The following is a 115343-nucleotide window of genomic DNA, read 5'->3' on the forward strand; positions in this document are numbered from 1 at the left end:
GTTCGCGGGCCTGCCCGACATTCCGGCCCCTCTGCGCGGCACGTATGCCGGGGCTGCGATGATGGCGCCCTATCTCGGTGCGCTGGGGCTGACGGTGATCGAACTCCTGCCGGTCCACGAGACCGACTCCGACCAGGTGGGAGCCCACGCGGGAAGCACCAACCATTGGGGTTACCAGACGCTCGCCTTCTTCGCCCCCAACCGCGACTACAGCTCCGACAAGTCCTTGGGCGGTCCGACGCGCGAGTTCAAGGAGATGGTGGCCGCCTTCCACGCCGCCGGGCTGAAGGTGTACCTCGACGTCGTCTACAACCACTCCGCCGAAGGCGGCAACTGGGCCGACAGCCCGGACGCGGCAGGATTCACCTCCCTGGGCGGGTTCGCCACAGCGGACTACTACGGTCTGGACGCGGCCGGAGGCCTGATCGACGGGGCGACGGGCACGTCCAACCAGATGAACTACTCCTCACCTTTGTCGTGTGCGCTGGTGCTGGACTCCTTGGAGTACTGGCACGGCGTCATGGGGGTGGACGGCTTCCGCTTCGACCTGGCGCCCGTGCTGGGCCGCCGTCCGGCCGACGCGGCCCCCGAGGATTGGGACGCCCAGCGCCGCTTCTTCCCCGATCATCCGCTGCTGCTGAGCATCGTCGAGTTGGCCAGGCGGCAAGGCTTCGAGGTGGTCGCCGAGGCCTGGGATCTGTGGGGCTATGAGGTCGGGAACTTCCCGGCGGGCTGGGGCGAGTGGAACGGGCGTTTCCGCGACGCGATGCGCGCCTACCTCAAGGGTGATGGCAACACCGACGAGTTCATGGCGATGTTCAACGGGGATTACCTGCATTTCCACGAGAACGGTGGCCCCCACAAGTCGGTGAACTTCGTCACCGCACACGACGGTTTCACCATGTTCGACCTGGTCAGCTACAACACCAAGATCAACGATCAGCCCTTCCCGTTCGGCCCGACCGACGGCGGTTCGGACGACAACATGTCCTGGGATTCGAGCGGTGACCATGCCCTGCGTCGGACGCGGTGGCGCAACTTCTGGCTGATCACCTTCCTGGCTCGCGGCGTCCCGATGATCGTCTCCGGGGACGAGTACGGCCGCACCCAGAACGGGAACAACAACCCGTGGTCGCTGAACACGGTCGGCATGTGGAACAACTGGGCGCAGGCCGGGTCGAACGATCCGACGGGGCTGCCGGTGGATCCGCAGCATCCGGATCTGCCCGGCTACCACGACAACATCGGCGTCATGCCGGGCGCGACGAACGCCCTGCTCACGTTCGCCCGCTATGTGGCACGCCTGCGGGCCGAGCAGCCCACCCTGCGGCAGCGCTCCTGGGGGGACGCCGAACTGGGCGGCAAGGATGTCTCGTACGTGTACTTCGGGACGGCGCTGGATGATCCGCCCCGTCCTGGGGATCGGCAGATTGCCGTCGCCATCGATTCGGGCGAAGGCGACGGCGACGATTTCTGGGTGCTGCTCAACATGTATGACCAGCCCGCCACCTTCGATCTGGCCGAGACGTTGGAGGAGGACCATCAGCACGAGTGGCGTCGCATCATTGACACCGCGTCGTGGGCCGAAGCCGAAGGGAACGCCTGGGACATGGACGATGCTCAAGCGGTGACGGGCACCTACACGGTCGAGCCGTGGTCCATCGCTGTGTTGCAGGCGCACCATCCCTCGACCACGTCGTCGAAGCCCAAGGAACTGTGGGGCCGCGGCGATGGCCTGCAGGTCGACCGGGCGGGGCTCCCCTACCGTCGGGGCAGGTTCGGCTTGTTCCTGGATCGGGTCCGTCGCGACGGCGTCGCACGGATCGAGCGGTTCACGGAGGCCAAGGCGCACCCGGACAAGCCCACCGAGGCGAAGTAAGCCCCAACCCCGGGTGTGCCCTCAGGTGCGCATCCGGGGTGGTCGGCCTACTCGGTGACGCTGCGGTAGCGAAACAGAGCCCACGACAACACGCCCAGCAACGTCAGCAGGAGGGTCGTTCCGCCCAGGGCTTCGGGATACGTCACGGTGATGTTCATGAGTTCCCCCGAAGCGTCGACGCGCCATGGCACGGTCGTTTCACCCTGCAGCAGCGCCGACACGTAGGTGTCCGGCAGGAAGCGCACCATCCATACTGCGTGCTCGACGACGACATCGGTGAGGAGCCAGCGCACCATCAGTGCTCCCAGCGGAACCAACACAGCCCCGGCGGTGTTCTTGAACACGATCCCGAGGAACCCGCCTGCCAGACCACTGACGACACCCAGCACGAGGACGCGGACCAGCATCGGCAATACCCCTGCCGTCCCCGATGCTGCCATCACGGTGGCGTGGCGCAGCAGAATTCGCAGCACCGGGTGCCCCGCCACGATGAGCATCATTCCCATGCTGGCTAGGGCCAGAGCGAGGGTTCGTGCGACCCATAGCCGCGTCCGGGACGGGACGAAAAGCAGAAGCGAGCTGATCGTGCCGTGGCGGAAGTCCGCCCCCCAGTAGGTGGCACCTAGGCACAGGCAGAGAAAAGAGCCGATCAGGCCACAGCTCAGCATCAACCCGTCGGCAGGGATCCCGCCCTCTGCGTCGGTACCCACCAGGAAGAGGGAAGGGATCGCGGTCAACGCCAGACCGACCACGACCAGCATCCAGGTAGCGCGCCGGTGCAGGATGCGGGACAACTCAGCAATGATGAGGCTCATGCGGCACCTCCTTGGTGGGGCATGTCCTGGCCCGCGCCGTCGGTCAGCGCGAGGAACGCGTCCTCTAGCGTGGCACTGTCTTGCACCAATTCGCTCGGCCACACATCCACCCGGCCCAGGGTGCGAGCGACGCTCGCCCCGTCGACCTTCGCGTCACCACGCGTCACGTGCAGCGCCTCTCCCTCGATGGCGACCTCGTAGCCCTCGACCCTCAACGCCATCACCCCTACATCCAGGGGCCTTCCGGGGCCCCAGGACTCGCCGAGTCGCACGCGCACCCCGCCGGCACCCGCGGTGACGAGTGAGGACACCGGGCCTTCCCACACCAGACGCCCAGACGCGATGATGCTCACGGTGTCGGCGACCTGCTGCACCTCGGCGAGGTTGTGACTGGACACGACGACGGTTCGCCCGCGGGTAGCCAAATCCTGGATCGTGGCCCGGACGGCATGAATCCCCGCCGGGTCGAGCCCGTTAGTGGGCTCGTCGAAGATGAACAGATCGGGATCTTTCAACAGCGTCGTCGCGATCGCCAGACGTTGACGCATCCCGAGCGACAGCCCTCGGGCCAGGGTGCGGCTCTGTTGGGCTAGGCCGACTTGCTGCAGCGCATCGGCGACCCGGGAGCGAGGCGCCCCGATAGCCCGTGCCAAGAGGGTCAGGTTGGTGGCGGCGGTCATGGAGGGGAAGAAGCGAGGCTCCTCGATGATGGCCCCCACCCGGTCGATGACGCGGGGCAGCCCGTCGGGAAGCGGGGCCCCCAAGAGGGACGCCTCCCCCGCGTCGGGACGAATCAGCCCCAGCAGGACGCGCATCGTGGTCGACTTGCCGGACCCATTAGGCCCGAGGAGCCCGTGGACGCCGCCGCGGGGGATGCTGAGATCCAGGCCGTCCAACGCCAGAGCACCGCCGCGAAACCGCTTACGGACCCCGCGCGCATGAATCGCCCAGGCGGAGGCGGGCACATCCTTGGCCAGGTCGGGGGGATCGTCCATGCCTCCTATCTCAGCGCATCGGGGCCCCGAGCACATCGGCGCGAGACAATCGCCTGGTTGCTGCCTCGTTTGCCACAGACCGCAGCGGGCACCACCCCACGCTGCAGCGCGCCTCACTAGGCTGCTGCCATGACGCAGACGAACCGCGACGTGACTGGCTCGACCTGGAAGCGTCCGGTTCCCGTGATTGGTGACGCGACCTCGGCGGCGGAGCGGGGCGATCAGGTCAGCGGCTGGAGCCTCGGGGAGGAGGCGCAGCGGTCGTTGGCCGAGGTCATCGGCGCCCGCCGCGACATCCGCCGCTTCCGCCCCGATGAGGTTCCCGCTGACCTCGTCCGCACGATCATCGAAGCCGGGCACGCGGGGCCCAGCGTCGGCCAGTCGCAGCCGTGGCGCTTCATCGTGGTCCGCGATCGACGCACGCGCGAACGGGCGGCCCTCATGGCTGACCGGGAGCGCCTGCGCCAGGCGTCCGGGTTGACGCCCGAGCGCGCTGCCCGGCTACTGGATCTGCAGTTGGAAGGGATCCGGGAGGCGCCGGTGGGTCTGGTGGTGGCGTGCGATCGGCGGACGCCCGCCTCAGGCGTCCTGGGGCGCAACACGTTCCATGACGCCGACCTGTGGAGTTGCGCGTGCGCCATCGAAAACATGTGGCTGACCGCCCGCGCTCACGGCCTGGGCATGGGCTGGGTCACGTTGATGCGTCCCACCGAGTTGGCGGGTCTGCTGGGCTTGCCCGAAGGGGTGGAGACGCTGGGGTGGCTGTGCCTGGGCTGGCCCGATGAGCGTCCGCCTTACCCCGGCCTGGAGCGCAAGGCCTGGTCGGCGCGGCTACCACTGGACCAGGTGATCGCCGAGGACCGCTGGCCCCTTAATGCCCCCGAGCCGCCCCTCTCCGGGCTCGCCGGGGCGGCGCCCGCCGTCACGTCGGTTCCGCCCGAGACGAGTTTTGCCGCCGATGACCCCGATTCTCCGCTGTGGTCGGATCTCGCCGCCCCCGATCAGCGCCAGGTGGTGCGGGCCCGCGACCGCGCCGATGATCTCCTGACGCCGCCCGGTTCGCTCGGCAAGCTCGATCAGGCCCTCGATCGGATCGTCGCCGTCTGCGGCGAGGAGGTGTCCGGCGGGACGCTGGTGCTCGTCGGCGCCGACCATCCGCTCGCGGCACTGGGGGTGTCGGCGTTCGATGCGTCCGTGACGCGGGAGGTGATGAGCGCGGCGGTTGCCGGCAGCGCCGTCGGAGTGGTCGCCGCGCGGGCCGCGCACCTGGACGTCATGGTCGTGGACGCCGGTATCGCCGGAGAGCCCCTGGCGGGAGCGCACACCGTGACGCCCCTGGACGCCCGCGGCGATGTGGTGAACACCCCCGCGTTGAGCCGCGCCGACACTGATCGCCTCATCAAGGCGGGCCGCCAGTGGGGGGCTGAGGCCGCCACCCGCGGCCTGGTGTGCCTGGGCGAGGTCGGGGTGGGGAACACCACGGTGGCCTCCGCACTGGCCTGCGTCCTCGCCGGGCTGACCCCGAGCGAAGCTGTCGGGATCGGTGCAGGCTCGGACGCCGCGATGCTCGAGCGCAAGGTGGATCTACTGGCCGCGACGCTGACCCGGCTCGACCTACCCGCGCTGCGCCGTGACCCCGTCGAGGCGCTGCGGCAGGTGGGCGGTCCCGAGTTCGCCGTCCTGGCCGGGGTGGTCCTTGGTGCCGCCGAGGCGGGGGCGGTTGTCGTCCTGGACGGCCTCGCCACCAGTGTTGCCGCCCTCGCGGTGGTCGCGGTCAACCCCGCCGTTCAGGCACACCTGGTGGCCGGGCAGGCGAGCCGCGAGTTCGCGCACGGCCGCGTCCTGACCGAGATGGGCCTGGAACCGCTGCTGGGCTTGCGGCTGCGAGCAGGGGAAGGTGTCGGCGCGGTGCTGGCCGCCCAGACCCTGCTGACCGGGCTGGCGATCCGCCGCCAGGCGGGCCGGACGCGCTGAGCCCGCTGCGCCCGCGGGGGCACACCCGTCGGGCGCGGGTACTGTCGAGGCACCGCCGGCGGCTGGGGTAGCGTCCGGCAGACACATTCACCCGACCGTGAGGACCACCATGACCTCGTCTCCTTCGACCATGGTGATCACGGGAGCCAGCGACGGGATCGGCGCCGCCGCCGCCCGGACCCTGGCATCCGCCGGGCACCGCGTCGTGATCGTGGGGCGGTCAGCGGCCAAGACGCAGGCGGTAGCCACGGCGGCGGGGATCACCGACGTCCACCTCGCCGACTTCACCCGCCTCGACGATGTGCGACGACTGGCGGGCGAGTTACGCGACAGCTACCCCCGCATCGATGTGCTCGCCAACAATGCCGGGGGGATCTTCGACGGCCCTGACCGCACCCGGGACGGTTTCGAGAAGACCTTCCAGGTGAATCACCTGGCGCCGTTCCTGCTCACCCACGGGGTGATCGACCGGCTGGTCGACAGCCGCGCCCTCGTCGTGAACACCGCCTCCATCGCGGCGCGGATGTTCAGCAAGCTCGATCTGGACGACCTCAACACGTGGGATCACTTCACCCCCAACCGCGCCTACGGCAACGCGAAACTGGCAGGCATCCTCTTCGCCCGGGGCCTCACCACCCATTACGCGGCCCGCGGGCTGACCGCGATCTCCTTCCACCCGGGCGTGGTGTCCACCAACTTCGCCTCCGACACGACCAGCCCGCTGCGCTGGGTCTACCAGACCGTCATGAAGGCGTTCTTGGTCACGTCAGAGCAGGGTGGGGAGAACCTGCGCCGGTTCCTCGACCCCACCAACCGGGAGCGCTGGCGTTCCGGCACCTACTACGACCCCGCCGGACGCCAGTCGCGCACGACCCCGGTCGCGGGCGACCTGCACGTCATCGAGGAGCATTGGCGGCGCAGCAGCGCCATGCTGGGCCTCACCTGGCCCTGACACGCGCGTCCGTCGTCCCGCCCGGTGTGCGGGTCAGGTCGCGGACGCGATCTGCAGCACGAGGTTGACGCTGCACGCGATCACGACGGCACCCAGCAGATAGGCCAGGAACGAGTGCTGGAGGGCGAGACGACGTGCCGCCCGGGCGTGAAGGATCGTGTCGGAGACCTGGTAGCACATCCCGATCGTGAAGCTCAGGTAGGCGAAGTCGTGGTAGTCGGGGTCCTCGGGTGTGTTGAAGTCGATGCTCGGCCCCGTCCCGTCCCACGTGTAGTGGACCCGCGCATAGTGCAGCGCGAACACGCTGTGCACGGTCACCCACGACACCGCAACGACCCCGACGCCGAGGATCGTTTCCGCTTGGACGCCGCGCCCGTGCGTCGACCCGGCAACCAGCAGCGCCCCCACTCCGAGGAGGCTCCCGATGCTGGCCAGCAGCAGCACCACGCTGCTGAGGATCCGGCCGGGATCCTCAGCGATGGCGTGGTTCCGGGTTTGTTCCGGTGTCATCCGCAACGCGATGACCCACGTGATCGCGCAGAACGCTAGGCCGGTGGCCATCCATCCGGCCATGACGCCCACGAGCGGGTCGGCGAGCAGCCAGGCAATCACGGCAGCGATCAGGCCGACCCCGACCGATGCCGCCAGCTTGAGCGTGCTCCACCCCATAACGCGCCTCCTGTGTGCCGAGCCCGCAATGTACCGCGCTCGGCGGGGCCACCGCGTTCAGGCGGTCAGCGCCGCGCGTGCAGCGACGAAGGCGTCCACGCAGGTGCGGACGTCGTCGCTGGAGTGCGCGGCGGACAACTGGACGCGGATGCGGGCCTTCCCGCGCGGGACGACCGGATAGCTGAACGGGATGACGTACACCCCGGCGGCCAGCATGTGCTGGGCGATACCGCCCGCGAGCCGGGCGCCGTCTGGTCCGGGGAACATCACCGGGGTGATGGGGTGCGGGGGCACGTCGCCGGGCCGGGTGGCGTCGCTGGGTCCGGTGAACGGGTCCAGGTCGAATCCGGCCGCACTCATCAAGCCGCGTAACAGGATGGTGTTCGCGATGAGTTGCTGGCGAGCCTGCTCGCTGGCGGCGATGGTGTCGAGGGCTGCCAGGGACCCGGTGACGACGCTCGGGGCGACCGAGTTCGAGAACAGGTAGGGCCGGGCGCGCTGCCGCAACAGTTCGACGACCTCGGCATGGGAGGAGACGTAGCCGCCGGAGGCACCGCCCAGCGCCTTGCCGAGCGTGCCGGTGAGAATGTCGACGCGATCGGCGACCCCGAACAGTTCCGGCGTCCCGCGGCCACCGGCCCCGACGAACCCGACCGCGTGGGAGTCGTCGACGAGCACGAGCGCCCCGAACTCGTCGGCCAGGTCGCAGATTTCGCGCAGGGGCGCATAGGCGCCGTCCATCGAGAACACGCCATCGGTGACGATGACCCGGGTTTGGGCGTCGGCGGACGCTTCGAGCTGGGCGCGCAGATCGGCCATGTCGGCGTTGCGGTAGCGGTACCGGGACGCCTTCGACAAGCGGATGCCGTCGATGAGGGAGGCGTGGTTGAGTTCGTCGGAGATGATCGCGTCCTGCGGCCCGAACAGGGCCTCGAAGACGCCGCCGTTGGCGTCGAAGCAGGAACTGAACAAGATGGTGTCCTGCGTTCCCAGGAACGCTGCGATGCGGCGCTCCAGTTCTCGGTGCGGGGTTTGGGTGCCGCAGATGAACCGCACCGATGCCATGCCGAAGCCGTAGTCGTCGAGGCCTTCGTGGGCGGCCTCCACGATGCGGGGGTCGTCAGCCAGCCCAAGATAGTTGTTCGCGCAGAAGTTCAGCACCTCGTGCTCGGCGTCCACGACGCCGATCTCGGGGCCTTGGGGCGTGGTGATGATCCGTTCGCGTTTGGACAGCCCGGCGGACTCGATCTCGGCGAGGGTGTCGGCCAGCCGTTGCTGGAATGCTCCGTACATCGTGCTCCTTTGCTCGGCAGAACCCACCCTAAGTGACGACCGGGCACTCAACTCCAGTCGAGAATGACCTTCCCGCACTGCCCGGCCCGGGCGACAGCGAAGGCCTCCTCCCAGTCTTCCGCCGCGAACCGGTGCGTGATGCACGAGCGGACCGCGTTGGCCAGGGTCGGGGACGTCGACAGCATCGACGTCATCAGGTACCAGGTCTCGAACATTTCCCGGCCATAGATTCCCTGGATGGTGAGCATGTGCGTGATGACGCGCCCCCAGTTGATGGCGTAGTCCGAGGACGGCAGGCCGAGCATCGCGATGCGTCCGCCGTGGTTCATGTTGTCCAGCATCTCCGCGACCGCCGCGGGGGCCCCCGACATTTCCAGGCCGATGTCGAAGCCTTCCTTCATGCCCAGCCCCAGTTGGACGTCGCGCAGCCGTGTCGTGGCCGAGTTGACGACTTTGTCGGCCCCGGCGGACGCGGCCAGCGCGAGCCGATAGTTCGACAGGTCGGTGACGACGACGTTGCGCGCCCCGGCGTGGCGTGCGATCGCGGCGGCCATGACGCCGATGGGTCCAGCCCCGGTGACCAGGACGTCCTCCCCGACCAGCGGCCATTGCAGCGTGGTGTGCGTGGCGTTGCCGAGCGGGTCGAAGATGGCCCCGAGTTCGGGATCGACCCAGTCGGGGTGCCGCCACACGTTTTCCACCGGGAGCACCACGTAGTCGGCGAATGCCCCGTCGGTGTTGACGCCCAGCCCGACCGTCCGGATGCACTGGTGGCGGCGTCCCGCCCGGCAGTTGCGGCAGTAGCCGCACACCAGGTGCCCTTCGCCTGAGCAGCGATCACCGGGGCGCAGTTCTTTCACTTCGGCGCCGACCTCGACGATCTCGCCGTAAAACTCGTGACCGATGGTCTGCGGCAGGTGCATCTGCTCGGCCGCCCAGTCGTCCCACTGCTGCAGGTGAAGGTCGGTGCCGCACAACCCGGCGCGCAGCACCTTGATCTTGACCTGCCACGGGCCGCATTCGGGTTCGGGACGATCCACCAACTCCAGACCGGGCCCAGGACGCATCTTCGCCAGCGCGCGCATGCCCTTATCGTGCCACGCACCGGGCGTCATGGCGCCGCGTTGTGACGGGTCTGCGATGCGCCCCCACCCACATCAGGATCGCGCCCCTTCGGGGGCAGGGTTCACTAGTCGGACGGCGGCACGGAGCGGCGGGCCCGCCAGCGGGCCACTTCGGCGTCCACGTCGACGAGCCGGACCACGAGGGCGGGGCCGGTCGCCGGACGTGCATAATGCTCGCGGACGCGTGCATTGAGATCGTCGCAGCGCTCCCGCACCTCGGTTTCGGTGCGGGCATCGGCAACGGCCTCGGCGATCCTCTCCACCTCGCGGCGCAGCGCCAGTGGGCCGGGCAGCGCGATCTCCAGATTTTCGCGTTTGATCTTGGCGCGGATCCACCAGTCCTCGCTGGTGTCACGAAGGTCGAGCGGACGCCCGGCACCGGGGAGGTAATCGAAGGCCCCTCGTTCCATGGCCTCCCGCACCTGCCGGTCGGCCCAGCTTTCGAACCGCATCTGCTCCATGGCGTGCCCTCAGCGCGTCCGGGGCGGTCGGCCCGCATTCACGCTCGCCACGGACGCCTCGGCTCAGGCCTGCGGCTGGGGCGTGGCGGCGATGGCGCGTCGGCGCGCCCGGCGCCCGCGCAGCGCCGTCACGCACCAGCGGACGGCGACCACGAGCGGCGAATGCCGCGAGAACAGCAGGAGGACGACACACGCCAGCCCCAGCACGGCTGGCAGGCCAAGTCGTGCGTAGTAGGCGATCCAGCCGAGCGGGCTCCAGGGTGCGTACTGGCCCGACGCGGGGCCCACCTTCGTGCCCAGCATGAGCGGCGGCGTCCACAGGTAGACACCGAGCAGGACGCCGAACAGTGCCCCCCAGAAGGCCACGACGACGCTGCCGTAGGCGGCAGTCCCGTGCCCGGCACGGCGCATCGCCCACCGGAAGAAGAGGTGCGAGATCAGGGCGGCCACCAGGCCGATCGGGATCACCCATGGCTGCGGCAGGCGGCCGGTGTCCCAGGCGAACTCGCTGTTCATCGCCATGCGACGTGCCACGTCGAGGGAACCCATGACCGCGAGGGCCGTTACCGCCCAGGAGACGCCGACGGCGACGTGGGCGAGCAGTGCCAGCGCGATGTTGCCCACGGCCGCGAGGCGGCGGCTGGAGGGTCGCGCCGAAGCGGCGGGGGTTGCGGGCGCAGCGGTCGTCACGGCGTCCATGCTAGCCCGGGGGCCGGTCGCGGCGGTCAGCCCACCGAGCCTGTGGGGGCGGCCGTCGCCTGGACCGGTCCGGACTGGTGCGGTCCGACGGCGGCGCGTTCGGTGGCGACGGCGGTGGGAGCCGCGCTGGTCGGCGTCGCGGACGCGGGGGACGCGGCCGCCGTCGGACTCTGCGTGGCGCTCGGCGATGCAGACGTCGCACTCGCGGTGGCTGAAGGGCTCGCCGAGGCACCGGCGCTCGCGGGAGCGCTGGCCGCGGGGCTGGAAGAGGAGCCATTCTGCGGGCCCGTGGTGGAGGACGAGCGGTTGGCGACCTGCCCGATCGTCGTGCCCTGGTTGCCGGCCAGCGAGTTCCCGGTCGCCGCCTCCAGCCCGGTGATGATGACCAGGGAGACGGCGAAGGCGACCACGGCCGCCACCAGCCCACCCAGCATCCAGCGGGCACGCTTGGACAACCCGTGACGCCCCGCGCCTTCCTTGTCGTTGTCGTTCGCGGACGTCGCCGCGTCCGGCTCGGCATCGGAGGCGTCGCCCGTCCCGGGCACCGCCTCCGACACCGTGGTGGCCTGCGGGTCGGCGGGCGACCCCGGTGACCCTGCACTGCCGTTCTTGGGGGTGATGACCTTGGGGGTGATGACCTTCAGCACGTGCACTGTGCGTTGAATGCTCCAGGTGTACAGCGAAGTCGCCATCGCACCGATCACCGAACCGATCGCCGCGCCGATGAGCGTCCCTGACGTGCCCAATCGGGAGCCGACCAGCGCCGATGTGACCGCGGCGAAGGCGCCCGCGACCACAGCAGTCATGGAGACGTTGAGGGCGGGCGGCTTTTCGGGCGTGGTCGTGGTGGAGCCGGTACCAGGCGTGGGGGAGGAATCCGAGGAAGAGCGGTCGTGGGGTTGTGGGGAAGTCATCGTTCTTCCACCGTAACTCGCTACCTGCGCCTTCTCCAGGGCCCCAGCTGGCACCTGAGGCCCCTTCTTCCCCGGTGAGCTACGACGAGGGTGGCAGGCCATCTCCGTCGATGTAGGGGCAGACACTCCACCTGGCGGATGGCGGGCCCGCGGGCCCAGCGGGGGGGTCCCCCCACCCATGCGCGGCGTGCGGGGCGACCACTAGCGTCGTGCGGAAGGACACCACCCACCCCCGGGAGGCCCCCATGCGACACGCGACGGAACGAGGCGCCACCGGCGTGCAGACCGTGGCGATCGCCGTTATTGCCGCGCTCCTCGTCGCAACCACCGGCCTGGTGCTGACGACCCCCGAGATCCCTGCCTCGATCTGTCGTGCCGTGGGAGCCGTGGTCGGCCAGGACCTGGGGTGCGCGCCCTCCCCCAGTCCCCCGCAACCGCCTCGCGCTGACGAGGATTTCCAGCCCGACAAGTGCAAGGTCAATCAGACCGGCGACAAGTACAGCAGCGTCGTCCAGATCGCCTTCATCAAGGTGGGTGAGAACGCGGGCTTCACGGTCACCGAGTACAGCGACGGCACCGTCACCATGATGGCCTCCAACGGTGCCGAGATCGGGGCCACCGGCGGGTTCGGCGCCGACGTGGCCATGGGCGAGATGGAGGCCGCCGCGAAGGTGGACTTCGGCGGCGGCGTGAAATTCGACTATGGCAGCACCTGGACCTTCGCCAGCAAGGTGCAGGCCGACCAGTTCCGCCAGCAACTCGACGACTATCTGGCCGATCAGTGGGCGCTCACACACCCGGTTTGTTACGGAGCCGTCTGCATGCCGCGCCCGGTTCAGGGCACTCCCCCTCCACCCGTTCCCTCGACGACGTTCAGCGGGATTGAGGCGCAGGGTTCGGTCTCCGGAAAGCTGGGCCTCTCCTCAACGGCCACGGGCGCCGACCTATCGCAGGCACAGATGACCCAACTCGGCATCGGCGCGAAGCTCAAACCCAGCGCCACCTGGACGACGACGCGCGACAACGCCAACACCCCAGCGGACGCGTCCGACGACACGGTGACCCATGTCACCGACCTGCAGTTCAACTCCGAGACGACCGGTGCTCTGGAGTTGGCTACCGGCGGCATCGGATCAATGGTCGGGATGGCGTTCTCCTTCACCACGAACGCCCGCGGCGAGATCACCTCGATCGCGATCGTCTCCACCCTGAAGGTCACCAGCACCACGGGGGTGGACGCCCAGGGCAAGGTGACCTCGGGCCAGGGCAGTTCCTCCTCCTCAGCGGGCGGGCAGCTCTCGGGTTCCAGCGATGTGGGCGACATGGTGGTGACCGAGACCCGCCTGAAGCTCGACCCCGCCGACGCGGCCTCGCAGGAGGCCGTCCGTGACTGGATGGGCGGCACGCATGGCTACCCCGGGCTGATTCCCCTCGCCTCGATCAGCCCGGCCACGCCAGGCGGTCAGGATCCCTTTGCCACGCTGCTCCACACGAGCGCGTCCAGCAGCACCGTGAGCTACACCCACGTCACGGACAAGGAGCGTTTCGCGCTCAACGTGAAGTTCGGCATGGCCTTCGGCATCGACGTCAGCAGCGAAAGCTCGCAGACCACCGCGACCCGGGCCACCTACCTGGGCGCACCTGGGGCAGACGGCGTCCGTCCCAGCCTCGACTTCACCGAATGCGTACGCTGATGCGAACCTTCTCCACCCCCAACGAACGGAGGCCGCGGTGAGACTCGCAGCCCGCCTTGTCGTGATTCCCTTGTTGACGGTCGCCCTGTTCCTCACCGGCTGCACCCTCACCGATCCCGGATGGACGAAGGTCGACGCAGGCCAACTCTCACTCGAACGCCCCGCCGGTTGGCGGAGCATCGCTTCTGCCGACGCGGCCTGGCCGCTGGCCTTCACCGGCGACGGCATGGAGATGCGCATCGCCCCGCAGTTCAGCGAGGATCCGCTCGCCGCGGCCGCCTATGACCGGCTCGACCTGCCCGCCAGGGTTGGGCTGAGCGGCTACGCCCCCAGCGGTGCCAAGACGTTCGAGGTTCCCGGCGCCGACACCGCCGTGCGCAGCGACTTCACCTACACCGACGCGGGCACTCCGCGTCACGGCATCTGGATCATCGCGGGCCAGTACCCCTTTCCCCGCACGTCCGCCGTCGCGATCACCGGGGAACGGCTCGATGACACCATCGTCCAGCGCATCCTGAGCAGCCTCCGTTACACCAAGCAAAACTCCTGACCCCCCGGGGAGGATCAATGCAGCGCCCGCCATCCACCGCCCCCACCGTCCGTGCCGTGCTCCTCGGTGCCCTCCTGGCCGCCGGGGCGGCCGTGGCCGTCCAGCAGTGGACGCTTCCGGTAGCCCCCATCTCGGTCGCGGTCGGGGCCGCCATCGGGGGCGCCGCGCTCGGCTACGTGGGCGCTGTGAGCGGCTGGCGCGGGACCTGGCTGCCATCCCTCATCACGGGGGTGGTCGCGACGCTGGCGTGCATGGCGGTGATGGCACGCACCGGCGTCGCCGTCCTACGCCCCGACTACGCCGTGAGCTGGCTGCTCAGCGTTCTCGCCGGAACCGCGATCGCGATCCCGCTCACCCGGCTGGGCGGCAAGCTGCGCGCCGAGGACGGCTGACGTCCGCCACGACGGGGCAGAATGGGGGTCCGACCACGAGAAAGGCATGCTCATGAAGTTCCGTTACCTGGGCGACTCCGGGATGAAGATCTCCGAGGTCATCTACGGCAACTGGCTCACCCACGGATCGCAGGTCGAGAACGACGCCGCCAAGGCGTGCGTCCGGGCCGCCCTCGACGCGGGAATCTCCAGCTTCGACACCGCCGACGTCTACGCCAACACGGCGGCGGAAACCGTCCTCGGCGAAGCGCTGGACGGGCAGCGCCGCGAAAGCCTGGAGATCTTCACCAAGGTGTACTGGCCCGTCGGCCCCCGCGGGCATAACGACGTCGGGCTGTCGCGCAAGCACATCCTGGAGTCGATCAACGGCTCCCTGAAGCGTCTCAGGACCGACTACGTCGACCTGTACCAGGCGCACCGCTTCGACACCGAGACGCCGCTGGAGGAGACCATGCAGGCCTTCGCCGACGTGGTGCGCTCAGGCAAGGCGCTCTACATCGGCGTCAGCGAGTGGACGGCCGACCAGCTTCGCGCCGGGCACGCCATGGCGAAGGATCTGGGCTTCCAGCTCATCTCCAACCAGCCCCAGTATTCGGCACTGTGGCGCGTCATCGAGGGCGAGGTGGTCCCGGCGTCGCGTGAACTCGGCATCAGCCAGATCGTGTGGTCTCCTGTGGCCCAGGGCGTCCTGACCGGGAAGTACCTGCCCGGGCAGCCGGCCCCGGCGGGCTCGCGCGCCACCGACGAGAAGGGCGGGGCGAACATGATCTCCCGGTTCATGACCGACGAGGTGCTGACCCGCGTGCAGAAGCTGCGGCCCATCGCCGACGACCTGGGCATCACGATGGCTCAGCTCGCCGTCGCCTGGGTTCTCGCCAACGACAACGTCGCGGGAGCGATCATCGGCGCTTCGCGGCCCGAGCAGGTCGTGGACAACGCTCGCGCCGTCGACGTCACCTTGGACGCGGCGACCCTGGCCGCGATCGACGAGGCACTGGGGGATGCTGTCCAGGCGGATCCCTCTCTCACGCAGGCGAACGCTCCCGCTGTTCGCCCCGCCTGAGTTCCAGGCACCGAGGGGTGCTCTGTGGCTGCGGTCACGGGGCACCCCGCAGTGCGGGCACAATGGGCTCGCAGACTTATGTGAGGAGACGTGACCGTGAAGCGGATCGTGTTGGTCGCTGTCACCGCGGTGGCGCTGAGCGGCTGTGCCGCCTCGGGCCCCATCGCCACCCCGTCCGTCCCGGTGCCGACGCCGACCACCCCGAGCGCGACTCCGACGACGGCCCGTCCCACGGCCACCGCGAAGCACACGGCCACGACGAAGCCTGTCCCGAGCCGGACGCCCCCCGCGAAGACGCTGGCCCCCGAGAGCACTGAGGGCGTGATCGCCGGGGCCATCGGTCAGGTCCCGGCGGGGTTCTCGCTGCCTGACGAGCAGCGTCCCGCCGCCGATGAGACGACGGCCTTCGAAACGACGCCGTGGCGCCTGGCCTGCGTCAACGACGCCGGGATCACGACGACGGCGCTCGACAAGCTGACCGCGACCCGGATCAAGGCGTCCAGCGGCCCCGAACACGTCGAAGGTAACGGCCTGCTGGTGTTCGCCGACGCGTCCGCCGCGCAGTCCTTCCTCGATCAGGCCACCGCCGGCTATGCGGCGTGCCCGGCGCAAGCCCCCGTGGACAACGGGTTCCGGCCGTCGCAAAGGTCGCAGGCGGTGCCCTCCCTGGGTGAGCAGGCGGTCCAGGTCGGCTCCTGGTGGGAATACCAAAGCAAGGACGCCTGGCTTCCGGCACCCGGAGCGGACCTCACCTATCTCGCCCGCAAGGGCCGCTTTGTCGCGTTGACCTATGAGGGCGACGAGTCCGTGGGAGACCCGACCTCCAACGCCGACCTGAACAGCCGCGCCCAGGCCCGGATCCAGCAGATTCTCGCCCAAGTGTGACCCGCCCGGGGCGCTCCCGGACGGGCCGTGGCGTCTCGGCTGAGCTCAGGCCGTGGTGCGCGGTTCGGAGGTACCGCCCTTTTCGCCGCGCAGGAGCTTGCCGGTGACCTTCTGGCCCAGCGACTCCAGCGCGAGGCGTCCCACCATCTGCTGATTGGTGGACACGCGCTCGGTGCGTCCGGTGCCCAGGAAACTGATGAACCAGTGCAGGAGCGTGGTGATGCGGCTCTTGAAGCCTGCGATGTAGAGCAGGTGCAGGAACAGCCAGGCCACCCACGCCAGGAACCCGGTGAACTCGATCTTGCCGATCTTCACCACCGCGGAGAACTTCGAGATGGTCGCCATGGAGCCCTTGTCGAAGTAGGAGAACGGCTCCTCAGGGACGGGTCGACCCGCTGACGCCAACGCGATGCGGTGGGCGACGTACTTGGCTTCCTGGATCGCGCCTTGCGCTACACCGGGGACGCCGGGGACGAAAGCGAGGTCGCCGATGACCGAGATTTCCGGGTGCTTCGGGAGGGTCAGGTCGGGGTTCACGATCACGCGTCCGGCCCGGTCGAGCTCGCAGCCGGTCTGTTCGGCCAGGAGGGCGCCGAGTTCGCTGCCCCGCACACCAGCGGCCCACACTTTGCAGCGGGAGCCGACCGTGACGGGTTGCTCCGCGCCTTGGGGCTGATAGGTCACGGCGTCGGCGGTCACGTCGGTGACGATGGCGTTCAAGACGACTTCGACGCCCTTGCGTTCCAGCGAGCGTTGCGTCGCGGCGCCCAGCTTCGGGCCGAATGCGCCCAGCACCTGGTGGCTGCCGTCGATGAGCACGACGCGTGCGTCCTGCGGGTCGATGGTGCGGAACTGCCCCACGAGCGTGGTGCTGGCCAGTTCGCGGATCTGTCCGGCCATCTCGACGCCGGTCGGTCCGGCGCCCACGACCACGAAGGTGAGCAGGCGTGCCCGCTCGGCCGGATCCGGTTCGACCTCAGCCATTTCGAACGCCCAGAAGATGCGGGCGCGTAGTTCGAGCGCGTCGTCGATGGTCTTCATGCCGGGCGCGAACGTCTCGAACTCGTCGTGCCCGAAGTAGGACTGCCCGGCACCGGCGGCCACGATCAGCCGGTCGTAGGGAGTCTGCTTCTCCTCGTCGTGGAAGCGCTGCGTGAGGATCCGGTTCGCGGTGTCGACGCCCGTCACCAGGCCCGTCTCGACGCGGGCGTTGGATTGCCGCTTGAGGATGTCGCGGGTGGCGGGGGCGATGGAGCCCTCCGACAAGATGCCGGTAGCGACCTGGTACAGCAACGGCTGGAACAGGTGATTGGGCGTCTTGCTGATGAGCGTGACGTCGACATCGCTGCGACGCAGCCCTTTAGCGGCGAACAGGCCGCCAAAGCCTGACCCGATGATGACGACTCGTTTTGTAGCCACGAAAGCCCCTCTCTCCAGGAGCCTCCATTCTGCTTGACCACTCAACCAGGCCACCCTGGCTCTCAGTCCTCGGCCACGGACGCGCGTGTGGCCCCGGGCTTGAGCCCGGACCCGGGGCCACACGCAGGGGGTGTCAGTGGATCACGAGTTCACCCAGGCCGAACCCGAAGGCCACCGCGAGGGCGATCATGATCACCCCCGGCAGGAGGAAGGAGTGATTGAACACGTACTTCCCGATCTTGGTTGAGCCCGTATCGTCCATCGCCACCGCGGCGATGAGGGTCGGGTAGGTCGGCAGGATGAACAGCGCCGACACCGCGGCGAAGCTGGCCACCATCGAGACCGGTGCCATGCCCAGCGCGAACGCGATCGGCATGATCGCCTTGGCGGTCGCCGCCTGGGAGTACAGCAGCGCCGCAGCGAAGAACGCGACCACGGCAAGCAGCCACGGGTGAGCGGTGAGGATCCCGCCCGCGAGCGCCTCGATCTGACCCATGTGCCCCTTGACGAACACGGTGCCCAACCAGGCGACGCCCAGCACGCACACCGCCGCCGACATGCCAGCCCGGAAGGTCGGCATGAGGACGACCTCGTTGGCGTCCACCTTGCAGGTGACGAGGATCAGCACCGCCACCGACAGCATGATCCCGATGATCGCCGAGTTGCGGTCGATGGCCGGGTTGCGGATCAGGCCCACGCTTTCCGAGATCGCCGTGGCGTAGAGCATCACGATGACGACGGCCCCCACGAACAAGGCAACGGATCGGCGGGCGCCCGGTTTGATGACGCGCTCCTGCGTCCCCCGCAAGGACACCTCCCCGGCAGCGAGTCGCCGCTGGTACTCCTCGTCTTGGTCCAGGGGCTTACCGAAGTGGTTGGCCAGCAGCGAGGTGACGATGACGGCGAGCAACGAGGAGGGGATCCACACGGCCAGCAGTTCGAGATAGCCGATGCCGTAGCGGGCCTCCATCTCCCCCGACATGTAGATGACGGCCGCCGAGACCGGGGAGGCGGTGATCGCGATCTAGGAGGCGATGACGGCCACCGACAGCGGACGCGACGGACGCACCCCGCCTTCCTTGGCGACCTCCGCGATCACGGGCAGCGTCGAGAAGGCCGTGTGCCCGGTGCCCGCCATCAGCGTCATGGCGTAGGTGATGAGCGGTGCGTACAAGGTGACGCGCTTGGGGTTCTTGCGCAGCATCTTCTCGGCCCAAGAAACCAGGTAGTCCATGCCGCCGGCGGCCTGCATGGCACCGATGGCCGAGATGACGGCCATGATGATCCCGATGACGTCGAAGGGGATGTACTCCGACCATTTGGTGGGCAGCCCCAGGGCCCCCAGCCCCAGGACGCCCAGTCCCCCGGCGACTGCCTCCGGGCATCCGGAACAGCCCTCACGGCTGAGGAACTGAGCGAACGGGTCGGGTTGGCCCGGGTCAGCGCCCGCCGCTATGCCGACTATCTGGTGGACGTCGGGCAGGCCGTTCGAGAGCCGCAGCGCACTGGGCAGGCGGGACGCCCGTTGCTGCGTTACCGCTGGTACACCGAGGACCCGTCCGCGAGCCGAGGGACTCCGCCGACGGCATCCTGACCCTCGCTCGGGAGCGAGCGGCGACGGGGAGACCTCTTCCCTCCCAGCCGTGACGCTGTTATGATTTGCCAGGCGCTGGCAACGACGACCTAGTCGGTCCTACCAGCACCGCTCCCGCCTGGGTGACCCGTGAAGCGTCCCCACCCCCAAACCCCAGCATCGGCCTCCGCGTCTGCAGACGCGGAGGCCGATGTGTCGTGTGGAACAGCCGTGGCCGGGGGCGGAGATCGCACCGGGTTGGGGCCCGATCACCGCCGCCGATGGACTCAGTCGAGCAGGTCGGCGTACAGCACGCTGGAGAGGTAGCGCTCACCGAAGGACGGGATGATCACCACGATGGTCTTGCCCGCGTTCTCCGGCTTCGCGGCCAGTTCACCCGCAGCGGCCAAGGCGGCACCCGAGGAGATCCCCACGAGCAGACCCTCTTCGCGCGCCGCGCGACGAGCCCAGTCGATGGCGGTGTCGGAGGCCACGGGGATGACCTCATCGATCACGGAGCGATCCAGGATCTTCGGGATGAAGTTCGCGCCGATGCCCTGGATCTTGTGCGGGCCAGGCTGGCCACCGGACAGGATGGGGGACTCGGCGGGCTCCACGGCCACGATCTTCACCTCGGGCTTGCGCTCCTTGAGCACCTGGCCCACACCGGAGATGGTGCCGCCGGTGCCGACGCCTGCCACGACGATGTCAACGCCACCATCGGTGTCGGCCCAGATCTCCTCCGCGGTCGTCTTGCGGTGAATCTCCACGTTGGCGGGGTTCTCGAACTGGCGCGCCAGGATCGCGCCCGGGGTGGAGGCGGCGATCTCCTCCGCCTTGCTGACCGCGCCGCGCATGCCCTCCGAACCGGGGGTCAGCACGAGTTCGGCACCGAACGCGCGCAGCAGGGCGCGGCGCTCCTTCGACATGGTCTCCGGCATCGCCAAGATCACCTTGTAGCCACGGGCCGCACCCACGAACGCGAGCGCGATGCCGGTGTTGCCGGAGGTGCCCTCAACGATCGTGCCGCCCGGCTTCAACTCGCCGGAGGCCTCCGCCGCGTCCACAATCGCGACACCGATGCGGTCCTTAACCGAGTTGGCCGGGTTGTAGAACTCCAGCTTGGCCACGACGTTGGCCTGGGAGTCGCCATAGAGGCGGTTGATGCGCACCAGCGGGGTGCGTCCGATGAGGGTGGTGGCGTTGTCGAAAATAGCTGCCATGGCGGTGGATTCCTTCTGAATGGTGTGGGTTTGGTCGTGCTCGAACACAATCCCGACAACACATCCGCGGACGCCCTGTGAGTTCGACGACCGCGGCACGTTCGGGCTGAACGGGCGGTCAGGCAGGTGTTGTCAGGCCTGGTGGCGACAACACCGACACATCAGCGGGAAAACGGCGCTCACGGCGTCGGCACCCGATGCGTTGGTCATGCCCAGAAACTAGCACACCGCCCAAGGACCATGGCGCGGCGTCGGGGGCTGGACTGGCGCGCCCGCACTGCACCAGCACGCGGCGGCGCCAACGCGCAGGAGGGGCGCCGGCTTCACAGCCGAACGCCCCTCCCACCGCTGATGTCTTTAGTAGCCAATCGAAGCCAGGTAGGCGCGCGAGTCGGCGATGCAATCGAACGGATCACGTCCGTAAGTGTCGTCTTGTTCGATGAAGAAGAAGTCGGCACCCGCCTTCTCCGCCGCCGGCAGCAACGCTGGCCAGTTCATGTTGCCCTGACCGACCTCGGCGAACTCCACGATGTCCTTGAACATGCGGTCGAAGGTGACGCGGTCGCCCGCGTCCAGGGCGTCAATCGCCTCCTGCGGCAGGGGCTTCACCCGGAAGTCCTTGACGTGGATGATCCGGCATACGCCCGTGTACTGCTCGAGCATGTCGAGGGGGGCCATGCCGCCTCGCTGCACCCAGTGCAGGTCCACCTCGAACCCGACGCTGGGCGCCACGCGACGGACGATGTCGAAGATCCGCTCCCCGTCGAACTGCGCCAGGTCCACGTGGTGGTTGTGGTAGCACAGCGTGATGCCCTCGGCGGCGAGCCGTTGGGCGGCCGCCTCGCATTCGGCAGCCCACGATTCGCAGGCCGCCTTGGACGACATGGCTGCCAGCGGCAGCATGCCGATCCGCACGTAAGTCGTGCCGAGGCGGCGACAGTCGGAGACGATCTTGTCGAAGTGCTCCTCGAGGTTGTCGCCCGTCGCGGTCGGTCCCGGCTTCAGCGCGACCGACAGCGCCCCCACGGTCATCCCCAGTTCGGCGATGGCGCGCTCCAGGTCGGCGGTGTTCTCCTCCGACATCGGGATCTGGCTCACCTCCACCGCATTGATGTTCATGTCCTTGATCCGCTGCAAGACCGCGAACATGCCCTGCTCCGCAACCTGGTCCTTCAGCATCATCATCATCACGCCCAGTTCGGCCATGGTGTTCATCCCCTCCGGTTATCTCTGGCGTTCAGGAGCGGGTCTCGTAGAGGCCCTCGGCGACGATGCGCTTGTTCAGTTCCTCGAGGTAGGCCTCCTCGTCGAAGTTCTCGATGGAGACTTCGCGGCCCAGCCATGCCGAGAGGTACATCGCGTCGGCGAGGCGGACGCCGTGGATCCCGTCCCCACCCGGTGCCAGCAGCGGCTCGGTGCCCTGCACGGCGGCGGCGAAGTTACGCAGAACCTCGATGTGCTGCTGCCCCCACACCGAGCCGTAGTCCTTGGTCTCGGACGTCATGAGGGATTCGCGATCCAGTTCGCCACGGAACAGCGTGCGCACGGTTTCGATATCCATGTTGCGCGACAGGGTCTCCTCGTCCTCGACCAGGCGCGTGATCGTCACCTTGGAGGACTCGTCCACGACGATCTTGCCCTTGTCGCAGAGGATCTCCAGGCGATCAGTGCCGACGAGGTCATGGGTGGCGGTCATGAAGGAACCGGTCGCCCCGTCGCCGAAGTCGACGAGGGCATTGACCTCGTCCTCGACGGCGATGTCGCGCCGGAAGCCGAACGACAGCTTGGCGAAGACCGACTTCGGGACGCCGCACAGCCACTGCCACAAGTCGAGTTGGTGAGGTGCCTGGTTAACCAGGACGCCGCCGCCCTCGCCGCCCCACGTGGCGCGCCAGGAGGACTGGGCGTAGTAGGGCTGGGGACGCCACCAGTTGGTGATGATCCACGACGTGTGGCGCAGCGCGCCCAGTTCGCCGGAGTCGAGCAGCGCCTTGAGATCCTTGTAGAGGGGGTTGGTGCGCTGGTTGAAGAACACGCCGAAGGTGAGTTCGGGGTGCTCGGCGGCAACGTCGATCAGCTCACGGGCCTGCTTGGTGTACACGCCGACCGGCTTCTCCACGAGGGTGTGGACGCCGTGCTCCAGCGCGTAGATGCCCATCTCGGGGTGGAGGTAGTGCGGGACGGTGGTCACGACGGCGTCCACGTCGCCGGAGGTGATGAGCTCTTGGTAATCGGTGTAGAACGGCACGCCCAGCTTCTCTGCGGCCTCGCGCTTGCTCTCGTCGATGTCGGCGATGGCGCCGATCCTCATGTTCGGCACCTTGCCCTCGGAGAGGAACGTGGCGTACATGCCGCCTTCGGTGCCCAACCCGATGATGCCCAGACGGACCTGATCCGTTGCCATGGAATGCTCCCTTGCTCGTCCTGGTGATGCCACTCTAGAAAAGGGCGCCCAACCGATGACACCGAGTTGCAGGATTCCCGCCCGGTTGGCTTCTCACCAGGGGCAACGCCGTGGCAACATTGCGCCGTGATGGATTTCGCCTCAGTCATCGCCGTCGAATCGCGTCGATTCGCCGCAACGCTGCGGGGGGTGGCCCCCACGGCCCCCGTACCGACCTGCCCCGAGTGGTCCGCTGCCGACCTGGCCTGGCACCTCACCGAGGTCCACGGCTTCTGGGCTCGCGTCCTGACCTCGGGTGCGCTGACCGACGAGGACGCCGAGGCGCTGGAAGCCTCTGCTCCCGCACGCCCTGACGATCCCACCGAGATCTGGCCGGTGTTCGAGCGCGAAACCCGCGCCCTTCTCGACGCGCTGGCGCTCCGCGACGACACCGAAGCGGCCTGGTTTTGGCTGCCCACCGCCTGCACCGTGGGGTCGACGCGACGCATGCAAGCCCACGAGGCCACCGTCCATCGCCTGGACGCCGAAGCAGCGGCCGACGTCACCTCGGCTCCCGTGGACGCCGAGGTGGCCGCCGACGCGGTGAGCCACGCCATCGAGGTGATGTGGGCCTGGTGGGGCACCAATCCCGGGTTCCTTTTCGTGCCCACCACAGGCCCGGTGGCTCTCACCGCGCTCGACGTGGACCGGGTGTGGCACGTCCAGCCGGGCCGCTGGCGCGGCGTCGGCTCCTCCGGCACCTCCTACGACATGCCCGGCGTCCGGCTCACCGAGGAAGCCCCGGCCGTCGCGCAGGTGACGGCAACCGCCGACGCGCTCATGCGCTGGCTGTGGGGCCGCGGGCCTGAACCGGCCACCTCGGGGGACGCCGCAGCCGTGGCCGCGCTCCGCGAGGCGCGCGACCAGGGCATGCAGTAACGCGTCGCTGCGGCGTCCGGCTCAGTCGAGTGTCGCCGCCCCGGGCCCCGCGCTGCCCGCGAGCGCCGAGGACTGATAGGTCTGCTTGAGCATGCGCAACGCCGGCATGGCTTCGGCAGGGCCGATCCAGAACGGTTCTGGGTCATCGACGCGGGCGTAGAAGTCGCGGATGAACAGTTCGTGGGAGACGCCCCAGTACACGCGCCCGCCCGAGGCGGCCCGGCGCTCCTCGAACTGGTCGACCCGGCCGTCCTTCCAGGCGACGGTCAGCCCGTCGCGCACGGTGACATAGGCGTTCTCGCAGTCCAGTTCGAGTTCGACGGGGCGGTTCTGCGGCGCGGTCAGCGTCCCGTAGAACGACGTCTGGACGCCGCTGGCGTGCGTGAACAGAATCTCGGCGGTGTCCTCGACCTCCGTGACGTCAGCGAACTTGTGGGCGGCGACCCGTCCGTCGACCCCGGTCACCTCGCCGAGCATCCACTGCACCAGATCGAGGGTGTGGATGGCCTGGTTGATGAGCAGCCCGCCCCCGGCGTGCTCCTGGCTGGCCCGCCACGGCTTGGCCCGGTAGTAGTCGGCCGTCCGCGTCCACACCACCGACGCGTAGGCGCCGTGAATCTCGCCGAGTTCGCCCGAGTCGAGCAGGCGTCGCAGTTCGACGGAGCTGACGTTGTAGCGGTTTTGGAAGCAGATCCCGACCTTGACGCCCGCGGGCAGGTCGGCGTCCACGAGGCGTTGCGCGTCGGCGAGGTGCGCGGCCAGGGGCTTTTCCTGGATGACGTGGACGCCCAGGCGGGCCGCCTCCAGGGTGGCGCTGATGTGCTGATCGTGCGGGGTCGTGATGTGCACCACGTCGGGCTGAACGGCATCGACGAGTTCTGTGACTGTCGCGAACGCCGGGACGCCCAGGTCGGCTGTCGCTGCGGCACGGCGCGCTGGATCGATGTCGACGGCTCCGACGAGATCAACCCCCTCGATGGCGTCGATAGCTTCCCGGTGGACCGTCGCGACATCGCCCCAGCCCACGATCGCTGCCCGCTTCACTGACATCTCGGCTCCTGCTTCTGGTTCAGGCCCGCGTGCGGGCTTCGGTGACCGCGGCCCGGCGCGCAGCGTCTGCGACGCGGGTGGCACCCGTCACTCTAGGCGCGAATGCCCAGTTGCCAGGGGCGCTTGCGCTGGTTGCCACCGGTCACGACCCAGGCAGCCACACCACTGGCCACCGTCAAGACGACCAGCCCGATGTTGCGCGCAGCCAGGACGACGAGCGCCGCAGGAGTGGCGCCCGTGATCATCAGCAGCGCGTCGTAGGCGACGGGATAGATGACGGTGGTGAGGACGCACAGCAGGGCGAGTAAGACAAGGGTCGCCAGCGCTGGACGCCAGGGAGGGGCGTCCCCGCCGTCCCGGGACGCCTGCCCGACCAGGACGGCCGCGGACGGCGCCAGCCACAGGAGGTATTGCGGGCTCAGCGCCGGGGAAGTGACGATGAACGCGCCGATCAGCGTGAGGCTGATCCAGCCCAGCGGACGCGTGGGCGTCCCGGCGCGCAGCCAACGCAGCACCAGCACGACGCAGGCGACCACGGCGATCACCGCAGCGATCCGCGCCGCCAACAGGGCCTCGGGGACGCCCGGACCGCCGATCTCGTAGGCGTGGAACTCGCTGTAGAAGATGTGGGTCCCCTGACGCCTCCCCCAGCGCCACATCGCGTCCAGCGCCGCAACCGCCTCGATCTGCAGGCCGCGATCCCCCTGATACGTGAGCGGTGAGAGTAGACGCTCCCAGCCCCCTGCGGTGACGCTCAGGACGACGAGCACGATCCCCGAGACGGCCAGCGACACGAAGGCACGCAGCCGCGCCCGGCCCGCGAACAGGAGAGGCGCCACGATGATCGGCCACACTTTCAAGGCCGTGCCCACGGCGATCGCCACCCCCGCACGCCCGCCACGGCGCTGCACCACCAGCACCAAGGCGACCCCCGCAGCGGCGGCTGGCAGCATGTCCAGCCGCAGGAGCGGGAGCCCGCCCAGGGCTGTCGTGAGCATGACCCAACTCAGGACGGCGATCGGGCCGAGCGTCCGGCCCAGCACGACGGCGAACACGGCGTCCGCGAGCGTCGTGATGAGCATGATGGCACCCCGGTAGGAGGTGGGGTCGTCGGCGCCGAGCAGGTAGGGCGCCAGCAGCAGCCAAGCGGCGGGGGTCGGGTATTCGGGCATGGCCTGGGACAGCGTCATCGCCCAGGAGCCCGCGTGTGGCGATGCCAGCGCGGCGGCGGCGTCCCTGGCGGCGAGGAAGTAGTAGTAGGTGTCGCTGTACTCACCAACCCGGAAGACCCACCACCAACTAGACAGCGCCTTCATGCCGACCCAGGCGGCCACCACGAAGGCCACCATGCCCCCCTGCCACGGAGCCGGTCCGTCAGGCTCACTGTCGCGTGAGGAGGCGTGAGGGGACTCCGACTGCGCGTGGCGGCTCGGGGCATCCGCCCGACCAGCACTCTCCATGCGCGATGGTGACGACACCCCAGCATCATCCCAGACGGCGGGGACACCGGTAGCCGCATGAGGGCCCGGCAACTACCCTGGGGGCCGCAGGAGGCGGTGTCGCCACGGCGAAAGGGCCACAACATGACGGATTTCGTCCAGGACGCGGACATCTGGCCGACCCTCCGCGAGGAGGCGCAGCGCGACGCCGAGCAGGAACCCTGCCTGGCGGGGTTCCTCTACGAGTCCGTCCTGCGTCATCCCACGCTCATCGACGCCCTAGGTGGGCTGCTGTCACACAAGCTGGCGAGCGAGACGATGTCGTCGATGACGCTGCTGGCCCTCGCGCAAGAGGCGTTCTGCCGGGAGCCGCAGATCGAGGGGGCGGTGATCGCGGATCTGCAGGCGATCATCCACCGCGACCCCGCCACCCGCGGGTACTCCCAACCGCTGCTGTACGCGAAGGGCTTTCACGCCGTCCAGGCGTACCGGATCGCTCACCACTTCTGGATCACCGAGCGGCACGCGCTCGCGCTATTCCTGCAAAGCCGGATCTCGGAGGTGTTCGCCGTCGATATCCACCCGGGCGCGCGCATCGGGCGCGGGGTCATGTTCGACCACGCCACCTCGGTCGTCATCGGCGAGACGGCCGTCGTCGAGGACGACTTCTCCATGCTGCACGAGGTCACCCTCGGCGGAACCGGCAAGGTGGGCGGGGATCGCCACCCCAAGGTCAAGCGTGGCGTCATGATCGGCGCAGGCGCCAAAGTGCTGGGCAACATCACGGTCGGGGAGGGCGCCAAGATCGGTGCGGGATCGGTCGTGCTGGAGGACGTCCCCGCGCACGCCACGGTCGCGGGCGTCCCGGCCAAGCTGGTGTCCTTCCCCGCGGAGTCCTTCCCGGCGCTGGAGATGGACCAGCGCTTCGAGTGCGGGGCGATCATCGAGAGCGCGACCCTCACGATCACCGAACATCCGGGGAACTAGGCCGGGTTCGTGGACGCCTGGGTAGCCTACGGGCGTGCCGATCCCCGATCCTCGCCCTGCTGAGGTTGACGCCGTCGCGGCCGCGCTCGCCGGACGCCGTTGGGTCGCATTGACCGGTGCTGGGATCTCCACCGATTCCGGCATCCCGGACTATCGCGGCCCCCATGCTCGCCCCACCAACCCGATCACCTACACCGACTTCCTGCGGCACCCGCAAGCGCGCCGCCGCTACTGGTTCCGGTCGATGATGGGGTATCGCAGCTTCGGCGTCGCGCAGCCCAATGCCGGGCATCGCGCCCTGGCCCGCCTCGGCGTCCCGATCATCACGCAGAACGTGGACGCGCTGCACGAGCGGGCAGGCAGCCGCGACGTAATCGACCTCCATGGCCTCATTGACAAGGTGATCTGCCTGTCATGCGGCGAGGTGACGGCACGCGCGGAGGTGCAAGCCCGCCTGGAGCACGCCAACCCGACCATCACCGGAACCATCCCGGCCGGAGCGGCTGAACTGCGCCCCGACGGGGACGCCGACATCGCCGACCCGGACGACTTCGTCGTGCCCGCCTGTCGGGTGTGCGGCGGCGTCCTCAAACCCGATGTCGTGTTCTTCGGGGAGTCGGTTCCGCCACAGCGGGTGGCGGCGTCCTTCGCGTGGGTGGATGCCGCGCAGGCGCTGTTGGTGGCTGGCTCGTCGCTCACGGTGATGTCGGGGCTGCGGTTTGCCCGGCGCGCCGCCAAGGCGGGCATCCCGCTCGTGATCGTCAATCACGGCCCGACGCGCGCCGATGATCTGGCGGATGTCCGCGTGGACGCCGGGACGTCGGCTACCTTGACGGCCCTCGCCGCAGCGTTGCCGTAGGGCATCGGGCGGTCGGCATGAGCGGCAGGCGGGCAGGAAAGTGGCGAGCCGTCCGTCTCTGATTGGGGCGACCAGAGGGGGTGTGACGAAGGGCCCGCCGTGGTTCCCACGTTGCCCCATCCCTGGGTAAAGCGATACCCCGCGGCGCGAAGACGGCACCTAAGTACGACTGCCTACGTCGGCCGAAAGTACGAATCCCCCTGGTGTGATCTCTTCCCCACCGCCCGCCGTGGGTGGCGTCCAACCACGAGAAAGAAATTTGCAGTCCTGCAATCTTGCAGTACTGTTGCGAAGCACCTGGCGTTCGGTGGGTGCGCATCACGCAGGGAGTACGTATGACAGCAGTCGCCACCCGGGCCGAATCGGGAGTTGAATCCGAGGCGGAACAGTCAGCGGCCGCAGCCCCACTGATGGATCACCGGCAGATCATGCTGGTGGTTTATGGGCTGATGGCCGCCATGTTCCTCAGTTCCATGGCGCAGACCGTCTTCGGCACCGCCATCCGGACGATCGGCGACGACCTCCACGGCCTTGATCAGCAGGCGTGGGTGACCACGGCCTACCTGATCACCTCGACGGTCACCACTCCGCTGTACGGCAAGCTTTCCGACATCTTCGGACGCCGTCCGCTCATCATCCTCAGCATCGCGATCTTCATCCTCGGCTCGGTGCTGTCGAGTTTCTCCACTTCCATGCTGATGCTGGCTGGCTTCCGGGCCTTGCAGGGCATCGGCGCGGGCGGCCTGATGTCGCTCCCGCTCGCGATCATGGGCGACGTGCTCGCACCCCGGGAGCGAGCCAAGTATCAAGGCTTCTTCCTCGCGACGTTCGGCATCGCCGCGGTGGTGGGTCCGCTGGTGGGCGGCATCTTCGCCGGGGCCGACACCCTGTTGGGGATCGATGGCTGGCGTTGGGTGTTCCTGATCAACATCCCGATCGGTGCCATCGCGCTCGCGGCGGTCTTGTTCTTCTTGCACGTCCCGCACATCGCGCACGGTCACGCTCGCGTCGACTGGTGGGGGGCCATGCTGGTCACCACCTCGCTCGTCCCGCTGCTGCTGGTCGCCGAGCAGGGTCGCGAGTGGGGCTGGAGCTCGCCGCTGTCACTGGCCTGCTACGCCGTCGGTGCCGCGTCGCTGGTGGCGTTCGTGTTCGTGGAGCGCGCCATGGGAACGGCGGCGATCCTGCCGCTGCGGCTGTTCAATCAGAAGTTCTCCCTCGCGGTGATCCTCAGCGTCCTGATTGGCTTCGGCATGTTCGGCGCGATGATGACGATCCCGCTGTACCTGCAGATCGTGTTGGGATTCAACCCGACCGAGGCCGGTTTCGGCAGCCTCCCGATGATGCTGGGTCTGATGCTGGCGTCCATCGTGACCGGCCAGATCATCGCCAAGACGGGGCGCTACGGCGTCTTCCCGATCACCGGTTCCGCGACCACCGCCGCCGGGTTCAGCATCCTCACCTTCATGACGCCCGAGCACGGCTACCCCTTCCTCGCCTTGGCGATGGCCGTCATCGGTCTCGGGTTGGGGCAGTTGATGCAGACGCTGACGCTGGCCGCGCAGGCGGCTGCTCCGGCCCGCGACATGGGTGTGGCGTCCAGTTCGGCGACGTTCTTCCGGCAGATCGGTGGCACGCTCGGCACGGCGATCATGTTGTCGATGCTGTTCGGCTCGCTGCCCACCAACATCACCTCCGCCATGTCGAACACTGACACCGCCACCGCAGCCCTGGACGCGGCACTCGACCCGGCCGTCGCGAACGCGCCCCAGAACAAGGGCGTCATGGACGCCATGTGGACGCCGATCACCGAGAAGATCACCTCGCAGATCGACAGCAAGATGACTGATGCCACGCAGCAGGTGAAGGATCAAGTCGACGCGAAGGTCCGCGAAGAGGTCTCCAAGGCGGCCCACGAGAAGGCCGCTGAAGGCGCCTCGCAGTTGGCTGACGGCGCGGGCAAGCTCAGCACGGGGCTCGGTCAGCTCGGCACCGGCACCGGGGCGTTCGTCGATGGCGTCGGCAAGATCGGCACCGGCGCGCAGGGGCTGGCGACGGGAACGTCGAAGCTGTCCTCGGCGACCGGCCAGCTGGCCGATGGTGCGGGGAAGCTCAGCGGCGGCTTGAAGAAGCTGTCCAGCGCCACCCAGACCGCGGCGGGTTCCGCCAAGGATGCCACCACCGACTTCGGCGCTTTGCAGGCGGCCATGACGACGCTGGCCGCGGACCAGAAGAGCTGTGCCGCAGGTTCCGCCGCCGCGGACAAGGACGCGCCCACCCCCGCGTCCTGCGCCAAGCTCCCCGAGGACCAGGCGGGCGTCGCCGCCGCGATGAAGGCGCTGGGCACCAGCGTCTACACCACCAGCGGTTACTTGAACGGCTCGGGTGATACCCCCGGTATCGCCACGGGGTTGTCGCAGCTCAGCGGTGGCGCCGACCAGCTCGCCCAGGGCACCACGCAACTGGGTGCGGGCATGGGGCAGGTCGCTGACGGGGCGGGCAAGCTCGCCACCGGCGCCGCCACGGCCGCCGAGAAGGGCGGAGCGCTGACGACCGGCGCCCAGGGCGCGGCGGCGGGGAGCGCCAAGCTCAGTGATGGCGCCCAGCAGTTGTCGCAGATCGAGCAGGTCATCAACGACAAGGTGGCCGAGCTCACCCCTGACGCGGAGCAGAAGGCCCTCGAGACGGTCGCAGCCGACAAGAACCTCAGCGTCGTGGACGGCCACCTCGCCGTGAACTACGCCGATCCTGTCCAGCGTCGCGCCGTCGTCGACCAGGTGGTTCCGACCTTGATCGACCAGATCAAGAACGGGACGTCCAGCGACGCCGATACCCACGTCAGCACCAGCGACACCTCGTTCCTCAACGGCGCCGACGCCCGACTGACGGCACCCTTCATGAGTGGCTTCAACACGTCGGTGGTCGCCATTTACTGGGTGGGGTTCTGGGTTATGGTGGCGGCATTCGTCATCACGTGCTTCTACCGTGTTCCGCCGCTGCGCACCCGCTCGGCGCTGGAGGAGAAGAACGAACTGGCTCAGGCTGAACAGGAGGCGGCGACGCTGTGACCGCACACCCTGCGCCGCACGCGTGCTGCGACGCCGCCAAGGAGTCCTTGCGCGAGCGAAAGAAGCGGGCCACCCGGCATCAGATCCATGAGGTCGCCTTGCGGCTGATCGGTGAGCGCGGCGCGGCGGGGGTGACGGTCGAGGAGATTTGCGACGAGGTGGGCGTCGCGCCACGAACGTTCTTCAACTACTACCCCACCAAACTGGATGCGGCTTTCGACATCCCGCAGACTGACATCCCCGACGCGTCGGCTGAGCGATTCCTCCAGGCCGACGGCGATCTCCTCAGCGATGCCTTGGCGTTGGTGGCGTCCAGCACTGAACTGCCCGGCGACTTCCTACGGATCAAGGCGCTCCTGCACGAGCATCCCGATCTGGCGTTCACGTTCTGGAAGCAGCTCATCGGACGCCTCAAGCCGGTCCATACCCTGATGGAACAGCGCAGCGACGACCCCCCGAGCGCACGCCTAGCCTTCGCCCTCATGGTGGTCGCCGCACTGAGTTCCATGGTGCGGCCCCGCGAACAGGCCGACACCAACAGTTCCCTGGATCGGCTCCTGGCCGAGGTCGGGGCGATGAAGGCACTGCTGGGCGGCATCGACGTCCCGCACCCCGCCGAGGACGCTCAGTAGCGCAGTTCCCCCGGGCGACGCTCATCACGCCCCAACCGTCAGGGGCGCGCACCGTGAACCGCCACCAACGACCCCCTCGCGCGACCTGTGGTTTTCGCGCCAACGGCCGCGACCCCTGGGCGCTGGCTAGGCTTCGAAGATGGTGTGGTTACGCAGTATCGACGCGTCCATGAACGCGGACATTGTGGCCGCCATCGACGACCGGCTCGGCGGGGTCGCGGCCGAGCAGGGCGTCCGGATTCCGTGGGCGATCGAATCCGGGTCGCGCGCGTGGGGGTTCCCCTCTCCCGACAGCGACTACGACTGCCGGTTCTTCTATGTCCGCACCGCGGAGGAGTACTTGTCGCCGTGGCGCCCGCGCGACGTGATCGAGACGCCCCTGGACGCCATCTCCGACGTGAACGGCTGGGATCTGATCAAGGCCGTCCGGTTGGCCGTCCGCGGCAACGCGACCGTCGGCGAATGGCTGCGCTCCCCCTTGATCTACGGCGGCGACGAGGCGTTCCGCGCCGAACTCCTCGCCCTGGTGGACGCCGTCACGACCCGGCCCCGACTCCGCCGCCATTTACCTCTACCTCGGACGCCGCCAGCGCGCCCTGGCCGGGCTGGAGGGTGAGCAGGTGCGCCTGAAGCGGCTGTTCTACGCGGTGCGTCCTGCCGCCACCCTGCACTGGCTCGACACCCACCCGCACGGCACCCCGCCCATGCGGCTCCAAGAACTCCTGGCGGAGGTCGACATTCCGCCCACGCTGCGCGACACCATGGCCGAGCTCATCTCGGTGAAGTCGGTCACCCGTGAACTCGGAGAGGGCACGGTTCCGCGCGTCATCGCCGACTACATCAGCGTCCACCTGGATCAGCCGGTCCCCGTCGACGTCCCCCTCGCGCCGGACGCCCACGCGCGCGCCGCCGACACCTTCCGCTGCCTGGTGACGCGCTTCGCCCCCTAGCGTGCGGCGTCCGGTCGTCGCACGCCGACGCAAGGATCCGTGCCCGGCGCCGGCCGACAATCGGCTGTGGTGATCGGGGCGCGCCGTGCTCCGCGTCCGCGACCACCAGGCCGCGAAGAGTCAGATCAGCGCATCGGTGAGGTGGTTGGGGGTCCCGAAGCGGTGCGCGGTGATCGAGACGGCCTGCTCGCGCAGGAACGGCAGGATCTCCAGGCGGCCAGCTTCGGTGACCTCCCCGCCATACACCGCCAGGTCCGGACGCCCACCGGTCACCTCCGCGACCGCAGCCACCGACCCGCCGATCAGACGCACCCGCCCAGCACCGTAGGCCACCACCCGGGCACCCCAGGCGGCCTCGTCCTCGACGATGACCTCCTGGGCGGCGCCGCGCAGGGCGGCCTCCACCGCAGGAGGCAGGTCACGACCGGATGACACGACGACGGCGGTCCGCGTCAGGGCGCTCGCCGCCACGACGCGCACCAGGTCACCCACCGGCGCGTCCGCGTCCAGGCGCACCAGCACGGGCCGATCCAGGGGCAGGTAGCGGAACACGTTGCGTTCCACCGGAAGCTGGGACACATCCTCGGCAATGCCGAACTGCAACCGCCACGCCTCACCGTCGCTGCGTGCGCCGCGTTCGACGCGGGCGGCGTCCGCCTCCGGCAACTCGGCCCGGGCCGCCGCGACCAGCGCGGTGACCGCCGGAGTCGTCACGGCGGTGACCGCCGTCGCTTCCCGGCTCCGCCACGATCCCAAGCCGATCAGGTAGTTGGGGCCGCCAGCCTTGGCGCCCGCTCCGACCGCCGAACGCTTCCAGCCGCCGAAGGGCTGCCGCTGGACGATCGCCCCGGTGATCCCCCGGTTGACGTACAGGTTGCCCGCCTGCACGGTGTCGAGCCACTCCCCGATCTCGGCGGCGTCCAGCGAATGCAGCCCAGAGGTGAGGCCATAGTCGACCTCGTTGACGATCGCGATGGCTTCGCTCAGCGTCGCGGCCGTCATGATCCCCAGGATCGGCCCGAAGTACTCGGTGCGGTGATAGGCCGAGCCGAGCCGGACGCCCTCGCGGACCCCGGGGCTCCACAGCCGCCCGGAATCGTCGAGGGGATGGGGCTCGATAAGCCATCGCTCCCCCACTCCGAGAGTGGTGAGACCCTCCAGCAGCTTGCCGGAAGCCGGTTCGATGATCGGACCCATCTGCGTGGTGGCATCGGAGGGATACCCCACAGTCAGCGAGGAGACGGCGTCCCGCAACTGCGTCCGGAACCGTCGCGAGTGCGCCACCGACCCGACCAGCACGACCAAGGACGCCGCCGAGCACTTCTGGCCCGCGTGCCCGAAGGCGGACGCAACGACATCCTTGACCGCCAGATCCAGGTCAGCGGACGGGGTGATGATGATGGCGTTCTTGCCGCTGGTTTCGGCCAACAGCGGCAGGTCAGGACGGAATGAGCGGAACAGTTCGGCGGTCTCGAAGGCACCGGTCAAGATGACTCGATCCAGGCGCGGGTCACCCACCAGCGCCGCACCGTGCGCCTTCTCACCGACCTGAATGAGGCGCAGCACCTCGCGGGGCACCCCCGCCGACCACAAGCATTCGGCGATCAGCGCGCCGCAGCGCTGGGTGAGGGCTGCGGGCTTGAGCAGGACGGCTGAGCCTGCCGCCAGCGCCGCCAGCGCTCCCCCGGCGGGGATGGCCACCGGGAAGTTCCAGGGCGGGGTCACCAACGTCAGCGCGGACGGTTCGAACGAGGCACCATCGACGGCCTCCAGCCGCCGGGCCTGCTCGGCATAGAAGTGAGCGAAGTCGATCGCCTCCGACACCTCGGGGTCGGCCTGGTCGAGGGTCTTGCCCGCTTCGGCGGCCATGAGTTCCCAGAACGCCTCGCGGCGGTTTTCGAGTTCCTCACCCGCGCGGTGCAAGATCGCGGCGCGTTCATCGGCGCTCCGCGCACCCCACGCCTCGCCGGCCGCACGAGTCTCGGCCAGGACGGCGTCCAACGCCTCGGGGGTGGCGATCCGGGCCGCTTCGATCGTGTCGATCCCCAGCCGCGAGCCGGGGACACGCAGCAAAGCAGCCGCAGCCGCCTCACGGTTGCTCCGCACCGACGGATCGGTGTCGGGGGTGTTGCGGAAGGCGCCCAGCCCGCTCGGCGGGACGGCCGCATGCCGGTCGGCGACCTTGTGGGACGCCGGAACCAGACCGTCGAGCCCGGCGACGGCAGCCCGGAACCGGGCGACCTCGCGAGCAAACAGGTCCTCGTTCTCGGCCAGTTCGAACACCGCAGACATGAAGTTCTCGCTGGAGGCGCCCTCTTCCAAACGTCGGATCAGGTAGGCGATGGCCACGTCGAACTCGGCGGGCGCCACCACCGGGGTGTACAACAGCAACCCGCCGACCTCCCGGCGCACCGCCTCGGCCTGCCCTTGGGCCATGCCGAGCAGCATCTCGTACTCCACTCCGGCCCGGACGCCACGGCGTCCGGCGAGCAGCCACGAGTACGCGACGTCGAACAGGTTGTGCCCGGCGATGCCGAGGCGAACGTTCTCGATCCGCTCGGGGTGAAGGGCGTACTCCAGGACGCGCTTGTAGTTGGTGTCGGATTCGCGCTTGCTGCCCCAGGTGGCCAACGGCCAGCCGTGCAGGGACGCCTCGACCTGCTCCATGGGCAGGTTGGCGCCCTTCACGACCCGGACCTTGATGGGGGCCCCGCCGCGGCCCCGACGCGCCGCACTCCATTCCTGGAGGCGCATCATGGCCGCGAGAGCGTCGGGCAGGTAGGCCTGCAGCACGATCCCTGCCTCCAGGTGGAGGAACTCGGGCCGGTCGAGAATGCGGGTGAAGACCGCGATGGTCAGATCGAGATCCTTGTACTCCTCCATGTCGAGGTTGATGAACTTGGGCGTCGGGAAGGACGCCGCCCGCGCAAACAGATGCGTGAGTTCGGCGACGATGTCGTTGACGGCGTCCTCGAACGCCCACGGATTGTGGGGCGCGACCGTCGCCGAGACCTTGATGGAGACGTAGTCGACATCCTCGCGCGCCAGCAGTTGGTGGGTGCCATCGAGGCGGCGCTTGGCCTCCGAGCGGCCCAGCACCGCTTCGCCGAGCAGGTTCATGTTGAGGCGGATGCCCTCGGTGCGGATCTTGGCGATGGCCGGGCCGAGGCGAGCGTCGGTGGCGTCGATGATGAGGTGGCTGACCATGTCCCGCAGGACGCGGCGGGCGGTGGGGACGACGATCCCGGGCAGGACGGGCGCGAGCGCGCCCCCCAGCGCGACGGCTGCACGCATCGGCGCGGGCAGGAAGCTCGGCACCCGTGGGGCCAGCTCGCGCAGCTTGTGGGCGGCGACTTTGGTGTTTTCGGGCCGCACGACACCGTCGACGAAGCCGACGGTGAAATCCAGCCCGCCCGCGTCGCGCAGGACGTCGGCGAGACGTTCGCCTGCGGGGTCGGAGGGGTGCGCGGCTGCTTCGGTCAGCCAGCGACGCACGAGCGCGATGGCCTCCTCGATCATGGCGGGATCGACGGAGTCGGGGGCGGGCCCGGCGGCGAGCGGATGGGTGTCGGACACGGGAGCCTCCCAGGTCGGGGTCGAGGGACGCGCCCTTCAGGGCGTGACTACGAGTAGTCTCATCCCGATTAAGCCGTCAGGACAAGCGACTGTTTTTGACCACTATTCGTCAGTTTTCGTGATGTATGGAGGGCCATGCTGGACATCCACCGCCTCATGCTGCTGCGGGAGCTCTCGATTCGCGGGACGATGGCCGCCGTCGCCGAGTCGCTGCAATACAGCCCCTCGGCCGTCTCCCAGCAACTCACCCAGTTGGAGCGGGAGGCGGGAACCACCCTGCTGCGCAAGGCCGGGCGCACCGTCCGGCTGACCCCCGAGGCGGAGATCCTGGTCGCCACAGCGTCCGAACTGGCCGACACGCTGGAGCGGGCCGAGGCTGAGCTGCGGGCCTCCGGCACGACGGTGCGGGGCCGCGTCCGGGTGGCGGTGTTTCAGTCGGCCGCCCTCGCATTGATGCCCGCAGCGCTAACAACGATGGCCCACCAGCACCCCGACGTCCGGGTCGAAATGGTGCAGACCGAGCCCGCCGAGGCCCTCCACCAAACGTGGGCCAGGGACTTCGACATGGTCATCGCCGAGCAGTACCCCGAGCATTCGGCCCCGTGGCTGCCGGGGCTGGTCCGGCGCGACCTGACCACCGATGTGATCCACCTCGCCGTCCCGCTCGACTGCACGGCCGACGACCTGGCGGGCACGGTCGATCTGCCGTGGGTCATGGAACCGCACGGTGCGGCATCGCGGCATTTCGCGGAACAGGCCTGCCGGGTCGAGGGCTTCGAGCCGGACGTCCGCTACGTCACCGCCGACTTGCAAGCTCACCTGCGCCTGGTGGAATCCGGCAACGCGGTCGCGCTCATCCCTGACCTGATGTGGGCGGGACACCCGCCCGCCTGTCGCCTGATCCCGCTGCCTCAGATGCCACGGCGCACCGTGTTCGTCGCCCAACGCGAAGCCGGGCTGGGTTGGCCCGCCTCCATCGCGCTGCTGGCCGCACTCGAAGCCGCGGCGCGCCCTCTCACGCCGTGAGGGGGAAGCCCACTCCTTAGCCTTCCTCGGATGGCGCCACGGGCGGGACGACTTGGCCGCCCTTGATGATCGCCCTCAGATGCGTCTGCGGGTCGGCCAGGATCCGCACGTCCTCCAACGGGTTGGCGTCCACGACCAGGACGTCCGCCCAGGCGCCGATCTGAAGCGTCCCCGCTTTGCCCTCCCAGCCCATCAGCCGCGCCCCGTGACAGGTCGCCTCCTGCACCACGCGCGCCGAAGGAGCCACCTGGGCCCGCAGCAGGAACTCCTGCGACTGCGCCACCTCCATCTCCGCGAGGAGATCCGTCCCCAAGGCCATCGGAATACCGCTGCGCGCGGCGAGCGCGTAGGCGGCCAGACCGCCATCGCGCACCTCGGCGATCTTGGCCAGCGACGCCTCCCCCAGCCCAGCCGCCGCCCCTTGCTGGGCAAGCAGTTCGTAGGTGACCAGGGTGGGGACCAGCCAGGCGCCGGACGCCTTCATCAACGCGGCCGTCTCCTCATCGAGGAGGTTCCCGTGCTCGACACATCCCACCCCGGCACGCAGCGCCTGCTGAATGGCCCGCGGGTGATAGGCGTGCACGGTCACGTAGGTGTTGGCGTTGGCCGCTTCGACCACCGCCGCGCGGATCTCCTCCTCGGTGTACTGCACCGAGGAAATGTCGTCGTGCGGCGAGGCCACCCCGCCTGACGCGGTGAGCTTGAGGAAGGACGCGCCACGGCGCAACTGCTCTCGCGCCGCCCACCGCACCTGGTCGACACCATCGGCGATGACAGCGATGCCCGCTTCCTCGCAGTGGCAGCCCAGGTGCTGTTCGTTCAGCCCACGGGTGTCGCCGTGGCCTCCCGTCTGCGAGATCATCCGGCCCGCATACTGCACCCGCGGACCGAGCACGAGGCCCTCGTCGAGCGCACGAACCAAGCCCCGATCGACTCCCCCCACGTCGCGAACGCTCGTGAAGCCTCGCCGCGATCGACGATCCCGCCGTCGCGGCACAGCAGCCAGCCGTCCGGCCCGCTGAGTGTGGGGCCTTCGGGGTCGAGCAGGCGAGCATGGGTAAGGAGAAGTGTTGACATGACGCCGCGTCCTTTCGTTGCGTGCCGCATCCGCCACAGGGCTGCCGTGGAGGTCAGCCTGCGGTGTGCGGGTTCAGCTCGGAGTTGATGTTGGGGACGCGTCGCAGCTTGCCACGATGGATGCGGGCCCGCTCCTCCACGATGTCGAGGATGCGTGAGGCCGACTCCTCCAGCGCCATGCCGGTGGTGTCGATGACGGGGCAGCGCAACTGCTTCATCGTCTGGCCGACCTCATCGAGTTCGGCATAGATCTTGGCCAGGTCGACGTAGCCGTCCTTCATCGGACGCCGCACCCCGAGGCCCTTGACGCGCTCGGCGCGAATGGCCTGGAGGCGCTCGGGATCCATCGAGAGCCCGACGATGCGCCAGCGCTCGATCTCGAACAGTTCCTTGGGTGGGGTGATCCCCGGCACGAGCGGAACGTTGACGACCTTGTAGCCCATGTAGCCCAAGAAGATCGACAGCGGCGTCTTGCCCGACCGCGAGGGCCCCACCAGGCAGATGTCGCACTCGGGCAGCGTCGTCGGGGCGGCGCCGTCGTCGTTGCGGACGGCGAAGTCGATCGCAGCGATCCGGGCGAAGTAGTCAGCCTCGACGCCGACGGGGCGCAGCGGTACCTGGTCGGGTTCGATCCCGCTGATCTGTTGCAGCGCGCGCATGGCGTCGGTCATGAGGTCGGCGTAGGGAACTTCCAGCTCTTGGCAAGCGGAGGTGACGAGCCCGGCCAGTTCTTCGTCCACCAGCGTGAAGAACACGGCGGTCGGCGCCCCCGCGCGGGCACGGATCGCGTCGAGCGCCTTCATGAGCGCTGCGGTGGTGGTGACGCGGCGGTGCCGGACCAGCCGGAACTCCATCGAGGGGAACTGCGCCACCGCCGCGCGGGCCACCCGCGCCCCCGACTCGCCGGTGGAGTCGGCAAGAAGGTGGATCTCCAGCGTGGGGTCGTGGACGGAGCCGCCGTTGTCGGTCACGGGTTCACTATGCCTGGCCACGCTCACGCAGGGCTTGAATGAAGGAGGCGTCCACCCCCGGGCCACCCGACACGGCACCGCCGTCGGACTCCTCTGTGCCGTCGGGGCGGTTGTCCCACCGCGACGTGTCCAGGACGCGGTCGCGTTCGATCAGGTGCTCGCGATGCAACGGGGGGCCCTGGAGCGCTAGTGCGGGCAGGTCGGGTGGAGCGGCGGCCGGCGTTGACGCGTCCGGGGCGCCCGTCGGCGTGGGCGGCGCGGCGAGCGGGACACCAGCCTGACGTGCTGGCTCAGGGGCCGGGCTCACTTCCGACCGCGGCGCCTCACCGGACAATGCCCGGCGCGGTCGTGGCTCCTGGGCGGCTCGGCTGCGGCGCAGGAGAAGAAGAATCACCGCGCAGGCCACCAGGGCAACCACCACGATGACGAACCAGAATGTCGGATTGCTCATCGTTGGGCCTCCATCTTCGGATCGACACCGTCAGTCTAGAGGAGGTCCATGACGGCGTCCGGGAGAACCGCTTTGACGACGGTGGGGCAACCGTACTCCCGTTGTTGCACGCACGCCCGCGCGCGAGGCTCGCCGCCGACCCCTCAACAACGAGGCTACATTCCCGCTTGTCACACCGTCTTTATTGCCAAACACCGAGGAGCGCCGCGAGGTCGATGAGACACATCCGTCTCACCAGACAAGAAGAAGCACCCGAATGGTCTGACCAAAGGCCTACAACGTGTAGTATTCAGGACCAGAAACGCTGTCACATCACACAGGTCGGTGTCCTGGACAACGCGTCCCGATCACTTTCATCTGCAGGCGTCAGCGTGCCCTAAATCCTTTGTGACTAGGAGAACCATGACGGTCGAAGCCCCCTCGCGGGACGCAGTCAACAGCCAAGATCCATGGGAGGGATTCACGCCTGGCCCCTGGCAGAACAGCATCGACGTGCGCGAGTTCATCCTCGCCAACTACACCCCCTACACCGGTGACGCGTCCTTCCTGAGCGGCCCGACCGCCAAGACGCTGAACGTGTGGGAGACCCTGCAGCGTGACTACCTCTCCGTCGAGCGCGCCAAGCGCGTCTACGACGTCGAGACCCACATCCCCGGCGACGTGGACGCCTTCCCCGCCGGATACATCTGCTCCGACGACGACGTCATCGTCGGCCTGCAGACCGACACCCCGCTCAAGCGCCCGATGATGCCCAACGGCGGCTGGCGCATGGTCGAGACCGCCATCAAGGAAGCCGGCCTCGAACCCGACGAAGAGATCAAGACGATCTTCACGAAGTACCGCAAGACCCACAACGAAGCGGTCTTCGACATGTACACCCCGCGCATCCGCGCAGCCCGCAGCAGCCACCTGGTGACCGGCCTGCCGGACGCCTACGGCCGCGGCCGGATCATCGGCGACTACCGCCGTGTGGCCCTCTACGGCGTGGACGCCCTCATCGCGGCCAAGCAGGCCGATAAGGATTCGGTGGCCGATCAGCCGTTCAGCGAGAACTGGGCGCGCTACCGCGAGGAGCACTCCGAGCAGATCAAGGCCCTGAAGAAGCTGAAGAACCTGGGCGCCAGCTACGGGCTGGACCTGTCCCGCCCTGCCGTGACCTTCCATGAGGCCGTGCAGTGGACGTACCTGGCCTACCTGGCCAGCGTGAAGAGCCAAGACGGCGCCGCCATGAGCATCGGCCGCCTGTCGGGCTTCTTCGACGTGTACTCCGAGCGCGACCTGGCCAAGGGCCTCATCACCGAGACCGACGCCCAGGAGATCATCGACGCGCTGGTCACCAAGCTCCGCATCGTCCGGTTCCTGCGGACCATCGACTACGACCAGATCTTCTCCGGTGACCCCTACTGGGCCACCTGGTCGGATGCCGGGTTCGCTAACGACGGCCGCACGCTCGTCACCAAGACGTCGTTCCGTTTGCTGCAGACGCTGCGCAACCTCGGCCCGGCCCCCGAGCCGAACATCACCATCTACTGGGATCCGAAGCTGCCCGCCGGCTACAAGGATTTCTGCGCGCAGATCTCCATCGAGACCTCGGCGATCCAGTACGAGTCCGACGCCGATATCCGCGGCCACTGGGGCGACGATTCGGCCATCGCATGCTGCGTGTCCCCGATGGCCATCGGCAAGCAGATGCAGTTCTTCGGTGCCCGCCTGAACTCCGCCAAGGCCCTCCTGTACGCCATCAACGGCGGCCGCGACGAGATGTCCGGCAAGCTGATCGTCCCCGGCTACGAGGCCGTCCAGGGCGATGGCCCGCTCACCTACGACGAGGTGTGGGCCAAGTACGACGAGATGCTCACCTGGGCCGTCGAGACGTACGTCGAAGCGCTGAACATCATTCACTACAGCCACGACAAGTACGCCTACGAGGCGATGGAGATGGCGCTGCACGACGACGAGATCGTCCGCACGATGGGCTGCGGCATCGCCGGTCTGTCGATCGTGGCCGACTCGCTGTCCGCCATCAAGTACGCGACCGTGACGCCGGTGCGCGACGAGACCGGCCTGGTCGTCGACTACCTCACCGAGGGCGAGTTCCCGATGTACGGCAACGACGACGACCGCGCCGACGAGATCGCCGCCATGGTCGTCAAGACGGTCATGGACAAGATCCGTTCGCTCAAGCTGTACCGCGACGCCGTCCCGACCCAGTCGGTGCTGACCATCACGTCGAACGTGGTCTACGGCAAGGCGACCGGCTCGTTCCCCTCGGGCCACAAGAAGGGCACCCCGTTCGCCCCGGGCGCAAACCCGGAGAACGGCGCCGACACGCACGGCATGGTCGCGTCCATGATGAGCGTCGGCAAGCTCGACTACGACGATGCGCTGGACGGCATTTCGCTGACCAACACCATCACCCCGCCCGCCCTCGGCCGCACCGAGGAAGAGCGGGTCGCCAACCTGGTCGGCATCCTGGATGCCGGTTTCGGTGAGGGGCTCTACCACGCCAACATCAACGTCTTGAATCGGGAGACGCTGCTGGATGCGATGGAGAACCCGGAGAACTACCCGCAGCTCACGATCCGCGTGTCCGGCTACGCCGTGAACTTCGTGAAGCTGACCCGTGAGCAGCAGCTCGACGTGCTCTCGCGGACGTTCCACGAGGCTCTGTGAGCATGAGCCCACTCAGCGCGGCGGTTCCCGGGGTCACCCCCGGGGCCGCCGTGCCGCCCCCTCCGCCGGTCCGGGCGTCCATGCTCGGCGGCATCCCCGTGGCCGACCACCTCAGCCATGCCGAGCTCATGGCTGCCCAGCGCTCAGGTGAGGTCGGCTCAGTGCACTCCTGGGAGCTGGTCACGGCCGTCGACGGCCCCGGCACCCGCATGACGACCTTCGTGGCGGGCTGTCCGCTGCGCTGCCTGTACTGCCACAACCCCGACACTATGACGGCCCGCCGCGGCGTCCCCGTCCTGGCCGATGACCTGCTGGCCCGGATCAAGCGTTACCGGGGCATCTTCCGCGCCACCGGCGGCGGCATCACGCTGTCGGGGGGCGAGATCCTCCAGCAGGCGCCCTTCGCGGCCCGCATTCTGCGCGGGGCCAAGGCGATGGACATCCACACCGCGATCGACACGTCCGGGTTCTTGGGCGCGCACGCGTCCGACACGATGCTGGCCGATGTCGATCTGGTGCTGCTCGACGTCAAGGCTGGCGATGAGGCCACCTACCACAAGGTGACCGGACGCCGCCTGCAACCCACCTTGGACTTCGGTCGTCGCCTGTCGGCGCTGGGCATCGAGACGTGGATTCGTTTCGTGCTCGTGCCCGGCCTGACCGACAACCCGGCCACCATCGAACCCATCGCCGACTATGCGGCCTCGCTGTCGAGCGTGAGCCGGGTTGAGGTGCTGCCGTTCCACCAGATGGGCCGCGACAAGTGGGCCGAACTCGGGTTGGACTACGCCCTCAGCGACGCCCGGCCGCCTGAGCCCGCCGAGGTGGAGCCGGTTCGCGCCCGCTTCCGTTCCCGCGGCCTGACCGTCCACTGATCTCCCACTCCCGCTGACCAGCACGTCCCCGTACGCCCGCACGACCCGAAGGACAGCCGTGAGCGCCTCGACCCAGACAGTTCCCCCGCAGGCGGGCTACACCGCGACCGTGTCCCGCGTCCTGGACGCCAAGATGGCGTTGTTGGACGGCGACCTTCCCCGCTACCTCCTCAAGGCCGGTCTGGCGGGCGTCCTCATCACCGTGCTGCTGCTGGCGAACTACCTGGTGGCAGGCCTCTTCGCGGCGTCCGGCATGCCGGGGGGCGCTGTCGTCGGCAAGGTGCTGGGGGCCGGGGTGTTCGGCTTCGCGCTCGTGTTCATCTACTTCCTGGGTGCCGAACTGGCGACCTCCACGATGATGGTCGCCGGCGTGGGGGCGGCCACGCGTCGCCTCAGCCCGCTGCGGTTCTGGAAGCTGCTGGGCGCCTGCATGCTGGGCAACGTCCTGGGCGGGCTCGTCATCGCCATCTTGGTGCGCTTCTCCAGCATCGTGTCGGGCTCGACGCTGGACTACCTGGGCCACGTGGTGGAAACCAAGCTGTCCTATGTGGAGAGCGGCTGGGCGGGCTACGCCGACCTGTTCGTCCGAGCGATCTTCTGCAACCTGCTCATCAATCTGGCGATGGCCGCCGTCTACAACGGCAAGGTCCATTCGGGTTTCGGCAAGGCCCTCGCCATGTGGGCGTCGGTCCTGGTGTTCATCGTCATGGGGTTCGAGCATTCCGTGGCGAACGCTGGGCTGTTCCTCTCCTACGGCTTCGTCGCCCCGATCGACTGGACGGCCGCCCTGACCGCCCTCATCATCGCGTTCCTCGGCAACACCGTCGGGGGCGCGCTGTTCATCGGCGTCCCGTTCACTTACCTGGACGCCTCGGCGCAGGGGTACTGACGCCGGACGCTTCCCCTCCCCAGGGGCATCGACGCGACTCAGCCGGGATAAAGCCCAGCCCCAGCCGGCGGCGGGCGTCCGGGGCAAGGCTCACCGGCGCAGCCTGCGTCGGCGTCCGTGCGGCAGGCGGGACGCCCGCCCGCCGCTAGGGCGTGACGACGTAGGCGGGCACGGCGTCGGTGCCAGGTTGCGACAGCCCCAGCACCGGATACATGACCGCGAATCCATCCTGGAGGCCGCTATAGAAGGCGACCCCGACATGCCCGCCATGATCCAACACGCGTAGTGACGTGTGCATACCGGCCTTCTGCGCCGCCGCGGCCAGCCTGCGAGCTACGGGGAGGAACGTGGCATCGTCCTTGGCTGCGGTGAAGACGGCGGTGCTGTCTGGCAGGTGCGCGTGGGCCAGCATGTTGATCGGCTTGGCCTGCTCATAGCGCGCGGAGTCCCCGTTGAAGAGTTGCTTCAGTGTGGCGGCAGGATTGGCGGAACCGGGGAACTCCTCGCCCGAAACGCTGACCACTCCCCGGAACGTGTTCGGGAACTCGGTCCCGAACGAAATCGCGCATTGGCCCCCGTTGGAGTAGCCGACGATCGTCCAGTAGTGCGGGTCGGAGAACACGTTCAGGTTCGCACGAATCCAGGGGACGACATCCTGCATCACGTAGGTCCGCGAGTTGCCGAGCGGGGAGTCGACACAGCCCGTGTCCTGCACGGCGGCACCCACTTGGTCGACGACGACGACGATGGGGGCCAGCCCGTTGTGGTTGGCGGCAAACGAGTCCACCACGCGTCCGATCGGGGCGGGGTCCGGGCTGCCGGGCAGGCCGTACATGAACACGACGACGGGCAGGCGCGGCGCCGGATTGGTGAGGGCTGCCGGAGGCAGGTAGATGCCCGCGTCCCGTGCCGCGAACCCGCTGTGCGTGTTGGGAATGTGCAACGTGCCCGTCTGGCTTTGCTTCGGCATGTCTGCGGGCGGTTTCCATGTGCTCCACAACGGGTGCGCCGGGGCGACGGCGGGATCCGAGGAGGAGGGTGCGGGCAAGTCGACCGGATCGTCCACCACGATCCCCATCAGGCTGGCCAGCGTGGCGTTGAGCCCGAACGCGGCGTTGATCGCCAGCGTCCCCGCCGCCACCACCGCGACCGCCGTGAGGGCAGCCACCACCCTGCGGGCGACGCCCGCCCCGCCTGCACGCTTCGTCCGAGTCGTCGCCTGGCCTGCGTCCGCGTCGGCTTGGTTCCGCCGGGCGCGACCGCCACGTGGTGTGCCTCGGCGCAGCAACGCCGCCAGGCAGACCCCGACCCCCGCCAAGGTCGCCGCCAGTAGCGCATACACGGGCAGGCCTAGGCCCACGCCGTAGAAGTTCAGCCCGCGGATGAAGACCGCCCAGAGGCCGACTGCGACGACGTCACCGAGGATCGCGCCCACCAGCGCGCCGAGGAGCGAACGCCGCGTCGGCCGCCACAACAGCGTCACGACCAGACCCACGAGGGCGAGTGCGTACACCGTCAACGGCACCGGTCCGTCCATGATGTCGACGCGTAGCAGCGACGACCACAGCCCGGCGAAGAATTCGCTCATCCCCTCAGCCTTCCTGGAACTGACTCGATCCGAAACCGGACAGCATCCACAATCTCATCCCCGACCGGCGGCTCCCTGACCCCCAATCGGGGGCCGGAGTTCCACCGACGGTCACTTTGTCATGCGCGGCAGGTGTAACTCCACGCGGAAGCCGTCCCCCTCGGCCCCATAGACCAAGGTGCCTCCGAGAAGTTCGGCGCGTTCGTGGAGCCCTAAGAGCCCCAGATGTGAGCTCGGGAGCCGCAAAGGGGTCGAGGTGGGACAACCGTTCACGATGGCCACTGCGACACTTCGCTCATCCGACCATTGCCGCACGGTGACCGCCGAGCCAGGAGCATGCTTGCGCACATTCGTGAGCGCTTCTTGCACCGTCCGGTACACGGCCCGCTCACGCGCCGACCCAAGATCGGGTGGCAACGAACCTTCCATGGTCACGGCGAGCCCGCTCGCGGTGACCAGATCCTCGAGGTCGGAGACGGTCGGCTGGGGGGCGAGACCGGGGCTGCGCGTTCCGGCCGCCCGCAGAAGCATGACCATGGAACGCAGTTCCTCCAGCGTCGTCGAGGCCAGCGAGCGGATGGCGGACGCAGCCTCCTTGGCGGCGGGATCGCTGGCGGTGACCTGCAGCGCCCCGGCCTGGGCGGCGATCAGGCTGACCTGGTGGGAGACCACGTCGTGCATCTCGCGGGCCAACTGGTTGCGCTCGCGCGCCAGCACCGTCTGGGCGTAGAGCTCGCGCTCATGCTGACGGCTGGCTTCGATCTCGGTGAGCCGACTGCGCAGGTCGGCGGTCGTTTGCACGAGCTGACCCAGCAGGATCGGCGCTGCGGCCGCAGCCAGGCGATAGACGAAGGAGATGGCGGTGTGGTCTTGATCGCTGGTGAACTGGCTGGTCAACGGCCAGCCGATCGCTTCGGCGGCTGCGAACAGTGCCCCGCACGTCAGAAGTAGCCAGTACCGTCGGCTGCGTGCCGCCAAGGTGAACAGGGCAATGATCGGTGCGGCGATGATGGTCGCCACCAGCGCGGCGGGCAGCGTCAAGACGAACGCGACGAGGGGGAACCGTCGCCGGACCAGGAGCCCGGCGCACGCGACCAGGCACAGGCCGAGCGTGAGCGGATCATCACCGCTGCGGTAGAGGAGGGCGTCGAGTAAGGCGACCCCGACGGCGAGCAGGTCGACCAGCCAGGCCGGGATCCGCCGCCATGCCGCCACCACGCGGCTCACGAGGACGCGGCTCCCTTGTTGAGCAGCCCCGCCCGTTGGGCTGCGAGCGCAGCCTGGACGCGGCTGGCAACGCCCAGCTTGGCCAAGATGGCGCTGACGCGGTCTTTGACCGTTCCTGCATCCACCGTCAGCCGGTCGCCGATCTCGGCATTGGAGAGCCCCTCGGCGACCAGCCGGAGCACCTGCTGTTCCTGATCGGTCAGCGTGGCCACGCGGCGTGCCCCCTCATCCAGCGACGCTCCGACGCCGGAGCGGTCGTCCAGCAACACCCGGGATGCGCGAGGCGACAAGACCACCCCGCCCGCGGCCAGGGCGCGGATGTAGTGGGCGAGTTGCTCAGGCTCGGTGTCTTTGAGGAGGAACCCGGCGGCGCCGCGCCGCAGCGCAGTCATGACGTATTCGTCGGCGTCGAAGGTCGTGAGCATGGCGATGGCGGGCGGTTGGGGGAGGTCACCGAGAAGCCGCAGCAGGGTCAGTCCGTCCACGTGGGGCATGCGAATGTCCAGCAGGACAACATCAGGGTGCGTGGCCGCCACGACGTCGAGCGCATCTTCCCCCGTCGCGGTTCCCACGACGCGAAGGTCATCGGTGGCGTTGAGGATCATCGTGAACCCCGTGCGGACGAGCGCTTCGTCGTCCACGATCACCACGTCGATCATGTTCTCTCCTTGTCGTACCCACCTGAACGCTAGAACACTCCCCTCCCTCAGCGGCCCATGACCGCCACCTGGCCGCAGGATTCCCCACCGTAGGGGGATGCGCATACACCGGTCGGTTGACGCGGTGCGGGCGGGAATGCGATGGACTAGGGCTATGCGCACCGTGTCCACCCGCCTGGTGAGCGCGCTGATGCAGTTTCCGCTCTCCCTCACCCTCGGGATGGCCGCCCTCGGTGCTGCGATCGCTCGCTTCGCCTGGGCTGGTGAGGTCGAATTTGCGGGACCGCAATTCAGCGTGGTCTCGTGGCTCTTCCTCATTGGTTCCGTGATCGCCGCCGAGCACCTCGTCGGTACGCGCTGGGCCTTAAGCATCGCCGCCGCAACCACGGCCGGCGGTGTCGTCCTGGCGTGGGCGATCCTGTCGGGCCTGGCAGCTCTCGGGGAACCCATGTCTGAGGAGGCGCTGACCTATCAGGCGTGGACGCCGTCCGTGACGAGCGCAGCACTGCTGATGGCCGTGTCGGGGCATCTGCGTCCAGCCAGCCGGAGAACGATGCGCTGGATCGTGGGCACGTTGGTGTTGGCCCTTCTCCTCACCAACGGTCACGCATCGGATGTGTCCCGGGCGGTTGCGTCGCTCCTTGGCCTGGTCGCCGGCACCATCGGGCTGGGTGCGGTGACCGTCGTCGGGTGGCGTCCCAGCGTGCAGGCGCGCTGGCGCGGGACGCTATCTGCGGTGATGATCGTCTTGGCGAGCGCGCTGGCGTTGGCCTCCGTCGCACCGAATGCGACGGGGCCGCTGGTGTGGCCCAGCATCACGGTGGATCCCAGCTTCGCCCCCATCGCTGCAGCCCTGCTCGCGGTGAGCGCAGTCCTCGTCGCTCGCGGACGTGCCCTCGGCATCATGATAGGCGGGGCCGTGCTGGGCGCGATCGCCTGCGTGGCGCTCATGGTCTTGGTGATCCTCCCGCTGCTTGACGGGGGGATCGTGTGGACTGGGCTCAGCACCGACGAGTCCGAATGGCAGCTCATCGCCTTGCTGTCGGCGGGGGTCCCCGCAGTGGCGACGCTGCTTTTGGCGTTGGGGGCCCGGGCCGTGCTGCAACGGCGCGCCCCCGCTCCCACCGAGGCAGACCGGAACCGGCTGGAGGAGGTACTGCACGCCTGCGGCGACGGCACGTTCGCGCACATGGCGACGTGGCGCGGGAACTCCTTCTGGTTCGGTGAGGACGGGGATGCGGTCGCCTATCGGGTGCGCGACGGCGTTGCCTTCACCGTCGGCGATCCCATCTCCCAGCACCCTGCCTCGACCGTCCGCGCGTTCGCCGCGTTCTGCGATGCAGGCGGCTGGACGCCTGCCTTCTACAGCGTCCACGATGAGGCCGCCGACGCGCTCCAAGATGCAGGGTGGGCCCGGCTTCCTGTCGGGACGGACACGATCATCGACGTGCCCGAGTTCAGTTTGAAGGGGCGTGCCCGCCAAGACCTTCGCACGGCAGTCAATCGCGCCGGACGCGAGGGCGTGACAGCCCTGTGGACGTCGTACGCGGAGGTCACCCCCGAGGTCCGCTCCCAAATCGACGCTTTGTGTTCAGGCTGGGCGGACGGGCGTCGACTGCCCGAAATGGGGTTCACCCTGGGAGGTCTCCATGAGCTTCAGGACGCCGAGGTACGCCTCATGTTGGCGATTGACGCCGATCATCGCGTCCACGTGGTGACCAGTTGGCTGCCCCGTTACCGCGAGGGAACCCTGGTCGGCTGGACGCTGGACGTCATGCGTCGTGAGCCGAAGGCGATGCCGGGGGCCATGGAGTTCACGATCATCTCGACGGTGCATCAGGCCGCCGAGGACGGCCTTGCGACCGTCAGCCTGTCCGGGACGCCACTCGCCGCCCACGACGGGGACACCTCGGGGCGCTTGTTCCAGCACATGAAGCACGTGTTCGAGCCCGCCTACGGGTTCGCCTCGCTGGAGCGGTTCAAGGGCAAGTTCGGCGCCCGACATGAAGCCTTGTGGATGTGCTATCCGCAGCCCATGCAACTGGGGCGGATCGCTCCGGCGCTGCTGCGGACGTACATGCCGTCGCTTCGCCTGAGCAGCGCCCTGCGCGCCGTCCGTTCCCTCAACTGACCCTGCCGCAGGGCCGAAAGAGAGCTCGTTGCGTCCCGGTCGGTCTGCTGTGGCGTCCGGCACACTGGGACCCATGAGCGACCTGCACCCCACCCGGCCCCGCACGATCCTTCGCGGGATCTCCTCCCGCGCCTGGGAGCATCCCGCCGATCGAGGGGCTCTCGTAGCGTTGCGCAAGCTGCAGGGCTTCGATGTGGTCGTGCGCAAGCTCTCGGGGCTGATCAACGAGCGCATGGTCAAGATGCTGCTGCTCGGCTCGGCCGTCCGGGTCTCAGAGCGGCAGTTCCCCACGGTGCACCGGCTGTACGTCGAGGCGGCGACCACGTTGGACGTCCAGGAGCTTCCCGATCTGTTCGTGGCCGCCTCGCCGATCCTCAACGCGTCGACGATCGGCATGGACGCCCCCAAGATCGTCCTCAATTCCGCCCTCATCGACCTGCTGGACGAGGACGAACTGCGGTTCGTGCTGGGCCACGAACTCGGGCACGCGCTGAGCGGGCACGCCCTGTACCAGACCCTCCTCATCTACCTGATGATCGCCGGGCAGACGCTGTCCAGCGTTCCGTTCGGCGGGGTGGGGCTGTTCGTCGTCCGGACGGCGCTGGGCGAGTGGGCGCGTAAGGCGGAGTTGTCGGGTGACCGTGCGGGGCTGCTGGCCACGCAGGATGTCGCCGTCGCGGTCCGTGTCCAGATGAAACTCGCCTCGGGCGGACACCTTGACCAACTCGACCAGACCGAGTTCCTCGCTCAGGCCCGCGAGTACGAGAACACCGACAACCTGGGCGACTCACTCATGAAGATCTTCCTTCTCGACTCGATGACGCACCCGATGGGCGTCGTGCGAGCCGCCGAGCTTCGCCGCTGGATCGATTCGGGCCAGTACGGCGCCTACCTTGCAGGCGAGTACCCCCGGCGCGAGAACGACAAGGACGCCACGATCTCCGACGAGGCAGCGGCTGCCGCCGACTCGTATGCGACGTCGTTCCAGCAAAGCGAAGACGCGGCCACCAAGCTGCTGCGCGACGTCGGTCAGGGCATCGGCAACGTGGGCCGGTGGATCGGGGATCAGTTCAAGGGTTCCTGATCGTGGCCATGCCAGCGCTCCAAGCGTCCCCACGTGGAACCGACGTGGGGACAGCGCCAGACGCCTCTGCGTTGTGCACAGTTTCGGCTGTTACCGTCGAGGGCGTGACTGCGGACGACCATTTCGCCTGGGGAGCCGATCTGCGGCTGGGGCGCACCCGAAGGGAGCCCTGATGGGTGCGGGTCACTCTCACTCGCACGACGCCCCCGTACTGGGGTTGTCGGCCACGGCACGCCGGGTGACCCTCGGGCTGCTTCTCGTTGTTGCTGCGGTGACGCTCGCGGGGCTGATCTTGCTGTGGCCGACCAGCCACCCCACCAAGGACGGCTCCTCGTTAACCGCTGAGGGCGTCGACACTGTTCCTGGCCGGATCACTGCGCTCACGCCGTGTGAAGACACGGGCGAGTCGCAGGGACAAGGCCCTCAACACGCCTGTCTGGACGCCCAGGTCACGGTCACGGGTGGCCCCTCAGCGGGGCGCACTGTTCCGGTGGAACTCATCGGTGTCAGTGCGATGAGCGGATTGAAAGTGGGCGACGCCGTCAATGTCGCTGAGGTGCCAGGGATCGACGGTCAGCCGTCCACGTGGGCGTTTATCAACACCGATCGGACGCCCGTCCTGTTGGGCTTCCTGATCGTCTTCGTCGCGGTCGTTATCGCTGTCGCGGGGCGCAAGGGCCTGTTCGGCTTGCTGGGCCTCATCGTCTCGGGGGCTGTGCTGTTCGGCTTCATGATCCCGGCGCTGACGTCGGGGCACCCGGCTGTCGCCGTGGCCATCATCGGCTCCACCGCCATCATGTTTGTGGTGCTGTACCTCGCTCACGGCGTCTCGTGGCGGACGACCTCCGCCTTCGTGGGCACCTGGCTCAGCCTGCTCGTGACGACGGGGCTGGGCGCCTTGGGCGTCTACCTGTCGCGGCTCAGCGGCATGTCGAGTGAGGAGACGCTCGCCTTGGCTGGCGTCCTGGGCAACCTCGACTTTCCTGACATCCTCACCTGCAGCCTCGTCCTCGGTGGCCTCGGCGTCCTCAATGATGTGACGATCACCCAGGCGTCCTCTGTGTGGGAACTCCGGGCCGCAGGGCCGCACCTGACGCGCCGGGAACTGTTCACCTCCGGCATGCGGATCGGCCGGGACCACATCGCTTCCACGATCTACACGATTGTGTTCGCCTATGCCGGCGCCTCACTGTCGCTGCTGCTCCTGCTCTCGCTGTACAACCAGCCGCTGAACCTGTTGTTCTCCACGGAGGAGTTCACCGAAGAGATCATCCGCACCCTCGGCAGCGGCATCGGCCTGGTGCTCAGCGTCCCGCTGACGACCGGTGTGGCTGCCCTCACGGTCGCGGGGGCTGGCGGAGCCGCCTCACGGGCGGCGGCGAGTCGTCCCCGCCGCGCCCTATAAGCACTCGTCCGCTGAACTACACACATGTAGTTTTCCCCATGTTGTGGATAGGGATGTGCACAACCTCAGGACAACTTCTTGAGGCGGGCTTCCTCGGCCAGCACCTCACGATGCACGCTGCGCTCGTGCACCAGCCAGGCGGGCGGATCTGCGATCAGGGCGCCGATATGGTCAGCGTCCAACGCCTCGTCGACGCCGCCGCGGGCCAAGCCAGAACGAGATATCCCCAGCTTTTGCGCCACCACGTCGCGCGGGAACGGGCCGTTGCGGCGCAGGTCGACCAGCCACGCGGGCGGGTCGTCACGCAGGTCGTCCAGGTCGGCCCGGGTGATCGGGGACTCCTGGAACTCCGCCGGGGTCGCCGGCAGGTAGACGCCGAGCTTCTTTGCCGCCGTCGCGGGCTTCATCGTCTGGCTCACCAGGTCAGCGTATCGGCGCGATAGCCTGCCCCCGTGACGGAGAGGGCGCGACTACGGGTGGGATTCGTCCCCGGGGTGACGCTGCGGAAGTGGCGCACCGTCTGGGAGGAGCGCTTCCCGCGCGTCCCCCTCGACGTCGTCGAGGTCACCGAAACCGACCAGCGGACCGCGCTCACGTCCGGCGAGGTTGACCTGTGCCTCGTCCGGCTGCCACTCGACACCGCCGGACTGCACCTGATCCGGCTCTACGAGGAGGTGCGTGTCGCCTGGTCCTCGAAGGATCACCCCATCGAAGCGGTCGCTGACCTGACGTTGGACGACCTCGCGGGCGAGGAGATCCTCGACGCGGCCACCCCCGAGGCCATCCAGCAGGCCGCCTTCGCCGATGCCGTCTTGCTCGTCCCGATGTCGATCGCCCGCACCTTCAGCCGCCGCGACATGGTCTACCGTCCCGTGACCGACGCACCCACAACCACGATCGGGCTCGCCTGGCGTATCGATGATGACAATCCGTGGATAGCCGAGTTCATCGGCGTCGTCCGCGGACGCACCGCGAACAGTTCCCGCACCGCCCAGGAACGCAATGCCACACCCCCGCCCGCCCAGAAGCCTGCACAGCGCGGCCAGAAGGGGCAGCGCCCGGCCCATCCCCGTCAGCAACGACGCGGGCGCCGCTGACGCCGACACAGGGCGCTAGGCGTCTCACGATCCACTCCTCGCCGCAAGGGGAACCACCCCGCAGGCCCAGGACGCCAGCGGTTCAGGCACCGTCACGGACGGTTGGTTACGCCGCGAGGTGCCCCGTGATGACGAGATTCTGCAATGAGCGCCCCTGGGTGCGCTGCAGGCAGGTGATGACCACCACCCGGCCAGGCACGTCCGCCCACAGCTTGCCGGTCTTGGGCAGTGCGGTCTTGTCGATCAACTGGGAGCCGTCGATCACGTAGTCGACGCCGCCGACCGTCAGGGCCTCCCCAGGGTTGACGAGAGCCTTCGCCGACGGCACGTCAAAGAGGTAGTTCCCGGGCGCGAAGCCGTTGTTCACCGAGTGCATGACCACATAGACCGTACCGGTGGACGCCTTGTCCAGGGGCACGCCCAGGTTGCGGACCCGGTAGGCCTGAACGAAGCCAGGCGGGGTGAGCGTGGAGCGCACCACCGACAACTCCCCCAGCGGAACGTTCATGGAGAGGGCAGGGACGGTGAACCGCAGGCCGGTGTCGTCCGCGACCTGCATCTCCGCGATGACGCCAGCGTCGGGGACATCCCCATCGCCCAGCGCGACAGAGTTTCCGTTCAGGTCGACGGGCATGTGGGCACGCATCACGAGCGTCCCGACCACGAGCATCGCCCCAGCGAGAAGAAGCGCGACAAAGAGCATCAGCACGCCGCGTGGAGTCTTGCGCGTGGCGGCCCTGCGCCCAGTGTGGGTTCTACTCATGGATCCTCGTTCCTGATCGATGGTACAGACGACTAAGGGCGGGAGGGGTTTGATGGCCCCTCCCGCCCTCGTCTATGCGCGACCTAAGTCACGCTGGTGGATCACTCCGTGCGGCTACGACGAGCCACGAGGAAGGTCACCCCGGCCGCACCGACGACCAGCAAGCCCAGCCCCGCGTACAGCGCGCCGCTCGGCAAAGCCTCGCCACCGGTGTGCACCGACGGACCCGACGGCACGACCGGCGTATGCGTCGTCGTGCAGTCCTTCTCAGAGCCCGTCACGCAGTTGGACGGAACGCCCGGGTTGTCGGGGTTGTTCGGGTTGTCCCCGCTACCCACGACGGCGTTCACCAACGTGTCGGTCTCCTTCACATCAGCGTTGACCTTCACCTGGTAGGTGAGCTTGACCGACTCGCCGGCCTTCAGGTCACCCGTCCACGTCAGGGCCGAACCGGACACGTTCGGGGTTGCCCCGATCGACGCCGCCGCCGATCCCTTCACGTAGGTGGCGTGAGCCAGCACACGCGTCAGGTCATCGTTCACCTTGACGTTGGTCAGGTCGGTGTTACCGGTGTTCGACGCCACCACGGTGTACGTGATGACCTGGCCCGGCTTGACCGTCGTCCCGGACGCCGGATCGGCAGACTTCTTCACGGCCAGCCCCGGGATGCCCGGGATGTGGGTCGTGGTGCAGTCCTCTTCGGTACCCGCAACACAGTTGGACGGAACCTTCGGCTCGCCCGGGTTGTTCGGGTTCGTACCCTCGCCCACCACATGGTTCACCAAAACATCCTTGGCCGTCACGTCGGCGTTGACCTTCACCTGGTAGGTGAACGTCACCGACTGACCGACCTTCAGATCGCCGGTCCAGGCCAGCTTCTGATCGGCAACCGTCGGAGCGGAACCCGCAGACGCCTTCGCCGAACCATCGATGTAGGTCGCGTGGTTCAGCACACCGGACAGGTCATCGCCCACCTTGACGTTGGTCAGGTCGGTGTTGCCGGTGTTGGTGGTGACAACGGTGTAAGTGACCGTCTGGCCCGGGTTCACGAGCGAACCCGACGCCGGATCAGCGGACTTCTTCACCGTCAGCGCGGAATCGCCCGGGGTGTGGTTCGTGCTGCAATCCGGTTCGTTACCCACAACACAGTTGGACGGGACGCTCGGGTGATCCGGGTTGTTCGGGTTCGTGCCGTCAGCCACGACATGGTTCACCAGAACATCAGCCGGGGTGGCGTTGGCATCAACCTTCACCTTGTAGGTCAAGGTCACCGACTCGCCAACCTTCAGGTCGCCCTTCCAGGTGAGCTTCGGGCCCGAGACCGTCGGAGCAGAACCCATCGACGCCTTCGCAGAGCCGTTCACGTAGGCGGCGTGGTTCAACACGTTCGTCAGATCGTCCGACACCGTGACGTTCGTCAGCGGGGTGTTGCCGGAGTTCTTGGCGACGACCGTGTACTCGATCGTCTGGCCCGGGTTCACCACAGCACCGGAGGACGGGTTAGAGGACTTCTTGACCTCCAACTTGGGGAGTTGAGCAGTGTTGGTCACCGCGCAGTTGACGTCGTCACCGATCTTCACGATGACGTCGACACCCGCTCCGTTGTTGACGGAGGTGATCTCGTTACCCGGCACGTTCACGCCGTTGCGCTTGCACTGCCACACCTTGGTGTAGTCGCTCAGCGTGGAGGTGCTCCCGGACGCCATCGCTTCCTGGAACCGCACCAGGGTGCCGTTCTGGTCCGCGAGGATCGTCTCGGGCTGGGTCGAGGCAGCGTTGGTTCCGTTCGTCGCGGCAGGCGTCCCGATCGCAGCACCCGTCCCGGGGTACATCGTCGACACCACGAAGTTGTCGTTGTCGGCAACGCGGTTCGTCACAACCTTCGACGCGCTCACCTGGGCGAACATGACCGCGAAGGCCACGCCCTGGCGGCTGGAGGACACACCGTTGAAGAACTGGATGCCCACCTCGCTCGGGGCGTTGGTCGACAGCAGCGCCGCACCGACGGGCTGCGCAGTACCGTCATCGGGGGCACCCATGCAGGTCACCTTGTCGGTGCCCGCACCGGAGTACTCCAAGCCACACGGCTCAAGGAACCCGTCCGGGGTTACCTTTTCGTAGGTGTTCAACGGCTTGTTCGAGGTAAAGATCAATCCCTTGTGCGAGTTCGTGGATTCGGCGTCGGCAAGCACGAACGTGTGACCGCCCGTCACCACCTGCCCCGTGTTCACATCGGTCACCACAATGTTGGTGAAGTCGATGCTGCCGTTGTTCCCCACTCCCGCGGGGACGTTCTCTTGGTAAATGACCGGCTTGCCACCGACGTTGGCGTACACCTGGTGACCGAAAACGGCCAAATCCCAGGTCGGGGCCGTCGAGGCGTAGACGGGCTTCATGAGCCCCGTCGGGCCGGCCGACTGCTTCGCCGTCATCGTGAGCCGGTAGTGGCCGATGTTCAGGCTCATCTGCTGCCCATTGGCCGTCTGTGCACGCGTCGTGTCGAACGACGACATGTCGATCCAGCAGAGTGTCTTGTTGTTCGGGCCGTTGGTCCCGTACTAGCAGCCGTCAGGCGCGGCGGCTTGGGCTTGGAGCGTCGGGAAGAACACCGACGACAGCCCCATCATGAGCACGAGCCCCAGGAAGAGCGCGCCCCAGCGGGACCGTCCTTCCGAGGTTCTACGACATCTTGTAGTTGTTCGCAACCCTACTCACCATCACCCTAGTGATCCCCCGAATTGGGGCCCACGAAACCAAAAGAAAAACCCTCGTGGACATCACTCCGAGAGCGGCGGAACCAGACCCCCAGAGGCAAACGCCGTCATGAGAGTAACCCAAAACGACGCTATGGGGGTGTATATGATTCCCCGGGTAGGCACGATCCCCTCGATGGGATCCTCCCGATGCAGGACCCATGACTCCCCGACGTTGGCGTCCAATGGCACCCTGGACCCGTGCCCGACGATGAACTGAACCGCACCGATTCGAGCGGGGTGCCCGCGCGGTTCTCCGAGGCCACCCGCGCCTGGTTCACCGGGAACTTCACCTCCCCAACCCCGGCGCAGGCGGGGGCCTGGGACGCCATCGCCGCCGGACACCACACTCTCGTGGTCGCCCCCACCGGATCCGGCAAGACGCTGGCCGCTTTCTTGTGGGCGATCGACCGACTGGCCACCGAGCCTCAACCCGAGACGATGCGTCGCTGCCGCGTCATCTACATCTCGCCGCTCAAGGCACTCGCCGTCGACGTACAGAAAAACCTCCGGGCCCCCCTCTTGGGCATTGGACACGCCGCCGACAGGCTTGGCCTGCCCCGCCCTGACGTGAGCGTCGGCGTCCGCTCGGGTGACACCCCCGCCGACCAGCGGCGACGCTTCGCACGCCAGCCCGACGACATCCTCATCACCACGCCAGAATCGCTCTACCTGCTCCTCACCTCGCAGGCACGCGAGGCGCTGCGGGGCGTGGAGACGGTGATCCTCGACGAGGTGCACGCCGTCGCAGGAACCAAGCGCGGCGCCCATCTGGCCCTCACCCTCGAACGACTGGACGCCCTCCTCGTCACCCCCGCGCAACGCATCGGGCTGTCCGCGACCGTGCGCCCGCTCGACGAGGTCGCCCGTTTCCTGGCCGGGGGGCGTCCCGTTACCCTCGTCGATCCACCCGCTGCCAAGCAATGGGACCTCGCCGTCCAGGTACCAGTCCCCGACATGGCAGCCCTGGCCGCCGAACCCAACGAGGATGGGGAGGCGAAGCGTCCCTCCATCTGGCCCCACGTCGAGGAGCGGATCGTCGACCTGATCCAGACGCATCGCTCCACGCTGGTGTTCGCCAACTCGCGCCGCCTGGCCGAGACGCTCACGACCCGGCTCAATGAGATCGCCAGCCAGCGCGCCACCGGCCTCGACCCACGGGCGCACACCGACCAGATGGCCCCTCCCCCGCACTCGACCGGCTATGGCACCACCTCCTATGCCGCGGACGCCCCCGTCGAGATCGCCCGCGCCCACCACGGCTCCGTCTCCCACGAGCAGCGCGCCCACACCGAAGAAGCCCTCAAACAGGGGCGTTTGCCCGCCGTCGTGGCGACCTCCAGCCTCGAACTCGGCATCGACATGGGCGCCGTCGATCTGGTCGTCCAGGTTGAGGCACCCCCGTCGGTGGCTTCGGGTCTGCAGCGCGTCGGACGCGCCGGGCACCAGGTGGGGGCCACCTCCGAAGGGGTGTTCTTCCCCAAGTTCCGCGGGGATCTGGTGGCCAGCACCGTCATCGTCGAACGGATGCGCGAAGGCGCCATCGAAGCCCTCGCCGTCCCGGCCAACCCCCTCGACGTCCTGGCCCAGCAGATCGTCGCCATGGTGGCCCTCGACGACTGGACCGTCGACGACCTGGAGACCGTCCTGCGGCGCGCCGCCCCCTTCGCGACCCTCACCCGGGGCGTGCTGGAAGCCGTTCTCGACATGCTGGCCGGGCGCTATCCGAGCGAAGAGTTCGCCGAACTGCGTCCCCGCCTCGTCTGGGACCGGCTCACCGGCACCCTGAGCGGCCGCCGCGGCGCCCAGCGGATCGCCGTCACGTCCGGGGGAACCATCCCCGACCGCGGCCTGTTCGGGGTGTTCATCGCCGGGGACGGCCCCGGCCGTCGCGTCGGGGAACTCGACGAGGAGATGGTGTACGAATCCCGCGTCGGGGACGTCATCACACTGGGCACCTCGACCTGGCGCATCGAAGACATCACCCACGATCAGGTGCTCGTCACCCCCGCCCCAGGCCAGGCGGCGCGCCTGCCGTTTTGGAAGGGTGACACCCTGGGGCGTCCGGCCGAACTAGGCGCGGCGGTCGGCGGATTCATCCGCGAAGTGAGCGCTCTCCCGCCCAAGGCCGCCCGTGAGCGGTTGGCGTCCTCGGGCCTGGACGCCTGGGCTGCCGACAACCTCCTGGGTTATCTCACCGAGCAACGCGAGGCGACCGGGGCGCTACCCACCGATACGACGGTGGTGGTGGAGCGCTTCACCGACGAGTTGGGCGATTGGCGGATCGTGATCCATAGCCCGTTCGGGGCGCGCGTCCACGCCCCATGGGCGCTGGCGATCGGGGCCCGGCTACGCGAGCGGTTCGGCGTCGACGCCTCCACCATGCACGCCGACGACGGCATCGTGCTGCGCCTGCCCTACCTGGGCGATCCCGACGCGGACGGCGGCTTGGGCTCCGACCTGCCCGCCGACCTCCTGGACCTGATCCTGCTCGACCCCGACGAGGTGCGTGCCGTGGTCACCGACGAGTTGGGCGGATCAGCGCTGTTCGCGGCCCGCTTCCGGGAATGCGCGGGACGGGCGCTACTGCTCCCGAACCGGCGCCCAGGCAAGCGTCAGGCCTTGTGGCAGCAGCGACAACGCTCGGCGCAGCTGTTGGAGGTGGCCAGCCAGTACCCGGGCTTCCCCATCGTCTTGGAGGCGGTACGCGAGTGCCTCCAAGACGTGTTCGACCTGCCCGGGTTGGTCGACCTCATGGGTGGCGTGCGAGCCCGCGAGGTGTCCGTGGTCGAGGTCACCACCCCCACGCCGAGCCCCTTCGCGTCGAGCCTGCTGTTCGGCTACGTCGCCCACTACCTGTACGAAGGCGATTCGCCGTTGGCCGAGCGTCGCGCCGCCGCCTTGTCGCTCGACCCGGATCTGCTCGCTGAACTCCTGGGGACCTCCGAGGGGTTGAGCCTGCGCGACCTGCTCGATCCCGACGCCCTCACCCGCACCGAGTCCGAGTTGCAGCATCTGGAAGCGGGACGCCGAGCGCGCGACGCCGACGAACTGCACGATGTGCTGCGCGTCCTGGGTCCGCTCTCGCCCAGCGAACTGGCCGCCCGGTCGGCCGATCCGTTGGCGGTCCCCGCCTGGCTGGCCGAGTTGGAGGCGTCCCGGCGCGTGTTCTCCACCGTCTCCCGCGACGGCCTCGCCTCAAGCGCCGCGACCGCGACGCCGCTTTGGTGGGTGGCCGCCGAGGATGCAGGCCGCGTCCGGGATGCTCTCGGCGTCGCCTTGCCTGGCGGGTTACCGCAGGCCTTCACCGAACCGGTCGCCGACCCGCTCGCCGACCTCCTCGTGCGCTACGCGCGGACGCATGGGCCGTTCACGAGTGAGGATGTCGCCGTCCGGCTGGGGCTGGGCCGGTTCGTCGTCGAGTCGACCTACGCCACGCTGGCCGCCGACGGTCGGGTGGTGGCTGGGGATTTCTCCCCGTTCGGCTGGCAGCGCAGCAACGGCACCGCCGCCGACGGCAACACTCGAGAATGGGTCGATCCGGGCGTCTTGCGCATCATCCGTCGCCGCTCGGTGGCGGCGTTGCGGGCGGAGGTCGAGCCCGTTGAAGCAACGGCTTTTGCCCGCTTCGTGCCGTCGTGGCAGGGCGTGGGTGGGCGCTATCGCGGGGTGGACGGCGTCCTGCGGGCCGTCGAGCAACTCGCGGGAGTTCCCCTGCCGGCCTCGGCCTGGGAGACGCTGATTCTGCCCGCGCGCGTCCCGGATTACGCTCCCGCGCTGCTGGATGAGTTGTGCGCGGCCGGTGAGCTCACCTGGCGTGGGGAGGGGGCGCTGACGGCGTCCGACGGCTGGATCAGCCTGTGGCCAGCCGACCTGGGTGCCCTGGGCGCCCCTGTGGGTGAACCCGACGGCGAGATCGAGGTGGCGCTGTTGGAGGCCCTGCGCGCGGATGGGGCTTCCTTCTTCGGCCCGCTGGCTTCGGCGCTGGAAGATCCCGCCGGTCACGACGTCGCTGAGGCGCTGTGGGCGCTGGCGTGGAAGGGCTGGGTCACCAACGACACTCTCGCCCCGGTTCGCGTCCGGCTGGGCGGCGGTGCGACGCCGACGCATCGGACGCGTGCGAGTGCCCCCCGCGGGCGTTACGGGGGGCGTCCGCGCCTGCCGCGCACGACGCGCACGGATGGCCCCCGCAGCGTCGGCGGGCGGTGGTCGGCCTTGCCCGCCGGCACAGTCCCCACCGAGGAGCGGTTGGTGCTCACCTCGGAGTTGCTGCTGGACCGCTACGGCATCGTCACGCGCGGATCGGTGCAAGCCGAGGGTATCGACGGTGGTTTCGCGGGCGTCTACAAGGTGTTCTCGGCATCGGAGGATGCTGGCCGGTTGCGGCGCGGCTATTTCGTGGAGGGGCTGGGGGCGGCCCAGTTCGCGACCACGGGCGCGATCGACCGGCTGCGGGCGGTGGGATCCAGCGAGACGACCGGCCGGGCTCGCGCGCCCGAGGCCTTGGTGCTCGCCGCCACCGATCCGGCCAACCCGTATGGTGCCGCGTTGCCGTGGCCGGATGCCGGTGAGCATCGCCCTGGCCGTAAAGCTGGCGCCTTGGTCGTCATGGACGCGGGCGAACTGATCGTCTACCTGGAACGTGGCGGGCGCACCGCGTTGACGTGGTCGCGGGACGCCGATGCCCTTCAGCGCGCCGCGTCCACGCTGGCGGACCTGGTGCATGCGGGACGCCTCTCCGGCCTCACCGTGGAGCGTGTGGACGGTGAACAGGCCCTCGGCTCGCGCGCCCCCTTCGTCGCTGCGCTGCAACGGGCGGGGTTCCACCAGGTCCCCCAAGGTTTGCGTCTCCGTCGCTGACCTGAACGAGGCAACGAGCGCCCCGCGCCGTCAGTCAACCGTCGGGCACCGCTCAGTGCTGCGCGATGCAGAACTGATTGCCCTGGGGGTCGGCCAGCACAAACCAGCGGAAGTCGCTGTAGGTGTGCTCGCCGACCAGGGTGGCGCCCGCTGCGATGGCTTCGTCACGTGCCGCGTCAAGATCGGCAGCGGTCAGATCCAGGTGGATGCGGTTCTTCCCTGGGGTCGGATCCTCCACCTTCTGCACGGCCACGCGCGGTTCAGTGTCGAGGACGTAGAAGAAGCCGTCGTTGCCCTCGACGACCGCAGCACCGAGACGTTCGGACCACCAGCGGGCCAGTGGTTCGGGGTCGGCAGAGTCGAAGGTCACCATGCTGAGGGAGAGAGTCATGAGCCACACGCTAGAAGCAGCGGCTGACAAACTGCCGGCAGAAGCCTCGGCCCGCAACTGAGCGCCCCGCACGTTCACTCCCGAGGATGGGCACATGACGGTGGAACACCTCGAACGCATCCTGGCCCTCACCTGGCCGGGCCTGGAGCGCGACCAGGTCGGTGACTGGCTTCTCCGAGCTGGGCGGGGCGTCACCTCGCGGGCCAACTCCGCGCTCGTGCTCGGCGATCCGGGACGCCCGCACGAGGACGCCCTGGATGCGGTCGTGTCGTGGTATCGGGCACGAGGGTTGTGTCCCCGGCTGCAGATCGCGGACTGCGCGCATCGAGAGGTGGACGCGGCATGCGCGCGTCGGGGCTGGGCAGCGTCGTCATCAGCCTGGGTCATGACACGGTCTGCGGTCCTCGACGCGTCCGCCGGGGCCCCTCTCCTCGGACGGCAGCGCCCTGCAGCTCTCCCGGACGTGGAGGTGGAGTGGTCGGATGCTCCCCCGTCGACGACTGACCGTGACCGGGCCGCCGAGCAGACGGCCACGCCCGCGCTGTACGCGACATTGTGCGTCGGGGGCGCCGCCGTGGGCTGGGGTCGGTTGGCGGTGGTCGAAGGATGTGGAGTCGTCACTGATCTGGAGGTGGAGCCGGACCGGCGCAATCAGGGAGTCGGTGCCGACCTGCTTGAAGCGTTGTGCTGCAAGGCCTCGGAATCAGGCGCCACCCAGGTGGCGTTACAGGTGCTCGTCAACAACCCGGCCCATCGGCTGTACCGGCGCCTGGGCTTCAGTGAGCACCACGCCTACCACTATCGAACGGGATAGGAAGCGCCCCACCGGGAGGATGTGGAGCGCCACTACTCCCGGCTAACCGGAGGGCGAGCCACCCCGGCAGACCGATCCCACGGGGGGACCGAAGCGCCGCCCCGGACTGACCGGGACGGCGCTGACGGGATCGAAGCCGAGCCGACCCGAACTACTCGGTTCGGGTGAGGCCGACTCTACGATGCCGTCTCTTCATGCACCCTCTACGAGTGAGGGTAGTGACCGACACGGGTGAAGCGGGGCATCGCACGACGGCGCGCGCCGTGGCACGGGCGTCCACCAGACGGGGAGACGTGAGCTGTGGTGGGCGATGCGAGCGTCACGCTCAGGATTCGGTGACGAGCGGGGCGATCGCCATGGCGACGACGAGTGCGACGACGAGAACGATGAGGAGGGCTGCAAGAATCATGCTTCAAGGTTCGCGTGCGGGCGCCCCTCTCACATCGGCTCGACGGCTCGATCCTCCTCCTCCCGTCGGTGCAGGGGATCCCCCTCAGAGCCGTGCTCCGGGAGGATCGCGCGACTAGGCTTCGAGCATGGCCCTGAGCGTCTTCGATCTGTTTTCCGTCGGGATCGGGCCCTCCTCGTCCCACACGGTCGGTCCGATGCGCGCCGCGGGGCTTTTCCTCGATCTTCTGGGGGACCGCCTCGACGCCGTCGCGCGCGTCCAATGCCGGTTGTACGGCTCCCTGGGCGCGACCGGCCGCGGGCATGGCACCGACAATGCGGTGATCTTGGGGTTGCTCGGTGAACGCCCTGAGACGGTGGATCCGAGGCGGGTCGCCGACGTTGTCCGGGCCACCTACACCGATCGGACGCTGCTGCTCGGTGGGCGTCATCGCATCGACTTCGACCCGGCGACCGACCTGCTGCTCGACGGATCGGTCGAACTACCGGCACACCCCAACGGTCTGATCTTGTCCGCCGTTGACGCGGACGGTTCTGCGATCGCCAGCGAGACGTACTACTCGGTGGGGGGTGGCTTCGTCATCACCGGCGACGCGGCGGCTTCCGATCCTGTCGTCCCCGACGCCGCCGACGTGCCCTACCCGTACTGGACGGCGTCCGACCTGATGGCGATCTGCGACCGGACCGGTCTGTCGATCGCCCGGGTGGCGCTGGAGAATGAACGCGCCATGCGTCCCGAGGCGGAGATCAGGGCGGGGCTGGCCGAGATCTGGGCGGTGATGCAGGAGTGCGTCCGCAACGGGGCCGAGACGGAGGGGCGCCTCCCCGGCGGCCTGCGCGTCCTGCGGCGGGCACCTACCCTGCACGCCAAGCTCCTCGCCGAAGGCGACAGCACCGACCCGCTGCGTGGGCTGGACTGGATCACGTTCTATGCGCTCGCGGTCAACGAGGAGAACGCTGCCGGGGGGCGCGTCGTCACCGCACCCACCAACGGCGCGGCGGGGATCGTCCCGGCCGTCCTGCACTACTACTGGCACTTCGTGCCCGGAGCAGACGACAAGGGTGTGGCGACCTTCCTGCTGACTGCGGCCGCCATCGGGATGATCTTCAAGAACACCGCGTCCATCTCGGGGGCTGAGGTGGGCTGTCAGGGCGAGGTGGGCTCAGCCTGCTCCATGGCGGCCGCGGGCTTAGCTGCCGTCCTCGGCGGGACGCCGGAGCAAGTCGAGAACGCCGCCGAGATCGGTATGGAGCACAACCTGGGCCTGACCTGCGATCCCGTGGGGGGTTTGGTGCAGATCCCGTGCATCGAACGCAACGCGATCGCGTCGGTCAAGGCAGTCGCAGCCGCGCGGACCGCGCTGCGCGGGGACGGCTCGCACATCGTGAGCCTGGACAACGTCATCGCCACGATGCGCGAGACAGGGCGGGACATGCAGGCCAAGTACAAGGAGACCGCCCAAGGGGGCCTGGCCGTCAACGTCGTGGAGTGCTGATCGCGCACCACGGCGCACCCCCTGCAGAGCCAGCCCATCGTTATCGATACCGCATCGATTTATACGCTGTTATCGGGCGCACTAGGGCGGTGCAGAGGATCATCGAGGCGCAACCGGGCCAAGAGGTGCCCTTGTGGATCCAGGACAAGGGCGGCTCCAAGCCCCGCCTGCGCGGGCACATCGTCATCGAGGACCTGCGCCCTGTGCTGTCACGATCGCGACCCGGCAGGGTGCCAACGGTCCGCAGAACCCCGTCACCCAGTACATGCTGGCCGAAGCGTCCAACTACCTCGCCGATCGGCTGCTCGACGACGGCCGCATCGACGACGAGGGCAGGCCCACGATCCCCCGCACGTTGTCGGGCGCGCTGGGACACCAACCGTTCGTGGAGAGCGTCTTGGGGATGAGCCAACATCAGATGCTGCGGCGCTGGCCGCTGGCCTCCGACTGGTACAACGACGTCATCAACTACGTCCTGCGTCCCGCGCGCTTCGCCTCGCCCGCCTCCCCGCTCGCTGCCCCACTCGTCGAGTTGGCGAAGGGACCGCTGGGAGGCGTGATCCGCTTCCTGATCGACGAGGCGAATCGGGCCGCGACGACCTCGCGCACCCTTCGGGTGGCGGAGGCCCTGCAGACGCTGTGGCCGGACTACCCGCCTGTTCGCCAGGCGCTGAACGCCTATCGTCGCGAGGTCTTGGAACTGTATGTGCCGATCTACGAGGGGCTCATGGTGACCTACGGCCTCCGGCCCCATCCTGGGGTCGACGTGGCGGCCATCAGCTGGGCGTTCAACGCCTTGTCCTCGCGCAACATTCTCGAACAGTTGGCTGGTCAAAGCCCCGTGCTGGTGGACACGCACGGGACGCCGTGGACGCTCGCGGCCCACAACTGCCTGCTCCTCATTGCAGGCTCATGCGCCGGACCCGACGGGCGGCCCCTGTCCCCGCACGACTGCGCGAACCTTCCCCCCGTCGCGCCACTCGACCTGAGCGGCGCCTGACCCGACGCTCACGCTGCCAGGCCAGGCGCACCCCTCACAGGTGAAGACCGAGCCGCTCCAACAAAGGCCCCAACTCGGGGTCGCGGCCCCGGAACGCGCGGTAGGTCTCCAACGGGTCGACCGAGCCGCCGGGCGCGAGCAGGGTGCGCCGGAAGTAGTCGCCGTTCTCCCGCGTTCCACCGCCGTTCTCGGTGAACCAGGCGACGGCGTCGGCGTCCATCACCTGCGCCCAGGTGTAGCCGTAGTAGCCGGCCGCGTAGCCCGAGCCCCAAATGTGGTTGAAGTAGGCCGAGCGGTAGCGCGGCGGGACGAGGGCGGAATCAACACCCCATGCGGCGAGCGCCCGCTGCTCGAACGCTTCGACCTCCTCCGCGCTGGTGGGCAACTCGGCCAGTGGTGTCTGGTGCCACGCCTGGTCGAGCAGCGTCGCCGCCATGATCTCCAGGGTTCCGAAGCCCTGATTGAACGAGGACGCCGCCTCCAGCTTGGCGAGCAGGTTCGCGGGCAGCACCCGGTCGGGCACCATCGCCCAGAACTCGTTGACCTGGGAGGGGAACTCGACGAAGTCGCGCGGCGTCGACGTGCCCGACAGCGACGGGTACTTCGTGGTGGCGAACAGTCCGTGCAGGGCGTGCCCGAACTCGTGGAACATCGTGTGGACGCCATCCCACGTGATCGTCGTCGTCGCCGGGGTGTAGTTGCAGTTGTTGGTGACCACCGGGAGCGACTTGAACACGGTCGTCTCGTTGACCAGCGACGTCATCCATGCGCCGCCCTGCTTGGTGGGGCGGGCCCAGAAGTCCATGCAGAACAGGCCGATCGGGCTGCCGTCGGCGTCGCGCACCTCGTACACGTCAGCGTCCGGGGTGTGACCGACCAGGTCGGGGCGCGGCTCGAAGGTGATGCCGTACAGGTCGTGGGCGGCCACGTAGACCGCTTCCAGGACGTGGTGCACGTCGAGGTAGGGAGCCAGTTCCGCCTCATCGATACCGAACTGTTCCGCGCGGACAACCTCGGCGACGTACTCCCAATCCCAGGGGGCGAACTCGGCGCCCGGTTCGAGCGTGGCGAAGCGCGCGGCCAGGGTGGTTGCGTCCGCGTCGGCTTGCGCCCGGGCGGCCCGGCCGAGCGGCCCCATGAGCGCGTTGACCGCGTCCGTCGTCTTGGCGCACCCCGAGGAGATGCGCAGCGCCGCGAAGTTCTCATACCCCAGCAGCGTCGCCTTCTGTGAGCGGGCCCGGGCGATCGCGGCGATGATGCCCCGAGCGTCGTGCTCACCGCCGAGCCCACGGGTGATGGACGCCTCGTACCACCGCTGCCGCAGGCCGCGGTGGTGCAGCTTGGCCATCAACGGCTGCTGGGAGGTGTTGACCAGTTCGATCCGCCAGGTGCCGTCCCCGGCATCGATGGCGGCGATTTCTTCCTCGCTGAGGCCGTCCAGTTCGGCGACATCGGTGACCACGATGGCCCCGGCGACGCGCGCCTCCCGGTTGACGCGCTGGAACTGCGTCCCCAGTTCAGCCAGTTCGGTGTTCAGAGCACGAAGCTGTGCCTGATCGGCCTCATCGAGGGCGACGCCCGCCCGGGTGAAGGACGCCAGGGTTTCGCTGAGGAGGTAGGCGTCCTCCGCGTCGAGGGTGACCTCGCCCGTCTCGGCGCGCGCCTGCAACGCGAGGAACCGCTCATAGAGGGCGCGATCCAGCCAGATCGCATCGGAATGCTGAGCCAGTTTCGGGCTGGATTCCTCATGCAGGGCGTCGAGTTCCGGGGTGCTGTTCGCCATCCACACCGCCGAGAACGCCAAGAGGGTGCGCTCCAGCAGCGCGCCGGACGCTTCCCAGGCGTGCAGCACGTTCTCGACGGTCGCGGGTCGGTCGTCGGCCGCCAACGCCGCTAACGCCTCACGCTGCTGATCCATCCCGGCGAACAGCGCTTCGCGGTACTCCACAGCGGTCAGGGCCGCGAAATCGGGAAGCTGGAAGGGCAAATGGGAGCGTTCGGCAAGCGGATTGGCGGCGGAGATCGTCATGCGTCCCAACCTACTCGCGCACCCCCCGCGCCACGGCTCTCACCGCTCGTCAGGGCACCCGGAGCTCCTGCACCGGGTCGCGGCGGCTGGCGATGAGTGCGGGGAGCAGCGAGGCGAGGAGCGTGTGGCTCCGAGCGCGCCTTCAAGGGTCCCCGCGCGGAGCGCCGCGCTCTGCGGCTAGCGATCAGGGCGCGCTCGAGTCAGATCAGGGCCCGCTCGAGTCAGATCTGGACGCGGACGGCCGACAGCGCGAACCGAAGACCGCTGGCCTCCAGAGCGCCCAGATCCCCGTTGCCGACGGCCTGGTCGAGTTTCCGGGTGAACGTGGCCAGTGCTGCCGCCGCGTCGTCGCCGGAACGGATCTGAGATGCCGCGCTTGCCCACTGTTTGCGGAGCGTGGTGACGGCGTCCCCGCCTTGGTTGGGCAGGGCCTCCAAGGCGGTGTCGACGCCCGACAGACTCGCCTCGAGGAGGGCTTTCGTCGCGCCTGCGGTCAGCGCGTCCGGGACGCTGCTGGGGGGCGCGATCGTGGGGAGCCGCGGGGTGAAGGATTCCGTCGTTGTCCCCACAGCCGAGGGAACCATCGAACTCCCGAGCAGGAAGGTCACCGTGAACAGGAGGATCGCCGCAAGGGTCACCCCGATCCCCTTCGCCGCAGTGCCAAGCCACGCGACCGAGCGAGACCCCTCAGCCGCCAAGCCGGGGGCATCGCCCGTGGCGACCGCGGGCGCGCCCTCACCGGAAAAGGCGAAGGCCGAAGGCATGGCGGTACCCGCCGCCGGATCAACCCGCGGGGACACGGGGATCGGCTCGATCCGGGTCGCCTGAGCGACTGCGGATCCGGCGCGCGCCGACCCGCCCGCTCCGGCCAGTGCGGGCCCGGGCAGAACCGCCGTCGGGGCGGCCTGACTGGTCAGGCCGCCGGTGAGAGCCGGACGCGGCGTGACCGCAGGGGCGCCGGTGGACGCGGGAACGACACGGGTCGACTCAGCCTCCCGGTTGGCCTCCAGATGCGCCAGCCCCGACGCCACGATGGCCGTATCCGGGCGGGCGTTCGCGTCCTTGGCCATCATGCGTTCGATCAGATCCGCCAGGGCCCCCGAGACACCCGGACGCAGGTCGCGCACTCGGGGAACGGGGTCGTTGAGGTGGCGATTGGCCACCTGAATGGCGTTGTCACCCGAGTAAGGCGGCCGCCCGGTCAGCATCGCGATGAGGACGCCTCCGAGGGCGTAGACGTCCGACGCAGCGGTGGCGCGCAACCCCATCGCCTGCTCGGGAGACATGTAGGCGGCAGTCCCCAGGGTGGTGGCCGGAGCGGTGAGGTGCATGTCGGCGTCCAACTGGGCCAAGGCGATGCCGAAGTCGAGAAGGGTGGCGTCGTCACCGTTCACCATGATGTTGGCGGGCTTGATGTCGCGGTGCACCACGCCGATGGCGCGGGTCGCGACCAACGCGTCGGCAACCTTGCGGGCCAGCAGGACGGCGCGGTGCTCGCTGAGGGGCCCGTCGGCGCGCAGCACCTCGGCGAGCGTTGCGCCGGGCAGCAACTCCATGACGAGGTAAGCGATCCGGTTCTCGGTTCCGGCGTCGAAGATCGTGACGATCCCGGGATGGTTCAGTTGCGCGGTCGCCAAGGCCTCGCGATGGAACCGGGCCGCGACCGTGGTGTCGGTCGTCTGAGAAAGGTCGACCAGCTTGACGGCGACGTCACGCTGTAGCCGCTCATCGGTGGCGCGATACACCTGCCCCATGCCGCCGCGCCCCAAACGGGCATGCAGACGGTATCGCTGACCGATCAGCTCACCGTCACGCATGCCCGCATTCTATTTCGGCACCTCCGCGGACGCCTCAGCCCTCGGCACGACACAGCCTCCGCCTACAGGGCCCCAGCCCCGCACCGTCCAGGCGTCCACCCACCGCGTCGACCTTGCTGAGCCGACCAGGCATGATGGCGCCCATGACGGAACCGCTCACCGAACGCCGCGTTGCCCTCGTGAGTGGGGTCTCGCGACGCGGCGGCATCGGCTACGCGATCGCGTGCCGCCTCGCCGCCCTCGGCTTCGACCTTGCGCTCACGCACTACGCCGCCCACGACGCTGACCTGCCCTGGGGTGGGGACGACATCGACGCCGTCGTCGCAGGAGTCAGCGAGCACCTCCTCAGCGAACGCTGCGTCGTCGACGTGAGCGCCGACCTGGCCGACCCCGATGCCCCCGCCCATGTGGTCGCGTTCGCCCGGGAACGGCTGGGGCGAGTCGACGTCCTGGTCGCCAATCACGCGCGCTCCGGGGGCGACGGCCCGCTTTTGGCCACCACCGCGTCCATGCTCGACGGGCACTGGGCCGTCAACGCCCGCAGTTCGCTGCTGCTGGCCAAAGAGGTCGCCGCCGGGCACGACGGGCGTCCAGGAGGCCGGATCGTGTTCCTCACCTCCGGGCAGCAGCTAGGCCCCATGCCCGACGAGGTCTCCTACGCCGCCGCCAAGGCCGCGCTGGCAGGCATCACCCCGACGATCGCGCACGAACTGGCGCCACTCGGCTTCACCGTGAACTGCGTCAACCCGGGCCCCGTCGATTCAGCCTCCTACGTGGACGACGACCTACGGGCGAGCCTCGCCGGGCGCTTCCCGTTCGGGCGCTGGGGCGAACCCGATGATCCCGCACGGCTCATCGCGTGGCTGGTCAGCGACGACGGTCGCTGGGTGACCGGCCAGGTCATCAACACCGAAGGCGGCTTCATCCGCTAGTGCGCCCGCCTCCTGGCATCACCTCAGGACGCGGTGATCGCCGCCCGGAGAGCGGCCGGATCCGCCTTCGGCGTCCGATCAGGCCACGCGAGACCGTTTTGCTCCTGCATCGTGTCGGTGAGTTGCGTCCAACAGAACCCGGCCAGCCCGGAGGCCTCGCCGACCGCCCCCGCCAGCGCACCCACCGCCGTAACCAAGTCGGCGGGCGTTTCGACGCCTCCGTAGCCATCCCAGGCCGCGCCCTTCCCGTTCAGGGAGATGCCGCCGAACTCGCTCAACAGGACGGGTTGCGCGCCCACGATCCCCGCCCCCACCGGGCCTGCGCCGCGGTCGTGGGGAAGAGCCCCCGGCGGCGTCACGACGGCGGCATGGCCGCCGGGACGCCAGCGCGTCACCGTGGCGGGCAGCCCTTCGCGCGAGAAGCGGGCCCGGAGCCGGTCCGCGTCGTGGTCGTAGTCGTGCAGGGCCAGCGCATCGCCAGCGACGTGCTCCCAGCCGTCATTGCCCAACGCCAGACGTGACGGATCCAGCGCCTTGGCGAGCGCGTGCAGCGCCACCACGGCGTGCCGCTGGGCGGCGCTGCCTTCCAGGTCGGGCAGCCCCCAACTCTCGTTGAACGGCACCCAGGCGATGACGCTGGGATGGTTCCGGTCACGCCGGATCATCCCCATGAGGTTCTCGGTGGTGCGCTCCAGCGCGTCGGGAGTGAACTGGTAGGCGGCGGGCACGTCGGCCCACACCATCAACCCCAACTCATCGCAGATCCGCAGGAATCGCGGGTCGGCACTGACCTGATGCATCCGCAGCCCGTTAAACCCCAGATCGCGGATCAGTTCGGCCTCGGCGCGCAGTTCGGCCTCACTCGGCGCGGTGAAATGCGTGGCGGGCCAGTAAGCCTGATCCAGGACCAGCCGCTGGAAGACGGGGCGCCCGTTGATCAGGACCGACTCCGGTGTCACGCTCACCGTCCGGACGCCAAACGAGGACGCCACCGCGTCCACCTCGGTGCCGTCGGCGTCCAGGACGCGCACGCTCACCTCCACGAGGCGTCCGCGGCCCGGCTGCCACTGAAGCTCCTCGGGCAGGACGGTGCGCGCCGAGGCGAGGTTGACGCCGAACTCGACGCGGGGATCCGTGGCCGCCACCGCCACCGTGGCCAGCGGCACGTCACCCAGCCGGAAAGCGGCCTCCACGGTGAGCCCCGGCCGCCAGCCGTCCACCATCACCGAACCCTGCACCGTGCCCAGGGCGTCCAGCGGCGTCCAGGACGCCTCGCGAACAAAGGTGTCGGGGACTTCTTCGAGCCACACGCTGCGCCAGATCCCTGAGGAGCGCCGGTACCAGATGACGGACGGCTCAGGCGTCCAGGCCTGCTTGCCGCGCGGGAGTTCGATGTCGGTCGCCGGGTCGGACGCTGCGACGACCAGGTCGTGCTCCCCCTCAGCCGAGAGGGCGTCGGTGATGTCGAGCGTGAAGGGGGTATACCCGCCACGATGCTCCCCCACGCACTGGCCGTCCACCCAGACGCGCGCCGTGTCGTCGACGCCTTCAAAGTGCACAAGGACGCGGCGGCCCGGTTGAGGCTGGCACGCGAAACGTCGGCGGTAGCGCGGCTCTTCGCAGGTGTCGACGCCGATCCCCGAGGCGCTCGACTCGGGCGGGAACGGCACCTCGATGGTGCGGTGATAGGCGAGGGTGAGCGGGTCGTCCCCCACGGTGCCCTCGGCGAACAGCCAGGCGCCATCAAGGCTCACCCAGTCGGGCCGGGTCAGTGTCGGGCGGGGGTGCATGGTGGTGACATCGTCGTCCATGCACCGACCCTAGCGACGCTTGTCGGAGGCGTCTGCGGTGGGGCCGCTGTTGCCCCGCTACCTCCGATGCCGCCCCAGCATGTGCGCTGCGGCGTCCACCACGGCGGGCTGCCCGAGCAGGACGCCCACCAGCACCGCCCCCACCCCGATCGCCTGGGCAGGACCGAACGCTTCCCCGGCGATCGTGATCCCCAAGAGGGTGGCGACGAGGGGGTTGACCAGGCCGAGCGTCCCGACGGAGGCGGCGCTGAGTCGGCGTAGTCCACGGAACCAGACCAGGTAGGCCACCCCGGTGCCCGCGATACCGATCCAGGCGTAGCCGAGCCAGCCTGCGGCGGTGATCTCGGGCGGCGGGCCCTCGAACAGCGCCGCGAGCACCGTGAGGAACAGCCCACCGGCGACGAGTTGCCAGGTGGTAAACGTCAGCATGTCGACCGGCGGGGTCCATTTCTTGATGAGAACAAACCCGAGGCTGCTGACTGCGACCGAACCGAGCGCGGCCGCGACGCCGATCCCATCGACGACGAATCCGGCGCGCAGGACGAGGATGCCCACCCCGATGACGCCGAGGATGCCGCCCAGGATCGCCGCGCCGGAGGGCCGTTCGCGCAACACGAGCCAGGCGATCGCCATGATCAGCAGCGGCCCTGTCGCCTGCAACGTGGACGCGAGGCCACCGGGGAGCCGGTAGGCGCCCACGAATAGCAAGGCGAAGAACAATCCGAAGTTGCACACCCCCAGCAGCGCCGCCTTCCACCACCACGATCCCGTCGGAAGGGTGCGCCGCCACAGCAACATGACCACCCCGATGGGCAGTGCCCGGATGGCTGCGGTGAACAGTGGACGATGCGGGGGTAGCCACAGTTGGGTGACGAGATAGGTCGTCCCCCACACGATCGGGGCGAAGATGGTGAGGGCGACGTCGCGGCCACGTCCCGCCGATTTATCTTCCACGGAAACAATAGTAGCGTCCGTGGAAGCTATCGCTACCCTGGTGTCGTGCCGACCCGACCAGACGCCTCGACGCCCGCCCCTTCGGCACCCGAGGACGCCGTCGACCGCATCGTCGCCCAGTGGCACACCCAGCGCCCCGACCTCGATCCCTCACCGATGCAAGTGTTCGGCCGCCTCCACCGGATCGCCGAGCGCCTCTCCACCCAGATCGAGGCCACCTTCAATGAGTTCGGCCTCGGCGAAGGGGACTTCGACGTTTTGGCCAGCCTGCGCCGGGCGGGGGATCCCTTCACCCTCTCCCCTAGCGCACTCGCCGAAGCGACCATGGTGACCACCGGCGCTACCAGCAAGCGCATTGCGCGCCTGCAGGCCCGCGGCCTGGTTCACCGCACACAGTGCGACGACGACGGTCGCGGACGCTGGATTTCCCTCACCCCCACCGGCCTCGCGCTCGTCGATGAGGTGGTGGAGCACCACCTCGCCAATGAGCGGCGCCTGCTGGCCCCCCTGGACGCGGGCCAGCGCGACGCGCTCACGGCCCTCCTACGCCACTGGCTCCTCGCGCTGGAGCCTCCCCTCGACAGCTAACTCCGCGGCGTCGCTCGCCTCCTCGGGCAGGGCAGTGCGGGGTCGCAGCGCGATCCACGCGGTGAGCGCGACGACGACCTGGAGGAGCGCCGCCGCCGCGAACGCCCACGTGGAGCCGTGAAGGAAAGCCGAGCGGGCTGCGTCCGCCCAGGCGGGTTCGGCGGCGATCCCGTAGAGGGATTCACGCACCACCTGGGGTGCGTTGCCCGGCAGGGCCAGGCGGTACCCCTGCGCCAGGACGGCGCCAACGATCGCGATGCCAAGCGCTCCCCCCACTTCCTGGAAGGTGTCGTTGAGCGCCGACCCCATCCCGGCGCGCTCCCGCGGCAATGCGTCGATGACCAGCAGCGCCGCCGCAGGCAAGGCGATCCGCATGCCGATGATCAGCACGGCCATGCCCGCGATCACGCAGATCAGCGATCCGGGAGCGATCGCGACGACCCCGGCGCCCACGGCCAGCACCAGAAGGCCGGTGGTGACGACGGTGCGCGGGGATCGAGTCGTCGCGAACCGGGTGATGACCCCGTTCACCAGGATCACCGCGGCCAGAGCGGGAAGCTGGGCCAGCCCCGCCTGCACGGGGGTCAGTCCGAGCACCCCTTGCACCAGTTGCGTCTGGACGAACATGGCGCCCGCCATGCCGGCATAGGTCGCCGCCTCGACGGCTGCCGGGATCGCGAAGGCGCGCCGCAGGACCAGGCGCGGGTTCAGCATCGGATAGCGAGCCATCTTTTCGCGCACCCCGAAGGCGGCGAGGATGAGCAGCACCACGCCGAAGCCGAGCAGCACCGTCGGGGAGGTGGATTCGCGCACGGTGGCCAATGCGAGCGGGATGCCGATCAGGGCCACGGGAATGTTCAGCAGGAACAGCCAGCGCCAGTCGGCGTGCTCCAGGATGAGCCCGGCCACGAGGGGGCCGCCGCCTTGCCCGAGCATGCCCGCGATGGCCCAGATGCCCATCACCTTCTGGCGAGCGCCGCCCTCGAAAGTGGTGTAGAGCAGCGACAGCGTGCTTGGCATGACGAGCGCGGCCCCGACGCCGATGAGGGCACGCACGGCGATGAGCATCGTCGCGGTGGTGGTGGCCAGCACCAGCACCGATCCGGTCGCCATGACCGCCATGCCCATCACGAGGACGCGGCGCCGCCCCAGACGGTCCCCCAGGTTCCCGGTGGTGAGCAGCAGGCCCCCGAACGTGACGGAGTAGGCGCTGACGATCCATTGCAGTTGCGACGCGGACGCCTCCAACTCGCGCCCGATGCTGGGCAGCGCCACGTTGAGCACCGAGTTGTCCAGCATGACGACCATCGTCGCCATGAGGAGGCCGACGAGCATGGGCCAGCGCGATCCGATCGCGGGAGGCTCGGGCGCCGCGAGTGCGTCGTCGGGCAGTGGAGTGGTGGACATGGGTGGTGACCTTTCGCAGATATGACGAACATTGCTCGATACTCTCGAACATCGTTCGACTCAGACAGCACACCCACTTCGAGACTGGAGCCGTCCACCCGGAAAGGACCTCCTCGTGACGGACAACCCCGCAGCACCCGGCGCCCGGCGCACCCGCCGCCCCAGCGAGCGGCGCGCGCGGCGTTCCGCGCCCACGCTGTCGCTGGAGGCGATCATCGCCGCGGCCATCGAGATCCTCGACATGGAAGGCCTCGACGCCCTCACCCTGCGGCGACTCAGCTCCGCGCTGGGCGTGGGCGTCGCCTCCTTGTACTGGCACATCGACGACAAGGACGACCTGCTCGACCAGTGCGCGGCCAACATCCTGCGCCCCGTCATCGCGCGCTATCGCGAGCGCGCCATCGACCCCGATCGCTGGCGGGCCCAGATCACCGACCTCAGCACCGCGCAGTACGACCTCGTCCGGGATCACCCCTGGCTACCGCTGGCCACCTCGGAGGCCGTCAACCAGATCACCCCCTCCGGCGCTCACCTCGCCATCATCGCGGCCTGGGACCGCACGGGTGCGCTGCTCCTCGCTGCGGGACTCTCCCCCCTGGAGGCCTTCCACGCCACCACCGCGATCAGCAACCACCTCATCGGCATGGGCGCCAGCGCCTCCCGAGCGGCGGCGGCGCAGCGCGCGGGCGCCGACCGCGCCGAGGTTTTGCGTCAGACTTCCGAGCACATGCTGGCGCTGGCCGCTCGCAGCAACGAGACGATGCCCTACCTGATCGCCACGGCGCCGGTCCTGGCCGATCACGACGAGCGCGAACAGTTCATGGGCGCTCTCAACCTCATCCTGGACGGCGTCGAGCAGCGCGTCCGGCACGACTGACGTAGGCGACCCGACCAGGCCCCTCACATTCATCGCCGATTGGCGATAACATCGCTGTATGACGACAGAGAAGGTGATGCCGGAGGCGGCCGTCGCACGCCCGGGCCCCGAGATGGCGACCCTGTTCCACGCCTTGTCTGAACCCACACGCCTGGAGATTCTCACCCACCTGGAAAGCGGCGAGCACCGCGTCCGGGATCTCGTGGAGCACCTCGGGCTGGCCCAGTCCACCGTGAGCAAGCACCTCGCCTGCCTGCGTGACTGCGGCCTCGTCGGCGTGCGCCCCGAAGGCCGGTCCTCCTGGTTCTTCCTCGCCGCCCCCGCCCTGCTGGCCGACCTGCTCGGCGCGACGGACGCCTTCGTCCGCGGCACCGGAATCGGCCCCTCGCTGCGCACCCACCACGATGCGCCAGACCCCACCCTCGAACGGAGCGCGTGATGAGCGCCGGACACGACCACGGACATACCCACAGCCACAACCACGCCGCAGGCAGCAACCGCGTCAGGCTCGCCCTTGCGTTCACCCTGACCGCCGCGATGGTGGTGATCCAGTTCGTCGGCAGCATCCTGACCGGCTCCCTGGCGCTACTCACCGACACCGCACACGCACTGACGGACGCGTCCGGCCTGCTGGTGGCGCTCATCGCCGCCTCACTGATGCTGCGTCCCGCCGACGCCCGCCGCACCTGGGGGTTCGCGCGGATCGAAGTGATCGCCGCACTCGGCCAGGCCACGATCCTGCTCGCCGTCGGCCTGTACACCGCCATCGAAGGCGTCCGGCGGCTCTTCAACCCGCCCGAGGTTCCGGCCGGGGAACTGCTGCTCTTCGGCGTCCTGGGACTCATCGCCAACGTGGCCGCCATCGCCATCCTGGCTGGCAATCGGGGCTCCAATCTGAACATGCGCGCCGCCTTCTTGGAAGTGCTCAACGACGCGCTGGGCTCCCTGGGCGTCATCGTGGCCGCCATCGTCATCGCGACGACCGGATTCGAGCGGGCCGACGCGCTCGCTGGCCTGTTCATCGCCGCGCTGATCGTGCCCCGCGCGTTCACGATCCTCAAAGAGGCGTTCTCCGTCCTCATGGAGACCGCGCCCGACGGCGTCGACCTGGACGAGGTGCGCCGCCACCTGGGCGACCTCGACGGGGTCGAGGCGGTCCACGACCTGCACGCGTCCACCATCGGCACGGGGCTGCCCGTCGTCACCGCGCACCTGGTCGTCCCCGAGCAGGCGTTCACCGATGGCCGGGTTACTGCGCTGCTGGTGGAGGCCCACGACTGCCTGCGGGAACACTTCCCGGTGTGCTTCGAGCACGCCACCATCCAGATCGAGACCGACGCGTTCAGCGTGAGCGAACCCGACGCGCTCCACGCTTGACCGCACGCCGACCCGACTGTCCTGCACCGATTGCGGACGCCCGTCGGTAGGGTGGGGCCATGGCCAAGCCCGAGAAGCCGAAGCCGGAGAAGCCGCTCGAAGGCGGCAACATGACCCCCGTGTCCCGCGCGGGGGATCAAGTGTTCCGTGAAGCCGGCCCCTGGACCCCGACCATCCAGCGACTCCTGGCGCATCTGCGCGACCAGGGCCTGGCCTGGGTTCCCGAGCCGCAAGGGTGGACGAAGGACGGTCGCGAGGCGCTGGCCTACCTCAAAGGCAAGGTCCCGACCTATCCGCTGGCGACCTGGGTGTATGACGAGGCGGTCCTCGTCCAAGCAGGGCGCTGGCTACGTGAGTTGCACGACGCGACCGCCGACTACACCGATCCCGAGGCCACCTGGCGCGGCATCCCCCGGCAACCTCACGAGGTCATCTGTCACAACGATTTCGCGCCCTACAACATGGTGTTTCGCGACCATGAACTCATCGGCGTCATCGACTGGGATTTCGCCGCCCCTGGCCCCCGCCTGTGGGATCTGGCCTACCTGGCCTATCGGATCGCCCCGCTCATGCGTCCGGAGAACCCCGACGCTCCCACCATCTCCATCGACCTGGGCGCACGCCTGACGATGCTGTTGGACGCCTACGGTTCCACCGCGTCCGTTCCCGAACTCCTGAGCACCATCGTCGCCCGCCTGGAGGAACTGGCCAGCTTCACCCGCACCCACGGCACGGCCCGCAAGAACGACAAGCTCCTGGCCGACGCCGAGAACTACCGCCAAGACGCCGCCTATCTCGCCGGGCTGCTGCGCTAACACTCCACGACAGGGCCGACCTCCGCTCGCCTCTTCCAGGAGGCAGACGGCGGTTCAGCGCGCCGCGATGCGTACGCGAGTGGTGACGCCCAACGACGAAGCGGCCGCACGGTGGAGAGCCACCGTGCGGCCGCGCCGTTCCAGACGTCAGCGGCTGTGGATGAGGCTGAGCCGCTCCAGGTAGTCGTCTGGGCTGATCTGCCCGTCGGCTAGCCGGTGAGCGAGGATCCGCTCGGGATCCGGCCGGAAGCTCATCGTGGGGCGGGCGCCGCAACCGGGCTCACGTTCGCCCTCATCGGATGCCGTGACGGGGGCGACGTTCCCCTCGGGCAGAGAGGCGCCGTGGTGCATCCACGGCGGCGGGCCGAAGCGTCGCGGAGGGCCAGCCCACACGAAAGGCCCGATCCGTCCGAACCGCGACAAGGCGAAGAGGAACACCAGCGCAAGCAGCAGCACACCCACGGCTCACTCCTTCCCGGACGGTGCGGACGGGTCGGTCGGGGTCGAGCGACGCAGGACGCTGCTGCGCTCCAGGTACTCCTCGGGCGTGATGTCGCCGTTGGCGAGACGTTCTGCCAGCCGGGCCAGCGCCTCGTCCTCGGCGGTGGGGTATCCGGAGCCGAAAGGTCGTCCGGCGGGGAAGGTGCGGCCGCGAGCACCGGGCGCGAAGCGGACAGGCCCGAGGCGCCCCTTGCGTAGCAAGAGGAACAGCGCCGCCCCGATCAGTAACAGGGGGATCAGCATGGGAAGGAAGAAGAATCCGGGGCCGCCCATGTGGAGCGGGATATGAGTCGGTGTCATGTCAACCATGGAACGCGACGCCAGCCTCGCAACCATCGGGACAGGAGCTGAACTTCACACCTGCCTCGTACGTACCGGTGCGTAGGCGCGCTACGTCAGGGGGCGTAGTCGCCTGGGCCGATTCGCTCGCGCGCGTGGCGTCGTAGGCTGCCCGCATGAGTCGTCGCGTCGGCCCCTGGATAGGGCACGTCGTCGCGGGCATGGCGTCTGCCGCCTCGTTGATCGGCGCCGCACGGCTCGGCACCCGGGGCATGGTCGGCCCGCGCGGACGGCTGGGCCCGATGATGCTCGAACCGCTCGATCCTCGCCTGGGTGTGGCCGCGCTCATCGTCGCGGTGAGCATCGTCGCGATGCGCCGGTGGCCCCGGGTGGCGTACGACGTAGCGGCGCTGGCCCTCCTGGGCTACGGGGTGGTGGGGGGCCCTGCAGGGGGGCTGTACCTTCCCACCGTCGTGATCACCTCGCTGCTGGTCGGACGCCTCGGCCTGCGGGACGCCGCGGTGTACCTCGTCGCGGTGCCGGTGGTGGTCGGGGGCGCTGGGTTGACCTCGAAGGAGCTGCTGGCCGATGACCTCCGCTCCTGGTGGCTGCTGATCTCGGGGATCGTCTGGGCGCTGCTCCCGGCTCTCGGCGTCGCCGTTCTGGACTCCCGTAAGCGTGCGGCACGGCGCGAACACGAGGATGCGCTGGAGCGCGCCGCCGCCAACGAGCGGCTGCGGCTCGCGCGGGAAATCCACGACGTGGTGGGGCATTCGCTATCGATGATCTCGCTGCAATCGGGGGTTGCGCTGCGGGTGCTGGACAACGATCCCGCCCAGGTGAGGGCCTCCCTGGAGGCGATCCGTGGGGCGTCCAAGGACGCGTTGACCGAACTGCGCCACACGCTGGGGGTGTTTCGTGGGGACGGTGTCCGCTCCGACGTCGACGATGCTCCCCGCACCCCCACCCCCACGATCCCCGCGCTGGGCAGGCTGGTGGATGAGGTGAGCGCGGGCGGGGTCCGCGTCACCCTCGCTCCGCTGCCGGACGCCTCGGGGATCGGCGCCGCCGAGCAGGCCGTCACGTTTCGGATCGTCCAGGAGGCCTTGACCAATGCGGTGCGTCACGCGCCCGGCCAGCCGGTCTCGGTCGGGGTCCGCCGCGAGCCCGACAGCCTCATCATCACGGTGGAGAACGCGCTGCCCACGGGCGACCCCGCACCGGTCGTGGAGGGCGGCGGGCTATGGGGCATGCGGGAGCGAGTGTCGGCGCTGGGTGGCACGCTGGTGGTGCAGCGGCGTCCCGCGAGTTTCGTGGTGACCGCGACGCTCCCCGCCGCCAGGAAGGACGCATGAGCGACAAACCCCAGCCGAGGACGGCTGCCTCCACCCCGCTCGACCCGGCCCCGAGCGAGTCTCCTGCGGCGGAGATCGGCGTCCTACTCGCGGACGACCAACCCCTGGTCCGCATGGGGTTGCGTGCGCTGGTGGCGTCCGAACCGGGCATGCGGGTCGTGGGGGAGGCGTCCGACGGCGACGAGGCGATCGCCGCAGTACGGCGGCTGCACCCTGAGGTGGTGCTGATGGACATCCGGATGCCCGGCACCGACGGGTTGACCGCGCTGCGCACCCTCACCGCCGACCCGTCCTTGGCGAGCACACATGTGGTGATGCTGACGACCTTCGAACTCGACGAGTACGTGTTCTCTGCCCTGGAGGCGGGGGCGTCCGGGTTCCTCATCAAGGACGCCGACCCTGAGGACATCGTCCGGGGCATCAAAGCGGCCGCGTCCGGGGAGAGTCTGCTGTCGCCGACGGTGACCCGTCGGGTCATCGCCGCGTTCGCGCCGGGACGCCGCCGCTCAACCGCCGCGCCTCACCCGGGGCTCGCCGACCTGACCGACCGCGAACGCGAAGTGTTGAGCCTGGTCGGCCAGGGCCTCAACAACGACGAGATCGCCGGGCGGCTCTTCATCACCAAGGCGACCGCCCGCACCCACGTCAGCCACATCCTGCTCAAACTCGGCGCCCGCGACCGCCCTCAACTCGTCGTGATCGCCTTCCAATCCGGCTTGGCCTGAACTCATCGACATTTCGTGGCGGTTCCCCTAGACGCCCCTCCATGCCGCTAGATTCACCCTGAAAGGGTGATTCCCGTGGGCAAAGGCGTGTCGATTGCGGCTGCGGCGGTGCCGTGGGTATTAGCGGCGTTCGGTTTTCCGTTGCCCGTCGTCGTGACCGGGGGGCTAGCTACCCTCAACGCGGTCCTCAACGCGCTTCCCCCGCGCGAGAAGGCCTTGAAAGACTTTGTGGCGAAGGCAGCCAGCGACCTCGACAACTCCTGCGCAGACGAGTTCCGCGCCCTCGGCGAAGCGGACAAAGACATCGTTCACGAATGGTTGATCGCCCGATTCGAGTCGGTGGATCGTGAGGCCACGCTCGGCGCCGCACTCCTGGGGCGAGACCAGTTCAGCGCCGCGCTGCTGGGCGAGTCGCTCCCTCACTGGGATGCGGACCGGCTCGGCTACCTACACGCCGTCGCTACGCAGGTGCATAGCGTGGTGTTGCAGTTCGCGCAGAGCCGCGACGTGCTGGGCAAGGCGACGACAGCGGCTTTACGGATGATCGTCTACGCGTTGGCCACTCGCCCCACCCATGACGAGGTGCGCCGCATGATCGAGCAGGCGGTTATGGGCGAGTTGGCCTTGCGCCCCATCATCGCGGGGTCGCGCCCACGCCTGGCTGCCGGTTTCGTGGCGCGCGACGAGATGGCAGCGCTCCGGAGCGCCTTGGGCGAGGGCGGCGTCGCGACGATCTGCGCGCTCGCGGGCATGCGGGGCGTGGGGAAGTCCCAGCTCGCGAGCGCTTTCGCCCAGGAGGCCGAGGAGGCCCGGTGGCCCTTCGTGGGCTGGGTGTCGGCCGAGTCACGCACCCAAGTGGTCAGCCAGTTGGCGGACATTGCGCTGACCAGCGGAGTGTCCAAGGAAACCGAGCCGGAGAAGGCAGCGAAGGCCTTGCTGGTCTGGCTGAACGGCCAATCGGGGGATCGGCTGCTGGTGTTCGACAATGTGGAACGCCAAGACGACCTGGAAGGGTGGTTGCCGCGCGGCCCAGGCATGCGCGTGATCGTGACCTCGACCGCCCACACGCTCACCCTGGGCACGCCCGTCCCGGTGGAGGTGTACTCCCCCGATCAGGCCGTGGAGTTCCTGCTCGACCAGACACGCCTCGATGACCGCGTGGGCGCTGCCACCCTGGCCGAGGATCTAGGACGCCTGCCCGTAGCCCTCACCCAGGCTGCTGCTGGGATCCGGCTCTGGGGTCTGGATTTCACTTCCTACCAGGAAGAGTTGGCCCAACAACCACTCGACGGCGTGATGCTCCGCAGCCGTGGCGAGCCCTACCCCAGCAAGGTCGGGGCGGCCCTCCACCTGGCCTACACTAAAGCCGTTCAACGCATCGCCGACGACCACGGCCCATCCGCGGCAGACGCGGCCAGCGCCATCTTGGCCGCGATGACACTGTTGGCCGATTCCGGGGTGCCGCGCGCATGGGTCATGCACGCCACCGAAGACACGCGAAGCGCACGCACGGCGGTGGGAGCGCTGCTGGAGAACTCGATCCTGACGTTGTCCGAGGATGGGTCCCTGGTGGCACTCCATCGGCTGCAAAGCCAAGTGATCCGCGAGGACCTAGATTGCGGCGGCTCCTCCTCAGCGCCCCAGGAGGCCGCACTCCGCGTCTTGTGCTCCGCCAAGCTGGACGCCGGCGGATACCCAACCCAGCGCGAGACGCTAGCGCTTCTAGCCACACAGTTGTTGTCCATACTTGCCCAGCCAAACTCCCACGCATGGGCCGAGTCACCAGCGATCTTAAGTCTGGCCGCCTCAGCGATATACCAGTCCAATCAGCTCGTCTACCCCAACGTGGCGATCGAACTCGCTGAGTTTGTGGACGTTACCGCCCGGGTCCTGGGACCAAACCACTATGGCACTCTAGCCAGCCGCCATAATCTCGCAAGTGCTTATGAAGCAGCCGGACAATACGCCCTCGCGATTCTCCTCCACGAGACCTTGGTCACCGATACCGAAGAGTTCCTCGGGCGCAACCACCCGGACACTCTCACTTCTCGCAACAATCTCGCCTGCGCGTACCAAGCGGATGGGCGGTTCGATGCAGCCATTTCCCTCCACAAGACCACACTCTCGGACCGGTCCCGCACGCTCGGGGCAGATCACCAAGACACCCTCACCAGTCGCCACAACCTCGCCTTCGCTTATCAGGAGTCCGGCCAGCCTGACGTTGCTACACCGCTATACGTCTCTGTTCTTGCTGACCGCATCCGTGTGCTAGGCCGCCGCCACCCCGACACCCTCTCCACCCGCAACAACCTGGCCAACACATACCAGCAATTCGGAAAATTAGATCGCGTCATTCCCCTCCTTGAGAGCACCGTCAGTGACGCCGAACACGTCTTCGGACACAGTCACCCATATACCCTCACCAGCCGGAACAATCTCGCTGTCGCCTACGAGACGGATGGTCAACTCAGCCTTGCCGTGCCCCTCTACGAGGCGACCCTCCGTGACCGGATATCTGTCCTTGGACACAGCCACCCCGAAACCTTGACCAGCCGCAACAACCTTGGAATTGCCTACTGGAAACAAGGCCTTCATACCGAGGCGTTGCTGTTGTTGGAGGAAGCGGCCAGCGTGGCGGAACGCGTACTCGGTTCAGCTCATCCCCTCACCACCCAGTTCATCAGCAACAGGGACAATGCGCGTCAGGCGCTGACGCAGGGCGACTCCGATGACCGCAGCTGGAACATCGACTCCTCCCCGTGAAGCACATCAAGCAGTCACCGCCAGGAACTCCAGGACGCTTCCGGTGATGGCGACCTCGGCGTCGGCGCGGGAGACGGTGGGGACGCCGTCGCCGGATTGGGGGCCGTAGCGGCCGAAGAAGGAATGCACGGCGCCCGGGACGACGACCTCGCGGCTACCGGAGGGGAGCAATGCCATTCCGGCGGTGACCTTGGCTGCGTCCGCGACGCCGTCGTGTTCGGCGCGCAGGCTCAGCGTCCGCAAGGAGGCGCCGGTGAGGTCGGCGCCGTCGGGTGGGTAGGACGCCTCCAAGATGAGGCCCGCGGCGGGTTGGCGTCCGGAGCGGAGTTCGTCGGCGAGGTACTGGGCGGCCATCGCGCCGCCCAGAGAATGCCCGGCGAGCACGACCTGCTGGCCCGCCCCGTAGCGCTCGATAAGGGCCGTCGCGCGGCCCGAGTTGGTGACGGCTAGGTCGAATGCGAACTCCGGGATGACCGTCGTGTAGCCGTGGGTCGCCAGGACGCGGGCCTGCCATTCGTAGGCCTGCGGGCGGACCAGGCCACCCGGATAGAACACGATCAGGACGTCGCGGGACGGCGTCCCCGCGGGCGGGCGCACCACGATCACCGGGCCCGACGCGTCCTCCAGGGTGGGCGTCACGGCGACCGTGGCGGCGTCGGTGATGGCGTCCTGACCCAACACGAGCGGCGGGCGCACCAGGATCGGCCACGCCCACCCGACGCCGAACGCCAACCCGACCACCAGCAGCAGGCCGACCCACCGCAGCGGGCGCCTCATCGGTGCGTCGCCCGCCTCAGTCGAGCTGACGCCGTGCCGCGCCCTTGTCGGCGGACAGTGCCAGGGACGCGTAGATCTTCAGCGCATTGCTGACCACGCGCTCCCGATTGACGGGCTTCCAGCCGCGCTCGTCCTGCTCGGCTCGCCGCACCGCCAGCTCTTCATCGGTCAGTTCCACGTTGATGGAACGATCCGGAATCGAGATCGAGATGATGTCGCCGTCGCGGATCAGGCCAATCGCGCCCCCCGCGGCCGCCTCCGGGCTGATGTGCCCCAACGACAGACCCGAGGAACCCCCCGAGAACCGGCCGTCGGTGATCAGCGCACATTTGGGCCCCAGCCCCACACCCTTGAGGTAGGAGGTGGGGTACAGCATCTCCTGCATGCCCGGGCCGCCCTTGGGGCCCTCGTATCGGACGACGACCACATCACCGGCGACGATCTTCCCGCCGAGGATCATCTCCACGGCCTCGTCTTGGCTTTCGGCGACCTTCGCCGGTCCCGAGAACACCCACTGATCCTCGGGGACGCCCGCCGTCTTCACGATGGCGCCGTCCACGGCGATGTTTCCCTTCAGCACTCCCAGGCCACCATCGACGGTGTAGGCGTGCTCGGCGTCGCGGATGCACCCGCCAGCGGCGTCCAGGTCGAGGTCGGCCCAACGGTTCGTGGACGAGAACGCCACCGTGGTGCGGACGCCGCCCGGCGCCGCGAACCACAGGTCGGCGGACTCGGCGGTGGCGTGCCCGCCGCGGATGTCCCAGGCGTCCAGCCAGGCGTCCAGCGACGGCGCGTGCACCGCGTGGACGGACTCATCCAGCAGGCCGCCGCGGCGCAGTTCACCCAAAATGGCGGGCATGCCGCCCGCCCGGTGGACGTCTTCCATGTAGTAGTTGGTCGTGTTCGGCGCCACCTTGCACAGGCATGGGGTGGTGCGGGAGAGGGCGTCGATGTCGTCCATGGTGAAGTCGACCTCAGCCTCGCGGGCCGCCGCCAGGATGTGCAGCACGGTGTTCGTGGAGCCGCCCATCGCCACGTCCAGGCGCATCGCGTTGCTGAACGCCGCCTTGGTCGCAATCGAGCGAGGCAGGACCGAGTCGTCGTCGTCCTCGTAGTAGCGCTTCGCCAGCCGGACGGCGAGGCGTCCGGCCTCTTCGAACAGGCCCTTCCGGGCGGACGCCGTCGCGAGCGTCGACCCGTTGCCCGGGAGCGACAGGCCCAGCGCCTCGGTGAGGCAGTTCATCGAGTTCGCGGTGAACATGCCCGAACACGAACCACACGTCGGGCACGCGTTCTGCTCGATCGCCATGATCTCTTCATCGTTGACCGAGGAGTCGACGGCCTTGACCATCGCGTCGATCAGATCCAGGCGCACCGAACCGCCCTCATCGGGAGCCCCCGACACGATCCGGTCGCCGAGCATCCGGCCCGCCTCCATGGGGCCGCCCGAGACGAACACGGTCGGGATGTTGAGCCGCAGCGCCGCGAGCAGCATGCCGGGGGTGATCTTGTCGCAGTTGCTGATGCAGATCAGCGCGTCGGCCTGGTGGGCGTTGACCATGTACTCCACCGAGTCGGCGATGACCTCGCGGCTCGGCAGCGAATACAGCATCCCCGAGTGACCCATGGCAATGCCGTCGTCGACGGCGATCGAGTTGAACTCCCGACCCACGCCGCCCGCTTCGGCGACCGCGCCCGCGACGAGCTGGCCCATGTCCTTGAGGTGGACGTGCCCAGGGACAAATTGGGTGAAGCTGTTGGCGATCGCGACGATCGGCTTCCCGAAGTCACTCTCGGTCATCCCGGTGGCGCGCCACAGGGCGCGCGCACCGGCCATGTTGCGGCCGTGCGTGGTGGTGCGGGAGCGGAGCTGACCCATGAAAACCTCCTGGTGGTAACTCCCCCAGATTAGTCCGGACGCCGTCAGGCACGCAGATGCGTCCGGTCTAGTCGCGGCGTTTGGCGGGGCTGATCCAGATCGTGATGTCGCAGTGGACCGATTCCACACCTGCGGCGTCCACCAAGGAGACGGGCACGACAACCTCGACCCCGGAGGTGATCGTGGCGAAGTCGGGCAGCGGATCCACCGTGGCGGTCGCGGTCAGCCCTCCTGTCGTCTTGGCGAGGTAGCGAGCCTGCATCGCTTTGGGAATCCAGCGGTGCGTCGTGGGAACGGACGCCTCCGCGAGCATCCCCATGGCGACCTCGGCGAGGTTGCAGGCGGCGATCGCGTGGAAGGTGCCGATGTGGTTGCGCATCCACCACCAGCGTGCCGCCGTGACGACGCAGCGGCCCGGCTCCAGCACGCGGACGTGTGGCAGCACCGTGACGAAGTAGGGGGCTTTGAGGGCTGCGGCCACCGAGAACAGCCGGGTGCCGAGCGGTCCGGGCAGCGCGGTCAGCCGCTGCCACAGCCGGTAGGTGTCGCGCCGATCCTCGTCGATCGGGCGTCTGCGGGTGCGTCCCATCGATCCAGGCTAACGGGCAGCCAAACCATCCGAACCCCCAACCTGGCAGGATCAGGGCCGTGCAGGATCGGCTCACGCTCTCAGCGACACTCACCGGACCCGACCGCCCCGGCATCACCCAGGCGCTCATGAGCGCCATCGCGGGTCTGGGCACCGAAGTCCTCGACCTCGAGCAGGTCGTCGTCCGCGGACAGGTGACCATCGCCGTCCTGCTCGGCTCGCTGCCCGCCGACCTCGACACCCTGGAGGACCGGCTCGCCGGGACGTGCGCCCGGCTGGGCTACCGGCTCAGCATCGACGAGGGCGTCGGCGACAACCCACCCCGACTCAAGCGCGTCGTCGTCACCATCCTGGGACGCCCCCTGCGCGCCACCCACCTGGCCGCCGTGTCCAGCGTCATCACCGAGCACGGCGGCAACATCGACCGCATCCGACGGCTCTCCCGTACCCCGCTGACCACCCTCGAACTCGTCGTCTCCGGCACGGACGTGGCGCACCTGCGTCCGGCACTCGCCGCGACCGCCGCCGAGACCGGCTTCGACGTGTCCGTCTCCCCCGCAGGGCTCGCCCGCCAGGGCCGCCGCCTCGTCGTCATGGACGTCGACTCCACACTCATCCGCGACGAGGTGATCGAACTCCTCGCCGCGCACGCAGGCAAACAGGACGAGGTCGCCGCCGTCACCGCCGCCGCGATGCGCGGCGAACTCGACTTCACCGCCTCCCTGCATCAGCGCGTCGCAACGCTGGCCGGGCTACCCGTGTCGGTGTTCGACGAGGTCCGCGACGACATCCGGCTCACCCCCGGTGCCCGCACCCTGGTGGCAACGCTGCGCGACCTAGGTTTCGCGATCGGCCTGGTCAGCGGCGGATTCATCGAGGTGGTCGGACCGCTGGCGGCGTCCCTGGGCATCGAGCACGTCCGCGCCAACGCCCTGGAGGTCGTCGAGGGGCACCTCACCGGACGCGTTGAAGGTCAGGTCGTCGACCGTGCCGTCAAGGCCGAAACGTTGAAGGACTTCGCCGCGGCGGAGGGCCTCCCGTTGAGTCGCACGGTCGCCGTCGGGGATGGCGCCAACGACCTCGACATGCTCGCCGCCGCGGGGCTGGGGATCGCGTTCAACGCCAAGCCAGCGGTGCGCGCCTCCGCGGACACCGCCCTCAACCTGCCCTACCTGGACGCCGTCCTGTATCTGCTGGGATTCAGCCGCGAAGAGGTCGAGGACGCCGCCGCGCAGCGGCTGTGACGCTACAGCGCGAGCGCGAGGATGACCGCCAGCACACCCAGGGCGGGCAGGAGGCCCTGCTTCAGCGCGGCGCCACGGTTGTTCGGGCTCGTCACGAACAAGACCAGCGCGGCGGACGCCATCGATCCGGCACCGGCCAACACCAAGGTCGCGCCGACGTCCAGGCGACCGACGGCCACGAGCACAATCCCGAGCGCAACCAGGATCGCAAGGAACAGGTTGTAGAAGCCCTGATTGAACGCCATGCTGCGCGTGGCCTCGGCCTCCTCCTGCGTCGTGCCGAAGGTGGCGCGGGTGCCCGGACGCGTCCACGCGAAGGACTCCAGGAAGAAAATGTAGACGTGGATGAGGGCCGCCACCCCCGTGAGCACGAGACCTGCGATGAGCATGGTGCTGATGTCCTTTCCGCTACGCGCCTGCCGAACGAACAGCCGTCGATAACGGCGTGTCGGCGCAACGCACGATACTCGGGCTTCAGGTGCGCAGGTGGTGCGCCTCGCGGCCGGGCGTGACGCCAAACTCGGCCCGGTAACGGGCGATGAACGTCGAGGGCGTGTAGCCACAGGCCTGCGCGGCTTGGCTGACGCTGGCACCTTCGCGCAAATGCCGAGCCCCGGCGATCACCCGGCTCCTGGCTCGCCATTGACCAAACGACAGGCCCGTCTCCCGCAGGAACGCGCGCTGCACGGTGCGGACGCTCACCCCCGCCGCAAGAGCCAACTCGTTGAGCGATTCGGGGGCAGCGGGGTCGGACAGGATCTGGTGGGCGATACGTCGGGCGCGGGGCTCCTCCGGCAGGGGCGGCGGCGCAGTGCGCACCCAGGGCAGGAGGGCCGCCATCAGGTCGGACATCGCCGCCCCCACCCCGTGCCCTGGTTCGGTGAGCGGCGCCGCGAGCCGGTTGAGTTCCTCGGTGCGCGGCAAGGTGAGGGCTCGCGGACCCATGCCAACTCATCGACGGCGTGCGCCTTCGCCAACGGCCGTAGCCGCAAGCGGGGCTGTTGCCCTCGATGCTGTTGGTTCATGTCGCATCCCCCGCATCATTGTCAGGCCTCCACCATGAGGCATGCCTTATCGTTTAGGCAAGGTTAACGTTGCCGATATGTCCACCGCTGTCGCGCCCGCAGATCCTCGTCGCGGGGTTTCGACCGTCCTGCATCCCTTGGCCGCCCGCGTCCTCGACGTCGTCCACGTGGAGGACCTTAGCCCGCTCATGCGCCGCGTGGTGCTGAAGGGCGATCAGGTTGCCTCGTTGCCCTTCCTCCCCTGGGCGGCCACCGACCACATCAAGATCGTGCTGCCCGACGCGGACGGACACGTCGCCGTGCCGCGCATCGAAGACGGGCGCGCCCACTGGGACGACTTCACCGGCATCACACGGGACTACACCGTCCGCACGGTCAATACCGTCACGAACGAACTCACTCTCGATGGCGTCGTCCACGCCCACGGCCCGGCCGGACGATGGTTCCTCAATGCCGCCCCCGGGGCACGCCTCGGCGTTCTCGGGCCTCGCGGCAGCCACCTGTACCCACCCGGCTACGGTCACTACATCCTCGTCGCGGACGAGACGGCGCTGCCCGCGCTCGGTCGCTGGCTGGACCAACCCGGCCTGCGCACCCATCTGACGGTGATCGCGGTCGCCTCGACGCCGGATCCCTACCCGTTGCCCCAGCCTGGTCGTCGCTCCACCGTCGACTGGCGACCGCACGTGCTCAGCGATCCCCTCAAGCGCGGGTCGTTGTTGGCTCATGAGGTCACCGAAGCGCTCCGCACCAGCCCGTGCCCCCATGACGTGTTCGTGTGGGCTGCCGGAGAGGCCGGAGCCATGAGGTCCGTCCGGGGGGCGCTGCGCGACGCCGGCCTTCCCCGCTATGCCATGGATGTGGACGGGTACTGGCGGATCGGAACCGCCAACCTGGACCATCACGCGGAGCGTGCCGACTAAGGCCAGGATCGACATAACGCGTCAGGTGGACGCGGCCGCCCCGGGCGCGGAGGGCCGCCCCACGCGGTACCACGGGATGATGCTCAGCAGCAGCGTCGCCCCGGTCAGGAAGAACGCCCACCCGAAGCCGAAGGCGTCCGCGATGAACCCGGCCAGCAGCGTGCCGACGATGGCGCCCAGATCACCGGCCATGGAGAACACCGACAGCGCCTGACCACCGTTGCGGTTCGAGCCGATGATGTCGGCCATCATGGCTTGGGAGGCGGGCTGGATCATGGACGCGCCCACGCCCCCGACCAGCGACAACCCGACGAACACCGGCAGCATTTCGGCCCACCCGAACACCAGCGTGCTGAACCCGCTGATCAGCAGGCCAGTCATCAGCACCGGACGCCGACCCACCGCGTCCACCATGCGTCCGGTGAACTGTTGCCCGATGACGTTGCCGATCGCGAACAAGGTGAGGGCGAACCCGGCCATGGGCGCGCCGAGGGTAGGCAGTGCGGACGCCATCAACGGCACCAGCGCGATCCTGACGCCGAACGTCGACCAGCCATTAGCGAAACCGGACGCCAGCAGCGCGCGATAGTGAGGCAGTTGCCACACCTCGTGCAAGGTGACGCGAGGCCGGGCATCGTCGGAGGACTCTGCTGCTGCGGGATCCCGCAGGAACAGCACGACGACAAGGATCGCGATGCTCACCGAAACGCCGTAGATGAAGAGCGCCAGGCGGTAGCCGAACCCCACCAGGAACGACCCCAGGATCGGGCCGCAGATGTTGCCGATCAGGAACGCTGATCCATACAGAGCCGACATGCGCCCGCGCGCCTGGACCGGGGAGAGCCGCACCAAGAGGCCCATGGACGCGACGCTGAACGTTACTGACCCGATGCCACCCAGGCCTCGCCACACCAGAAGATCCCAATAGCCTTGCGCGGCCGCGCACAAGAACGAGGACGCGGCGACGCCCGCCAGCCCGGCGATGTACATCCAGCGTTCGCCGAAGCGGGCGATCAGGGCGCCCGCGCCGGGCGCGAACAGCATCCGTGCGAGCGCGAAGACGGTCACGATGGCCGACGCGGCGCCATAGCCGACGTCAAAGCTCGCCGCGAACTGTGGCAGCACGGGGGCGATCAGCCCGAACCCGAGCGCGATCAGCAAAGCCGCGGCGACCAGCACCCAGATTTCGCGGGGGATCGGCTCGCGGGTTCGCCTGATGGCAGCGCTCACGGCCCTCCTGTCTTGCGACGCTCGCGGCGTCCCTGTCGAGTTGTCACCCCGGTGGCGATGCTCACGCTCACCGACGGGGGAACATCTCCCCCATTGTGCCGTGTTGCCAATCGGCGTCCAGCAGTTGCCTCGCCATGCCCAGCGCGGCAAGTGGTTTCACAACTCGGCGCCGCGGAAAGCGAACCAGGACGCGACCACCGGCCCCACCGTGCACAGGGCCCACAGGGCGACCGCGCCCGCCTCGCCCACAGCCCCCAGCCCGGACAGACCACGCAACGCCATCACGATCACGGCCAGCGCCACCACGATGAGCAGCACGACCATCCAGCCGCGACGGTTCCACCGCAGCAGCGCCACGACCGTGGCCATGACGCACGCCAGCAGGGGCAGGAGGTAAATGCTCAGCAGTGCCCAGGACGCCGTCGCCGCGGCGCCTTGCCCCGCTGGTGAGGACGACGTCCCTACCGCGAGGACGAGTGGCCCCTGCGGTCCCACGAGGGAGCGTTCGATCGACGCGCCGACCAGGTTCACGGCGTGCTGCCCATAGGGCGCGGCCATCGTGAGGAGCGTCGCCGCAACGAACACCGTGCCGCGCGTATGGCCGAGCGTGAGCGCGTAGCGGGCCCCACCCCACCACAGAAGCGGGACGCCGATCACCCCGCACAGCACCAGCACCCCGGCCGCCGAGGTGTCGAGGGGGGAACGGTCGGCACCCGCCGCGCCGATGCGCGCCACCGCGGCCGCCACCAGCCAGGCCACCAGCGGCCACCACAGCCGCCACCCGGCGCGTCCCGACACCGCCGCAAGGGCCGCCGCCAGCGTCCGCACGCGCCCAGGTGGTCGCCTCGACTCGGTCAGCGCGCCCGTGGTGCTCATCGTCCCTCCCAGTGGGTGTCCGTCAGCGCCGTGACAAGGTCGTCCAGGCCGAGGGAGTGCACGCGCCGGTGAGCCCCCGGCGGGACCGCTGCGACGGGGACGACAGCGCTCGAATGATCGTCCCGCCGATCCACAGGCCCCAGATGCGGCATCGCCACGAGCGCGTCGAAGTCTCCGTCCAGGCGCACCCAGCCCGCGCGCACCTCCTCCAGCGGCCCCGCGGCCACCACCCGTCCCGCAGACAGGACGATCACCCGATCCACCAACCCTTCCCACGTCGCTATGTGGTCGGTGGCGATCACCCACGTTCGGGGCTGGCGTCCGTGCTCGTCGGCGAGCGCCTCCGCCAGGCGCGCACGCTGCGAGGTGTCCGCGACCGCGTCGGGCTCATCCAGCAGGGTGCAGCGCGCGCGGACGGCGAGCGCCAGGCAGGCGGAGGCGATCGACTGCTCTGCGCCACTGAGATGGCGCAGAGCGGTGCCGGGAGCAAAGCCCAGGCGTCCCAGGAGTTCGATGGCACGCACCGGATCAGCATGCGGCTGGACCCGAGCCAGGTCGCGCGCCATCGACGCCACGCTCGCACCGGTTGCCCCGGGCCAGCGCCCCGTCGAGAGATAGGTCAGCCCCGGATGGTCCCCCACCTGGGACGCTTCGACCCCGCCAACGCTGGCCGTCCCGCGGTAGCGCGGCAGGCGTCCAGCGAGCAATCGCACCAGCGTTGTGCGTCCGGCGCTCGCGCGTCCGAGCACCCCGACGACGCTGCCAGCAGGAACGTCGACGGTGATGTCATCGAGGGCGATCGTGCGTCCCCATCGCACGCCGACGTCCTGCAAGGTCAGTGCAGCGGCGGTCGTCATGAGGGGTAGGGTTCCCGGTCCGGGTGAGCGGCGCAACCCCGGGCGTGCCGCACCGGCGTCAGACGACGGCGTCCTCAGGCACTACCGCGACGACGGGTTCAGCGTTCTTGATGCGCGTCAGCCACAGCGCCAGGTTCACGACCCCGATCAGGCCGATGGCCGTCGAGCAAATCTGGGTCGAGAGGTCGCCGACCGCCGCACCCCAGCTCAGCCACATCACCTGAATGACCACGGCGATGATGATGTAGCCGCCCGACAGCCCGGTGATGTCAGGGGCACGGATCAGGTCGCGCGTTTGGCCGACCATGCCGACGGCGGCAGGGATCACAGCCAGCACGCCGAACCAGCCCGGAGGGGCGACCAGTTCGACCCCGATCATGATGACGCCGACGACCAGCCCCCAGGGCCACACCTTGACGGTCGGGAGGCGACGGTCGCGCTGCAGCATCACCAAGACGCAGGCGGCGAACACTGCGCCCATCACGTTCGGCACGATGATGTTGGGGTGCCCGACGTTGATGCCGTGCGCCGTCCAGCCGATCCCGGCACCCAACAGCAGTTGCCACATGAGCAGCGAAACTCCGCTGCTCGTCCCAGCCCGCAGGAGGCGTACCACCTGAGGCAACGAACCGAACATGCCGACGAGGGCACATATCCAGCCCCAGACCACCACCAACCCCACGACTCACCAGCCTAAGAGCCGAAGGGGTCTCCGGGTCAGACCGGAGCCATCGGTTGCCATAGTCGTGCGGGTATCACGCAACTAGGGTGGCGGCATGAGCATCCTGGTGATCACCGTGATCGGAACCGATCGCGCCGGCCTCGTGAGCGCCCTGGCGGGCGTCGTGGCCGACCATGGGGGCAACTGGACGCGCAGCCAGCTTGCCGAACTCGCGGGCGCGTTCGCGGGCATCGTCGTCGTGGAGGTCCCCGACGCCCACGTGGACGCCTTCACCGCCGACGCGCTGGCCATCGACGGCCTCGAGGTCGTCGTCCAAGGCGGCCACGAAGCAGAGGCTGCTCCCCGGCAGGTCACCCTCGAGGTGCTGGGCAACGATCGACCCGGCATCGTGAAGGAAATCTCCCGGGTGGTGGCGCGTCACGGGTTGTCGATCCTGGAACTGACCACCGACACGCGCGAGGCCCCGATGACGGGCGGGCGACTCTTCGAGGCGCGACTCGTCGTCGAGGTCACGGATCCGGCCGACCTGGAGCGCGTCCACGACGATCTGGAGCAGATCGCCGCCGAGTTGATGGTGGACCTGTCGTGGGGTGAAGCGTGAGCGTCGTCCTTCTGGCGCCGACTACAACCCTGGCCGGCGACGGCAGCACGACCGTGTCGCGGACGCTCCCGCAGCGCGGACACTTGGGCGTGGGGCCCTGGTGGTTCGTTGACGCGTTCGGTGGCACCCAACATGACGGGGATTCCGACGGCGGGGGTTCCGGCGGCGGCGGATCAGGCGGTGGGCGTTTCGACGGCGGCGGATCTGCTGGCCACCCGCCCGGCGGGGCGCCGCACGGACACGCGGGCATGCAGTCGATGACGTGGCTGTTCAGCGGGGCGCTGCGCCACACCGACGGGCTCGGCACGGACGCGGTGGTGCGCGCCGGTCAGGTGCTGATGTTCACGGCGGGCGACGGTGCCGTGCACACGGAAACGCCGGTGGGTGAGGAACCCGCGCGCGGCGTCGCGTTGGGGTTGGTTCTGCCGCCGCACGAGCGACACCGGGCTGCTTCGGTCGAGGAGTTTTGGCCCGAGCCGGTGCGGTTCGGGGATCACGAGGTGGCGATCTTCGTCGGGGAACTGGGCTGGGAGGACTCCCCGGTTGAGGTGTTTTCCCCGGCAGCGGGGGCGGAAGTGCGCTTCGCCTCGCATGACCCGTGGACAGTGCCGATCCCCGAACGGTGGGAGTTCGGCGTCCTGGCCTTGGACGATCCCGTGTGGGTGGATGGCATTCAGGTTCCCCCCGGTCACCTGGCGCTCGTCTCGGGGCAACCGTCCTTCGACGTCAGCGCTCAGGCCGATGCTGGCACTGTTGTCCCGGCGCTGGTCCTCGGCGGGGAGATCCCCGAACCCTTCGTCCCCTGGTGGAACTTTGTCGGCGCCGACCACGATGAGATCGCCTCGTGGTGTCGCGACTACGAGGCAGCCAGGGGCCTGGGCGACGGGAATGCGGCCCGTTTCCCGCTGCCACCTGGGGTCACTCCCGCTGACCTGATCCCCGCGCCCCCGCTGCCCGGGGTCCGCCTGCTGCCCAAGCACCGCGATCAGTAGCCTCCGTTCTCTCAGTGGCTGCACCGGACGCTAACCTCCGCTCCCTGGGTGGCCAGCGCGGAGCACTCCCCTCCACCCCTCAACGCGAGCCGCACACCGATCGGTTACCCCCACGGGTGTTGGCGCCTAGCGGCTGCACACCCGCCTGAGCTAGAAGCATTCGCCTCTGGGTCAACGGCAGGGGGTCAACTGCGGGCGCGTAACCGTCCCTCCACCGCCTCCTGGCACGCGTCTACGGTCTCAGGTAGGAGGTCAATCCCCAGCGTGCGCGCGGTACGCGTCACGCTGTGCACAAGCCGACGCACATCATCGGTACGGCCCGCCTGCTGCTCGGTCTTGATCCGCTCCACCATCAACAGTTCGTCCTCGGGGGCGGCCACGAGTGCTCGACTCGCCGCCCAGCGGGCCGTCTCCACGTCACCCACGGCGCGCGCCTTGCGCGCCGCGACGACACCGACATCCCGGATGAGCGCCCCCGCGTCCGCGCGCAACTCCTCCGCCCAGCCCCACTGTCCGGGCGCGGCGTCCGCCAAGGGGGCTCCCCGCACCATGCGCAGCGCCGCCAGCAAATGCTCCAGCCCAAGACCGTTCACCCCGGGGGCAGTCAGCACAAGGAGGTCCCCCCAATCGGAGGAGACGTCATCGGCGAGTTGAATGCGTCCGGAGTAGGCGTCCGGCAAGAACAAGGACCCCTCGGGCCCGGCTCCGAGCCACGTGCGCAGCCGACTCATGTTCGAACGGCGCGTCCCCTCGGCAACCAGAAGCGCACGCCCCATCTGCTGCGGGGAAGAGCCCGGATGGAGGTGCAACCAGGCGCAGTACTCGACGCACTGCCGCAGCGCCCGAGTGGGCGCCTGCCCGGCGCATCCGGTCAGTTCGATCGGGCCAAGGAGGTGCAGGCGCGGGAGGTCCCCACACGCGCCGGTCTCGGGCTCCGGTGGGACTTGCGTCCCCCAGCGCACATCGGCTTCCTGACGTGCCCCGTCATTGCCGGGTCGCAGCGACACGATGTCCATGGGGTCCCCTTCTCGCCACCAGGGCGCAGGTTCTGTGACGGAAGTGGTGGCGAGGGCGAACAGGTCGGTGATCGCTTCTCGCGTGTCGGCGCTGATGGTTTGCGGTCGCACCGTCCGCTCCCCCACGTGGACGGCAGGGCAGGCGGGCGGTTCCACCGCCGCGTGAGGCGCACCCCCAGCCGTCACCTCGGGCGTCCAGTCAAGACGCCAGTCGGCAGCAGAACTACTCTCCTCCAGGCCGAGAACGGCCGCGATGCCGTCCTCCTGCCCATCGACAGCCGTCCGGACGCGTTCTTGTTCCGCTTCGCTCAGGGACCGCTCAAAGAGCCACACCTGGGGTGGCCAGATTCCCGCCAGGTCAGGGTCGAGATGCCGCTGCCGCCACGGACGCGCATCCTCCGCTGCCGCTCGCGCTGAGGCTGCGCCCTCTAGAGCACGCAGCGCTTCCGCGACATCGCTGTGCGCCGTGATCCGCGCCGACCCCGAGGCAGCGACGAAGGCGGGATCGTCGGTCATCACGTGCAGATCGAGTTCGTCAGCCCAGGGCGCGCACCCCAGTTCGATCAGCAGGGAGGACAACACTTCGTCTCGGCCCTGCCCGGCTTCACACGCGATGGCGAGCACTCCCGACTCCAAGGCGTCGAGCATGACCACCCCGGATTGCCTGTCCCGCCCCACCGTCACGAGGGCCGGGAAGGCGACCGGCCCATCACCGTCGGCGACCCCCGACAACGTTGCCCACGAGATCACCAGCGCCGTTCCGATGCGAGCGAACCCGTCCGGCGCCGAGGAGGGATCCTCAGTGAAGTCGAAAGTAACTCCCGTCTCGTCCAAGGTTGCCGATGCAAGGTTCCTGACCTCGCCGGGGGCCCCGCGCCAATGAGCCGCGATCTGGCGCATGGCTCGCGTCAGGAGGACGTCCTTTCGAGCGGACGCCACACCGCCAGGCAGGTTCGTGAGTGCCGCTGCGTCGCGCCGGATCACCGGCGCCGACGGATCGCCGCCTGCCCTCACAGCGGGCAGGGGCGCGGCCACAGCAGGCAGAGGCGCGGCGGCGACGTGCTCCAACGCCGTGGCATACCGGCTGAGGTCCGCCCCCGGCTGCACGAATCGTCGACCAACCGGGCGCGACTGGCGCTGAAGGCGACGCGCCAGCGCCACACCACCCAGCACCGCAGCCGCCGAGATGGCCGTCAGCCCGCCAGCCAACTCCTGAGTTGAGGGAACACGGGAGACCTCGCTCGCGGCCGGCGTCACCGTCGCCGAGGGGGTCAGTGACGGTGTTGTCTCGGCAGTGCCATCCGCCCCCGGGGTGGTCGCTGTGGCCTCACCTGTGGTGGATGCCGCGGCCTCACCTGTCGTGGGTGCTGCCCCCTCTCCTGACGTGGGCGACGACGTCTCCGTTGAGGGGGGCACTGCGGTCGTCTCGGAGGTGGGCGACGCGGGAGCTTCCGCGGTCTCAAGGCCCACTCCCTCACGCCCCGACCCATCAGTCGTCTGCTGGACCGTTGGGCTCCAGGGCAGACGCAGGGTCCAGCCGATGTCGATCTCATCCGGGTCGTGGATCCGATCGGCGTTCAGGGCGCGGATTTCTGGCCATCGATGTGCATCACCCAAATGGCGCTGCGCCAGCTTCGACAGGGTGTCCCCGCGCTGCACCGTGATCAGCGTGACGGGATCGGGGATCTCCAGATCGGTTCCGCTGACCAGTTCAGCGAGAGGATCTGCGCCCAGCACGGCGTTCGCGGCCGCGATCTGACGCCACTGCACGCCCTCTCCGTAGTACTGCTCAGCGAGACTCCACAGGTCATCACCCGCCACCACGCGGTGGACCACAGCCGGCTTAGCAACAGTCGGTTCCGCCGCCTGTAGCGAGCGTGACTGCGGTTCGGCTGTCACCGAAACCGCGGATGCCGGCGCCACAACTGGCGCTGCCTGCGCCGGAAGGTTCACCGCAGTGAAGGCAACCGTCAACAGGCCTGCGGCAAGGGCGCGCGGGAAGCCGAGGCCGACCAACCGAACGTGAGGCCGCCACCCTGAGAGCCGAATGACGACCTCGATGAGCACCGCCAAGCTCCACCATGCCCACGCCAGCCACGCAGCGGCCGTCATCACGAGCAAGGCAGGCCGGACGTCGGACAGGCTCCACACCGCTATTGCTGAGACATCGGTGAAGCCGAGCCTGAGGAGAGCAAGCGGCGGCCCCACCGCGAGAATCACCAAGGTGGCGACGGCCAGCAGTCGACGCATCATCATCGTCTCCCTCGAAAGCGGTCGAGCGTGGAGAAGGAATCGCCCTGGATCGGGATCTCGCCGGGGACTCCGGGTAACAGCAGATCCGCCACCGGCACGCGGCAGGTGACCGACGCACGGACCGCGCCTTCCTGTCCGAGTGGCGCGGCAAAGGCAGATACGTCCAGGCGGAGGTTCCAGGTGGGTCGGCACCGGACCCCTGAGGCGCGGGCGTCCCCCTCCAGGACGGTCTGTGCCTGGGATCTCGCTGAGCTGGCGTCCCGAGCTAAGGAAGCCGTTCGTGCGGCAGAATCGGCCCACTGACGCACCGCGATCTGTGTCGTGGCCAGCCGTCCGGCGAACAGCATCAGCCCGGCGACCAACAGCAGCGCCGGCACCATGATCGCGAATTCGACCGTTGCGGCGCCTCCGTCGCCTGTCCGACACCCGACCCGTCGGGTAACCGGGCGCAGGCGCGCCCGTCCAGCGACGAACTCATGCCTCACCGTCATGGTTGGGTCACGCGCTCTTTGGGTCGGGTCGCCTGGTGGCTCACCGCAGTTTGGCCTAGGTCAACGAACGTGGGCATCGTTCCGCGCACCGTCACGCTCACGGCGGTGGGGCTCGCCGTGAGATGGACGTCGACGCCCATCAGCCCTCCCGCAGCGGCGACACGGTTCGCCGTAGCCTTCGCGTCATCAACCGTTGCGTCGGCAAGGGCTCCGCGCTCCGCGCCCGCGATCGCGGCGTTCGTGGCGACTGTTGTGCCGTGCGCCCAGAGCCCGACCTGGAGGATCCCGAAGACTGTCAGCAGGATCACCGGCAAGAGGATCGCCCACTGCACCGAATCGGTGATCCCCCGCTCGCTGCGGCTGGTCATCCGGGGATGGTGGCGAGCTTGTTGTGGACCAACGCCGTCACCACTCCCACGATCGCGAGCGCAACCGCTGCGGCGCAGGCCAGCAGGATGGCCTGTTCGGTCGACTGCGAGACGCCGCGCTCCCCACGACGATGCGCCTGCCCGTCGGTGGGCAGGAGCAGCAAAGCGAAGCTGAGAAGACGGTAGAAGGAAAGGGTCATGGTTGTTCTCCTTGGGGGTGGGTGGATCAACCGCTGGTCGCGAGTGTGAGCAGCGGGGGTACGAGGAAGAAGAGCCCCAAAACGAGGCTGGGAAGGACCATCCACACAGTCATCCGCTCCGACAACTGCGTGGCAGCCACCTTGGCTTGCGTGAGGTGCGCATCACGCAACTCACGGACACGCGCGCGCAGTGTCCGTGCCAACGAGGCGCCCGCCTCATCGAGGCGCATGACATCAACGAGGTCGGCGAGCGCGGGTAGTTCTAGTTCGCGTGACAATCGGGTGAGATCCGCGTAGGGAGCACGTTGCTCGAGCCTGGCCCGTTCCAACACCAAACGAATCGAGCGGAACAGGGGGGCATCGGAGAGATCTGCTGCGGCGTGCAAGGACTGGATCGCCGAGCGGTTTGCCAGCCGCTCCAACGTCACCAGATCGAAGTAGGTGAGCAGAGCTTCACCGGCGTCGTCGCTGATGCCTCGTCCGGCTCGACGCAACGCCACGTCCGGCAACAGGTAGCCGGCGACCACTCCCACGGGAGCGAGAAGGGCAGGCAGTGCAGGGGGAGCATCGGCCAGGAGCCACAGCAGTGCCCCCACCAGCATGGGGAGCAGAAGCCCGACGAGCGCTCCCACCACCTTCAGGCTGTAGTGCGTGCTCACAGAACGCCCGCTGAGCAGGAGTTGACGCTCGCGCACCGGATCAACGGCTACACGCCGCACGCGCATCCACCAGGCGCCTGCGCGATCCAGGCCTTCGGGCTCGGTGGTGGTCGCCGCGGCAGGTCGGACCTCGAGCGCCGACAGTGCATCAGCCAGGCGTGCATGCTGAGGCCTGAATGCCATGACGCAGATGACCAGGCCTAAGGCGATGAGGGCACCGGGCAAGACCGCGATGAGCGTCGTCATGCTTGACTCCGCAGAATGCGCGCCCGGTGACGCGGGATGGTCATGCGTTTGAGTTGCAGCAGGGAACCCGCATACAAGGCGACGAGCGCAATCAGCACCGCTTGCCCCGTGGGTGTGCCGTAGGGACGAAAGAAGTCACGCCCGAACACGAGGGCCGCCCCCAAGACCACCACGGTAATCAGCGTGACTTGGCGGACGACGTAGCGCGGCTTTGCTCGTTCCGCCTCGATCTCGCGCATCACCTTGAGGCGCTCCTGAATCGAATCGGCCAAGGCAGCCAGCGTTGTCACAGCACCTTGCCCCCCGCGCTGAGTTGCCAGGATCAAGCTGGCCAAGACGGCGTCCGCGTCAGGTGAGTCGAGTTCGTCGGCCATGCGCAGGAACGCTGCGGGGGCCGACCAGCGGTCGTCGAGCCGTTGCACCATGCGGATGAGGGTGTCTTTCAAGCGTTCGGGCGGGTTCCGAGCGCTGGCCCGCACCGCGTCCGCGATCGAACGACCGGCTCCCATGGTGGCAGCCAGCCCCCGCACCCACCGATCCAACGATTCCAGCAACTCGATGTCGCGCGCGGGGGGAGCGCGCAGCAAGGCAGGGATCCCGATCACCGCGACGGGCATGATGACCACCATCACCGGCCACCCGGTCCACAAGGCCGCCCCTCCCGCCAATACGACCGCGACGAGCAGGAAGACCCATGTTCGGGGGTTCGTCCCCCGGAGTTTGTCCACAGCTCTTGTCCACAGACCTGTGGATGAGTGAGCTGCCGGAGCTTGGGTCAGAGCCCCCGCACCGACGGCGAAGAGGACAACCACGCCTGCGACGGCGAGGCAGGCCCCCAGAACTCCCCAGATGATCATCGCGCCCGCCAATCGGACCAAAAGGGCTCAAGTTCGGCCCACAGGCGGGTCTCGGGGTGGACGGCCGCGTCCTCACCGGCGCGGTAGACCATGTGTGTCACCGGACGGTCGTTCTCCAAAGCCCCCGTCAGGGCAGCCACTTCAGCGACGGCTCGCGTCCGGATTCCACCACGCCACGTGTCGTCTTGGAGACGCACGTAGACGATCAACGCCACATGGTGCGCGATCTGTCGGTACGCCTCGGCCATGCTGATCACGCCACCTTGGGCCACACGCGAGGCGAGTCGATCGATCGTGGACTCAGCCGAGTGCGAGTGCGTCGTGCTCATCGTGCCAGCACCGGACTGCATCGCCTCGAACATGGCGCCCGCTTCCGCGCCTCTGACCTCGCCGACGATGAGCCGCGAGAGATTCTGTCGCAGAGCTTCCGGGATGAGTTCGGCGATCGTGAACTCACCCACGTGACGCCCGTCCGCCACTTCGCCGAGCCCAACGCGAGCCTGGAGCGCGAGAATGTTGCGACGCCCTGGCTGTAAGTGGGTGAGGAGTTCGTAATCGGTCTCCAACGTGCCGAACCGCTCGTTGTCGGGGATGGAGGCGATGAGCGCTCGCAGCAGCGTGGTCTTGCCCGCGCCCTGATCCCCGGCCACCACGAGGGACTTACGCCCCAGCACCGCCGCGTGCAGTAGGCGGCCAACATCCTCTGGCATCATCTGCGCGTCAACCAGATCAGGGAGCGTGACGCTGGTGAGGATGTGCTGGCGGATGGTGATGGAAGGTCGATAGGAGAGCCCGAATCCAATGGCATGGAGGCGGTGCGAGTCGCCCAGGGCCACCGTCATGGTGGGATGGGCGTCATCAAAGGGGCGCGGTGGCGTGACCGATTCGCCGAGGAAGCGGACCGCCTCCACCAGTTCCTCATCGCTATCGGCCACGGGAGCCAGCGCCTCACGATGTCCATCGCCATATTGGGCGACGACGCTGTCGAAACCGTGGATCTCCACATTCTCTGCGCCGGGGAGCGTGAACAGCGGTTGCATGCGGCCGAACCCGAAGATCGCGTCCTCGAGGGCTGAGGTGTAGCGCTGCTCACGATCGACCGTCCACAGATCGCCGAGTTGGCTGCGTTCCTCCGCATGTTCGCGGACGACGCGCCTCAGCACCGCTCGCGCCATGAGCCGTCGATCGGCGTCCCCTAGGGGCATCCCCGTGCGTTCCGCATGCGCCTGGGCGGCCTGGGCCACCTCATCGGAAGCGCGGCGGCGCAAAGTGACGACAAGGCCCCAATCCACATCATCGCGGCTCGGGCTTTCCGCAACCCGCCGAGCGGGGGGCACAGCGACCGCGAAATCGGGACGTTCCTGTAGCAGTGGGACGTCCGCCAAGCGCCGCAGCGAGGTGTCACTCATGAGGCGACCGCCTGATCCCGACGCGCAAGGTGGCCGAAAAGGGCTTCCGCGGCCCTATCCACACTGACCGCGAACGCTGAGCGCGACCAACGACGCCCCAATCCCCCAGGGCCTGCGTGAAGCTCGTCCGCTGCTACGGGATCCCACGCAATCTCGGCCAGGACCGGAACACCGAATTGTTCGGCGACCTCGTCAGCGGCATAGGGGCGCCGGGGGCCCACCAGGACGAGACCCGTGGCCCCCACTTTGGCGATCGCTGCCAGTGCAGCCAGGTGGGGCCGAAGCCCCGACAAGGCGATTAACGATGTTCGACACACCAGGACCACAAGGTCTGCTTCGCGCACGAGCGGATCGGGCAATCCCCGGTGCCCGGTGCGACCGGCGTCGATGATGATGTCCGCCTCGACATTCATCTCAAACGCGTCCAGCAGCGGTGGCCACACCGGATCGAACAGGTCGATGGCTCCCAGATGGGTGAAGCCGGTCAGGAGCGCCCGCGGAGCCTCGTCCCCAGGAAGCGGGGGCAGCGGACGCACGATCGCTTTCAGTGCCTCGGGCAGCGCACTACGCTCCCGGTGCGCCTGCAGAATCGCTTCCAGCCCGGCTCCGGCTGCCTGCCCGTGTAGGTAGCCCGCCATGACCGTCGGAGTGGCAGCACGATCGGCGTCCACCAGCACGGATGCTCTCGGCCACGCCAAGGTCAGCCCCAGTGCGCTCGTCGTCACCCCTGGCGCACCGCTCGCACTGGTCAGCACGATGGAACTCATCGCGTTCCCCCTTGCTGGATGAGGGAGATCCGCTCGGCGGCCGCCAGTCGCGTGACCATTTCTGCTTGATCGAGGGGCACGAAGAGGTCGAAGACCAGCGAGCCGTCCGGCTGGGGTGTGGGTGCGATCACGAGGGTGGCTGGCACAGTTCCGGGCAGCTTTCCCTCCGCACCCGAGTCGGCCAGCGCCACGACGCTCACTGGCGTGCCTGGACGCAGATCACCGACCGGGAATCGGCCCTGGGCGAGCCGCGCACCGACGCGGGCCATCCCCACCGGTTGCGTCGCGTCCGACCAACTCCCCTCGACGAGCAACCCACCAGCGGGCAGGTCGGTGACGGCCGCTCGGCCGGCGACCTCGCCGATGCGGGAGTCGGCGACGGAGCGAACGTCAACACCTGAGCCCACATGCACGACCGAAAAGTCAGTGGGGGCCAGGATCTCACCCCGGTAGACGGTCCGATTCACGCGCAGAACCGGTGTTGATTCCACTGCGCTGAGGTAGGCAAAGGCGGACAGCAACCCGCCTAGGCAGACCGCGACGATACCGAATGCCAACCAGCTGGGGCTGCGCCGCAGCCTCATGAGGGGGCGCGCCGGTGGAGTTTCCTGAGTCGCCATGGGGGGTGGTCCTCATCGTTGTCCGGGGGTGAACGATGCAGACTTTAGGGAACTCTTGGGTAATGGCGCCAGTTGTCACCACCCCGTCTGTGGACAACCGCTGTCGACCGCACAAAGCCTGTGGAAGCCGACGACGCTAAACAGCGATTCCCCTGCCCAAAAAGCTGAGAATTCTGAGGCTTTCTCCACGTCGCTGAGCCCGGCGGTAGCGGGCCGAGAAGGCCATTCGCCAGGCCCGCGCCAGGATGCTCGACACGACAGTCCCACCCTGCGAACACTCGGCGATAGCGCTCGCGTCAACCACTTGCGGGTAACTATGCTCACGCGCATGACACTCTCGCGACGCACCCTGTTCACCGTCGGTGGTGGGCTCACGGCAACCGCAGCCCTCACCGCGTGCGGCTCCAACACCGGTCGGTCCGCCGCCCCCAGCGCAGGCGCCTCTGGTGCGCGGCCCACCCTCGCGAGTTGGTACCACAAGTACGGCGAGGACGGCGTGGAAGCTGCGCTGAAGAAGTGGGCCAGTGAGTACACCAGCGCCACGATTGACGTGAACGTCGTGGCCGCTGACTACGAGAGGGCCCTTTCTGCCGCCCTGCTGACCCCGACCGCTCCCGACGTCTTCGAGTACGCCAATGGCCCCACACTGGACATGATCAAAGCGGGGCAGGTGGCCGACGTCACCGACGCTGTCGGCGCCGCTCGTTCCCAGTTCACCCCGACGGTTTTGGCGCGGATGACCTACCAGGACAAGATCTGGGCCGTCCCGCAAACGGTCGACATGCAACTTCTCTATTATCGAAAGTCTGTGCTGGCCGCGAAAGGTCTGCAACCTCCGTCGACACTCGAAGAGCTCACGCATGTGGCGAACAGCGTCGCCACCCCGGAAATGGGCGGCTTCTTCGCGGGTCAAGATGGCGGCGTCGGCGTCCTGGGGCTGCTCTTGATCTGGGCGGCTGGATTGTCCGAGCTCAACCCCGCCAACACGGCAGCAACGTTCAACGATCCCGCCTTGTATGCGTCGGTCGCCCAATACAAAACGCTGTTCGACTCGCCCGGTATGGTGAAATCTGCCTCCGCCGACTGGTCGGACGCCTCGCCCTTCATCAATGGCGAAACCGCCCTGCAATGGGGCGGGCTCTGGGACCTGACGAAGGTTCTGGCCGCACATGGCGACGATGTCGGCGTGCTCCCCTTCCCCGCGGCGGGAACAGGCGGCACGAAGGTCGTCCCCTTCGGGGCGTTCAGCGCCTGCGTTTCCGCGCAAAGCGCGAATCTCACGGTCGCCAAGAACTACGTGAAGTGGCTGTGGGTCGATTCCGACGATCGCCAGGTCGAGTTCAGCAACGCTTTCGGCGTCCACCTGCCCGCCAAGCCCGCCCTCCTGCCGCGAGCCACGAAAGTAGCGGCAGGGCCTGGTCAGGATGCCGCCTCGTTCGTGACCGATTTTGGACGCGCCAACGCCCTATTTTGGACGTCCGCTTCCGGGGACGCCTATGCGACCGCCTTGTCGAACGTCGTGAAGAACGGCGCCGACCCGGCGACCGAGTTCGGTGCAGCCGCCTCCAAGGTGAACGCCGAACTCGCCCGCGTCAACGACTAGGGATGCGTCACTCACACGCGGGTTCCTCGCTGGCCCGCGGTAACCGGCGCTGGTTTTGGGTGTTCGTCACTCCGTTCCTCGCTGGACTGATCGTGTTCGTCTACGTGCCGATGCTGTGGAGTCTGTGGCTGTCGTTGTTCGACGCGCGCAACACCGTCACCCCCACGTCGTTCGTCGGGCTCAGCAACTACGCGTACCTGCTGGGCGATCGGATGTTTCAGCAGTCGCTGGTCACCTTCGTGCTCTTCGCGCTGTTCATCGTTCCTTTGACGTTCGCGTGTTCGCTAGGCCTCGCGCTGCTCTTGCAGCGCATCACGGTGGCCCGCGCGTTTTTCCGCTCGGTGTTCTTCCTCCCGACCGCCGTCAGTTATGTCATCGCGTCGATGGTGTGGCGGATGTCCTTCTTCAACGGGGCCCGTTTCGGCTTGGCCAACACGCTGCTCAGCGCGTTCGGCCTCGCGCCCGTGAACTGGCTGGGCGGGGAGAACACCTGGTATTGGTTCGTGCTCGTGACGCTGCGGCTGTGGCTTCAGGTCGGCTTCTACATGATCTTGTTCATCGCCGGGCTGAACCGGATCGATCCGGAACTCTATGAGGCTGCCGAACTGGACGGGGCGGGCGCCTGGGCGCGGTTCCGGTTCGTCACCTGGCCGCTCTTGCGTCCGACGTCGGTGGCGGTGTCCATGCTGCTGGCCTTCAACGCGTTCCAGGCCTTCGACGAGTTCTACAACACCCTCACCACCGCGAGCGGCTATCCGCCTTATGCCCGGCCTCCCCTGGTGTACCTGTATCTGGTGACGTTCGGTTCCGGCAGTCAGGATCTCGGCATCGGCTCGGCCGGAACCATGATCGTGACCCTGGTCATCGTGGCGTTCTCGCTCCTGCAGAACCGTTTGCTCGCGATCGGCAGCCGCTGATGAACCGTCGACCCCGCGCTCACGTGGGCGCCTACCTGGCGGCCTCACTGCTCGCCGTCGTTTTCCTGCTGCCCTTCTATGTCATCGCCCGCAACGCGTTTTCCACGCAGCAGGCCGTCGTGGCGCCCGTATGGCGCTGGTGGCCGGACGCCCTCAACGGGGCCACCGTGACGGCCGTGCTCGGGGATCCGAGTCTGGGGATCCTGCCCGCCTTGGTCACGTCCCTGGTGGTGTCCACCGTGCAGACTGCCGCCACCCTCGTCATCTCGCTGATGGCCGGATACGCGCTGGCGCGCTGGAGCACGACGGCGTCCCGCATCATCCTCGGGATGACGGTGTTCACGTTGATGGTTCCCGCCATGGTGACGTTCATTCCCACCTTCGTCATGGTCAGTTCGCTGGGCTGGATCAGCACCTATCGCGGGTTGATCGTGCCCGTGGTGTTCTCGGCGTTCGCGACGTTCCTGTTCCGGCAGGGGTTCGTTGACTTCCCCCAGGAGTTGGAGGAGGCCGCCGCGCTGGATGGGGCCAACACCTGGACGACGCTGTGGCGGATCGTCGTCCCCAACGCGGGCAGCAGCATTGCTGCGGTCGGCACCATCACGTTCATCGGCGCCTGGAACGCGTTCCTGTGGCCGCTGCTCATCGCCCAAGACCCGCAGTTGCGCACCATTCAGGTGGTGCTGAGCCAGTTCATGACCAGTCAGGGCACCCGCTACCCGGAAATGTTCACCGGCGCCCTCATCGGGATCATTCCCGTCTTGCTGGTGTTCTTGTTCCTGCAGCGGTGGCTCGTCCAGGGAGTTGAGGCATCGGGTCTGCGCTAGCCCGGGGCGTTGGATCGCCATGCTTGGATGGTGGGCATGACGAGCCCGTCGGTGATCGAGGTCCGGAACTTCTCCATGGTGCTCGGAGGCAAGCAGATCGTGGACGATCTCAGCTTCGAGGTGGGTCGCGGCGAGACGTTCGGGCTGCTGGGGAGCAACGGGTCCGGTAAGACGACGACGCTGCGCGCCCTCCTGGGCATTTACACCCCCACGAGCGGAGAACTGCTCGTCAACGGGGCCCCCTTCAACCCCGCGACCAGTGGCCCGCTGGGGTACCTCCCCGAAGAGCGGGGTCTGTATCGCAAGGAGAAGGTCATTGACGTCATGACCTACTTCGGGCAACTCAAGGGCATGGCGCGCACCGCGGCGGCCTTGTGGTCGATGGGTTTCTTGCGCAGGGTCGGCCTCGAAGACCACGCCCGCGTCCGCTTGGACAAGCTCTCGGGGGGCCAGCAGCAGAAGGTGCAGGTCGGCGTCACGGTCATGAACAATCCCGACATCGTGATCCTTGATGAGCCGACCAAGGGGTTCGACCCGATCAACCGTCGGCTGTTGCTCGACATCGTCGAAGACCAGCGACGCGCGGGAGCAACCATCGTGATGGTCACGCACCAGATGGAGGAGGTCGAGCGGCTGTGTGACCGCGTCCTGCTCTTGAAGGACGGCCGCGCCGAGGCCTACGGGACGGTGGAAGCGGTGCGCGAGTCCTACGGCGGCCACATGGTGCGCGTGCAGTATTCGGGGACGCTGCCCCCACCGCAGGGGTGGCAGGTGGTCACGGCTGAGCGGAACTACGCCGAGTTCGCGCTCGCCGATGGCACCGACGATCAACGCGTCCTGCGGACTCTGATGGACGCGGGGGTCACCGTCCATCGCTTCGATGCGACGACCGCCAGCATGGAGCAGGTTTTCTTGAGCATCTACGGCCACGCCCCCGAGGAGGCCAGCGCATGAACTCGCACAACTTTGGCACGGTCCTCGCGTTCGAGTTGCGACGCACCTTGTTGCGCCCGATCTACTGGCTGACGACGCTAAGCGTCCCTGTGCTGATGGCGCTCATCATGGCGTTGTCGTTCTTCAGCAGTTCCTCGGCGGCTGACCGCGCCAGCCAGGCCAGCGACGGGATCACGTTCCAGTACTCCGACGCGTCGGGCATCGTCCTGCCCGATGTCGCAACCCGACTCGGCGGCACCCTGACTGCCGCCCCTGCCGGCGCCGAGCAGGCCGTCCACGCGGGCACCTTGGACGCCTACATCGCGGTCCCCGCCCATCCGGGAACCGACCCTGTGCGCGTCGTCGCCCGCGACGAGGGCCTGCTCAACACGAGTCAGTGGTACTCGTTGGGGCGCCGGCTGGTGTCCGATTCAGCCGCCGCCCGGCTGGGCGATGATCGCCTGGTGTCGCTCACCCGTGACGTCCCTATGACGCTGGAGACGTGGAAGGACGGCCAACGCAGCACGGGGTTGTCGGGGGCGATCATCCCCGCCTTCTTCTTGATCCTGCTGTACGCGGCGATCTTGATGCTGGGTCAGCAAATGCTCAACATCACCGTGGAGGAGAAGGAGAACCGCGTCACGGAGATGATCTTGACCACGATCCGCCCGCGGGTGTTGATCTTGGCCAAGATCACGGCGGTCATCATCGCCGGGCTGGTTCAGGCGGCCGTCTTTGTGGTTCCTGCGCTCGTCTGGTTGGGCAGCACGGGTGGTCGTCTCATGGGCGGGGCATCCAGTTCGCCCCTCGCTGTGGCCGAGGTGACGCTTGATCCGTTCACCATCACGGTGGCCGCGCTGCTGTTCGTGGGCGGGTTTGGCATGTTCACCGCGTTGTTGGTGGCGATCGGATCGGTGGCGCCGACGGTCAAGGACGCAAGTTCTGCTTTCGGCGGCCTGGTACTGGTCATGTTCCTGCCGCTGTATGTCATGCCCTTGGTGGCCGGAGACCCCGGCTCGCCCTTGACGCAGGTCTTGACCTATTTCCCGCTCACCGCGCCGATTGCCGCGCAGGTGCGCAACGCGACGGGAACGCTCAGCATCCCCGAGGCGGTCGCGGCCGTTGTCATTTTGTACGCGACAACGGCGGCATTGCTGTGGGTGGCGGTCCGCCTGTTCGGGGCTGGTTCGATCTCTTACAACGCGAGGCTTCGGCTGTCGGCGCTGCGGCGTCCGCGTGCCGACGCCGCGTGAGCGTGGGCTGACGCCGCCCCGGCGTCCCAGGGCATGACTGAGGGCCGGTCGCGATGACCGGCCCTCAGGGACGTGCTCGACGCGTCAGCGTCGCGGGGGATCAAGCCTTGATGGCCGAGACCTCGAACTCGAGGACGACCTTGTCGGCGACCAGGAAGCCGCCGGTCTCCAGGGCGGCGTTCCAGGTGAGGCCGAAGTCGGAGCGGTTGACCGTGGCGGAGCCCTCGAAGCCGACGCGCGTGTTGCCGAAGGGGTCCTTGGCTTCGCCGGTGAACTCGAACGGGATCGCGATGGACTTCGTGACGCCGTGGATCGTGAGGTCACCGGTCACGGTGACGGTCTCGTCGGCGACGGCGAAGTCGGTGGCCTTGAAGGTGATGGTGGGGTAGGTCTCGACGTCCAGGAAGTCGCCGGAGCGGACGTGGTTGTCGCGGTCCTCGTTGCGGGTGGAGATGCTGGCCGCCTGAATGGTGACCTCGAGGCTGGAGGTGGACGGGTTGGCGCCGTCGACCGTGGCCGTGCCGGAGAAGTCGCTGAAAGAGCCGCGCACCTTGGTCACCATGGCGTGACGGGTGACGAAACCGATCTCGCTGTGGCTCGGGTCGAGCGTGAAGGTTCCCTTGAGTTCGTTGAGCTGGGTCATGCTGGTTCTCCTTGGTCGGGGCTGGACCCTTCCAGACTAGGAAGCGTCCGTGCTGCGTTACAGGCATTACTGTAGACCCGTCTAGTTGAACTGTCAACCAAAGCGTGTTCGTTCACTCTTCCCCAGTCGATGTAGGGTGACCGCAACTGGCACGCGTTCCCTAGCTGCGCCACGACACGGTCTCAAGGAGGAGTTCTATGCCGGATCCTGCAACCCTCAATACGGGGGAGAACAACCTGGAACTGCCGTTCGTTCAAGCCACACAGGGCAACAACGGCTACGACATCAGCAAGCTGCTGGCCGCCACGGGTGACACCACCTACGACGTCGGCTTCGCGAACACTGCTGTCTGCAAGTCCGCCATCACCTACATCGATGGCGAGGCGGGCATCCTCCACTACCGGGGCTACCCGATCGAGCAACTGGCGGAGAAGTCCACCTTCATGGAGACGTCCTACCTGGTGCTGTACGGCGAACTGCCGACCGCCGAAGAACTGGCGACGTTCACCGAGAAGATCTCGCGGCACATGGTCATCGATGAGCGGCTGCGTGAACTGTTCCGCATCTTCCCGCGCCGCTCGCACCCCATGCCCGTCTTGTCGGCCGCGATCACAGCGCTGTCGACGTTCTCGCGCGACACCATCGGTTTCGAGCCCGACCAGATCGAGGCGGCCACCCATCAGTTGATGGCGAAGGTACCCACGCTGGCGGCCTACTCGTTCAAGAACTCGACCGGCTCCCCCACGCTGTGGCCGGACTACAGCCTGTCCTACATCGAGAACTTCATCCGCATGTCGTTTGGCACCGTCACCGAGCCCTACCAGTTCGACGACGCCATCACGCGCGCCCTCGACGTCTTGCTCATCCTGCACGCCGATCACGAACAGAACTGTTCGACGTCGACCGTGCGCTTGGTGGGCAGTTCCCAGGCCAACATTTACGCCTCGGTCTCGGCAGGCGTCCACGCTCTGTCCGGCCCGCTCCACGGCGGGGCGAACCAGGCCGTGTTGGAGATGCTGCGCTCGATCCGCGATGACGGCGTCAGCGTCCAGGACTACCTGAACAAGGTCAAGAACCGTTCCGATCTCACCAAGCTGATGGGCTTCGGGCACCGGATCTACAAGAACTACGATCCGCGCGCGGCCATTATCAAGAAGCACGCCGACGCCATCCTCAAGGCCCGGGGCGGCACCGATCAGCTGCTCGATATCGCCCTCGAACTTGAAGAGGCCGCGTTGTCGGACGACTACTTCGTCGAGCGCAAGCTGTACCCGAACGTCGACTTCTACACCGGCCTGATCTATCAGGCGATGGGGTTCCCGGTCGAGATGTTCACGGTGCTGTTTGCTCTGGGACGCCTCCCCGGCTGGATCGCCCAGTGGCGCGAGATGGTCTCGGATCCGACGAACAAGATCGGCCGTCCGCGGCAGATCTACGTGGGTCACACCCAGCGCGACTATGTGCCGGTGACCGAGCGGTAGAGCTCAGACGAGGCGGCGTGGGCCCTGGTGACGCGATCGCCCGGGTCCACGCGCGTCTCCGCCTCCTGGCCGCCCCCCCTTACTCGGAGGGGTCGTGGATGGATCGTCCGGCCGGGGCGGGGCGGCGTCCGGGCCACAGGCGTTCGACCCACCCCATGACCTGTCGCGCCGCCCGGGCGACCCAGGTGGTCCGCCACAGATCGAGCCGCCATTGGGCGCCGGGAACGGACTCGACGAAACCCACGGCGTCCAGGAAGCCCGCCGGGAGGTGTCGGCAATCGGGGACGCCATGCGTCCCACCGGACACCAGGTAGCGGACGCGTTCCGGCGCCACTACCGCGGCCACCTTCTGCACGAGCTGGCTGCCGACGAGTTCGCCCACATGCTCGGGGCTCACCCACAACTGGGTGATGACGACGGAGGACTGCGGATAGAACCCGCCCAGTTCGTCGGACGCCGAGCAGGCGAGCAGCCCCACCACCTCGTCGTCGCGCAGCACTTTGAAGCCGAACGACGACCTGGGCGCTCCGCGACCGCACCACGGACAGACCACGGTGGCGAAGTCGTGGCTGTCCAGCGCAATCAGCGACCTCATGGGCCACCTCCTTTGGACTGCCCCCGCTCTGGTGGGAGACTGAGACGGTGAGCTCCCTCGAACCTTCCCGCCGCGACACGCGGCTGGACTCGTACATCGACCAGTATGCAGACCGCACGGCATCCATGACCGTGTCTGCAGTTCGAGCTCTCTTCTCCGTCGCTAACCGCCCCGAGGTTGTGTCGTTGGCTGGCGGTATGCCGAACATTGCGGATCTCCCCCTCAAAGACTTGGGTGCGTCCTTCGACCAGCTCATCCAGACCAAGGGCATCCAGGCGATGCAGTACGGCTCGGGGCAGGGCGAGTTGTTCATGCGCGAGCACATCGTTGACGTGATGGCGGAGGAGGCAGTTCACGCGAACGCCGACGATGTCGTCATCACGTGTGGCTCTCAGCAGGCACTGGATCTCGTCACCCGAATCTTCGTCAATCCGGGCGACGTCGTGTTGTGCGAGGCGCCCAGCTATGTCGGGGCACTGGGCACCTTCAACGCCTATCAGGCCGACATTCATCACGTCGCGATGGACGAGCATGGGCTCATCCCGAGCGCGATTCGGGACGCGGTCACCGCGCTGCGGGCCGCTGGGAAGCACGTCAAGTTCCTCTACACGATCCCGAACTTCAATAACCCCACCGGGATCACGCAGCCGGTGGAACGCCGCAAGGAGATCCTCGCGGTCGCCCAAGAGCTCAGCCTGCTGATCGTGGAGGACAACCCGTACGGGCTGTTGACGATCGAGGGCGAACCGCTGCCGGCCCTGCGATCCATGGATCCTGGCGTCATCTATCTGGGGTCGTTCAGCAAGACGTTCGCCCCCGGGTTCCGGATCGGTTGGGTTCTCGCGCCGCACGCCGTCCGTGAGCGCCTCGTCATCGCACAAGAGGCCGCCGTCTTGTCGCCGCCGGTGTTCAGCCAGTTCGCGATCGCGAACTACCTGGAGAACTTTGATTGGCGCGCCCAGATCGTCAACTTCCGGGAGATGTATCGCGCCCGCCGCGATGCAACGTTGCAAGGGCTGGCCGATCACATGCCGCCCACCGCCACGTGGACCCATCCCACGGGTGGCTTCTTCGTGTGGCTCACCCTGCCGGAGGGGCTCGACTCTCAAGCGCTCCTGGCCCGCGCGGTGAATGAGCGCGTCGCTTACGTGCCAGGCAACGCCTTTTATGCCGACGGCTTCGGCAGCCGCAACATGCGTTTGTCCTACTGCTTCCCCACCCCGGAGCGGATCTACGAGGGGACGCGCCGCCTCGGCAAGGTGATCCGCGACGAGTTGGAGATGCGGGAGACGTTTGGCCTGCCCGCCACGGACACGCCCCACACGCCGGTGATCGGACCGGCCCCCGACCTGAGCTGAACGAGGAAGCGAGAGCATCGTGTCGAACAACGTCATCGTCTTGGCAGGCGGCCTCTCTCACGAAAGGGACGTCTCTCTGCGTTCCGGACGCCGGGTGGCACAGGCCCTGCGGGAAACCGGCCACACGGTGGTGGAGGCGGACATCAACGCGTCCCTGATCGACACCATCGCGTCGCTGGATGAGCCCGTCGTGTTTCCGGTGCTGCATGGTGGCGCCGGCGAGGACGGGGCTCTGCGTGAGGTGTTCGATCTTTTGGACATCGCCTATGTCGGGTCGACAGGGTCGGCGTCCCGGATCGCGTTCGACAAGGCCGTCATGACCCCAACGGTTGCTGCCGCAGGGATCGCGACGCCGCAGCAGTCGGCGCTGCCGACCGACATGTTCCGCGAGTTGGGCGCAGGGAACCTCGTGGGCGCACTCGCCACCAAGATCGGCTTCCCGATGATGGTCAAACCCGCCCGCAGCGGTTCGGCTCTTGGGAGCGCCAAGGTCGATGACGCCAGCGCGCTGCCTGCGGCTGTGGTGGGCGCCTTCAGCTACGGCGATGTGGCTATCGTCGCGGAGTTCATCGAGGGCACCGAGGTGGCTGTCTCGGTCATCGACCTGGGGGATGGCCCCGTCGCGTTGCCCGCGGTCGAGATTCGCCCCAGTTCGGGGGTGTACGACTACACCGCGCGCTACACCGCAGGGGCCACCCGCTTCTTGGCTCCGGCACCCATGGACGCCGACGTTGCGGCTGCCTGCGCTCAGATGGCGCTCAGCGCGCATCGCGCCTTGGGTCTGCGGGATCTGTCCCGCACGGACATGATTGTCCGCGACGGGGTCCCCTATTTCCTTGAGGTGAAC

Annotated in this window: 101 protein-coding genes and 1 pseudogene (2 of these 102 cut by a window edge); 49 read left to right on the plus strand and 53 right to left on the minus strand. The window is 68.4% G+C overall.

Annotated elements, in window-relative coordinates; genetic code table 11:
• Window positions 1-1879: the 3' portion of an alpha-amylase family glycosyl hydrolase gene (locus tag C1706_RS05545; protein WP_129458232.1), read on the plus strand. The gene continues 647 nt to the left of window position 1, outside the view; 1879 of the gene's 2526 nt are visible here — the last part of the coding sequence; its start codon lies beyond the left edge, outside the window; the stop codon is at window positions 1877-1879.
• Window positions 1880-1926: 47 nt separating this feature from the next.
• On the opposite strand, the gene C1706_RS05550 is transcribed toward C1706_RS05545, so the two are convergent.
• Window positions 1927-2694: a hypothetical protein gene (locus tag C1706_RS05550; protein WP_129458233.1), complete on the minus strand. Its 768-nt coding sequence runs from the start codon at window positions 2692-2694 to the stop codon at window positions 1927-1929.
• Window positions 2691-3689 (minus strand): ABC transporter ATP-binding protein, encoded by a 999-nt coding sequence (locus C1706_RS05555; protein ID WP_129458234.1) that lies wholly within the window; start codon window positions 3687-3689, stop codon window positions 2691-2693. The genes C1706_RS05550 and C1706_RS05555 overlap by 4 nt, the downstream gene beginning before the upstream one ends.
• Window positions 3690-3818: 129 nt before the next feature.
• Here C1706_RS05555 and bluB point away from each other — a divergent pair, with 129 nt between their 5' ends.
• Together bluB and C1706_RS05565 are read left to right on the plus strand one after the other, a co-directional pair.
• Window positions 3819-5663, plus strand: coding sequence for a 5,6-dimethylbenzimidazole synthase (gene bluB / locus C1706_RS05560; protein WP_129458235.1), 1845 nt, complete (start codon window positions 3819-3821; stop codon window positions 5661-5663).
• A 109-nt stretch (window positions 5664-5772) separates the two neighbouring features.
• Complete coding sequence (locus C1706_RS05565; protein ID WP_129458236.1) at window positions 5773-6615, plus strand: SDR family NAD(P)-dependent oxidoreductase; 843 nt, start codon at window positions 5773-5775, stop codon at window positions 6613-6615.
• A 33-nt stretch (window positions 6616-6648) separates the two neighbouring features.
• On the opposite strand, the gene C1706_RS05570 is transcribed toward C1706_RS05565, so the two are convergent.
• The 6 genes from C1706_RS05570 to C1706_RS05595 all read right to left on the minus strand — a co-directional run bounded on the left by C1706_RS05570 (window position 6649) and on the right by C1706_RS05595 (window position 11775).
• A complete protein-coding gene (locus C1706_RS05570) occupies window positions 6649-7284 on the minus strand; it encodes a DUF1345 domain-containing protein (RefSeq protein WP_129458237.1) in 636 nt (211 codons plus the stop codon).
• A gap of 57 nt (window positions 7285-7341) precedes the next feature.
• Window positions 7342-8577: a glycine C-acetyltransferase gene (kbl, locus tag C1706_RS05575; protein WP_129458238.1), complete on the minus strand. Its 1236-nt coding sequence runs from the start codon at window positions 8575-8577 to the stop codon at window positions 7342-7344.
• 47 nt (window positions 8578-8624) lie between these two features.
• Complete coding sequence (gene tdh / locus C1706_RS05580) at window positions 8625-9662, minus strand: L-threonine 3-dehydrogenase, zinc-binding type (protein WP_129458239.1); 1038 nt, start codon at window positions 9660-9662, stop codon at window positions 8625-8627.
• A 104-nt stretch (window positions 9663-9766) separates the two neighbouring features.
• Window positions 9767-10162 carry a DnaJ family domain-containing protein gene (locus C1706_RS05585; RefSeq protein ID WP_241653453.1) on the minus strand — a complete coding sequence of 132 codons (396 nt, stop codon included), beginning with the start codon at window positions 10160-10162 and terminating at the stop codon, window positions 9767-9769.
• Between the two features lie 63 nt (window positions 10163-10225).
• Complete coding sequence (locus C1706_RS05590; protein ID WP_129458240.1) at window positions 10226-10852, minus strand: hypothetical protein; 627 nt, start codon at window positions 10850-10852, stop codon at window positions 10226-10228.
• A gap of 35 nt (window positions 10853-10887) precedes the next feature.
• The gene (locus tag C1706_RS05595) at window positions 10888-11775 is read right to left on the minus strand and encodes a hypothetical protein (RefSeq protein WP_129458241.1); all 888 of its coding nucleotides are present in this window, start codon (window positions 11773-11775) and stop codon (window positions 10888-10890) included.
• A gap of 245 nt (window positions 11776-12020) precedes the next feature.
• Here C1706_RS05595 and C1706_RS05600 point away from each other — a divergent pair, with 245 nt between their 5' ends.
• From C1706_RS05600 to C1706_RS05620, 5 genes are all read left to right on the plus strand, one after another.
• Window positions 12021-13469 carry a hypothetical protein gene (locus tag C1706_RS05600; RefSeq protein ID WP_129458242.1) on the plus strand — a complete coding sequence of 483 codons (1449 nt, stop codon included), beginning with the start codon at window positions 12021-12023 and terminating at the stop codon, window positions 13467-13469.
• Window positions 13470-13506: 37 nt separating this feature from the next.
• Complete coding sequence (locus C1706_RS05605; RefSeq protein WP_129458243.1) at window positions 13507-14019, plus strand: hypothetical protein; 513 nt, start codon at window positions 13507-13509, stop codon at window positions 14017-14019.
• Between the two features lie 17 nt (window positions 14020-14036).
• Entirely contained in the window at window positions 14037-14411 is a 375-nt protein-coding gene (locus C1706_RS05610; protein WP_129458244.1) for a hypothetical protein, read from the plus strand.
• 52 nt (window positions 14412-14463) lie between these two features.
• On the plus strand, window positions 14464-15474 hold the full coding sequence (locus C1706_RS05615) for an aldo/keto reductase family protein (RefSeq protein ID WP_129458245.1): 1011 nt from the start codon (window positions 14464-14466) through the stop codon (window positions 15472-15474).
• Window positions 15475-15570: 96 nt separating this feature from the next.
• Entirely contained in the window at window positions 15571-16359 is a 789-nt protein-coding gene (locus C1706_RS05620) for a membrane lipoprotein lipid attachment site-containing protein (RefSeq protein WP_164987445.1), read from the plus strand.
• Between the two features lie 45 nt (window positions 16360-16404).
• Here the strand turns inward: C1706_RS05620 and C1706_RS05625 are convergent, their stop codons facing one another.
• Complete coding sequence (locus C1706_RS05625; protein WP_129458247.1) at window positions 16405-17778, minus strand: NAD(P)/FAD-dependent oxidoreductase; 1374 nt, start codon at window positions 17776-17778, stop codon at window positions 16405-16407.
• A 133-nt stretch (window positions 17779-17911) separates the two neighbouring features.
• Window positions 17912-19279, minus strand: a pseudogene (locus tag C1706_RS05630) (anaerobic C4-dicarboxylate transporter family protein).
• Between C1706_RS05630 and C1706_RS13985 the strand changes: the two are divergent.
• Complete coding sequence (locus C1706_RS13985) at window positions 19208-19372, plus strand: hypothetical protein (protein WP_164987446.1); 165 nt, start codon at window positions 19208-19210, stop codon at window positions 19370-19372. The pseudogene C1706_RS05630 and the gene C1706_RS13985 overlap by 72 nt on opposite strands.
• A 266-nt stretch (window positions 19373-19638) precedes the next feature.
• Here C1706_RS13985 and cysK read toward each other — a convergent pair whose 3' ends face one another.
• The 3 genes from cysK to C1706_RS05645 form a co-directional block, all read right to left on the minus strand.
• Window positions 19639-20574 carry a cysteine synthase A gene (gene cysK / locus C1706_RS05635; protein ID WP_129458248.1) on the minus strand — a complete coding sequence of 312 codons (936 nt, stop codon included), beginning with the start codon at window positions 20572-20574 and terminating at the stop codon, window positions 19639-19641.
• 357 nt (window positions 20575-20931) lie between these two features.
• Window positions 20932-21780 carry a sugar phosphate isomerase/epimerase family protein gene (locus C1706_RS05640; protein WP_129458414.1) on the minus strand — a complete coding sequence of 283 codons (849 nt, stop codon included), beginning with the start codon at window positions 21778-21780 and terminating at the stop codon, window positions 20932-20934.
• Window positions 21781-21811: 31 nt separating this feature from the next.
• Window positions 21812-22978 (minus strand): Gfo/Idh/MocA family protein, encoded by a 1167-nt coding sequence (locus C1706_RS05645; RefSeq protein ID WP_129458249.1) that lies wholly within the window; start codon window positions 22976-22978, stop codon window positions 21812-21814.
• Between the two features lie 129 nt (window positions 22979-23107).
• Between C1706_RS05645 and C1706_RS05650 the strand changes: the two genes are divergently transcribed.
• Complete coding sequence (locus C1706_RS05650; RefSeq protein WP_241653460.1) at window positions 23108-23896, plus strand: maleylpyruvate isomerase N-terminal domain-containing protein; 789 nt, start codon at window positions 23108-23110, stop codon at window positions 23894-23896.
• A gap of 21 nt (window positions 23897-23917) precedes the next feature.
• Here C1706_RS05650 and C1706_RS05655 read toward each other — a convergent pair whose 3' ends face one another.
• Window positions 23918-24946 (minus strand): Gfo/Idh/MocA family protein, encoded by a 1029-nt coding sequence (locus tag C1706_RS05655; RefSeq protein ID WP_129458251.1) that lies wholly within the window; start codon window positions 24944-24946, stop codon window positions 23918-23920.
• 92 nt (window positions 24947-25038) lie between these two features.
• The gene (locus C1706_RS05660; protein ID WP_164987447.1) at window positions 25039-26295 is read right to left on the minus strand and encodes a glycosyltransferase 87 family protein; all 1257 of its coding nucleotides are present in this window, start codon (window positions 26293-26295) and stop codon (window positions 25039-25041) included.
• Between the two features lie 234 nt (window positions 26296-26529).
• Between C1706_RS05660 and cysE the strand changes: the two genes are divergently transcribed.
• From cysE to C1706_RS14750, 6 genes are all read left to right on the plus strand, one after another.
• Window positions 26530-27372, plus strand: coding sequence for a serine O-acetyltransferase (gene cysE, locus C1706_RS14775; protein WP_129458253.1), 843 nt, complete (start codon window positions 26530-26532; stop codon window positions 27370-27372).
• A gap of 34 nt (window positions 27373-27406) precedes the next feature.
• A complete protein-coding gene (locus C1706_RS05670; RefSeq protein WP_129458254.1) occupies window positions 27407-28231 on the plus strand; it encodes an NAD-dependent protein deacetylase in 825 nt (274 codons plus the stop codon).
• A 335-nt stretch (window positions 28232-28566) separates the two neighbouring features.
• Window positions 28567-31299, plus strand: coding sequence for an MFS transporter (locus C1706_RS05675; RefSeq protein WP_129458255.1), 2733 nt, complete (start codon window positions 28567-28569; stop codon window positions 31297-31299).
• Window positions 31296-31931 (plus strand): TetR/AcrR family transcriptional regulator, encoded by a 636-nt coding sequence (locus C1706_RS05680; protein ID WP_206660994.1) that lies wholly within the window; start codon window positions 31296-31298, stop codon window positions 31929-31931. The genes C1706_RS05675 and C1706_RS05680 overlap by 4 nt, the downstream gene beginning before the upstream one ends.
• A gap of 139 nt (window positions 31932-32070) precedes the next feature.
• On the plus strand, window positions 32071-32547 hold the full coding sequence (locus C1706_RS14745) for a nucleotidyltransferase domain-containing protein (protein WP_206660995.1): 477 nt from the start codon (window positions 32071-32073) through the stop codon (window positions 32545-32547).
• A gap of 4 nt (window positions 32548-32551) precedes the next feature.
• Window positions 32552-32881: a DNA polymerase beta superfamily protein gene (locus tag C1706_RS14750; protein WP_250645420.1), complete on the plus strand. Its 330-nt coding sequence runs from the start codon at window positions 32552-32554 to the stop codon at window positions 32879-32881.
• Window positions 32882-33001: 120 nt separating this feature from the next.
• Here C1706_RS14750 and C1706_RS05690 read toward each other — a convergent pair whose 3' ends face one another.
• Window positions 33002-36400 (minus strand): proline dehydrogenase family protein, encoded by a 3399-nt coding sequence (locus C1706_RS05690; RefSeq protein ID WP_129458416.1) that lies wholly within the window; start codon window positions 36398-36400, stop codon window positions 33002-33004.
• Between the two features lie 192 nt (window positions 36401-36592).
• On the opposite strand from C1706_RS05690, the gene C1706_RS05695 reads away from it, so the two are divergent.
• Window positions 36593-37483 carry a LysR family transcriptional regulator gene (locus C1706_RS05695; protein ID WP_129458256.1) on the plus strand — a complete coding sequence of 297 codons (891 nt, stop codon included), beginning with the start codon at window positions 36593-36595 and terminating at the stop codon, window positions 37481-37483.
• Window positions 37484-37499: 16 nt separating this feature from the next.
• On the opposite strand, the gene C1706_RS05700 is transcribed toward C1706_RS05695, so the two are convergent.
• The 3 genes from C1706_RS05700 to C1706_RS05710 are packed head-to-tail and all read right to left on the minus strand — an operon-like array spanning window position 37500 to window position 39982.
• Window positions 37500-38597: a metal-dependent hydrolase family protein gene (locus C1706_RS05700; RefSeq protein WP_348981027.1), complete on the minus strand. Its 1098-nt coding sequence runs from the start codon at window positions 38595-38597 to the stop codon at window positions 37500-37502.
• A gap of 16 nt (window positions 38598-38613) precedes the next feature.
• Entirely contained in the window at window positions 38614-39531 is a 918-nt protein-coding gene (locus C1706_RS05705) for a pyruvate, water dikinase regulatory protein (protein ID WP_129458257.1), read from the minus strand.
• A gap of 7 nt (window positions 39532-39538) precedes the next feature.
• Entirely contained in the window at window positions 39539-39982 is a 444-nt protein-coding gene (locus C1706_RS05710; RefSeq protein ID WP_129458258.1) for a hypothetical protein, read from the minus strand.
• A 402-nt stretch (window positions 39983-40384) separates the two neighbouring features.
• On the opposite strand from C1706_RS05710, the gene pflB reads away from it, so the two are divergent.
• The 3 genes from pflB to C1706_RS05725 are packed head-to-tail and all read left to right on the plus strand — an operon-like array spanning window position 40385 to window position 44419.
• Window positions 40385-42655 carry a formate C-acetyltransferase gene (pflB, locus tag C1706_RS05715; protein WP_129458259.1) on the plus strand — a complete coding sequence of 757 codons (2271 nt, stop codon included), beginning with the start codon at window positions 40385-40387 and terminating at the stop codon, window positions 42653-42655.
• Between the two features lie 2 nt (window positions 42656-42657).
• On the plus strand, window positions 42658-43530 hold the full coding sequence (pflA, locus tag C1706_RS05720; RefSeq protein ID WP_129458260.1) for a pyruvate formate-lyase-activating protein: 873 nt from the start codon (window positions 42658-42660) through the stop codon (window positions 43528-43530).
• Between the two features lie 58 nt (window positions 43531-43588).
• On the plus strand, window positions 43589-44419 hold the full coding sequence (locus C1706_RS05725) for a formate/nitrite transporter family protein (RefSeq protein ID WP_129458261.1): 831 nt from the start codon (window positions 43589-43591) through the stop codon (window positions 44417-44419).
• A 145-nt stretch (window positions 44420-44564) separates the two neighbouring features.
• On the opposite strand, the gene C1706_RS05730 is transcribed toward C1706_RS05725, so the two are convergent.
• From C1706_RS05730 to C1706_RS05740, 3 genes are all read right to left on the minus strand, one after another.
• Window positions 44565-46007, minus strand: coding sequence for an alpha/beta hydrolase (locus tag C1706_RS05730; protein WP_129458262.1), 1443 nt, complete (start codon window positions 46005-46007; stop codon window positions 44565-44567).
• Window positions 46008-46118: 111 nt separating this feature from the next.
• The gene (locus C1706_RS05735) at window positions 46119-47234 is read right to left on the minus strand and encodes a sensor histidine kinase (RefSeq protein WP_129458263.1); all 1116 of its coding nucleotides are present in this window, start codon (window positions 47232-47234) and stop codon (window positions 46119-46121) included.
• Window positions 47231-47893, minus strand: coding sequence for a response regulator (locus tag C1706_RS05740; RefSeq protein ID WP_129458264.1), 663 nt, complete (start codon window positions 47891-47893; stop codon window positions 47231-47233). Before C1706_RS05740 ends, C1706_RS05735 begins: the two co-directional genes overlap by 4 nt.
• 154 nt (window positions 47894-48047) lie before the next feature.
• Here C1706_RS05740 and C1706_RS05745 point away from each other — a divergent pair, with 154 nt between their 5' ends.
• The 3 genes from C1706_RS05745 to C1706_RS05755 all read left to right on the plus strand — a co-directional run bounded on the left by C1706_RS05745 (window position 48048) and on the right by C1706_RS05755 (window position 52513).
• Complete coding sequence (locus C1706_RS05745) at window positions 48048-50024, plus strand: MprF family protein (RefSeq protein ID WP_206660997.1); 1977 nt, start codon at window positions 48048-48050, stop codon at window positions 50022-50024.
• A gap of 73 nt (window positions 50025-50097) precedes the next feature.
• Window positions 50098-51108: a M48 family metallopeptidase gene (locus tag C1706_RS05750; protein WP_129458266.1), complete on the plus strand. Its 1011-nt coding sequence runs from the start codon at window positions 50098-50100 to the stop codon at window positions 51106-51108.
• 172 nt (window positions 51109-51280) lie between these two features.
• Window positions 51281-52513 (plus strand): YibE/F family protein, encoded by a 1233-nt coding sequence (locus tag C1706_RS05755; protein ID WP_164987448.1) that lies wholly within the window; start codon window positions 51281-51283, stop codon window positions 52511-52513.
• Window positions 52514-52578: 65 nt separating this feature from the next.
• Here C1706_RS05755 and C1706_RS05760 read toward each other — a convergent pair whose 3' ends face one another.
• Complete coding sequence (locus C1706_RS05760; RefSeq protein ID WP_241653455.1) at window positions 52579-52932, minus strand: DUF5997 family protein; 354 nt, start codon at window positions 52930-52932, stop codon at window positions 52579-52581.
• A 33-nt stretch (window positions 52933-52965) separates the two neighbouring features.
• Here C1706_RS05760 and C1706_RS05765 point away from each other — a divergent pair, with 33 nt between their 5' ends.
• Entirely contained in the window at window positions 52966-53610 is a 645-nt protein-coding gene (locus C1706_RS05765) for a LysR substrate-binding domain-containing protein (RefSeq protein ID WP_129458268.1), read from the plus strand.
• A gap of 106 nt (window positions 53611-53716) precedes the next feature.
• Here C1706_RS05765 and C1706_RS05770 read toward each other — a convergent pair whose 3' ends face one another.
• Window positions 53717-54373, minus strand: a complete 657-nt coding sequence (locus C1706_RS05770) for a sortase family protein (protein WP_129458269.1) — start codon at window positions 54371-54373, stop codon at window positions 53717-53719.
• A gap of 101 nt (window positions 54374-54474) precedes the next feature.
• Window positions 54475-56886, minus strand: coding sequence for a DUF7927 domain-containing protein (locus C1706_RS05775; protein ID WP_129458270.1), 2412 nt, complete (start codon window positions 56884-56886; stop codon window positions 54475-54477).
• A gap of 441 nt (window positions 56887-57327) precedes the next feature.
• Here C1706_RS05775 and C1706_RS05780 point away from each other — a divergent pair, with 441 nt between their 5' ends.
• The gene (locus C1706_RS05780; protein ID WP_129458271.1) at window positions 57328-61986 is read left to right on the plus strand and encodes an ATP-dependent helicase; all 4659 of its coding nucleotides are present in this window, start codon (window positions 57328-57330) and stop codon (window positions 61984-61986) included.
• A 52-nt stretch (window positions 61987-62038) separates the two neighbouring features.
• Here the strand turns inward: C1706_RS05780 and C1706_RS05785 are convergent, their stop codons facing one another.
• A complete protein-coding gene (locus tag C1706_RS05785) occupies window positions 62039-62377 on the minus strand; it encodes a VOC family protein (protein ID WP_129458272.1) in 339 nt (112 codons plus the stop codon).
• A gap of 94 nt (window positions 62378-62471) precedes the next feature.
• On the opposite strand from C1706_RS05785, the gene C1706_RS14560 reads away from it, so the two are divergent.
• The 3 genes from C1706_RS14560 to C1706_RS05800 all read left to right on the plus strand — a co-directional run bounded on the left by C1706_RS14560 (window position 62472) and on the right by C1706_RS05800 (window position 66095).
• Window positions 62472-63191 (plus strand): GNAT family N-acetyltransferase, encoded by a 720-nt coding sequence (locus C1706_RS14560; protein ID WP_129458273.1) that lies wholly within the window; start codon window positions 62472-62474, stop codon window positions 63189-63191.
• 536 nt (window positions 63192-63727) lie between these two features.
• Window positions 63728-65095 carry an L-serine ammonia-lyase gene (locus C1706_RS05795; RefSeq protein ID WP_129458274.1) on the plus strand — a complete coding sequence of 456 codons (1368 nt, stop codon included), beginning with the start codon at window positions 63728-63730 and terminating at the stop codon, window positions 65093-65095.
• 133 nt (window positions 65096-65228) lie between these two features.
• Entirely contained in the window at window positions 65229-66095 is an 867-nt protein-coding gene (locus C1706_RS05800; RefSeq protein WP_129458275.1) for a hypothetical protein, read from the plus strand.
• Window positions 66096-66129: 34 nt separating this feature from the next.
• On the opposite strand, the gene C1706_RS05805 is transcribed toward C1706_RS05800, so the two are convergent.
• Window positions 66130-68124 carry a M3 family metallopeptidase gene (locus C1706_RS05805; protein WP_129458276.1) on the minus strand — a complete coding sequence of 665 codons (1995 nt, stop codon included), beginning with the start codon at window positions 68122-68124 and terminating at the stop codon, window positions 66130-66132.
• A 221-nt stretch (window positions 68125-68345) separates the two neighbouring features.
• Window positions 68346-69941, minus strand: a complete 1596-nt coding sequence (locus tag C1706_RS05810; RefSeq protein ID WP_129458277.1) for a serine/threonine-protein kinase — start codon at window positions 69939-69941, stop codon at window positions 68346-68348.
• 143 nt (window positions 69942-70084) lie between these two features.
• On the opposite strand from C1706_RS05810, the gene C1706_RS05815 reads away from it, so the two are divergent.
• On the plus strand, window positions 70085-70873 hold the full coding sequence (locus tag C1706_RS05815) for an SDR family oxidoreductase (RefSeq protein ID WP_241653456.1): 789 nt from the start codon (window positions 70085-70087) through the stop codon (window positions 70871-70873).
• 23 nt (window positions 70874-70896) lie between these two features.
• Here the strand turns inward: C1706_RS05815 and C1706_RS05820 are convergent, their stop codons facing one another.
• Together C1706_RS05820 and C1706_RS05825 are read right to left on the minus strand one after the other, a co-directional pair.
• Entirely contained in the window at window positions 70897-72684 is a 1788-nt protein-coding gene (locus tag C1706_RS05820) for a glycoside hydrolase family 2 TIM barrel-domain containing protein (protein ID WP_129458279.1), read from the minus strand.
• A 57-nt stretch (window positions 72685-72741) separates the two neighbouring features.
• Entirely contained in the window at window positions 72742-73638 is an 897-nt protein-coding gene (locus C1706_RS05825) for an EamA family transporter (RefSeq protein ID WP_129458280.1), read from the minus strand.
• A 45-nt stretch (window positions 73639-73683) separates the two neighbouring features.
• On the opposite strand from C1706_RS05825, the gene C1706_RS05830 reads away from it, so the two are divergent.
• Window positions 73684-74226 carry a MarR family winged helix-turn-helix transcriptional regulator gene (locus C1706_RS05830; protein ID WP_241653457.1) on the plus strand — a complete coding sequence of 181 codons (543 nt, stop codon included), beginning with the start codon at window positions 73684-73686 and terminating at the stop codon, window positions 74224-74226.
• Here C1706_RS05830 and C1706_RS05835 read toward each other — a convergent pair.
• Window positions 74182-75633, minus strand: a complete 1452-nt coding sequence (locus tag C1706_RS05835) for an MFS transporter (protein ID WP_129458281.1) — start codon at window positions 75631-75633, stop codon at window positions 74182-74184. The two genes, C1706_RS05830 and C1706_RS05835, sit on opposite strands and share 45 nt — an antisense overlap.
• Before the next feature lie 115 nt (window positions 75634-75748).
• Between C1706_RS05835 and C1706_RS05840 the strand changes: the two genes are divergently transcribed.
• Genes C1706_RS05840 through C1706_RS05855 form a run of 4 tightly spaced genes read left to right on the plus strand, consistent with a single transcriptional unit; the run spans window position 75749 to window position 78702 of the window.
• Window positions 75749-76510: a TetR family transcriptional regulator gene (locus C1706_RS05840; RefSeq protein WP_129458282.1), complete on the plus strand. Its 762-nt coding sequence runs from the start codon at window positions 75749-75751 to the stop codon at window positions 76508-76510.
• A gap of 58 nt (window positions 76511-76568) precedes the next feature.
• Entirely contained in the window at window positions 76569-76949 is a 381-nt protein-coding gene (locus C1706_RS05845; protein ID WP_206660998.1) for an ArsR/SmtB family transcription factor, read from the plus strand.
• Window positions 76949-77887: a cation diffusion facilitator family transporter gene (locus tag C1706_RS05850; protein ID WP_129458283.1), complete on the plus strand. Its 939-nt coding sequence runs from the start codon at window positions 76949-76951 to the stop codon at window positions 77885-77887. The genes C1706_RS05845 and C1706_RS05850 overlap by 1 nt, the downstream gene beginning before the upstream one ends.
• A 59-nt stretch (window positions 77888-77946) precedes the next feature.
• Window positions 77947-78702, plus strand: coding sequence for a phosphotransferase enzyme family protein (locus C1706_RS05855; protein ID WP_129458284.1), 756 nt, complete (start codon window positions 77947-77949; stop codon window positions 78700-78702).
• A gap of 147 nt (window positions 78703-78849) precedes the next feature.
• Here the strand turns inward: C1706_RS05855 and C1706_RS05860 are convergent, their stop codons facing one another.
• Both C1706_RS05860 and C1706_RS05865 read right to left on the minus strand, forming a co-directional pair.
• Window positions 78850-79164 (minus strand): hypothetical protein, encoded by a 315-nt coding sequence (locus C1706_RS05860; RefSeq protein ID WP_129458285.1) that lies wholly within the window; start codon window positions 79162-79164, stop codon window positions 78850-78852.
• A 3-nt stretch (window positions 79165-79167) separates the two neighbouring features.
• The gene (locus C1706_RS05865; protein ID WP_164987449.1) at window positions 79168-79503 is read right to left on the minus strand and encodes an SHOCT domain-containing protein; all 336 of its coding nucleotides are present in this window, start codon (window positions 79501-79503) and stop codon (window positions 79168-79170) included.
• A 155-nt stretch (window positions 79504-79658) separates the two neighbouring features.
• On the opposite strand from C1706_RS05865, the gene C1706_RS05870 reads away from it, so the two are divergent.
• From C1706_RS05870 to C1706_RS05880, 3 genes are all read left to right on the plus strand, one after another.
• Window positions 79659-80837 (plus strand): sensor histidine kinase, encoded by a 1179-nt coding sequence (locus tag C1706_RS05870; protein ID WP_129458287.1) that lies wholly within the window; start codon window positions 79659-79661, stop codon window positions 80835-80837.
• A complete protein-coding gene (locus tag C1706_RS05875) occupies window positions 80834-81562 on the plus strand; it encodes a response regulator (RefSeq protein WP_129458288.1) in 729 nt (242 codons plus the stop codon). The genes C1706_RS05870 and C1706_RS05875 overlap by 4 nt, the downstream gene beginning before the upstream one ends.
• Window positions 81563-81637: 75 nt before the next feature.
• Window positions 81638-84325 (plus strand): tetratricopeptide repeat protein, encoded by a 2688-nt coding sequence (locus tag C1706_RS05880; protein ID WP_129458289.1) that lies wholly within the window; start codon window positions 81638-81640, stop codon window positions 84323-84325.
• 6 nt (window positions 84326-84331) lie between these two features.
• Here the strand turns inward: C1706_RS05880 and C1706_RS05885 are convergent, their stop codons facing one another.
• From C1706_RS05885 to C1706_RS05895, 3 genes are all read right to left on the minus strand, one after another.
• A complete protein-coding gene (locus C1706_RS05885; protein WP_164987450.1) occupies window positions 84332-85102 on the minus strand; it encodes an alpha/beta hydrolase in 771 nt (256 codons plus the stop codon).
• Window positions 85103-85118: 16 nt separating this feature from the next.
• On the minus strand, window positions 85119-86981 hold the full coding sequence (gene ilvD / locus C1706_RS05890; protein WP_129458290.1) for a dihydroxy-acid dehydratase: 1863 nt from the start codon (window positions 86979-86981) through the stop codon (window positions 85119-85121).
• Between the two features lie 67 nt (window positions 86982-87048).
• Window positions 87049-87570 (minus strand): hotdog fold domain-containing protein, encoded by a 522-nt coding sequence (locus C1706_RS05895; RefSeq protein WP_129458291.1) that lies wholly within the window; start codon window positions 87568-87570, stop codon window positions 87049-87051.
• Between the two features lie 59 nt (window positions 87571-87629).
• On the opposite strand from C1706_RS05895, the gene serB reads away from it, so the two are divergent.
• Window positions 87630-88814, plus strand: a complete 1185-nt coding sequence (serB, locus tag C1706_RS05900) for a phosphoserine phosphatase SerB (RefSeq protein WP_241653458.1) — start codon at window positions 87630-87632, stop codon at window positions 88812-88814.
• Window positions 88815-88816: 2 nt separating this feature from the next.
• Here the strand turns inward: serB and C1706_RS05905 are convergent, their stop codons facing one another.
• A complete protein-coding gene (locus C1706_RS05905) occupies window positions 88817-89203 on the minus strand; it encodes a DUF1304 domain-containing protein (protein WP_129458292.1) in 387 nt (128 codons plus the stop codon).
• An 85-nt stretch (window positions 89204-89288) separates the two neighbouring features.
• A complete protein-coding gene (locus tag C1706_RS05910) occupies window positions 89289-89759 on the minus strand; it encodes a helix-turn-helix transcriptional regulator (RefSeq protein ID WP_129458293.1) in 471 nt (156 codons plus the stop codon).
• A gap of 157 nt (window positions 89760-89916) precedes the next feature.
• Between C1706_RS05910 and C1706_RS05915 the strand changes: the two genes are divergently transcribed.
• A complete protein-coding gene (locus C1706_RS05915; protein ID WP_164987451.1) occupies window positions 89917-90762 on the plus strand; it encodes a siderophore-interacting protein in 846 nt (281 codons plus the stop codon).
• Window positions 90763-90783: 21 nt separating this feature from the next.
• On the opposite strand, the gene C1706_RS05920 is transcribed toward C1706_RS05915, so the two are convergent.
• The 4 genes from C1706_RS05920 to C1706_RS05935 all read right to left on the minus strand — a co-directional run bounded on the left by C1706_RS05920 (window position 90784) and on the right by C1706_RS05935 (window position 94407).
• Entirely contained in the window at window positions 90784-91992 is a 1209-nt protein-coding gene (locus tag C1706_RS05920; protein WP_180316837.1) for an MFS transporter, read from the minus strand.
• 156 nt (window positions 91993-92148) lie between these two features.
• Window positions 92149-92868 (minus strand): hypothetical protein, encoded by a 720-nt coding sequence (locus tag C1706_RS05925; RefSeq protein ID WP_129458295.1) that lies wholly within the window; start codon window positions 92866-92868, stop codon window positions 92149-92151.
• On the minus strand, window positions 92865-93725 hold the full coding sequence (locus tag C1706_RS05930) for an ATP-binding cassette domain-containing protein (RefSeq protein WP_129458296.1): 861 nt from the start codon (window positions 93723-93725) through the stop codon (window positions 92865-92867). Before C1706_RS05930 ends, C1706_RS05925 begins: the two co-directional genes overlap by 4 nt.
• A gap of 58 nt (window positions 93726-93783) precedes the next feature.
• The gene (locus tag C1706_RS05935; protein WP_129458297.1) at window positions 93784-94407 is read right to left on the minus strand and encodes an SWEET family sugar transporter; all 624 of its coding nucleotides are present in this window, start codon (window positions 94405-94407) and stop codon (window positions 93784-93786) included.
• Window positions 94408-94501: 94 nt separating this feature from the next.
• Here C1706_RS05935 and C1706_RS05940 point away from each other — a divergent pair, with 94 nt between their 5' ends.
• Together C1706_RS05940 and C1706_RS05945 are read left to right on the plus strand one after the other, a co-directional pair.
• Window positions 94502-95008 (plus strand): glycine cleavage system transcriptional repressor, encoded by a 507-nt coding sequence (locus tag C1706_RS05940; protein ID WP_129458298.1) that lies wholly within the window; start codon window positions 94502-94504, stop codon window positions 95006-95008.
• Window positions 95005-96000 (plus strand): pirin family protein, encoded by a 996-nt coding sequence (locus C1706_RS05945; RefSeq protein WP_129458299.1) that lies wholly within the window; start codon window positions 95005-95007, stop codon window positions 95998-96000. Before C1706_RS05940 ends, C1706_RS05945 begins: the two co-directional genes overlap by 4 nt.
• Before the next feature lie 185 nt (window positions 96001-96185).
• On the opposite strand, the gene C1706_RS05950 is transcribed toward C1706_RS05945, so the two are convergent.
• The 9 genes from C1706_RS05950 to C1706_RS05990 all read right to left on the minus strand — a co-directional run bounded on the left by C1706_RS05950 (window position 96186) and on the right by C1706_RS05990 (window position 104886).
• Entirely contained in the window at window positions 96186-99269 is a 3084-nt protein-coding gene (locus C1706_RS05950; protein WP_164987452.1) for a LysM peptidoglycan-binding domain-containing protein, read from the minus strand.
• Entirely contained in the window at window positions 99269-99760 is a 492-nt protein-coding gene (locus C1706_RS14960; RefSeq protein WP_129458301.1) for a TadE family protein, read from the minus strand. The genes C1706_RS05950 and C1706_RS14960 overlap by 1 nt, the downstream gene beginning before the upstream one ends.
• Complete coding sequence (locus tag C1706_RS05960; protein WP_129458302.1) at window positions 99757-100128, minus strand: TadE family protein; 372 nt, start codon at window positions 100126-100128, stop codon at window positions 99757-99759. Before C1706_RS05960 ends, C1706_RS14960 begins: the two co-directional genes overlap by 4 nt.
• The gene (locus C1706_RS05965; protein ID WP_129458303.1) at window positions 100125-100328 is read right to left on the minus strand and encodes a hypothetical protein; all 204 of its coding nucleotides are present in this window, start codon (window positions 100326-100328) and stop codon (window positions 100125-100127) included. Before C1706_RS05965 ends, C1706_RS05960 begins: the two co-directional genes overlap by 4 nt.
• 26 nt (window positions 100329-100354) lie before the next feature.
• Window positions 100355-101233 carry a type II secretion system F family protein gene (locus C1706_RS05970; protein WP_129458304.1) on the minus strand — a complete coding sequence of 293 codons (879 nt, stop codon included), beginning with the start codon at window positions 101231-101233 and terminating at the stop codon, window positions 100355-100357.
• Entirely contained in the window at window positions 101230-101961 is a 732-nt protein-coding gene (locus tag C1706_RS05975) for a type II secretion system F family protein (RefSeq protein WP_164987454.1), read from the minus strand. The genes C1706_RS05970 and C1706_RS05975 overlap by 4 nt, the downstream gene beginning before the upstream one ends.
• A 125-nt stretch (window positions 101962-102086) precedes the next feature.
• A complete protein-coding gene (locus tag C1706_RS05980) occupies window positions 102087-103499 on the minus strand; it encodes a TadA family conjugal transfer-associated ATPase (RefSeq protein ID WP_129458306.1) in 1413 nt (470 codons plus the stop codon).
• Entirely contained in the window at window positions 103496-104266 is a 771-nt protein-coding gene (locus tag C1706_RS05985) for a CpaE/TadZ family protein (protein ID WP_129458307.1), read from the minus strand. Before C1706_RS05985 ends, C1706_RS05980 begins: the two co-directional genes overlap by 4 nt.
• Entirely contained in the window at window positions 104263-104886 is a 624-nt protein-coding gene (locus tag C1706_RS05990) for a hypothetical protein (protein WP_129458308.1), read from the minus strand. Before C1706_RS05990 ends, C1706_RS05985 begins: the two co-directional genes overlap by 4 nt.
• Window positions 104887-105214: 328 nt before the next feature.
• On the opposite strand from C1706_RS05990, the gene C1706_RS05995 reads away from it, so the two are divergent.
• The 5 genes from C1706_RS05995 to C1706_RS06015 are packed head-to-tail and all read left to right on the plus strand — an operon-like array spanning window position 105215 to window position 110419.
• Window positions 105215-106489: an ABC transporter substrate-binding protein gene (locus C1706_RS05995; RefSeq protein WP_129458309.1), complete on the plus strand. Its 1275-nt coding sequence runs from the start codon at window positions 105215-105217 to the stop codon at window positions 106487-106489.
• Between the two features lie 2 nt (window positions 106490-106491).
• Window positions 106492-107406, plus strand: coding sequence for a carbohydrate ABC transporter permease (locus C1706_RS06000; RefSeq protein ID WP_129458310.1), 915 nt, complete (start codon window positions 106492-106494; stop codon window positions 107404-107406).
• On the plus strand, window positions 107406-108233 hold the full coding sequence (locus tag C1706_RS06005) for a carbohydrate ABC transporter permease (protein ID WP_129458311.1): 828 nt from the start codon (window positions 107406-107408) through the stop codon (window positions 108231-108233). Before C1706_RS06000 ends, C1706_RS06005 begins: the two co-directional genes overlap by 1 nt.
• A gap of 36 nt (window positions 108234-108269) precedes the next feature.
• On the plus strand, window positions 108270-109187 hold the full coding sequence (locus C1706_RS06010) for an ABC transporter ATP-binding protein (protein WP_206660999.1): 918 nt from the start codon (window positions 108270-108272) through the stop codon (window positions 109185-109187).
• Window positions 109184-110419, plus strand: coding sequence for an ABC transporter permease (locus tag C1706_RS06015; protein WP_129458313.1), 1236 nt, complete (start codon window positions 109184-109186; stop codon window positions 110417-110419). Before C1706_RS06010 ends, C1706_RS06015 begins: the two co-directional genes overlap by 4 nt.
• A gap of 100 nt (window positions 110420-110519) precedes the next feature.
• On the opposite strand, the gene C1706_RS06020 is transcribed toward C1706_RS06015, so the two are convergent.
• Window positions 110520-111062, minus strand: a complete 543-nt coding sequence (locus tag C1706_RS06020) for a YceI family protein (RefSeq protein ID WP_129458314.1) — start codon at window positions 111060-111062, stop codon at window positions 110520-110522.
• Window positions 111063-111259: 197 nt separating this feature from the next.
• Here C1706_RS06020 and C1706_RS06025 point away from each other — a divergent pair, with 197 nt between their 5' ends.
• Window positions 111260-112543 (plus strand): citrate synthase, encoded by a 1284-nt coding sequence (locus tag C1706_RS06025; protein WP_129458315.1) that lies wholly within the window; start codon window positions 111260-111262, stop codon window positions 112541-112543.
• Between the two features lie 79 nt (window positions 112544-112622).
• On the opposite strand, the gene C1706_RS06030 is transcribed toward C1706_RS06025, so the two are convergent.
• The gene (locus C1706_RS06030; protein WP_164987455.1) at window positions 112623-113138 is read right to left on the minus strand and encodes a GNAT family N-acetyltransferase; all 516 of its coding nucleotides are present in this window, start codon (window positions 113136-113138) and stop codon (window positions 112623-112625) included.
• A 17-nt stretch (window positions 113139-113155) separates the two neighbouring features.
• Between C1706_RS06030 and C1706_RS06035 the strand changes: the two genes are divergently transcribed.
• Both C1706_RS06035 and C1706_RS06040 read left to right on the plus strand, forming a co-directional pair.
• Window positions 113156-114496 carry an aminotransferase-like domain-containing protein gene (locus C1706_RS06035; protein ID WP_241653461.1) on the plus strand — a complete coding sequence of 447 codons (1341 nt, stop codon included), beginning with the start codon at window positions 113156-113158 and terminating at the stop codon, window positions 114494-114496.
• A 19-nt stretch (window positions 114497-114515) separates the two neighbouring features.
• On the plus strand, window positions 114516-115343 hold the 5' portion of the coding sequence (locus tag C1706_RS06040) for a D-alanine--D-alanine ligase family protein (RefSeq protein ID WP_129458318.1). It continues 153 nt past the right edge of the window; 828 of the gene's 981 nt are visible here — the first part of the coding sequence; the start codon lies at window positions 114516-114518; its stop codon lies beyond the right edge, outside the window.

It is taken from the genome of Propioniciclava flava, from assembly GCF_004126535.1.
Classification (GTDB): domain Bacteria; phylum Actinomycetota; class Actinomycetes; order Propionibacteriales; family Propionibacteriaceae; genus Propioniciclava; species Propioniciclava flava.

Excerpts from the sequence above, each read along its gene's own strand:
- C1706_RS05550 (WP_129458233.1), bottom strand. The coding sequence starts at position 2,694 with ATGAGCCTCATCATTGCTGAGTTGTCCCGCATCCTGCACCGGCGCGCT.
- C1706_RS05555 (WP_129458234.1), bottom strand. The coding sequence starts at position 3,689 with ATGGACGATCCCCCCGACCTGGCCAAGGATGTGCCCGCCTCCGCCTGG.
- bluB (WP_129458235.1), top strand. The coding sequence starts at position 3,819 with ATGACGCAGACGAACCGCGACGTGACTGGCTCGACCTGGAAGCGTCCG.
- C1706_RS05565 (WP_129458236.1), top strand. The coding sequence starts at position 5,773 with ATGACCTCGTCTCCTTCGACCATGGTGATCACGGGAGCCAGCGACGGG.
- C1706_RS05570 (WP_129458237.1), bottom strand. The coding sequence starts at position 7,284 with ATGGGGTGGAGCACGCTCAAGCTGGCGGCATCGGTCGGGGTCGGCCTG.
- kbl (WP_129458238.1), bottom strand. The coding sequence starts at position 8,577 with ATGTACGGAGCATTCCAGCAACGGCTGGCCGACACCCTCGCCGAGATC.
- tdh (WP_129458239.1), bottom strand. The coding sequence starts at position 9,662 with ATGCGCGCGCTGGCGAAGATGCGTCCTGGGCCCGGTCTGGAGTTGGTG.
- C1706_RS05585 (WP_241653453.1), bottom strand. The coding sequence starts at position 10,162 with ATGGAGCAGATGCGGTTCGAAAGCTGGGCCGACCGGCAGGTGCGGGAG.
- C1706_RS05595 (WP_129458241.1), bottom strand. The coding sequence starts at position 11,775 with ATGACTTCCCCACAACCCCACGACCGCTCTTCCTCGGATTCCTCCCCC.
- C1706_RS05600 (WP_129458242.1), top strand. The coding sequence starts at position 12,021 with ATGCGACACGCGACGGAACGAGGCGCCACCGGCGTGCAGACCGTGGCG.
- C1706_RS05610 (WP_129458244.1), top strand. The coding sequence starts at position 14,037 with ATGCAGCGCCCGCCATCCACCGCCCCCACCGTCCGTGCCGTGCTCCTC.
- C1706_RS05615 (WP_129458245.1), top strand. The coding sequence starts at position 14,464 with ATGAAGTTCCGTTACCTGGGCGACTCCGGGATGAAGATCTCCGAGGTC.
- cysK (WP_129458248.1), bottom strand. The coding sequence starts at position 20,574 with ATGGCAGCTATTTTCGACAACGCCACCACCCTCATCGGACGCACCCCG.
- C1706_RS05640 (WP_129458414.1), bottom strand. The coding sequence starts at position 21,780 with ATGGCCGAACTGGGCGTGATGATGATGATGCTGAAGGACCAGGTTGCG.
- C1706_RS05645 (WP_129458249.1), bottom strand. The coding sequence starts at position 22,978 with ATGGCAACGGATCAGGTCCGTCTGGGCATCATCGGGTTGGGCACCGAA.
- C1706_RS05650 (WP_241653460.1), top strand. The coding sequence starts at position 23,108 with ATGGATTTCGCCTCAGTCATCGCCGTCGAATCGCGTCGATTCGCCGCA.
- C1706_RS05655 (WP_129458251.1), bottom strand. The coding sequence starts at position 24,946 with ATGTCAGTGAAGCGGGCAGCGATCGTGGGCTGGGGCGATGTCGCGACG.
- C1706_RS05660 (WP_164987447.1), bottom strand. The coding sequence starts at position 26,295 with ATGGTGGCCTTCGTGGTGGCCGCCTGGGTCGGCATGAAGGCGCTGTCT.
- cysE (WP_129458253.1), top strand. The coding sequence starts at position 26,530 with ATGACGGATTTCGTCCAGGACGCGGACATCTGGCCGACCCTCCGCGAG.
- C1706_RS05675 (WP_129458255.1), top strand. The coding sequence starts at position 28,567 with ATGACAGCAGTCGCCACCCGGGCCGAATCGGGAGTTGAATCCGAGGCG.
- C1706_RS14745 (WP_206660995.1), top strand. The coding sequence starts at position 32,071 with ATGGTGTGGTTACGCAGTATCGACGCGTCCATGAACGCGGACATTGTG.
- C1706_RS05690 (WP_129458416.1), bottom strand. The coding sequence starts at position 36,400 with ATGATCGAGGAGGCCATCGCGCTCGTGCGTCGCTGGCTGACCGAAGCA.
- C1706_RS05695 (WP_129458256.1), top strand. The coding sequence starts at position 36,593 with ATGCTGGACATCCACCGCCTCATGCTGCTGCGGGAGCTCTCGATTCGC.
- C1706_RS05710 (WP_129458258.1), bottom strand. The coding sequence starts at position 39,982 with ATGAGCAATCCGACATTCTGGTTCGTCATCGTGGTGGTTGCCCTGGTG.
- pflB (WP_129458259.1), top strand. The coding sequence starts at position 40,385 with ATGACGGTCGAAGCCCCCTCGCGGGACGCAGTCAACAGCCAAGATCCA.
- pflA (WP_129458260.1), top strand. The coding sequence starts at position 42,658 with ATGAGCCCACTCAGCGCGGCGGTTCCCGGGGTCACCCCCGGGGCCGCC.
- C1706_RS05730 (WP_129458262.1), bottom strand. The coding sequence starts at position 46,007 with ATGAGCGAATTCTTCGCCGGGCTGTGGTCGTCGCTGCTACGCGTCGAC.
- C1706_RS05740 (WP_129458264.1), bottom strand. The coding sequence starts at position 47,893 with ATGATCGACGTGGTGATCGTGGACGACGAAGCGCTCGTCCGCACGGGG.
- C1706_RS05745 (WP_206660997.1), top strand. The coding sequence starts at position 48,048 with ATGCGCACCGTGTCCACCCGCCTGGTGAGCGCGCTGATGCAGTTTCCG.
- C1706_RS05750 (WP_129458266.1), top strand. The coding sequence starts at position 50,098 with ATGAGCGACCTGCACCCCACCCGGCCCCGCACGATCCTTCGCGGGATC.
- C1706_RS05755 (WP_164987448.1), top strand. The coding sequence starts at position 51,281 with ATGGGTGCGGGTCACTCTCACTCGCACGACGCCCCCGTACTGGGGTTG.
- C1706_RS05770 (WP_129458269.1), bottom strand. The coding sequence starts at position 54,373 with ATGAGTAGAACCCACACTGGGCGCAGGGCCGCCACGCGCAAGACTCCA.
- C1706_RS05775 (WP_129458270.1), bottom strand. The coding sequence starts at position 56,886 with ATGTCGTCGTTCGACACGACGCGTGCACAGACGGCCAATGGGCAGCAG.
- C1706_RS05785 (WP_129458272.1), bottom strand. The coding sequence starts at position 62,377 with ATGACTCTCTCCCTCAGCATGGTGACCTTCGACTCTGCCGACCCCGAA.
- C1706_RS14560 (WP_129458273.1), top strand. The coding sequence starts at position 62,472 with ATGACGGTGGAACACCTCGAACGCATCCTGGCCCTCACCTGGCCGGGC.
- C1706_RS05795 (WP_129458274.1), top strand. The coding sequence starts at position 63,728 with ATGGCCCTGAGCGTCTTCGATCTGTTTTCCGTCGGGATCGGGCCCTCC.
- C1706_RS05805 (WP_129458276.1), bottom strand. The coding sequence starts at position 68,124 with ATGACGATCTCCGCCGCCAATCCGCTTGCCGAACGCTCCCATTTGCCC.
- C1706_RS05810 (WP_129458277.1), bottom strand. The coding sequence starts at position 69,941 with ATGCGTGACGGTGAGCTGATCGGTCAGCGATACCGTCTGCATGCCCGT.
- C1706_RS05815 (WP_241653456.1), top strand. The coding sequence starts at position 70,085 with ATGACGGAACCGCTCACCGAACGCCGCGTTGCCCTCGTGAGTGGGGTC.
- C1706_RS05820 (WP_129458279.1), bottom strand. The coding sequence starts at position 72,684 with ATGGACGACGATGTCACCACCATGCACCCCCGCCCGACACTGACCCGG.
- C1706_RS05835 (WP_129458281.1), bottom strand. The coding sequence starts at position 75,633 with ATGTCCACCACTCCACTGCCCGACGACGCACTCGCGGCGCCCGAGCCT.
- C1706_RS05845 (WP_206660998.1), top strand. The coding sequence starts at position 76,569 with ATGACGACAGAGAAGGTGATGCCGGAGGCGGCCGTCGCACGCCCGGGC.
- C1706_RS05850 (WP_129458283.1), top strand. The coding sequence starts at position 76,949 with ATGAGCGCCGGACACGACCACGGACATACCCACAGCCACAACCACGCC.
- C1706_RS05855 (WP_129458284.1), top strand. The coding sequence starts at position 77,947 with ATGGCCAAGCCCGAGAAGCCGAAGCCGGAGAAGCCGCTCGAAGGCGGC.
- C1706_RS05865 (WP_164987449.1), bottom strand. The coding sequence starts at position 79,503 with ATGACACCGACTCATATCCCGCTCCACATGGGCGGCCCCGGATTCTTC.
- C1706_RS05870 (WP_129458287.1), top strand. The coding sequence starts at position 79,659 with ATGAGTCGTCGCGTCGGCCCCTGGATAGGGCACGTCGTCGCGGGCATG.
- C1706_RS05875 (WP_129458288.1), top strand. The coding sequence starts at position 80,834 with ATGAGCGACAAACCCCAGCCGAGGACGGCTGCCTCCACCCCGCTCGAC.
- C1706_RS05885 (WP_164987450.1), bottom strand. The coding sequence starts at position 85,102 with ATGAGGCGCCCGCTGCGGTGGGTCGGCCTGCTGCTGGTGGTCGGGTTG.
- ilvD (WP_129458290.1), bottom strand. The coding sequence starts at position 86,981 with ATGGGTCAGCTCCGCTCCCGCACCACCACGCACGGCCGCAACATGGCC.
- C1706_RS05895 (WP_129458291.1), bottom strand. The coding sequence starts at position 87,570 with ATGGGACGCACCCGCAGACGCCCGATCGACGAGGATCGGCGCGACACC.
- C1706_RS05905 (WP_129458292.1), bottom strand. The coding sequence starts at position 89,203 with ATGCTCATCGCAGGTCTCGTGCTCACGGGGGTGGCGGCCCTCATCCAC.
- C1706_RS05910 (WP_129458293.1), bottom strand. The coding sequence starts at position 89,759 with ATGGGTCCGCGAGCCCTCACCTTGCCGCGCACCGAGGAACTCAACCGG.
- C1706_RS05915 (WP_164987451.1), top strand. The coding sequence starts at position 89,917 with ATGTCCACCGCTGTCGCGCCCGCAGATCCTCGTCGCGGGGTTTCGACC.
- C1706_RS05925 (WP_129458295.1), bottom strand. The coding sequence starts at position 92,868 with ATGAGCACCACGGGCGCGCTGACCGAGTCGAGGCGACCACCTGGGCGC.
- C1706_RS05930 (WP_129458296.1), bottom strand. The coding sequence starts at position 93,725 with ATGACGACCGCCGCTGCACTGACCTTGCAGGACGTCGGCGTGCGATGG.
- C1706_RS05940 (WP_129458298.1), top strand. The coding sequence starts at position 94,502 with ATGAGCATCCTGGTGATCACCGTGATCGGAACCGATCGCGCCGGCCTC.
- C1706_RS05950 (WP_164987452.1), bottom strand. The coding sequence starts at position 99,269 with ATGATGCGTCGACTGCTGGCCGTCGCCACCTTGGTGATTCTCGCGGTG.
- C1706_RS14960 (WP_129458301.1), bottom strand. The coding sequence starts at position 99,760 with ATGACGGTGAGGCATGAGTTCGTCGCTGGACGGGCGCGCCTGCGCCCG.
- C1706_RS05960 (WP_129458302.1), bottom strand. The coding sequence starts at position 100,128 with ATGACCAGCCGCAGCGAGCGGGGGATCACCGATTCGGTGCAGTGGGCG.
- C1706_RS05965 (WP_129458303.1), bottom strand. The coding sequence starts at position 100,328 with ATGACCCTTTCCTTCTACCGTCTTCTCAGCTTCGCTTTGCTGCTCCTG.
- C1706_RS05970 (WP_129458304.1), bottom strand. The coding sequence starts at position 101,233 with ATGACGACGCTCATCGCGGTCTTGCCCGGTGCCCTCATCGCCTTAGGC.
- C1706_RS05980 (WP_129458306.1), bottom strand. The coding sequence starts at position 103,499 with ATGAGTGACACCTCGCTGCGGCGCTTGGCGGACGTCCCACTGCTACAG.
- C1706_RS05985 (WP_129458307.1), bottom strand. The coding sequence starts at position 104,266 with ATGAGTTCCATCGTGCTGACCAGTGCGAGCGGTGCGCCAGGGGTGACG.
- C1706_RS05990 (WP_129458308.1), bottom strand. The coding sequence starts at position 104,886 with ATGGCGACTCAGGAAACTCCACCGGCGCGCCCCCTCATGAGGCTGCGG.
- C1706_RS05995 (WP_129458309.1), top strand. The coding sequence starts at position 105,215 with ATGACACTCTCGCGACGCACCCTGTTCACCGTCGGTGGTGGGCTCACG.
- C1706_RS06000 (WP_129458310.1), top strand. The coding sequence starts at position 106,492 with ATGCGTCACTCACACGCGGGTTCCTCGCTGGCCCGCGGTAACCGGCGC.
- C1706_RS06005 (WP_129458311.1), top strand. The coding sequence starts at position 107,406 with ATGAACCGTCGACCCCGCGCTCACGTGGGCGCCTACCTGGCGGCCTCA.
- C1706_RS06010 (WP_206660999.1), top strand. The coding sequence starts at position 108,270 with ATGACGAGCCCGTCGGTGATCGAGGTCCGGAACTTCTCCATGGTGCTC.
- C1706_RS06015 (WP_129458313.1), top strand. The coding sequence starts at position 109,184 with ATGAACTCGCACAACTTTGGCACGGTCCTCGCGTTCGAGTTGCGACGC.
- C1706_RS06020 (WP_129458314.1), bottom strand. The coding sequence starts at position 111,062 with ATGACCCAGCTCAACGAACTCAAGGGAACCTTCACGCTCGACCCGAGC.
- C1706_RS06025 (WP_129458315.1), top strand. The coding sequence starts at position 111,260 with ATGCCGGATCCTGCAACCCTCAATACGGGGGAGAACAACCTGGAACTG.
- C1706_RS06030 (WP_164987455.1), bottom strand. The coding sequence starts at position 113,138 with ATGAGGTCGCTGATTGCGCTGGACAGCCACGACTTCGCCACCGTGGTC.